The 89,143-nt window shown below is 36.5% G+C and carries 70 protein-coding genes and 4 pseudogenes; 52 read left to right on the forward strand and 22 right to left on the reverse strand.

From position 1 onward, the window contains the following. Positions 1 to 4: 4 nt before the first annotated feature. From NSQ14_RS02275 to NSQ14_RS02305, 7 genes are all read left to right on the forward strand, one after another. Positions 5 to 1,030, forward strand: coding sequence for an AI-2E family transporter (locus NSQ14_RS02275; RefSeq protein ID WP_034767653.1), 1,026 nt, complete (start codon positions 5 to 7; stop codon positions 1,028 to 1,030). Between the two features lie 372 nt (positions 1,031 to 1,402). Then, entirely contained in the window at positions 1,403 to 2,539 is a 1,137-nt protein-coding gene (locus NSQ14_RS02280; protein ID WP_041847491.1) for a GntR family transcriptional regulator, read from the forward strand. 77 nt (positions 2,540 to 2,616) lie between these two features. Next, positions 2,617 to 3,810 carry a sn-glycerol-1-phosphate dehydrogenase gene (locus tag NSQ14_RS02285; RefSeq protein WP_341287081.1) on the forward strand — a complete coding sequence of 398 codons (1,194 nt, stop codon included), beginning with the start codon at positions 2,617 to 2,619 and terminating at the stop codon, positions 3,808 to 3,810. Positions 3,811 to 4,565: 755 nt separating this feature from the next. Continuing rightward, on the forward strand, positions 4,566 to 5,645 hold the full coding sequence (chvE, locus tag NSQ14_RS02290) for a multiple monosaccharide ABC transporter substrate-binding protein (RefSeq protein WP_041902661.1): 1,080 nt from the start codon (positions 4,566 to 4,568) through the stop codon (positions 5,643 to 5,645). Positions 5,646 to 5,718: 73 nt separating this feature from the next. After that, positions 5,719 to 7,263: a multiple monosaccharide ABC transporter ATP-binding protein gene (gene mmsA, locus NSQ14_RS02295; protein ID WP_034767657.1), complete on the forward strand. Its 1,545-nt coding sequence runs from the start codon at positions 5,719 to 5,721 to the stop codon at positions 7,261 to 7,263. Continuing rightward, entirely contained in the window at positions 7,260 to 8,420 is a 1,161-nt protein-coding gene (gene mmsB, locus NSQ14_RS02300) for a multiple monosaccharide ABC transporter permease (protein ID WP_034767661.1), read from the forward strand. Before mmsA ends, mmsB begins: the two co-directional genes overlap by 4 nt. Positions 8,421 to 8,991: 571 nt before the next feature. After that, positions 8,992 to 10,182: an ROK family transcriptional regulator gene (locus NSQ14_RS02305; RefSeq protein ID WP_346206936.1), complete on the forward strand. Its 1,191-nt coding sequence runs from the start codon at positions 8,992 to 8,994 to the stop codon at positions 10,180 to 10,182. 100 nt (positions 10,183 to 10,282) lie between these two features. Here NSQ14_RS02305 and NSQ14_RS02310 read toward each other — a convergent pair whose 3' ends face one another. After that, positions 10,283 to 11,194: an Rpn family recombination-promoting nuclease/putative transposase gene (locus tag NSQ14_RS02310; protein ID WP_346206937.1), complete on the reverse strand. Its 912-nt coding sequence runs from the start codon at positions 11,192 to 11,194 to the stop codon at positions 10,283 to 10,285. Positions 11,195 to 11,801: 607 nt separating this feature from the next. Between NSQ14_RS02310 and xylA the strand changes: the two genes are divergently transcribed. Then, positions 11,802 to 13,118: a xylose isomerase gene (gene xylA / locus NSQ14_RS02315; protein WP_041844719.1), complete on the forward strand. Its 1,317-nt coding sequence runs from the start codon at positions 11,802 to 11,804 to the stop codon at positions 13,116 to 13,118. A gap of 92 nt (positions 13,119 to 13,210) precedes the next feature. Continuing rightward, positions 13,211 to 14,725, forward strand: a complete 1,515-nt coding sequence (gene xylB / locus NSQ14_RS02320; protein WP_346206938.1) for a xylulokinase — start codon at positions 13,211 to 13,213, stop codon at positions 14,723 to 14,725. A gap of 315 nt (positions 14,726 to 15,040) precedes the next feature. On the opposite strand, the pseudogene NSQ14_RS02325 reads toward xylB, so the two are convergent. After that, positions 15,041 to 16,096, reverse strand: a pseudogene (locus tag NSQ14_RS02325) (IS30 family transposase). Between the two features lie 255 nt (positions 16,097 to 16,351). Here NSQ14_RS02325 and NSQ14_RS02330 point away from each other — a divergent pair. The 11 genes and pseudogenes from NSQ14_RS02330 (at position 16,352) to NSQ14_RS02380 (ending at position 26,525) form a co-directional block, all read left to right on the forward strand. Next, positions 16,352 to 17,641 carry an ABC transporter substrate-binding protein gene (locus tag NSQ14_RS02330; protein WP_343190668.1) on the forward strand — a complete coding sequence of 430 codons (1,290 nt, stop codon included), beginning with the start codon at positions 16,352 to 16,354 and terminating at the stop codon, positions 17,639 to 17,641. 99 nt (positions 17,642 to 17,740) lie between these two features. Beyond that, positions 17,741 to 18,604, forward strand: a complete 864-nt coding sequence (locus tag NSQ14_RS02335; protein WP_343190669.1) for a sugar ABC transporter permease — start codon at positions 17,741 to 17,743, stop codon at positions 18,602 to 18,604. After that, a complete protein-coding gene (locus tag NSQ14_RS02340) occupies positions 18,601 to 19,425 on the forward strand; it encodes a carbohydrate ABC transporter permease (protein ID WP_343190670.1) in 825 nt (274 codons plus the stop codon). The genes NSQ14_RS02335 and NSQ14_RS02340 overlap by 4 nt, the downstream gene beginning before the upstream one ends. A 29-nt stretch (positions 19,426 to 19,454) precedes the next feature. After that, positions 19,455 to 21,782 (forward strand): alpha-xylosidase, encoded by a 2,328-nt coding sequence (gene yicI / locus NSQ14_RS02345; protein ID WP_343190671.1) that lies wholly within the window; start codon positions 19,455 to 19,457, stop codon positions 21,780 to 21,782. 214 nt (positions 21,783 to 21,996) lie between these two features. Further along, on the forward strand, positions 21,997 to 23,340 hold the full coding sequence (locus NSQ14_RS02350) for a GH1 family beta-glucosidase (protein WP_343190672.1): 1,344 nt from the start codon (positions 21,997 to 21,999) through the stop codon (positions 23,338 to 23,340). A gap of 427 nt (positions 23,341 to 23,767) precedes the next feature. Next, positions 23,768 to 24,010: a UPF0236 family transposase-like protein gene (locus tag NSQ14_RS02355; RefSeq protein WP_343190673.1), complete on the forward strand. Its 243-nt coding sequence runs from the start codon at positions 23,768 to 23,770 to the stop codon at positions 24,008 to 24,010. Between the two features lie 145 nt (positions 24,011 to 24,155). Continuing rightward, positions 24,156 to 24,371 (forward strand): UPF0236 family transposase-like protein, encoded by a 216-nt coding sequence (locus NSQ14_RS02360; RefSeq protein ID WP_343190674.1) that lies wholly within the window; start codon positions 24,156 to 24,158, stop codon positions 24,369 to 24,371. Between the two features lie 43 nt (positions 24,372 to 24,414). Further along, positions 24,415 to 24,501: pseudogene (locus tag NSQ14_RS02365) on the forward strand (hypothetical protein); the annotation flags it as partial. Beyond that, a pseudogene (locus NSQ14_RS02370) lies at positions 24,498 to 25,004 on the forward strand (UPF0236 family transposase-like protein). The pseudogenes NSQ14_RS02365 and NSQ14_RS02370, both read left to right, overlap by 4 nt. Then, a complete protein-coding gene (locus NSQ14_RS02375; RefSeq protein ID WP_346216821.1) occupies positions 24,979 to 25,113 on the forward strand; it encodes a hypothetical protein in 135 nt (44 codons plus the stop codon). The pseudogene NSQ14_RS02370 and the gene NSQ14_RS02375 overlap by 26 nt, the downstream one beginning before the upstream one ends. A 626-nt stretch (positions 25,114 to 25,739) precedes the next feature. After that, entirely contained in the window at positions 25,740 to 26,525 is a 786-nt protein-coding gene (locus NSQ14_RS02380) for a transposase (protein WP_425516398.1), read from the forward strand. 302 nt (positions 26,526 to 26,827) lie between these two features. Here NSQ14_RS02380 and NSQ14_RS02385 read toward each other — a convergent pair. The 11 genes and pseudogenes from NSQ14_RS02385 to rhaM all read right to left on the reverse strand — a co-directional run. Continuing rightward, positions 26,828 to 27,055: pseudogene (locus tag NSQ14_RS02385) on the reverse strand (5-dehydro-4-deoxy-D-glucuronate isomerase); the annotation flags it as partial. A 17-nt stretch (positions 27,056 to 27,072) separates the two neighbouring features. After that, positions 27,073 to 28,404 (reverse strand): gluconate:H+ symporter, encoded by a 1,332-nt coding sequence (locus NSQ14_RS02390; protein WP_343190675.1) that lies wholly within the window; start codon positions 28,402 to 28,404, stop codon positions 27,073 to 27,075. A gap of 110 nt (positions 28,405 to 28,514) precedes the next feature. Then, positions 28,515 to 29,588: a mannonate dehydratase gene (uxuA, locus tag NSQ14_RS02395; protein ID WP_110134128.1), complete on the reverse strand. Its 1,074-nt coding sequence runs from the start codon at positions 29,586 to 29,588 to the stop codon at positions 28,515 to 28,517. Between the two features lie 16 nt (positions 29,589 to 29,604). Continuing rightward, the gene (locus NSQ14_RS02400; protein WP_343190676.1) at positions 29,605 to 31,212 is read right to left on the reverse strand and encodes a mannitol dehydrogenase family protein; all 1,608 of its coding nucleotides are present in this window, start codon (positions 31,210 to 31,212) and stop codon (positions 29,605 to 29,607) included. 722 nt (positions 31,213 to 31,934) lie between these two features. Further along, positions 31,935 to 33,425, reverse strand: coding sequence for an altronate dehydratase family protein (locus NSQ14_RS02405; RefSeq protein WP_343190677.1), 1,491 nt, complete (start codon positions 33,423 to 33,425; stop codon positions 31,935 to 31,937). Further along, on the reverse strand, positions 33,415 to 34,851 hold the full coding sequence (locus tag NSQ14_RS02410) for a tagaturonate reductase (RefSeq protein WP_343190678.1): 1,437 nt from the start codon (positions 34,849 to 34,851) through the stop codon (positions 33,415 to 33,417). The genes NSQ14_RS02405 and NSQ14_RS02410 overlap by 11 nt, the downstream gene beginning before the upstream one ends. A 120-nt stretch (positions 34,852 to 34,971) precedes the next feature. Continuing rightward, complete coding sequence (locus tag NSQ14_RS02415; protein ID WP_343190679.1) at positions 34,972 to 35,976, reverse strand: sugar kinase; 1,005 nt, start codon at positions 35,974 to 35,976, stop codon at positions 34,972 to 34,974. Then, a complete protein-coding gene (locus tag NSQ14_RS02420) occupies positions 35,969 to 36,646 on the reverse strand; it encodes a bifunctional 2-keto-4-hydroxyglutarate aldolase/2-keto-3-deoxy-6-phosphogluconate aldolase (RefSeq protein ID WP_343190680.1) in 678 nt (225 codons plus the stop codon). The genes NSQ14_RS02415 and NSQ14_RS02420 overlap by 8 nt, the downstream gene beginning before the upstream one ends. Before the next feature lie 150 nt (positions 36,647 to 36,796). Then, positions 36,797 to 37,558, reverse strand: coding sequence for an IclR family transcriptional regulator (locus tag NSQ14_RS02425; RefSeq protein WP_343190681.1), 762 nt, complete (start codon positions 37,556 to 37,558; stop codon positions 36,797 to 36,799). 1,013 nt (positions 37,559 to 38,571) lie between these two features. Further along, positions 38,572 to 39,891, reverse strand: coding sequence for an MFS transporter (locus NSQ14_RS02430; RefSeq protein ID WP_346206939.1), 1,320 nt, complete (start codon positions 39,889 to 39,891; stop codon positions 38,572 to 38,574). Between the two features lie 24 nt (positions 39,892 to 39,915). Then, positions 39,916 to 40,230: an L-rhamnose mutarotase gene (gene rhaM, locus NSQ14_RS02435; protein WP_346206940.1), complete on the reverse strand. Its 315-nt coding sequence runs from the start codon at positions 40,228 to 40,230 to the stop codon at positions 39,916 to 39,918. A gap of 176 nt (positions 40,231 to 40,406) precedes the next feature. Here rhaM and NSQ14_RS02440 point away from each other — a divergent pair, with 176 nt between their 5' ends. The 12 genes from NSQ14_RS02440 to NSQ14_RS02495 all read left to right on the forward strand — a co-directional run bounded on the left by NSQ14_RS02440 (position 40,407) and on the right by NSQ14_RS02495 (position 55,301). Next, entirely contained in the window at positions 40,407 to 41,381 is a 975-nt protein-coding gene (locus NSQ14_RS02440) for an AraC family transcriptional regulator (RefSeq protein ID WP_346206941.1), read from the forward strand. Positions 41,382 to 41,569: 188 nt separating this feature from the next. Next, a complete protein-coding gene (locus tag NSQ14_RS02445; protein ID WP_346217103.1) occupies positions 41,570 to 43,804 on the forward strand; it encodes an alpha-galactosidase in 2,235 nt (744 codons plus the stop codon). A 313-nt stretch (positions 43,805 to 44,117) separates the two neighbouring features. Further along, positions 44,118 to 45,017 carry a transposase gene (locus NSQ14_RS02450; protein ID WP_341287085.1) on the forward strand — a complete coding sequence of 300 codons (900 nt, stop codon included), beginning with the start codon at positions 44,118 to 44,120 and terminating at the stop codon, positions 45,015 to 45,017. A gap of 544 nt (positions 45,018 to 45,561) precedes the next feature. Next, positions 45,562 to 45,816 carry a hypothetical protein gene (locus tag NSQ14_RS02455; protein WP_346206943.1) on the forward strand — a complete coding sequence of 85 codons (255 nt, stop codon included), beginning with the start codon at positions 45,562 to 45,564 and terminating at the stop codon, positions 45,814 to 45,816. Between the two features lie 100 nt (positions 45,817 to 45,916). Next, positions 45,917 to 46,216 carry a calcium-binding protein gene (locus NSQ14_RS02460; protein ID WP_041845439.1) on the forward strand — a complete coding sequence of 100 codons (300 nt, stop codon included), beginning with the start codon at positions 45,917 to 45,919 and terminating at the stop codon, positions 46,214 to 46,216. Positions 46,217 to 46,374: 158 nt separating this feature from the next. Then, positions 46,375 to 46,743: a DUF488 domain-containing protein gene (locus NSQ14_RS02465; RefSeq protein WP_041845438.1), complete on the forward strand. Its 369-nt coding sequence runs from the start codon at positions 46,375 to 46,377 to the stop codon at positions 46,741 to 46,743. A gap of 118 nt (positions 46,744 to 46,861) precedes the next feature. Beyond that, positions 46,862 to 48,604 carry a phospho-sugar mutase gene (locus NSQ14_RS02470; protein ID WP_346216822.1) on the forward strand — a complete coding sequence of 581 codons (1,743 nt, stop codon included), beginning with the start codon at positions 46,862 to 46,864 and terminating at the stop codon, positions 48,602 to 48,604. A 233-nt stretch (positions 48,605 to 48,837) separates the two neighbouring features. Further along, a complete protein-coding gene (locus tag NSQ14_RS02475) occupies positions 48,838 to 50,028 on the forward strand; it encodes a galactokinase (protein WP_346208116.1) in 1,191 nt (396 codons plus the stop codon). A 286-nt stretch (positions 50,029 to 50,314) separates the two neighbouring features. After that, positions 50,315 to 51,304, forward strand: coding sequence for a UDP-glucose 4-epimerase GalE (gene galE / locus NSQ14_RS02480; RefSeq protein WP_041847507.1), 990 nt, complete (start codon positions 50,315 to 50,317; stop codon positions 51,302 to 51,304). Between the two features lie 11 nt (positions 51,305 to 51,315). After that, on the forward strand, positions 51,316 to 52,830 hold the full coding sequence (galT, locus tag NSQ14_RS02485) for a UDP-glucose--hexose-1-phosphate uridylyltransferase (RefSeq protein ID WP_346208117.1): 1,515 nt from the start codon (positions 51,316 to 51,318) through the stop codon (positions 52,828 to 52,830). A 334-nt stretch (positions 52,831 to 53,164) separates the two neighbouring features. Continuing rightward, the gene (locus tag NSQ14_RS02490; protein WP_346208118.1) at positions 53,165 to 54,220 is read left to right on the forward strand and encodes an aldose epimerase family protein; all 1,056 of its coding nucleotides are present in this window, start codon (positions 53,165 to 53,167) and stop codon (positions 54,218 to 54,220) included. A gap of 85 nt (positions 54,221 to 54,305) precedes the next feature. Continuing rightward, the gene (locus tag NSQ14_RS02495; RefSeq protein WP_034767761.1) at positions 54,306 to 55,301 is read left to right on the forward strand and encodes a LacI family DNA-binding transcriptional regulator; all 996 of its coding nucleotides are present in this window, start codon (positions 54,306 to 54,308) and stop codon (positions 55,299 to 55,301) included. Between the two features lie 328 nt (positions 55,302 to 55,629). Here NSQ14_RS02495 and NSQ14_RS02500 read toward each other — a convergent pair whose 3' ends face one another. Continuing rightward, entirely contained in the window at positions 55,630 to 56,730 is a 1,101-nt protein-coding gene (locus tag NSQ14_RS02500; protein ID WP_108897470.1) for an ABC transporter ATP-binding protein, read from the reverse strand. 132 nt (positions 56,731 to 56,862) lie between these two features. Next, on the reverse strand, positions 56,863 to 57,783 hold the full coding sequence (locus NSQ14_RS02505) for a helix-turn-helix domain-containing protein (protein WP_052480353.1): 921 nt from the start codon (positions 57,781 to 57,783) through the stop codon (positions 56,863 to 56,865). 471 nt (positions 57,784 to 58,254) lie between these two features. Between NSQ14_RS02505 and NSQ14_RS02510 the strand changes: the two genes are divergently transcribed. The 6 genes from NSQ14_RS02510 to NSQ14_RS02535 all read left to right on the forward strand — a co-directional run bounded on the left by NSQ14_RS02510 (position 58,255) and on the right by NSQ14_RS02535 (position 65,583). Beyond that, a complete protein-coding gene (locus tag NSQ14_RS02510) occupies positions 58,255 to 59,268 on the forward strand; it encodes a DUF1646 family protein (protein ID WP_034767771.1) in 1,014 nt (337 codons plus the stop codon). A gap of 298 nt (positions 59,269 to 59,566) precedes the next feature. Beyond that, complete coding sequence (locus NSQ14_RS02515; protein WP_227092238.1) at positions 59,567 to 60,184, forward strand: 5-bromo-4-chloroindolyl phosphate hydrolysis family protein; 618 nt, start codon at positions 59,567 to 59,569, stop codon at positions 60,182 to 60,184. Positions 60,185 to 60,318: 134 nt separating this feature from the next. Beyond that, entirely contained in the window at positions 60,319 to 61,410 is a 1,092-nt protein-coding gene (locus tag NSQ14_RS02520; protein WP_412097936.1) for a toxic anion resistance protein, read from the forward strand. 347 nt (positions 61,411 to 61,757) lie between these two features. After that, on the forward strand, positions 61,758 to 62,774 hold the full coding sequence (locus NSQ14_RS02525; protein ID WP_034767779.1) for a TAXI family TRAP transporter solute-binding subunit: 1,017 nt from the start codon (positions 61,758 to 61,760) through the stop codon (positions 62,772 to 62,774). Positions 62,775 to 63,050: 276 nt separating this feature from the next. Next, entirely contained in the window at positions 63,051 to 63,584 is a 534-nt protein-coding gene (locus NSQ14_RS02530; protein ID WP_041845431.1) for a DUF1850 domain-containing protein, read from the forward strand. Positions 63,585 to 63,630: 46 nt separating this feature from the next. Beyond that, positions 63,631 to 65,583: a TRAP transporter permease gene (locus tag NSQ14_RS02535; protein ID WP_346217104.1), complete on the forward strand. Its 1,953-nt coding sequence runs from the start codon at positions 63,631 to 63,633 to the stop codon at positions 65,581 to 65,583. 100 nt (positions 65,584 to 65,683) lie between these two features. Here the strand turns inward: NSQ14_RS02535 and NSQ14_RS02540 are convergent, their stop codons facing one another. The 3 genes from NSQ14_RS02540 to mgtE form a co-directional block, all read right to left on the reverse strand. Continuing rightward, positions 65,684 to 66,862 (reverse strand): FtsW/RodA/SpoVE family cell cycle protein, encoded by a 1,179-nt coding sequence (locus NSQ14_RS02540; RefSeq protein ID WP_095142105.1) that lies wholly within the window; start codon positions 66,860 to 66,862, stop codon positions 65,684 to 65,686. Positions 66,863 to 67,442: 580 nt separating this feature from the next. Next, positions 67,443 to 68,807 (reverse strand): hemolysin family protein, encoded by a 1,365-nt coding sequence (locus NSQ14_RS02545; protein ID WP_346217105.1) that lies wholly within the window; start codon positions 68,805 to 68,807, stop codon positions 67,443 to 67,445. Between the two features lie 606 nt (positions 68,808 to 69,413). Further along, positions 69,414 to 70,775, reverse strand: coding sequence for a magnesium transporter (gene mgtE / locus NSQ14_RS02550; protein WP_251246557.1), 1,362 nt, complete (start codon positions 70,773 to 70,775; stop codon positions 69,414 to 69,416). A 354-nt stretch (positions 70,776 to 71,129) separates the two neighbouring features. Here mgtE and NSQ14_RS02555 point away from each other — a divergent pair, with 354 nt between their 5' ends. The 7 genes from NSQ14_RS02555 (at position 71,130) to NSQ14_RS02585 (ending at position 79,770) form a co-directional block, all read left to right on the forward strand. Next, positions 71,130 to 71,918 (forward strand): hypothetical protein, encoded by a 789-nt coding sequence (locus NSQ14_RS02555; protein ID WP_328186077.1) that lies wholly within the window; start codon positions 71,130 to 71,132, stop codon positions 71,916 to 71,918. A gap of 237 nt (positions 71,919 to 72,155) precedes the next feature. Beyond that, a complete protein-coding gene (locus NSQ14_RS02560) occupies positions 72,156 to 73,232 on the forward strand; it encodes a D-alanine--D-alanine ligase (protein WP_216407905.1) in 1,077 nt (358 codons plus the stop codon). A 262-nt stretch (positions 73,233 to 73,494) separates the two neighbouring features. Then, positions 73,495 to 74,871 (forward strand): UDP-N-acetylmuramoyl-tripeptide--D-alanyl-D-alanine ligase, encoded by a 1,377-nt coding sequence (locus tag NSQ14_RS02565; protein ID WP_346208119.1) that lies wholly within the window; start codon positions 73,495 to 73,497, stop codon positions 74,869 to 74,871. 303 nt (positions 74,872 to 75,174) lie between these two features. Continuing rightward, on the forward strand, positions 75,175 to 75,897 hold the full coding sequence (locus NSQ14_RS02570) for an alpha/beta hydrolase (RefSeq protein ID WP_095142110.1): 723 nt from the start codon (positions 75,175 to 75,177) through the stop codon (positions 75,895 to 75,897). A 105-nt stretch (positions 75,898 to 76,002) separates the two neighbouring features. After that, complete coding sequence (locus NSQ14_RS02575; protein WP_095142114.1) at positions 76,003 to 77,424, forward strand: DEAD/DEAH box helicase; 1,422 nt, start codon at positions 76,003 to 76,005, stop codon at positions 77,422 to 77,424. A 389-nt stretch (positions 77,425 to 77,813) separates the two neighbouring features. Further along, positions 77,814 to 78,293 carry a PH domain-containing protein gene (locus NSQ14_RS02580; protein WP_034767804.1) on the forward strand — a complete coding sequence of 160 codons (480 nt, stop codon included), beginning with the start codon at positions 77,814 to 77,816 and terminating at the stop codon, positions 78,291 to 78,293. Further along, positions 78,286 to 79,770 (forward strand): PH domain-containing protein, encoded by a 1,485-nt coding sequence (locus NSQ14_RS02585; protein WP_235819514.1) that lies wholly within the window; start codon positions 78,286 to 78,288, stop codon positions 79,768 to 79,770. The genes NSQ14_RS02580 and NSQ14_RS02585 overlap by 8 nt, the downstream gene beginning before the upstream one ends. 264 nt (positions 79,771 to 80,034) lie before the next feature. Here the strand turns inward: NSQ14_RS02585 and NSQ14_RS02590 are convergent, their stop codons facing one another. Next, positions 80,035 to 80,616: a rhomboid family intramembrane serine protease gene (locus tag NSQ14_RS02590; RefSeq protein WP_346216823.1), complete on the reverse strand. Its 582-nt coding sequence runs from the start codon at positions 80,614 to 80,616 to the stop codon at positions 80,035 to 80,037. An 86-nt stretch (positions 80,617 to 80,702) separates the two neighbouring features. Between NSQ14_RS02590 and acpS the strand changes: the two genes are divergently transcribed. Continuing rightward, positions 80,703 to 81,059: a holo-ACP synthase gene (acpS, locus tag NSQ14_RS02595; protein WP_041847512.1), complete on the forward strand. Its 357-nt coding sequence runs from the start codon at positions 80,703 to 80,705 to the stop codon at positions 81,057 to 81,059. Positions 81,060 to 81,379: 320 nt separating this feature from the next. Here the strand turns inward: acpS and NSQ14_RS02600 are convergent, their stop codons facing one another. Then, positions 81,380 to 81,697, reverse strand: a complete 318-nt coding sequence (locus tag NSQ14_RS02600; RefSeq protein ID WP_346216824.1) for a hypothetical protein — start codon at positions 81,695 to 81,697, stop codon at positions 81,380 to 81,382. Between the two features lie 45 nt (positions 81,698 to 81,742). Beyond that, entirely contained in the window at positions 81,743 to 82,009 is a 267-nt protein-coding gene (locus NSQ14_RS02605) for a hypothetical protein (RefSeq protein WP_346216825.1), read from the reverse strand. A gap of 227 nt (positions 82,010 to 82,236) precedes the next feature. Here NSQ14_RS02605 and NSQ14_RS02610 point away from each other — a divergent pair, with 227 nt between their 5' ends. From NSQ14_RS02610 to NSQ14_RS02625, 4 genes are all read left to right on the forward strand, one after another. Then, complete coding sequence (locus NSQ14_RS02610; protein WP_095142674.1) at positions 82,237 to 83,262, forward strand: LolA family protein; 1,026 nt, start codon at positions 82,237 to 82,239, stop codon at positions 83,260 to 83,262. 523 nt (positions 83,263 to 83,785) lie between these two features. Next, on the forward strand, positions 83,786 to 84,067 hold the full coding sequence (locus NSQ14_RS02615) for a CopG family ribbon-helix-helix protein (protein ID WP_034767827.1): 282 nt from the start codon (positions 83,786 to 83,788) through the stop codon (positions 84,065 to 84,067). 4 nt (positions 84,068 to 84,071) lie between these two features. Continuing rightward, the gene (locus NSQ14_RS02620) at positions 84,072 to 84,422 is read left to right on the forward strand and encodes a type II toxin-antitoxin system PemK/MazF family toxin (protein WP_034767829.1); all 351 of its coding nucleotides are present in this window, start codon (positions 84,072 to 84,074) and stop codon (positions 84,420 to 84,422) included. A gap of 444 nt (positions 84,423 to 84,866) precedes the next feature. After that, positions 84,867 to 87,044, forward strand: coding sequence for a Tex family protein (locus tag NSQ14_RS02625; protein WP_285847832.1), 2,178 nt, complete (start codon positions 84,867 to 84,869; stop codon positions 87,042 to 87,044). A 236-nt stretch (positions 87,045 to 87,280) separates the two neighbouring features. Here the strand turns inward: NSQ14_RS02625 and cmpA are convergent, their stop codons facing one another. Then, positions 87,281 to 87,394, reverse strand: coding sequence for a cortex morphogenetic protein CmpA (cmpA, locus tag NSQ14_RS02630; protein ID WP_095142672.1), 114 nt, complete (start codon positions 87,392 to 87,394; stop codon positions 87,281 to 87,283). A 259-nt stretch (positions 87,395 to 87,653) separates the two neighbouring features. On the opposite strand from cmpA, the gene NSQ14_RS02635 reads away from it, so the two are divergent. Together NSQ14_RS02635 and NSQ14_RS02640 are read left to right on the forward strand one after the other, a co-directional pair. Further along, complete coding sequence (locus NSQ14_RS02635; protein WP_251246564.1) at positions 87,654 to 88,115, forward strand: SprT family protein; 462 nt, start codon at positions 87,654 to 87,656, stop codon at positions 88,113 to 88,115. A 271-nt stretch (positions 88,116 to 88,386) separates the two neighbouring features. Then, entirely contained in the window at positions 88,387 to 88,695 is a 309-nt protein-coding gene (locus NSQ14_RS02640; RefSeq protein ID WP_346216826.1) for a hypothetical protein, read from the forward strand. Positions 88,696 to 89,143: the final 448 nt, after the last annotated feature.

Raw genomic sequence — 89,143 nt, forward strand, 5'->3', positions numbered from 1 at the left:
ATAAGTGGAAGAGGTATTTCGTTTTTTTCAGAAGACAGGTGTTAGGAGAGTTCTGATTTTTGCCATTCTGATTTTTGTTTTTTATATGCTTCGGAGTATAATCAATATTATTTTATTAACGTTTATTTTTTCCTTCCTAATAAACGGTTTGGAGCGTTTCATCTCCAAGCGAATTCCATTGAATCGAAAAATTACGGTCTTGTTGCTCTATTTGCTTGTGGTTTCAGGTTTGACATATGGAGCGGTAAAATATTTACCAATTTTAGTTAGTGAAATATCACAATTGATCAATCAACTTACGGAATTTTATTCGAAACCAATAGAGACCGATAACCAAGTATTTAACTATGTGATCGCACTCATTCAAAAGTACGAAATCACGGACTATATCGGTGTAGGTGTTTCTTTCTTAGTAAAATCTTTGAATGATATTGGGACAATCGGCCTGCAAGTTCTGTTGGCATTAATTTTGAGCTTATTTTTCCTGTTGGAGAAAGAAAGAATCATTTCTTTTACCATTCGTTTTAAAGAAAGTAAGATCAGCTCTTTTTATAACGAATTGGAATACTTCGGTGTGAGATTTATCGGGACATTTGGAAAAGTAATCGAAGCCCAATTTATGATCGCAACTGTTAACACAGTGATCACCACGTTCTGTCTGTGGCTATTCGATTTCCCACAATTATTTGCGCTCGCCATTATGGTATTTATTCTGGGACTGATTCCGGTAGCCGGTGTCATTATTTCATTAATTCCGCTAGCAATAATTGCCTACAGTATCGGCGGAGTAATGACAGTCATTTATGTGCTCATCATGGTCGCCGTCGTCCATGCCATTGAAGCTTATATTTTAAACCCAAAACTCATGTCATCAAAAACCAATCTACCGGTTTTTTACACTTTTATCATCTTGATTTTTGGGGAGCATTTCTTTGGTGTTTGGGGTCTGATTCTAGGCATACCAATCTTTGTATTTCTATTGGATGTATTGGGCGTTCGGACGGTGGATGTTGAGGAAAAAAGAAAATAAAACGAAAACAACACAGTTGCAAAAATGGTAACTGTGTTTATTTTTGAGAAAACAGGGAAAAGAATAAAATATTGATTGTACGTATAAATTATATTAAAATAAAATTAATGGTTATAAATATCCGTACAATTTTTATTTGTCTAAGATATTTTTTTAATAAATAAAAAGGGACTGTAACATCTTTTTAATACAACTTCGAATATTAAAAACATTATATTTTCAGAAGGGATGCCGATTATAGTTGGATTTAAATATATGGCTCAAGGAAGATCCAAACAGTTAGAAATTTAGCAAGGACTTTTACAACTCAAATCAAAATATGCTATGCTACTACATGTGCATATAAGTTTAGAAAAGGGAGGTGCAATGATAATGAGTGAAACAAAATACAGTATGGTTAAAAATTGGATTAAATCAAGAGTATTAGACGGGACTTTCGAACCGAATCAAAAAATTAGTTCCGAAAGCGAACTAATGAAGCAGTTTAATGTAAGTAGGCACACAGTTCGGCTGGCATTGGGTGATTTAGTAAATGAAGGTTTGTTATATAAAGAGCAAGGATCAGGTACATTTGTCTCTGACCGATTATCAAAGCTTCAACCTATTACCCAATTCAATAAAAAAAACATTGCTATCGTTGTCACGTATATTTCTGACTATATCTTTCCTTCAATTATTCGTGGTGCCGAAAGTATATTAAGTAGAGAAGGCTATCAAGTTAGTTTGTTCAGTACAAATAACGATCATGATAATGAAAAACGTATTTTGGAAACGATTATTGAACAACGGTTTGATGGAGCCATTATCGAGCCGACAAAAAGTGCGATAGCAAACCCCAATATTAACTATTACCTGAATTTAGAGGCCTTAAATATACCATATGTCATGATTAACGCCTATTACGATGAATTGGAGCCGATAAGTGTTACGGTTAATGATGAAAAAGGCGGTTTTTTGCAAACTGAACATTTGATTAAATCCGGGCATAAGAACATATTAGGTTTCTTTAAAACCGATGATATGCAAGGTATGAAAAGAATGAAAGGTTTTATCAAGGCTCATCGTGAGTATAACTTACCGATTAACCCGAAAAATATTATTACGTACACTACTTCAGAAAAAAATACAAAACCTGTTGAACATTTAAATGATATTTTAACAAGTTCATCAGACCGGCCGACCGGGATCATTTGTTATAATGATGAACTTGCAATGAAATTACTAGATGTTATCAGGCAAAATAATTTACAAGTTCCTTACGACATATCGATTGTCGGTTTTGATAACTCCTTTTTGTCAGAAGTATCAGAAGTAAAATTGACATCCATAGAACATCCGAAAACAGACTTAGGTATCATGGCAGCAAAAATGATTTTAAATTTAGTTCAAAATGGAAGAAACCTAAAACAAAAAGATGAAAACTCAGAGTCATATGTATTTGAACCAGAATTGATTGTTAGATATTCTACGAAGAAAATTGTTTCTGATAAGGATGAAAAAATAGTTTAGGTCATTAATTTAATGTAACAGGTAGAACATAGATTATCTGTTACATTTTTATTTTAAGTTGTATAGGAGGTAAAAAGATGGATATTTATACTGACATAAAAAGATTAGCTTCACAATTAAAAATAAGTAATTTTTCCATTCCGGAAATAAGGGTCGAAAAAAATGCAATATTACATATTAGGGAGTTAATAAAAAGAAAACAGTGGAAAAATATTGTAGTCGTTTATGATCAAAATACTTATTTAGCTGCTGGAGAAAAACTAATAAAATTTTTAATGAATGACTTTGAAGAAGTGATTGGAATTAACATTAATGAAAATGAACATGGTCAAGTAATCGCTAATGAAGAAAGTTTAGTCCAAGTCTTTATTAAAACTCCGAATGATGCTGATGTGTTGATAGCGGTCGGATCCGGGACCATTCATGATATTGTCAGATTTGTCGGTCATAAAATGAATATTCCTTTTATTTCGGTGCCAACTGCTGCATCGGTAGACGGATTTACATCAAAAGGTGCCCCGTTAATTTTGCGTGGGGTAAAACAAACCATTCAAACCGCTGCACCGATTGCCGTTTTTGCTGATATAGACGTTATAAAAGCAGCCCCTAGAGAAATGGCAGCAGCCGGATTCGGGGATATTTTAGGTAAATATACTTCTCTATTAGATTGGGAAATTTCTAAGCTAGTTGGCAATGAACCTTTCCATGAAGGGGCGGCATCATTGACACGGAAAGCGCTTGAGACATGTGTGGAATATGTTGAGGAAATAAGCAATGCAGATGAAAAAGGAATCACGATTTTAATGAATGCATTAATAGAATCAGGACTTGTTATGCAAATATTAGATTACTCTCGACCTGCTTCCGGAGCCGAGCATCATCTATCTCATTATTGGGAAATGTATCTGTTAAAAACGAACCAAAAGCAACTGTTACATGGTGCAAAAGTTGGGGTAGCAACAACAATGATTGTAGAATTGTATAAGAAAAATTGGAAAAAACTACTACGCTCAGAAAGAGTTAAAAACACAGTTTATGGAAACGGCATTGAGCAATACGGGGAGTATATTTTTTCAGTTATTGAAAAATTGCCTTCTCCGGACGAATTAAAAAAACTGTTGGAAAAAGTAGGGGGACCAACAACAGTTGAAGAGCTTGGCATTCCACAAGAAATCGTTATTGAAAGTTTAAATGAGGCATACCATTTACGTGACCGTTGTACCGGATTGCTTTTATTAAATCAAATAAAAGAGACGCCAATACGGTTGTAACAGTGTAGGATGCAGGGGGGCGTTTAGGAAAGTTTAAAGGAGCCTATTTTTTGATTAGGCTCCTTTATGCACACCCAAAATAAGTTCATCATTTAATACTATTAAAAATAATAACAGTCCCAAGCTCTGGTCCATAAATGTTGCCCCAATATTTTTTCTAACCTAGGAGCCCCCATCATATATCCTTTACTAAGCAAATAATATGGATTTAAACTGACTGACCATTTCTTTAAAGCGGTCCAAACTCTCACCTCACTACTCGTATGGACAACCAAAGTGAGGTTTAAAGCTAATTTCAACTAGAAAAGTAAGACTAGCCCTTGGGAAGTTAAGGTAAAATATGAAATGAGATATAATTTATTAATAAATAAGCCTAAACTTGTACGGATATATAATTGCTGTTTTAGTAGACAAATATATAATGTAAATGTGGGATCGTCTTGCTTAAATAGCATTTACAACACATATTGTTGTTCTCGTGGAAAGTTTATCAACAAGATTATACGTATATCTATTTTTGCTATTACATAAATTAATTTTAATCTTGTTAAAATCAATTGAATTTTTGATTGACATATCCGAACAAGTAAATTATACTAAATACATAAAGCACAAATGGTATGCGCTTTCATTTTTAGGCTTAAGAATATGACTAATAATCTGTTATTCCATTATAAATAAAAGGGGGTAAAAATAGAGCCTAGTTTTGTAAGCGTGCCCAATATTTTAAAAGAAAGAACATTGGAGGGAATGTAATGAAGAAATTTAGCATTTTCCTAGTTGCTATTCTAATGATTGCCTTAGTCCTTACAGGGTGTGGCGGCAATCAATCAAGTGGTGGTAAGGGTACAAAGACGATAGGGATTGCAATGCCAACCAAGTCCTCCGAAAGATGGGTTAAAGATGGGAAGAACATGGTTAAACAGCTTGAAAAATTAGGATACAAAACCGACTTACAATACGCGGAAGATGTAGTAGAGAATCAAGTTTCACAAATTGAAAACATGATTACAAAAGGTGTGGATGCCTTAGTTATTGCTTCAATCGATGGTGAAGCACTTACAGATGTAGTTGATCAAGCAAAAAAACAAGGAATACCTGTAATCTCATATGATCGTCTTATTATGAATACCGAGAATGTAGATTATTATGTAACGTTTGATAACTTTAAAGTCGGTGTTTTACAAGGTCAATATATTGAAGAAAAACTGGGCTTGAAAGAGGGAAAAGGACCATTTAATATTGAACTTTTTGCAGGTTCACCAGATGATAACAATGCATATTTCTTCTGGGATGGTGCGATGTCTATTTTAAAACCATACATTGATAGTGGCAAACTAGTGGTAAAAAGTGGACAAACAGAATTTAAACAAGGTGCAACATTACGTTGGGATGGAATGAAAGCACAAGAAAGAATGGATAACCTTTTAAGTGCGCATTATTCAAATGATTTGATTGATGTTGTATACTCCCCATTTGATGGGATTAGCCGTGGAGTAATTTCGTCCTTAAAATCAGTAGGTTATGGTTCTGCAGATAAACCGATGCCAATTGTAACCGGTCAAGATGCTGAATTGTCATCAATTAAATCAATTATTGCCGGGGAGCAAACACAAACTGTATTTAAAGATACAAGGAAATTGGCAGAAAGTGCAGTAAAAATTGTTGATGATGTTTTGAATGAGAAAAAACCAGAAGTTAATGATACTAAGACATACGATAACGGAAAGAAAATTGTTCCTTCAGTTCTACTGGAACCTGTATCTATTGATATAGACAACTATAAACAAGAACTTGTTGATACAGGATATTATTCTGAGGATGAATTGAAGTAATAAAGATTGATGGATGATTTCAGTTTAGACTGAAATCATCCACTATTTTGGAGTTAAAGGCAGGTGTATGATAATGAGTAATATTATCTTAGAAATGAAAGGTATAACGAAAACTTTTCCTGGAGTTAGAGCTCTCGACAATGTAAATTTTAAGATAAAAGAAGGCGAAATCCATGCACTTTGTGGTGAAAATGGCGCAGGTAAATCCACATTAATGAAAGTGTTAAGTGGAGTGCACCCTTTTGGAACTTATGAGGGTGATATTATCTATAACGGTAATAACTGTGAATTTAAAAATGTAAATGATAGTGAAAAACGTGGCATAGTTATCGTTCACCAAGAGTTTGCTTTAATACCAGAGCTATCAATAGCTGAAAATATTTTTCTAGGAAATGAGCAAGTAAAACGAGGTTTTATTAATTGGAATGGAACAATTTCAAAATCAAGAGAATTGCTAGAAAAAGTAGGGCTTGATATAGATCCAAATACTTTAATAAAGGATATCGGTGTTGGTCATCAACAACTAGTTGAGATTGCAAAGGCATTTTCTAAGCAGGTTAAGCTATTAATATTGGATGAACCGACTGCGGCATTAAATGAAGATGACAGTGAAAATCTCTTAAAATTATTACTACAATTTAAAAAACAAGGCATTACCACCATTCTTATCTCCCATAAGTTAAATGAAGTATTCCAAGTTTCTGATAGCATTACGGTTTTAAGAGATGGAAAAACGATTCGAACTTATTCAGTAAAAGAAGAAAAAGTAACGGAAAATATGATTATTAAAGATATGGTCGGAAGAGATATAACCAATTTATATCCAGTAAGAAATAAAAGTATAAAAGAAGAAGTCGTATTTGAAATTAGAAATTGGAATGTATTTCATCCCCAAGACACTGAAAGACAAATCTTGCGCAATGTTAATATAAAATTATACCGTGGTGAAATCGTAGGAATTGCAGGTTTAATGGGAGCAGGACGAACCGAACTTGCTATGAGTATTTTCGGTAAAACATATGGTAGAAAAATATCAGGTAAAATATATAAAGATGGTAAAGAAGTAGAGTTTCATACAGTCAAAGATGCAATAAAAAATGGCGTTGCCTATGTATCAGAGGACAGGAAAGAGTATGGACTAATATTAATTGATAATATAAAAAATAATATTTCATTAGCTAACCTCCAAAAAATCTCAAATAATAGTATTCTAAATAAAAATTTGGAATTCACTGAAACGGAGAATATAAAAAATAGATTAAAAATTAAAGCTCCATCGATTTTACAAACCACTGTAAATTTAAGCGGAGGAAATCAACAAAAAGTAGTTTTGGGCAAATGGATTTTTACTGAACCAGATATTTTAATATTAGATGAACCGACAAGAGGAATTGATGTAGGTGCAAAATTTGAAATTTATAAAATTATTAATGAGTTGGCTGAACAAGGTAAAAGTATTATCATCATATCTTCTGAACTACCAGAATTAATTGGTATGTCTGATCGAATCTATACACTGTGTGAAGGTGTCATTACTGGTGAACATAAAAAAGAAGACGTTGACCAAGAAATTTTAATGACATATATGACAAACCGGTCCGGAGGTAGTAAAAAATGAATACTTTAAAAAAGATTATATCTAATAATGTTAGGCAATTTGGTATGGTTATAGCTTTAGTTGTTATTGCAATATTATTCCAATTTTTAACCGGTGGTGTATTATTGACACCGTTAAATATAACCAATATTATCATGCAAAATAGCTATATTATTCTTTTAGCCTTTGGTATGCTAATCGTAATCATCACTGGTGAAATTGACTTATCTGTTGGTTCGGTAGTTGCTTTTGTAGGAGCGATATCAGGTATTTTACTTGTCAACCAAGATTTACCAGTTATTGTCGGGATCTTTTTATCGCTATTAATTGGTGCTGCAATAGGCGCATTTAATGGCTTTTGGGTGGCTTATGTTCGTATACCCGCATTTATTGTAACCTTAGCTTCGATGTTAATTTTTAGAGGTCTGACCCTAGTAGCATTAAATGGACAAACTATTGCCCCTTTTCCCGATAGCTTTAGAAGTTTAAGTACTGCATTTATACCAGATATTTTTAATGGTGGAGACCTTCACATATTAACAATTTTAGTAGGTGCATTACTTACGATTGTTTATATTATCTTTGAATATCGAAATCGACAAAATGATAAAAAGTATAACGTAGATACTTCATCTAATTCACTTTTTATTGCCAAACTTGTTATAGCAGCTGTAATAATTAATACATTTACCTTTGTTTTGGCACAATATGAAGGAATAGCAATCGTATTAGTTTTAATATTCTTTATCTATCTAATTTATGCTTCAATGATGAATAAGACAGTTCTTGGAAGACATATTTATGCAGTTGGTGGTAATGAGAACGCTGCAAGATTGTCAGGTATCAATTCAAATAAAGTAAAATTTTGGGTATTTGTTAATATGGGTGTACTTTCTGCTTTAGCTGGATTAATCTTTGCAGGTCGTTTAAACGCAGCAACTCCGCAAGCAGGTACCGGTTTTGAACTTGATGCAATTGCTGCTGCTGTCATCGGCGGTGCTTCCATGACAGGTGGTGTAGGTACAGTATTCGGTGCTGTAATTGGTGCCCTGGTTATGGGTATACTAAACAATGGTATGTCAATCATGGGGATTGGCATTGACTGGCAACAAGCCATTAAAGGATTAGTTTTACTGGCAGCAGTTACATTTGATATACTATATAAAAAGAAAAAATAATTAGATGATATAATTAAACTACCAAAAATGGAATACATCTATGCATTCCATTTTTGGTAATAAAGTAAACCAACAAATTTAATAGCATTGGATTTCATAGATGATACCCAATATTTAACTTTGAAAAATCCATGCTTTTTTTGGTAGTCGCTCAAAGTATATGAACATCTATTGTTATTTATCGACTCATTAAAGTAAAGGGTCTTTTTTTGTGCTCAAAATATGGAAATTAAAGTTGGAATAGAGGAAAATTCTGCTTACCTGTAATTGTTACAATATTTCTCTAAAATTATTATTTGACATTTTTAATAAAGCAGGATGACTAAACGATCTAGCTTTATATGCAAGAGTTGTCCGGATTACTGAGCTAAAAGGACTTTCCCGGTTTCAACAGTTAATTTACTCCTACCCTAACTGTTCCTTCAAGATTGCCAATTTCTCCCTAAATTTGTTAGTATAATAAACAAACTAATAATATAATTATTTTATAAATAATAGTTTTTACTCTATAATACCATTATTGAAAGCAATAAAAAAAGAGATCACATAACAGACTAATGAGGGATACCATATGAAAACTCTAACGGGAAATCAGCAATTAGTAAAGCAAATTAATAAAACATTAGTACTTGAAACCATTTTACACGAGGCACCAATATCAAGAGCAGATATTTCTCAAAAGGTAGGACTAAACAAAGGAACAGTGTCTTCTCTTGTGAATGAATTGTTAGAAGACCAATTAATTTATGAATCAGGTCCCGGGCAATCAAGCGGAGGAAGAAGACCAGTAATTCTTTTATTTAATGACAAGGCCGGCTTTTCGATTGGTATAGATCTTGGTGTCAATTATATATTGGGCGTTCTTACCGATTTAAGAGGTAATATTATTGTTGAGGTAAATAAAAAACTTACCGTCCGATCTTATGAAGTTGTAATTGAAATATTAAAATCAGTTATATCCGATTTAATTAATGCCGCACCACAAAGCCATTATGGAATTGTTGGAATCGGTATTGGTGTTCCTGGGTTAGTTAATAACGATGGAGAAATTCTTGTTGCACCCAATTTAGGATGGAAAAATATCAATTTGAGGGAGGAAATCGAAAATTGTTTTGACATTCCCGTTTTAATTGAGAATGAAGCAAATGCAGGTGCATACGGAGAAAAACTGTACGGTGCGGGAAAAGAAAGTGATAATATTTTGTATATCAGTGCAGGAATTGGTATTGGTGTTGGAATTATTTTGAATGGAAAGCTTTTTTACGGAATGAATGGTTTTTCCGGTGAAGCGGGGCATATGATTGTACAAGTAAATGGCAAAGATTGCACTTGTGGAAGTAGTGGCTGCTGGGAACTTTATGCCTCCGAAAAAGCGTTATTAGAAGAGGCAAGAAAATTAAAATTAACTGGAATCACTGAGGAAACTTTGTCTATAGAGTTATTACTTGAACTTGCAAATAGTGGGAATGAGGATATAATCAATCTCTTCCATTCAATAGGCATGTATCTGGGAGTCGGAATAAATAATATTATTAATATCTTTAATCCGGAACAAGTCATTATTGGTAATCGACTTGCAATGGCAAAAGACTGGCTTGAAAAATCGATAGAAAAATTTATAAAAAACCATACAATGAAATACCATCAAAAGGATTTGATTATTAGTTTTTCCAAGCATGCATATTATTCAGCAGCAATAGGTGTTTCTGCCCAAATGATTGATCAGTTCCTAAATAACGCTGTTTCGATTCTTGATGCCTAATAATTTTGCTTAGAAAACTTTCTATTTTTTCCACTTTTGTCCTTGTCCTTAATAAAAAATACAAGTATCAACAAATTATCGGAAAAATTAGGGTATATTTTTAATTGTTAATACTTTTGCTGAGGGCTTTAATGTCCTCATGACTTAGACCAGTAACTTTTACTATAAGATTTGGAGAGAGGCCTTCTAAAATCATTTTTTTAGCAATTTCTCGTTTTTCCTCATTTCTTCCAATTTCTTTTCCGATTTCCTTCCCTCTTTCCTCATAAGAAATCGGCAATTCCATGATTTTGCTTGCTAATTCAGGATCTAATTTGTTAACCTCTTGCATGAGAACTTTCTCCTCCTCATCGGTCAATTTTAAATACCTTTCAAAAAAACCATAGATCAACCGTTGACGTGCCGGGTCAAGTTGCATTCGAACCAGCATTCGCAAAAATTCTTTCTTCACTTCAACCCTTTCTGCTTCTGTAAAGCCCATCTTACAGAGTAGTGCTGCTGCAACCGGGTTGTTCGAGTGAATAAAATCACGCCAACGCAATTTTCGCAATGTCAATGTTAAAAATTGAAAGCTTAATACATGGAAGAATGGAAAGCTCATCGTAAATTCATTTTTTTCGTTATAGTTCTTGTCATACGTAAAGACTGCAATGGGTAAAATTGGTTTCCTATACTTATTATAAAGCAAGCTAAAGTAAAGATACATGCGCTCATGAAAATTTGTTTGATAGTAGCTTTGTGGTTCGACATGAATAATGAGTATTGTTTCTTCCCCTTTTAGTTTTGCTTCGATAACAATATCGGCACGCCGACTTTCGCCTCCCAAGAGATCGGTGAATACTTCCTCGGAAAGCGGCCGAATCGCCGAAAAGTCGATATACTTATGCACTTCGGGAAAAAACAACTCGAGAAATTCTGCGAAAAACGTATGAATTAGTTCTTTAAAAAGTTGGTCATGATCTGTATACCTTGACGTACCTGCATCTTCATAAACGTACGTAAGAACAGGCATGTTGTCACTCCTTTTTAAAATATGATTCCATACTTAGGAATGAAAGTGATTTGTGCAATTGAATCAGGATGAATAAGTAAGGGGGGATTATATACAATTTTCGATATCAGGTTAAGAAATCCTGCTATTGTTTGATAGAAAAACGTATAAAAAAGACAAATTTATTAGGGAAATAATTCAACTGTGATATTTATCTATTCATAAATCTCACAGTTGAATAGCTATCTGGTTTGGGCGAACTGTCTTACTTATTTTTACATAATAACTAATGGCATCTAGTATTTTTTATGTAAGTACCCATATTTTAACACATTCCCGAGTAGCATTGTCCCACAATAAATATTTAAGACAGATCTTTGATTCTAGATCAACTTTATACAGTTCTCTGACTTGGCTAAAACATTTTAAAGGCATATGTTTGCGGTCTGGATGGATATTTATAGTCAAAAGAAAGCAACAAACTAAAAGAAAATTTAAGAATCTAAAAGAAAAATAAGTTATCAATAACTTAGTTTATCTAATGGACAAACTAGTTATTACATGCTATAATTTGTTTGTGGTTGTTATGAATATAAATAGATATTTTGAAAAATTAGGAGGAACTACTATGGCATACTTCGAAAACGTTTCCAAAATTCAATATGAGGGACCAACATCTAAAAACGCACTAGCATTTAAATTCTATAATCCGGAAGAAATAATTGGCGACCGTACCATGGAAGAATGGTTACGTTTTGGTGTTGCTTACTGGCATACATTCACATATGACGGAACAGATCCATTTGGTCATGGTAATATGATTCGCCCATGGAATCATCTGAAAGGAATGGAGTTAGCAAAAGCTCGTGTTGAAGCAGCATTTGAATTCTTTGAAAAACTGAATGCGCCGTTCTTCTGTTTCCATGATGTAGATATCGCACCAGAAGGAGAAACGCTTCGGGAAACAAACAAAAACCTTGATGAAATTGTTGATATGATTGAAGATTATATGAAAACGAGCAAAACCAAACTACTTTGGAATACGGCAAATATGTTCACTCATCCGCGTTTTGTTCATGGTGCGGCAACTTCTTGCAACGCAGATGTATTTGCTTTCTCTGCGGCAAAAGTGAAAAAAGGGTTGGAAGTTGCGAAACGCCTAGGTGCAGAAAACTATGTATTTTGGGGCGGGCGTGAAGGATATGAATCACTCCTAAACACAGATATGGGGCTGGAACAAGACAACTTGGCACGCTTCTTCCAAATGGCTGTTGATTATGCAAAAGAAATCGGTTTTTCCGGTCAATTTTTAATTGAACCGAAACCGAAAGAACCGACTAAACATCAATATGATTTTGATGTGGCGACAGGAATTGCTTTCTTGAAAAAATATAACTTAGATCCATATTTCAAATTTAATATTGAAGCAAACCACGCAACATTAGCCGGACATACCTTTGAACATGAATTACGTGTTGCCCGAATCAACGGGATGCTTGGTTCAGTTGACGCAAACCAAGGTGACCCACTACTTGGTTGGGATACGGATGAATTTCCAACAGATCTTAATGCAACTACTCTCGCAATGTATGAAATTATTAAAAATGGCGGATTGGGCAAAGGTGGCTTAAACTTTGATGCAAAAGTCAGAAGAGGCTCCTTTGAACCGGAAGATTTATTCCGTGCCCATATTGCAGGCATGGATAGTTTTGCAGTTGGTCTAAAAGTGGCACATAAATTAATTGAAGATCATGTTCTCGATGATTTCATTGCAAACCGTTACAGAAGTTACAATGAAGGGATTGGCAAAGAAATCATCCAAGGGAAAGCAGATTTCAAAACATTAGAAGAACATGTTCTAGACATGAAAGAATTCAAAAATGAATCCGGCCGTGTTGAAGAATTACGGGCATTGGTTAACCAATATTTGTTAACTGCTTTTTAAATACGAATAACCCCCCTTTAAAAAAAATTAATAGCTGAACTCTCAAACGGGTTCAGCTGTTTTTTCCATTATGTGAAAAAGGAAGATGTGAAATGAAATATGTGATAGGAGTAGACCTGGGGACCAGTTCTGTAAAAGTTTTATTGGTCGATCAAAAGGGTATGGTTGCCGGGGAAGTTTCGAAATCATACCCGTTAATCCAAGAGAAGTCCGGTTACAGTGAGCAAGATCCAAACCAATGGGTGGAAAAAACGACCGAAGCATTGGTCGAACTTGTTGCAAATTTTCACGGCAATCCGTCAGATATAGAAGGAATCAGTTTCTCAGGTCAAATGCATGGACTTGTTATATTAGATGAACAACTGCAATTACTTAGAAATGCGATTCTTTGGAATGATACACGGACAACAGAACAATGTGAACAAATTTATAGTATTATTGGAAAGGAAAAACTTCTTGAAATTACGAAGAATGTTGCGTTGGAAGGCTTTACTTTACCAAAAATTCTTTGGGTAAAACAATATGAGCCAAATATTTTTGGAAAAATTCATGTGTTTATGCTACCAAAAGATTATTTGCGTTTCCGAATGACCGGAAAAATTCATATGGACTACTCGGATGCAGCAGGTACATTGCTTTTGGACATTACCAAAAGAGAATGGAGTGTAGAACTTTGTGATGCATTAGGAATCAACTCATCCATTTGTCCCCCATTAGTCGAATCCAGTGATTTTGTTGGAACCATTACAAAAGACTTTGCCGATAAAACAGGGTTAAGTGCGTCAACAAAAGTATTTGTTGGCGGTGCGGACAATGCATGTGGAGCAATTGGGGCAGGCATTCTCTCATCCAATAAAACGCTGTGTAGTATCGGAACTTCCGGTGTAGTCTTATCTTATGAAGAAACAAAAGATCTTGATTTTAAAGGGAAAGTACATTATTTCAATCACGCAAAAGAAAATGCCTACTATACAATGGGGGTGACCTTAGCTGCAGGATACAGTCTCAGTTGGTTTAAAGAGGTATTTGCAAATAATGAAAACTTCAATGATTTTGTGTCGGAAATTGAAGAAGTCCCGGTTGGTTCGAATGGTTTGTTGTTCACCCCTTACATCGTTGGGGAACGGACACCGCATCCTGATGCCAATATTCGGGGGAGCTTTATCGGAGTCGATTCGAAACATACAAGGGCACATTTTGTAAGGGCTGTCATTGAAGGGATTACCTTTTCCTTAAATGAATCAATCGAAATCTTCCGGGGAGCCGGCAAGAAAATTGACACGATTATTTCAATTGGTGGCGGTGCCAAAAATGAAACTTGGCTGCAAATCCAAGCCGATATATTCGGTGCTAAAATTATGAAATTAGCAAGTGAGCAAGGTCCGGGTATGGGTGCTGCTATGCTTGCTGCATATGGATGCGGTTGGTTTGACAGTTTGGACCAATGTGCAGATAAATTTTTGGATGTCGTCAAAGTGTATGAACCAATTCCTGAAAATGTTAAGCGGTATCGTGAGTTATTTGCCCTTTATAAAGAAGTATATGAAAAAACAGCCTCGATAAGTGAAGATTTAAGGAAATTTAGAACATCGACATTGCTAGATTGATTTCTTTAAAAAGAGAATTTACTGAAAGAAATCATTAGATTTTTGTCCGTAGGTGATAGATTAGTAGTGATAATGAAAATTATAAATATCTCCTTAAATGACAATATTAAATGAAACGCCTTCTGAATAACTTGTTAAACCGTGTTAGATTAAGGGCTCTAAGCTTTGTTTAGTAACTATTAAATGGGCAACTTTACATGAAGGGGCAGGCATGATAGCCTTGTAGGCACAGTCAGCTCACTATTGATTGGCTTCCTGGCTGGGAATCATGCCTGCTGGAGGCTCCATGTCAAGTTGCTAAAGCCTTTATTCAGATTATGAAGAAGCCAAACGGGAAAGCTCTTCCTGGAAACATTCTTCTAGTGTCTTATAGCCTAGGATCCTCCGAGGTAGGCTGTTACATCATTTTTCTGCATAGGTAATGGTCACATCGGATACAGAAGAAATGGCTTTTCCTTTTGGAATAAAACGTCGAATGAGACCGTTCCCGTTATGTCTCTCGTTTGTCCCTCTTTCACTAGAGCAATAGGGATGTGTGAAATAAACGGTTGTCTTCTCATCTTGGACGGATAGACTTAGCTCCGCAAATTCAGAACCATTATCTGAGGAAATGGTTTTAAAAATTTGATGAAATGGAGTGCCATATTTATGGCGCAGTTGTTTGATGATGGTATTGATCGCTTGGCTGTTCTTACCGTCAGCTCTGAATATGAGTTCTTCACGAGTCTTACGTTCTGTAAGCGTAAGGAGAACTTCATCCTTTTTGTCTTTTTTGCCAACGACGGTATCGATTTCCTAGTGTCCAAATTCTTGCCGTTGTTCAACTTCTGCTGGTCATTCTTCAATACTTTGGCTAAGGATACGCTTATTTTTACGTATTCGCTTTGTCTTGGTATTACGTCTCAACTTCATTGGCAAATCGATATTTTTAACAGCAATTAGCCCTTTATCAATATAGTTATAAATCGTTTTTGTACAAACAATATGCTCACCGTAGGTAGTATGAAGTTTGGCGTATCCACAAGCCGCATCAGGAGACCAGTTGTCATCTAAGATTTTCTTTTCAACAAATTGAATGAAATCAATGGCTTAATCTCGTTTTAACTTGGCACCACATGCTTTGCGATTATTCTCGTATCGTATTTGAGCTGTTTCTGGAAAATAGACTTTATAGTAGTTCCTATCTGATTTTATTTATTGAACCGTTCCACGTTTCAACTCACGGGAAACGGTGCTTTTATGGCAACCAATGACATCCGCTATTTCTTGTAAAGATTTACCTTCGTTATGTAGAGCCGCTATTTGGCCACGATCAAAGGCAGTCAGATGTGTAAATGTGCGTTTATTTGTGGTAGACTTAGTTTGAACCATAGATAATCCCTCCATATGATTATGTTTTAAACGGCCACTTAATCATAACACGGATTTATCTATGGTTTTTACTTTTTTACCGTTGCATTTAATTTTACAACTAACCTTATAAATATCTCTAAAAACGTCCAAAAGTATTGATTATTTTATTGAAAAGGTTTACAATGTAATTACACTTACTTTGTTCAACAAACGAAGTAAGTAGTAATTAAATGAATGCATCATCTATATTATTAAAAAGTGGGGGAATCAATTATGAAAAGGAAACTTTTTAGAGTATTTTCTTTATTAATGGTTGTTTTATTATCCTTAGTTGGTTGTTCAGGAAATAACAGTTCAGGTGACAAGAAATCAGGTGGTAATAAAGTAGTACTAGATATTTTTAATATTAAAGTAGAAACGAAGGATCAATTAGAAGATTTAACTAAAAAATATGAGAGTGAAAATCCTGGTGTAAAAATTAATGTAACAACTGTTGGGGGAGGTCAAGATGCTCCTTCTGCATTACAAGCAAAATTTTCCTCAGGCGAAGATCCTGCCATCTTCTTACTTGGTGGATTGTCTGATGCAGAAAAATATAAAGATTATCTTTTAGATGTTTCTAATATGGAATCAGCAAAAACAGCTACAGAAGGAACATTGGAAGGTGCAACTTTAGATGGAGTTCCTTATGGTATTCCAATGAATATTGAAGGATTTGGATGGTTGATTAATAAGGAAATATTCAATAAAGCGGGTATTAACCCAGATGAAATTAAATCTTATCAGGACTTTGAAAATGCCGTAAAAACGATTGACAGCAAAAAGGACGAACTTGGATTGGAAGCGGTCTTTGCCTTCAGTGGAAAAGAAGACTGGGTAGTAAATCAATACTCAAATCAATTCACAGCTCCAGAATTTGATAATAGTTTAACAAAAGCGTATGAATCGAAGACATTGGCCTGGAAATATGGAGATAGAATGAAAGAATATACTGACTTAGTTAATAAATACAATGTACAACCAATTTTATCGTTAGATTACAGTACATCTGTAGAAGATTTATTTATTAATGGAAAAGTTGCAATCATTCATCAAGGTAACTGGATAGTACCAACATTAGACAGTATTGATCCAAGCTTTTCCAAGGAGAAACTTGGAATCTTACCATTCTATGTAAGTAGTGATACAGAAGGAACAATAAGTGCTGGACCATCTTGGTATTGGGGAATAAATAAAAAGAAAGATAAAGAAGTAGTAGATGAATCTAAAAAGTTTATAGATTGGATGTACACTTCAGATGAAGGCAAAAAAGCTATAGTCGAAGACTTTAAATACATCCCGGCACATACAGGATATGATATTGATACGATAAAAGATCCTGTTTCAAAAACCGTTTACCAATTTTTATCTGAGGGGAAAACAACGGGTTGGATTCATAACCAATATCCGAATGGTTGGTTCCAAACAGGCTTGTTCCCTGTATTCCAAAAATATTTGATTGGAGATATCAGTTGGGATGAATTTGAAAAAACAACAAGCCAGAGTTATGAATCTATGCGATAAATATCAACACTAATTATGCTATGAGCAATAGACAGAGGTAGATAGGAAATCTCTATCTATCTCTGTAGTTTTATAGTAACTAGAAAAGGGGGGCTAAGGGTGAAAAATAAAAGTTTTTCATACTGGGCTTTTTTAGCACCATGCCTATTATCAATGTTTTTCGTATTGGTCTTACCATTATTAATTGGAATTTATTATTCCTTTACGAAATATAACGGGTTTACAGTTGAAGGCTTTGTCCGATTTGAAAATTATAAAAACTTAATATCTGACACCCAATTTTTAAATAGTTTATGGTTTACAACAAAGTTTTCAGTCGTTTCAATTATATTAATAAATGTCATTGGTTTGGCATTAGCTTTATTAGTTACACAGAAATTTGGAAAACTAAGTACCGTATTTAGAACAATATTTTTTATGCCTAACTTGATAGGTGGTATTATTCTTGGCTTTATTTGGCAATTTATTTTTCTAAAAGCATTTGAAGGAATAGCAACACTGACTGGATTGGATTTTTTTAGTGGATGGTTATCAACACCTGAAACTGGTTTCTGGGGTTTAGTTATTTTGTTTACTTGGCAAATGAGTGGTTATATAATGGTAATTTATATCTCCTTTTTAAATAACATTCCTGAAGAATTAATGGAGGCTGCATCAATTGATGGTGCAAATTCTTGGCAAAAATTCTGGAAAGTTAAGTTTCCAATGATAGCTCCTGCTTTTACCGTCAGTCTATTTTTAACACTATCAAACGCCTTCAAAATTTATGATCAAAATATGGCATTAACAAATGGTGGCCCTTTTAGTCAAACTGAAATGACTGCAATGAATATTTATAATACAGCCTTTAAAGTGCAAGATATGGGTTATGCTCAAGCAAAGGCAATTATTTTTCTGATAATAATTGCACTGATTTCAATCATCCAATTATATATTACTAGAAGAAGGGAGACCGACCTATGAAAAGAGCTAAAAGAAAAAATATTATTATCTTAGGAATTATTGGTGTACTGATTTCTCTTTTATGGATCTATCCTTTCTATCTAGTTTTTATTAATTCTATCAAAACTAAAGGCGAGATTTTCAGAAATACATTAAATTGGCCTGAAGACTTAACATTAGAGAACTACCCAAAAGCATTTACTGAACTTGATTTTGTTCAAAGTTTTTCTAACTCGGTTTTTATTACGGTAATCAGTATTTTGGTTCTGGTTTTCTGTTCGTCTATGGCTGCCTACGCACTTTCAAGGAATAAAAGTAAGTTAAGTTCTGTTATTTATTTCTCTCTTGCTATTTCTATGTTAATACCATTTCAATCTATTATGATACCACTAATATCTATCTTTGGTAAGGTTGATATGTTAAATCGAACGGGTCTAATAATTATGTACCTTGGTTTAGGTTCTGCTATGGCTATCTTTCTATATTATGGTGCCTTAAGAGGTATTTCTACTTCACTTGATGAAGCAGCGATTATTGATGGGGCTAATAGATTCCAAATTTTTAGATATATTATCTTTCCTATGTTAAAACCTACAACCGTAACAGTTATTGTCCTTAACGCAATATGGTTCTGGAATGACTATTTACTACCTTCTTTAGTAATTAATAAGGAAGGCATGTATACCATACCACTAAAGACATTTTACTTCTTTGGTGAATACTCCAAACAATGGCACTTAGCTTTAGCAGCTTTGATAATTGCTATCATTCCAATTATCATCGTTTATATGTTTTTACAAAAATATATCATTAAAGGAATTTCTGATGGTGCAACAAAATAGTTTTAAATTCACAAGGATGAGGTGATCAAATGAAATTTACAAATGGATTTTGGTTAATACGTGATGGCTTAGAATTAATTTCTGGTGTTCAATTTTTTAAAGCTTATCAAGTTGATAATAAACTAAGAGTATTAGTTGCCCCAAAGGATCTATCGGAACGTGCATCTCAACTTGATACGGCAATATTAACGGTTGAATTTTCAACGCCCATGGAAGATGTGATTTGTGTAAAAATATATCATCATAAAGGACAGAGAAAAAGAGGCCCGGAATTTCAATTAAACGAACAGAAAGTTCCATATTCTATTGAAGAAAATGAAGAGGAGATCATTTTTAGTAGTGGAAAAACGAGTGCAAGGATAAACAAAAAAGGACCATGGGAAGTACAATATTTTTATAATGGAATAAAATTAACCAAGAGTTCTTTTAAATCCATGGCACATATTACTAATACAAAAGATCAAAGTACTTATCTGCGTGAGGAGCTAAGCTTAGGTGTTGGTGAATATATCTATGGACTTGGTGAAAGATTTACACCATTTGTAAAAAACGGACAAACTGTTGATATATGGAATGAAGATGGAGGGACAGCGTCAGAACAAGCCTATAAAAATATTCCTTTTTATGTTTCAAATAAGGGATATGGTGTGTTTGTTAATCATCCGGAGAAAGTTTCCTTCGAGGTCGCTTCAGAAAAAGTATCGAAGGTTCAGTTTAGTGTCAAAGGTGAATCATTAGAATATTTTATATTTGGAAGTGATTCCATAAAAAATACGATTACTAATTATACGACGTTAACAGGTAAACCTACTATTCCACCTGCCTGGTCATTTGGATTATGGTTATCCACATCATTTACAACAAATTATGATGAAGAAACGGTAAATAGTTTTGTAGATGGGATGAAAGAAAGAGACATTCCATTATCAGTCTTCCATTACGATTGTTTTTGGATGGAAGCCTTTCATTGGACCGATTTTGAATGGGATAAAAAAATGTTCCCTGATCCGGAAGGTATGCTGAAAAGATTAAAAGACAAGGGTTTGCGGATTTGTATATGGATTAATCCTTATATTTCCCAAGAATCGAAACTATTCAATGAAGCTGTAGAAAAAGGATATTTAATCAAAAAATTTAACGGAGACATCTGGCAATGGGATAAATGGCAGCCTGGTATGGGGATTGTTGATTTTACTAATCCTGCTGCATGTGAGTGGTATGCAAATCATTTACGCCGGTTAGTTGATATGGGTGTGGATTCTTTTAAAACGGACTTTGGCGAAAGAATCCCAACGGATGTTGTTTATTATGATGGTTCCGATCCTGTTAAAATGCATAATTATTATTCATTCTTATATAACAAACTTGTATTTAATGTGCTTAAGGAAAAACGTGGCGAAAGAGAAGTTACCTTGTTTGCACGCTCAGCGACTACGGGTGGGCAACAATTCCCGGTACATTGGGGTGGTGATTGTGATGCAACCTATGAGTCCATGGCTGAAAGTTTGCGTGGTGGATTATCTTTAGGTCTGGCAGGTTTTGGTTTCTGGAGCCATGATATAGGAGGATTTGAAAGCACTGCATCGACGGATCTTTTTAAACGTTGGCTTGCTTTTGGACTTTTATCAAGTCATAGTCGTTTACATGGAAGTAAGTCATACCGCGTCCCTTGGGCATATGATGAAGAGTCTGTTGAAGTTGCTCGATTCTTCACAAAACTGAAGGCTAAGTTAATGCCTTATATTTTTAACTTGGCAAATGAAGCAGCACAATTTGGTTTGCCAATGACTAGGGCAATGGTCCTTGAATTCCAAGGTGACCCAGCAGTTGAAACGCTTGATCGCCAGTATATGTTCGGTGACTCACTACTAGTTGCACCTGTTTTCAATGAAAAGGGAGACGTTTCCTTTTATTTACCAGAGGGTAGATGGACACATCTTTTATCAAATGAAGAGGTTAACGGTGGGACATGGAGATTGGAGCACCATGATTACTTAAGCTTACCTCTATATGTAAAACCAAATTCAATTATTGCTTTAGGGTCTATTGACTCTCGTGCTGATTATGATTATGCAAGTAATGTTGAACTTCATGTCTTTGCATTAGAAGATGGGAAAACTGCAACTGCAATTGTACGTAATGAAAAATCAGAAATTGACTTAATTGTAAATGTTGCAAGGAGTGGTCAAGAATTAAAAGTCAAGGTTATTCATTCTGTTGTTGGTAAACCATGGAGTTTAATTCTGAGAAATATTTATAATATATCGCTGATTCATAATGGCACTTTTGAACAAACGGATTTGGGGATGAAAGTAGTTCCGGATGAGTATACAGATTATATCACAATTTCACTTTAAAACATTTAATTAAAAAATAAGGACATGTCTATTTAAAAGATGTGTCCTTTCAGATATTAAAGGAGCAAGGAAAAATTGTTCTGAATAATGATCCTATCATCATTATCTAGAAATATAACGGGATACCCAAGTAATTCTATGAATTCATACGAAAATGGTTAGATCTTTGGGATGTAAAATATGTCCAATTATTATACGAGGAGATGAAATTTATATGTCAATTATAAAATTTCCAAAAGATATGAAGTGGGGTACAGCAACGGCTTCTTATCAAATAGAAGGAGCCGCTTTTGAAGATGGAAGAGGGCTTTCTATTTGGGACACATTTTCCCATACACCTGGTAAAGTGAAAAATGGTGACAATGGAGATGTTGCCTGTGACAGTTATCATCGTTATGAGGAAGATATTGAGTTAATAAAAGATTTAGGAATAAATATTTATCGTTTTTCAGTTTCTTGGCCAAGAATTTATCCGAATGGAACAGGAAAAATTAATCAAAAGGGAATTGAATTCTATCATAAGTTTATTGATAAATTATTGGAAAATGGAATTGAACCAATGTGCACTTTGTATCACTGGGATTTGCCACAAGCACTTCAAGATAAAGGGGGATGGGCCAACCGTGAAACAATAGAAGCTTTTGTCAATTATGCCGAAACAATGTTCAAAGAATTTAATGGGAAAATTAAATATTGGATTACATTAAATGAACCATGGTGTGTTTCATTCTTATCAAATTATATAGGTACACATGCTCCTGGTAATCAAGATTTGCAATTAGCAACTGATATCTCCCACCATCTCTTGATTGCACATGGTAAAACTGTTTCTAAATTTCGTGAATTAAATATTGAAGGAGAAATTGGTTATGCACCAAATACAACATGGCTAGAGCCATTCAGTGATAAACAGGAAGATATTGATGCTTGTCATCGAGAAATTGGTCATTATGTAGAGTGGTTTATGGATCCTGTTTTCAAGGGAGAATATCCTCAATTTATGCTTGACTGGTTCCGAAAAAAAGGTGTGAGGCTACATATTCAAGATGGAGATTTAGAATCAATTAATCAACCAATTGACTTTTTAGGAATAAATTACTACACAGGGTATATTGCTCGTTATAAAGAAAACTCAGGTTTATTTGATTTTGAATATATCAAAATGGGTTATGAACGGACAGAAATTGATTGGCCAGTATATCCAGAAGGGTTCTATAAGGTTTTAACTTATATTAACAACCGTTATGGGAATATACCAATCTATATAACTGAAAATGGTGCTTGCTACAACGATGAACCAATCAATGGGAAGATAAAGGATAAGAAGCGTATTAAATATTTAAAACAACATTTAGTTGCTTTAAGTCGTGCAATTGAATCTGGTGTTAATATTAAAGGATATCTTTTATGGTCATTAATGGATAACTTTGAATGGGCAGAAGGATATAGTAAACGATTTGGAATTGTTCACGTTGATTACGACACATTAAAACGAACGAAAAAAGATAGCTTTTATTGGTATAAAAAACTGGTTGGAAATAACTGGTTTGAATTTTAAATCATTTTATTTTGAAAGAAGGGATTAGTAAACTTTGGGTCACATTTACATATCCGATAAATAAATTATTAGTTTCTTAATAAATGATAAATCAAAACTTAGAACCTTAGCGAAGAAATGTAGCCAATGAACTGTTGTGATGTCGTATCGTTAAGGTTTCATGGATTTAAGTCAAGATTTTGGACACCAATAAGTAAAATTTAATTACTATCTCAGGTCATATTTTTCATAACATTATGTATGAGTAAAATTATTGTGGGCAGAAATTTTACCCCCTTCATTTATTGAGCAATTTATCGTTCACTAAATGAAGGGGGAAGCAAGCGATAGCGCGGTAGGAATGTAGGCAAAATTCATGAAAAAAGGGACACTCCTTGGTAGAATGATAGTCGACAAAACAAATCACTACAAAAAAGAGTTATCCCTCATGGAAAAGAATAGCATAAAATACCCGAATTTAAAAGAAATTGAGCAAATGGTTTGGAGGCAATTACAGGAAACATTCCGCATAGTTATGGAAAAAGTTTTAGAAGAGATAGATAATCAAATATCCACCGAAAGAGACAAAAAGCGGTACCGATTAGTAGAAAAACGGAAAATCTTGATGGACAGTCTTTTTGGTGAAATAGAGGTAAATCGGTACAATTATCGAGACCGTGAAAAAGGGTAAATTGTCTACCTTCTTGATAGTTATCTTGAATATGAAGGAGCTGGGGGATTCAGTCCTCTCGTGGAGGAAGCAGCCATAGAATTAGCTGTTCGTGGAACCTCATACGGTCATGCGACTCAATCGTTAGGGACTTCTAGGCTACAAAGTGATTAGTCATGAGACCATCCGTCAACACTTATTACAAACAGCAAGCATCCCTAAAAAGCGAGAACGTGTACTCAATCGTATTTTATTTGCAGAAGTAGTTGGGATCCATATCAAACGCCAAGGCAAGCGAAAAAGGTCTAAGGAAGGGAAAATTGTGGTGATTTATCAGGGATGGGAAGTGAACGAACGGAAAACGAGTATAATTAAAGAATAAACGCCTTTTTGTCCACAAAGGAGGGCAACCGTATTGGGAAGCATTTGAGGATTTTCTCATAGAGAACTTTGAGTATGATCCAACATTTCATAAATTGGTCATCAATGGGGGGATGGAGCTCCATGGATAACAGAATGCCGCAATTATTTTCATAACAGGGCTTTCTTTACAATTGAACGCTTCCATGTAGCTAAGGAAATTTGTAGTATATTTCGTAACCATTCTCGTTACAAAGAAATCCGTAAGGCTTTGGCAACTTCTGATGGAGAAAAACTCTTAACAGAATTAAATAGTGCAGTGGGGACATTATAAGATGAGACGAAGGAAGAAAGCTTAGAGGCTCTTATTGGGCAATTGGAGAAGTCCCCAGAAGCTTTAGGTGACTATCGAAAATGGCTGGAGGAGCATGGGATTGATACAAACGGAATGCGTCCAATGGGAGGTGCAGAAGCCACGATGAGTGTTTTTGCCAAAAGATTAAAAAATGGATGCAGCTGGGGAGATAATGGTGTAAGTGCCATGATGACAGGTTTAGTGGCATATTTGATAAGATGGTTTTTAGACCGTCTTTGGACGAATGGACCGGTGGACAGAGAACAAGGAGGAAATGAAATCATCAAAGTATTATGTTAAAAAGGTGACAAGAACAGTTGAAGAAGTGACAAGAGACAATCTAACGTACTTAAAAGGCAAGTCAAATATACCAATATATCAGGCTTTAAAAGCATTAAGAGACTTTTAAAAAATAGAAAAATTCCACCAAGGAGTTACCATAAATATGTGAATCCGCTTATATTTAATAAGGGATAAAAAATTGCCCATAAATACTTGACTCAGTCCAGACTTTTTGTACCCTTTAATAATCCAGCAATATCCATAGGAAGACCTATTTCTAAATGTATTCGCAGTCTAGCATACATTTAAATGATAGAGCATCTTCCCGTTTTTTTCCACTCATCTGCCCTTCAAGTAAAATTTTACACATACTCAAGTTATCCACAATTCAAAAAACAAAATAAGCAATTTCGGTTCGTTTTGACTTTTAGAGTAGAAAAACAGATGGGAAAATTCTCCAACTGTGGATAAGTCGTTTTTTCATAGAACATCTAGAAATCGATAAATTTACTCCTCAGGGCTGACCCTATCGAGGTAATTGCGATGTTACAAACTCCTTGTAGCTCAAGGACTTATAAAGGGGATTAAAAAAACTTTCCCCCAAAAAAGAGGCAAAAACAAATAGAATTAGCACAAAAAAGAAGGTTGGGGAATATTCACCCCAATAAAACAAAACAGGTGAAGCCGCACCAACAGTAAGTTAAAATAGTTAATAACCAAAAAACAAATTTTAACACTGAGGGGGTCACCTGTATGGCTATTATACCACAAATGAGTCTATTTACGTGGAAAGAAATTGATGAACTTGGAGATTTAGAACGACTTCGGCTCGTGTTCGAGTACATGCCTGATGAAGAGTTAATGAAGAGTCTTGAAAGGGAAAGAGGGAAAGGTCGTAACGACTATCCCGTTCATGCCATGTGGAATTCCGTATTGGCGGGTATCGTGTTTCAACATGAAAGTATTGAGAAGCTACGCCGGGAGCTTTCTCGTAATGGTCAATTACGAGATATGTGTGGTGTTGAAGGACAAGTGCCATCTCCATGGTCCTATACACAATTTCTAAAAAAGTTAATGGATCATATAACGATGATCGATGAGATGTTCCTTACATTAGTGAATCAACTATCTGAATGGTTACCAGACTTTGGCAAACATTTAGCGATGGACAGCAAAGCAATCTCATCGTTTTCTAAACAGAAGAACAAGACTATATCTTGTGTGTGCCCAGAAACAGGAAAGATGCGCGTAATGTGTAACGGTGGTTTTGAAAGGGATCGAAGCACCCTAAAAAAACTTTGCCCTGCAAAGCAAATGGGCATTACTTGTGAGGGTCAAGCGCAATGCCCGATTGTGCAAGGGATACGGATTCCATTGTCTGAAGATCGTCGCATTTTCACGCCGATAGATCGTTCAAGCTATAAGTGGAAAAGGGAATATAATAAGCGGACTGCGGTCGAGCGTGTAAATAGTCGACTGGATGTCTCTTTTGGGTTTGAGCTTCATACCATTCGAGGCATGAATAAGATGAAACTTTGATGCGGGCTATCGCTATGCGTCATGTTAGCCATGGCGGTGGGCCCGATAAAAGAGAACCAGCCCGAGAAGATGCGTAGTTTAGTTAGCGCATAAAAAATTAGAATATCCACATGTGGATAAGTTTCTGACTTAAAAATCATCCACAAAAAGAGTTTTGTGGATAACAGGATTCGTGTGCTTTTTTTTGGTGTTTAAAAAAACCAATTTATGGAATTCAATCATTTATTGGTTAATTTTCAAGATTGGAGAAGAGTCACCTTTTTTGTGAAACAAGATAAAAATTTTAACATCGCAAAAAGCTTCTATCGAGAAAAACTTGACACATACGCCCAGTTAAACGTGTAATTGCTCGTCACTACCCCGCAATGGATCGACCAGCTTGGGGAAATCACCGCCTGTTCTGAAGATAGGATAAGATGCTTGGTTTCATCCGGCGTACCCATAAAATGGAATATCTGTGTAACCAGTTACATATCAAAGTACAAATACGTTTCCATGCGCCGTTCATGCGTATGGATTGGCATGGTGTTCATATTTTATGAGATTGCTAAATTACTATGCTTAATAATAAACAAACTATCAATCCAACAACAGAGTTTACTAATTCTAATAATCCCCATGTTTTAAAAGTGTCTTTCATAGAAATACCTAGTGTTTGTTGGAATAATAGAAATCCTCCATCATACATTAAAGTTATTGTGTTACTTCCACAAGCTATTGCCAGCAACATAAGTACTGGACTAACATTAAAACTGCTTAACATAGGCTGCATTATACCAGCAACAGTAATCGCCGAAACGGCTCCTTGTCCAGTCATAAGTCGGATAACAACAGTGAGTATCCAAGCTAAAATTAGAGGTGATAAACTACTATGCTCCATTACTTTTACTATGTTGTTCCCTACCCCACTATCAATAATGATTTGTTTAAATGCACCTCCGGCGGCAATTACTAAAATGACATTTGCAACTTCTGAAATAGCTTTTGACATATGTGTTTGAATAGTTTGTCCATCCATTCCTCTTTTTATCCCAAAAAAGTACATACCCACTAATAAAGCAATCGTCATACTAACTTCAGCACTACCAAAAAATGAAACTAATTTATATAACATTGAATTTTCATTTGTGAAAAATTTAACAATTGAAGATATTACCATAATAATTGCTGGAATAAGAGGTACCAATAAACTAGTCCCAAATTTAGGCATCTCTTCTTCAGTAAATTTTTTAGGAGCCTTGAGAATATCAGCCAAAGGAAGTTTATCTAAATTCCTTAAAAATTTTGGTAGAATAATTCCTGCACATATAACAGATGGGATGATAACAATTGCTCCAATTATATAAACTTGACCCACATCTACATTAAATGCTGATACAAGTGCCATAGGACCAGGTTGTGGAGGAAAAAGGCTATGCCCCATAGTTGCTCCCGTAACAGTTGGAATAATCAACTTCATATATGGTATTTTAGCTTCTTTTGCAATACTAATAACAAGTGGTGCTGCAATGAGAAATGCTACTTCATAGAACATGGCCATACCAAAAATAATACCAATTAAAACTAAAGCCCATTGCAAATATTTTATCCCAAATTTATCGATTATTGTTGTCGCTATCCTTTGAGAAGCACCTGATTCTGTCATCAATTTTCCAATAACCGCTCCAAGTGCGACAATTAAAGCCAGCGAACCCATTGTGCTCCCGACGCCAGATTCAATTGTCGTTGCAATTTTACCAATATCCATTCTTTCCATTAGTCCTACAAATAATGCAACCAATAGAAGTGCTAAGATATTATGCATCTTATACTTCAAATTAAAAAGCAAAAGTAATAAAATTCCTAAAGCCACCCATAAAAACGAAAAAAACACGTCCATTATTTTTTTCCTCCTTCAATAAAGAACAATTATCTCTACTTGAACCCTTATCTAATCATCTGCTCACAAAACTGATGATTAGATAATTATAATTGAGTATTTTTACTTCATTAAGATACCTGCTTTTCTAACGCTTCCCACAATCCATTTAGATATGCAATCCCTAGTGCTCTATCATATAAGCCATAACCAGGACGGCCAACTTCACCCCAGATCATTCTGCCGTGATCGGGTCTCATATATCCGTCAAAGCCGACATCATGGAATGCTTTCATAATTTCGTACATATCCAAAGATCCTAGTTCAGATAAATGAGCGGATTCGTGGAAATTCACATCACTTGTAAATTTAATATTCCGGCAATGTGCAAAGGCGATTCTGTCTCTTTCCCCAAAATATCTAATCAATTGCGGCACATTATTTTCCGGATTTTCCCCTAATGATCCGGTACATAATGTCAGACAATTGCTTGGGCTGTCTACCATTTCCACGATTCTCTTTAAATCATCAAAGTTTTTTACAATTCTTGGCAATCCAAAGATACCCTTTGGTGGATCATCTGGGTGGATAGCCATTTTAATGTCATATTCTTCACATGTTGGTATAATTGCTTCCAAGAAATATTTCAGATTCGCAGTTAATTTATTTTCGTCTACATCCTTGTATTTTTCGAATAACCTCTTTATTTCCTTTAGCCGTTCCGGTTCCCAGCCTGGCATAACAAAACCATTTGAATTGCTTGTCAAAGACTCTACCATATTGGTTGGGTCGATTTTATCAACAATAGCTTGATCATAGGACAAAACGGTTGATCCATCTTCAAGTTCAAATGCCAAATCTGTTCTGGTCCAATCAAAAATAGGCATAAAATTGTAACAAATTACTTTAATACCATATTTTGATAATTTTTTGATTGTTTGAATATAATTTTCGATGTATTGATCTCTTGATGGCAATCCAATTTTAATATCATCATGGATATTAACGCTTTCAATAACTTCCAAAGTTAAACCCGCTTTTTCCACAACGTCTTTCATATGTTTGATTTTGTCTTCAGGCCATACTTCCCCGACAGGCACATCATACAGCGCACCAACTACCCCCTTTACATTCGGAATCTGCTTGATTTGTTGAAGTGTAATCTTATCATCTTTCTCACCAAACCATCTGAATATCATTTGCATGTCAAATCTACTCCTCTCATGTCAAGTATTTCTTTAATGTTGCTCGGACTGCACCTGTGCCAGCAATTAATTCTCTTACATAGCCCTCAATTTTTTTTCCAAGTCCAACACTGTATAAATTCACACCAAAAATAGATTGGTTTGAAAGCAAAGGTTGTAAATGATCTTTAACCGAATTCGGATCACCTAATTTTAATAAGGAAATATATCCCTGAAGTTCTTCAATCAAAGGATCCGGACTTAATTTCATGGTATTTCCCTCATCGTTCAGTCCCATTAAGTATCTGCACCATCCGGCTATTACCAGTGGAATATAACATAAGTTTTTTGCTTGATCTTTATAAAGTTTTATCGTTTCACCAAATCTAATCGCAAGTTTTTGTGATGTATCGGAAATAATTCTTTGTGGTGTATCTGGAATATTTTTATTTGGAAGCCTCTTTTCCATCACTTCATCAATGAACTTTTTAGGTTCAATAATCACGGGATTGATTACTACTGGCAAACCTTCCTGATACCCAACTTTTTCTATAAGCTTTTTAATTTCCGGATCTTTCATCTCTTCTGCAATCGATGTATATCCTAATAAACAACCATAAATCGCCATTGACGTATGAAGCGGATTCAAGCAAGTACAAACTTTCATTCTTTCAACTTTATCAACTGTTTCTCTATCAGTGAGGTAAACACCAGCTTTTTCAAATGGAGGCCGCCCATTCGGAAAATCATCTTCTATGACCAGGTAATGTGTTTCCTCAGTATTGACAAACGGTGCTGAAACCGATCCTTTTTTAGTTTGAATGATTTCCATTGATTCTAAGCCTAGTTCTTTTAATAAATCTTCAACCACTTGAGATGGGCTTGGTGTAATGCGATCTATCATACTCCATGGATATGATACTTTGTCTCCATTTAATAGATAATTAATAAATCCATCATCAACAAAGCCTTTTTCTTTCCAGTGCTTTGCAATTTCATATATAGAGGATTTCAGCTTATCACCATTATGGGAAAAATTATCGGTACTCAACAAAGCAATCGGAAATGAACCGCATTTATACCTTTCTAATAACATAGATGCTAAGATGGACATTCCATGTTTGACATGTTCTGGCCCATTTTCAATATCTTCCTTCACAATTGGCAAGTAATCACCCGAAGAGCTTTTTAAATTATAACCTTTTTCAGTAATTGTAAAAGATACAATTTGCAAGGAAGGTGACTTAAATATCTCTTTTATTCTGTCAACAGATGCAGAAGATTGATCTGAATAAAAATAGCTTTCCACAACACTCCCAATTACTTCTTTATCTATTGAACCATCAGCTTTTGTTACACACATTAATGTCAAATTATCATGGTCATGATAGATTTTTTCTACCACTTCATCATCAAAAATATTTACCACAATAATTCCGGTATTGGCTAGATCATTTTCAATTAGGTGTTGTTGAATTTTCGCATGGAAACATCTAAAGATATTTCCTCCACCAAAATGAATCCAGGTTGGTGTATTTTTCGTATTCTTTTTTACTTTTTCTAGATCAAATTTTGGCAGCCTAATACCTCGAATTGTAAATTCTTCTTTTTTTTCTTCTATTTCTTTTTGAAGCAGAAAAAGCATTTTTTAAAATTCCCCCATTTTCTTTTTTTAAAGATAAAAAATGTTTATTATTAAGAAAATTAGTTTTCCTACTTACCTATATCTTTAATTTACTTTTTATTTTTTAATAATAAGGTACATAATTTCATTAGAAAAAAATTAATTTCATTTATATTCTTACTTCTGCAACTTTAGAATGTACATAGTTCTGGACAATACTTAGGGCTTGCTTAACAAACAGAAATTACGAATTTGACAATTGGCACTTTTCTAAAATATAAAGTGGAAACACGTAAAAACTTGCACTTGATGACCATAAATATGTACTAAAAACCGAACTACGAATAACCTTTATAGAAGAAATTTCTTACTTTCCTTCTATTTGATAGAAAATTAAATAAAGAACATTATTTCGCCCGTCTTGCAGAAAGGTTCCTTTGATAGAAGGTAGAAGTAAAGTATGCCAAGTTCTTCAAGAAAAAATATAAGGACAAACGGCTTGCTCTGTCAGAATCACCCTTGGAGCTCTTTATATTAAAATAATTCTTGGCTATCTAACAGGGAGCTTTCGAACAGATTAGTACCTTCAGTCTCTTACTAGTTTGCTTGAATCTCAAGAAAAAAATCCATTTGAACATTCTCTGATGAACTTAATAACAAAATGCATTTTTTATAGTCTAATTTGTATTACCAATTTTTTGATACATTTATCCCCTTATTCCTCCTCTTTTTTTATAATTTATTTACTCTGTTACTCCGTTCTTAAATATTGCAATCTCATGCATATGGCGAATCTCACTTTTTGTCTTCTTCCCGCTCGCGACTTCAAGAATAAAAGAAATAAATTGTTCCACTACTTCGTCCATTTCTTCATCCAGCAGCCGCCCCGCATTAAAATCAATCCATTGCTTTTTCTTTTCGTAAAGTTCAGTGTTTGTTGATACTTTAACTGTTGGCACAAATGTTCCAAACGGCGTGCCCCTGCCAGTTGTGAACAGAACCATCTGGCAATCCGCCGCTGCAAGTGCAGTTGAAGAAACAAGATCATTGCCGGGTGCCTGGAGGAGGGATAACCCTTTTTCCCTTAGTTTTTCTCCGTATTCCAGCACATCGACTACTGCGGATGTTCCTGCTTTTTGCGTGCAGCCAAGAGATTTGTCTTCCAAAGTGGTAATTCCCCCTGCCTTATTGCCCGGAGAAGGATTTTCATAGATTGGCTGCCCATAAGAAGCAAAATAATCTTTAAAATGATTAATGAGTGACACAATTTTATTGAATACGATCTCATCTTTTGCACGGGCCATTAACATTTTTTCAGCTCCGAACATTTCCGGAACTTCCGTTAAAACAGTGGTGCCGCCTTGAGAAATGACAAAATCTGAAAATCTCCCAAGCAGCGGATTGCCGGTAATGCCCGAAAACCCGTCTGAGCCGCCGCATTTCAACCCGATTTTCAGTTCCGATAATGGCAGATCGATCCGCTGGTCATCTTTTGCAGCTTTATTCAATTCTTCCAATAGTTGGATGCCTGTTTCCACTTCATCTTCAACATCCTGGCAAATCATAAACTTTACGCGTGTTTCATCAAATTCCCCCATTTGTGCCTTCAATTCTTCCAGCTGGTTATTTTCGCAACCAAGCCCGAAGATAAGCACACCGCCGGCATTCGGATGGGTGGCAGCATCCATTAAAATTTTGCGGGTGTTCTGCAAGTCATCCCCCAGCTGGGAACAGCCGTATGGATGTTTAAACAAAATGATTTCATCAAATGCACCGTTGTCAGGGTGATTCGCCTTAAATTGGTCAACGAGCAGATCACCGATCATATTGATGCATCCGACGGTCGGGATGATGTATAAATCATTGCGTATCCCGGTTTTTCCGTTTTTCCGCAAATATCCTTTAAAAGTACGGCTGTCTTTCGGAAAGATGTGGGGATGAAGTTCCGGCTTGTACTCGTATTCCACTTTTCCGGAAAGATTGGTACTGACGTTATGGGTATGGACCCAGCAGCCTTGTTTGATCTTTTTTGTAGCATGTCCAATGGGTGACCCGTATTTTATAATGTCAATGTTCTCTCCGATATCTTCTAAAGCAATTTTGTGCCCTCTTTTTATTGCTTCGTTTACGGTGATCGTCCTGTCCCCGGATGTTAGGACATCACCCGGCTCTAAATCCTGAAGAGCAACGAGTACATTATCCCGGGGATTCAACTGAATGGTTTTATTTTTCAACCTGTAATGCCTCCTCGTTGGCCTGCTGCACTGCCCTGCGAACGCCCTCTTTTTCTATCAACTGTAAGCCCTTTTCAACCTGGGCGAGCAGACCGTCAATTTTAGTCAAATCCATTCCCCATAAGGCTTCGTTACTTAAAATATGCCAAACATAGCGGTCAGAGTGATATGCCATTGAAAATTCCTTCAAAACATTTGGCAAATCAATCGCTTTAGCAGAGGCATGATCCTGATCTCCGTAAATTTTCAGCAGCCCGGATAATGCTAATGCAATTCTAACCGGGATTTTGTGGAATCTTTTTACATGTTCCTCCAACATGGGTAATAGTCGTGCCTTAAATTTTGAAACGCTGTTTAAAGCAATCGCATCTAGCTGGTGTTCCATATACGGATTTCTGAAACGTTCCTGAATTTCCGCCGCGTAACTTGTCAGCTCTTCTTTTGGCAAATCCAGTGACGGGATAATTTCCGCAAACATTTCGCAGTCAATCAACCGGTAAAAATCGGGATCTTCCATTACCCCGCCGACTGTTTTAATACCGGCAAGCCGCGCCAGGCAGGCCATTGTTGTATGGGGGCCGTTTAGTAAGTACACTTTCCGGTCGCGGTACGGTTTTAAATGATCGGTGACCACGACATTCAGCCCCGCTTTTTTGAGCGGCAGTTCTTCTTCCAGTTCCTTGGGACCTTCAATTACCCAAATGAGAAACGGTTCTGCTTTAGCAATTAACGTATCTTCATAGCCCCATTCTTCCCAAAGTTTTTCTGCGCGGTCTTTCGGATAACCCGGGACAATCCGGTCGACTAGGCTGGAGCAGAAAGTATTTTCTGATTCAAGCCAGCTGCTGAAATCTTTGCCAAGCTTCCACTCATCCGCATAACGGTGTACAATTTCTTTCAGTACCTTGCCATTATTTTCAATGAGCTCGCAAGGAATGATGTAAAACCCCCTTTTTCCGGCCTTATATCTTTCATAGAGCAGTGCCGTCAGTTTCGCTGGGAAACTGACGGGAGGACGGTCGGATAATACGTCTCCATCATGATAGACGATGCCGGCTTCCGTCGTATTGGAAAAAATAAACCGGATGTTGTCATCATGTGCCAGTTGTAAATAAGCACCGTAATTTTCATAAGGATTGATCCCGTTATTTACGGATGAAACAATCTCATGGGATTGGACTTCTTTTCCATTTTGCACTCCTTCCAGCATGACTGTAAATAAATAGTCCTGTCCAGCAAGCTCCCCGACTCTTCCACTAGGCAATGATTGTACAATCGTCACTCCTCCTTGAAAAAGCCCACGTTTGTTCATTTGCTGAATCTGCCAGTCTACAAAAGCCCGAAGAAAATTTCCTTCTCCAAACTGAATGGCTTTTGTTGGGTACCGCTGCAAATCTTTCACGTACGAATTAGATAATTTTTTCAATTCCGCCCCTCCTTTATTTCCTATTTGGAAATTAAGTTTCCTATTTGTTCTTACAATCCTTATTATAATCCGCTTTCAAATTTATTCAATAGTTTTTTTTTGTTTTTTTTGAGAACTTGTTTACCGAATGACTTCCCGTCCGGAAGCGCCTTCCCATGATCGGACTTCATCTGCTGAAAGCGGCAGGGCATCCCCGTTCACGGAATGTTTCAAAACAGATGTGGCAGTCGCAAATTGTACAGTTTCTTCCGGGCCCATTCCGGTTAAGAAGCCGTGGAGCATCCCGGCAGCATAGGCATCCCCGCCACCGATCCGGTCTACGATCTGCTGCATATGGTAACGCCGGGATTGTGCAAAAATGCCGTCAGTCCAGAGCATGCCCTGCAGTTCATGACAGGACGGAGAGATCACATTCCGGTCTGTCGCATAGAGTGCGCGGAGATTTGGGTACTTGCGGCTAATTTCCCGGAAACAGGCTTCCATATTGTCGGGCACAGCCACCGATGCATCGATGCCAAAGAAGTTCCGGGCATCAAGATAGTTGGCGCAGCAGTAAGTTAGCATCGGCAAGATCGGAATAATGGCTGCCCTCGCCTCTTCCATCGTCCACATCGCCGGTCGGTAATTGATGTCAAAGCTGACCGGGATGCCACGGTCAAAAGCAGCTTTAACGAGGATTTGCCCGTAATATTTCCACGATTCGGACACAGCAAAGGTAATGCCGGTAATGTGGAAAAGGGACACATCTGCAAAAAGCCGGTCAAAATCCCACTCACCAATATCCATCTCCGAAAAGCTGGAGTTTTCCCTGTCATAGATCACTTTGGAATTGCGTAATGTACCTCCCTGTTCCAAAAAATAGATGCCAATCCGATTGCCGCCAATCAGAAGATGAGAGGTGTCAATGCTGTTTGCACGGAGGCTTCTTGCCGCCGCCGCTCCCAAAGGAGAATCTGGCACTTTGCTTGCAAACGCAACATCATGGCCAAAACTGGCAAGCGTTGTCGCAACATTGGCCTCCGCCCCGCCGTAATTTACATTTAAAGAATGGCTGCAGGATAAAAGATCCCCCGGAGAGGAGGAAAGGCGCAGCAAAATCTCTCCAAGTGTTAAAATTTCAGACATATTGACCCCTCGATTGCTGATGCACGGCTTCTGTCAACTGCTGATATTTGTCCATAAACGCTCTTGCTGTTTCAGTCACTTTTGCAAAATCATTGGTTTCGGCTGGTTTCAATAAGCTTCCGCCTACGCCAAGGATTTTACATCCTGCTTTTACCCAGTCTTCTATATTATCCAGGCTGATTCCGCCCGATGGCATGATTTCAAGTTGCGGCAACGGGGCCTTTACGTATTTTACAAAAGCCGGGCCGACAATATTGCTTGGGAACAGTTTAATCACTTCTGCACCCGCCTGCATGGCTGCTTTCATTTCATTTACCGTCATACAGCCCGGAATATAAGGAATTTGATATAGATTACAAAAAGCAGCTGTTTCTGGATCAAATGTCGGCGCAACGATGAATCTCGCCCCGGCCATCTGTGCCGTTTGCGCGGTCTGGGCATCCAAAACAGTGCCGGCTCCAACGATGACATCTTCACGGTCCTGATACAGTTCCGTAATTTTTTTTATGGCGATATCTGCATTTGGAACGGTAAAAGTCAATTCGATGCTTTTGATCCCACCAGAAATCAGTGCTTCCGTAATGTGCAAAGCTTTTTCAACGGAGTCTGTACGCAGCACGGCAACAATTCCATTTTTTTCTAATACCTGCAATGCCTGTGTTTTTTTCATGATAGACGCTCCTTTAATATTTCCATATGATAAATCACATTTATATATAATAAATACAATTTCATTTTACAACACTCCCTCTCCTATGTAAACCATTTCATGAAAATAAAATTAAAAACTTGTCCCGTGTCGGGAACAAGTTCTTTATCATTAGCCGTTCAGTTGGTTTTCAATTTTTTGCCGTGCTTCTAAGATACTTGAAATAATTTTTTGCTTCTTTTTTTCTGTTATCCGGAACATTGGGGCACTGACGCTCATTAACCCTTCGATTTTCCCGTTCCGCTTGATGACTACCGCAACGCAATAGATATCTTTTTCATTTTCCTGTTCGTCGATCGCATAACCACGCTGTTTGACTTCCCGGAGATCTTGTATCAGTTCTTCTGGATCAGTTAACGTATGCTCGGTTCTTTTTTCTATTTTTGTCCGCGCAAGGTATTGGCGGATTTCCTCTTCGCTTTGTTCAGCCAGGTATGCTTTCCCCATTGCGGAACAATAAAGCGGTAACGTATGCCCGACTTGCGAGCTTAAAATGATTTGCCCTTTTCCGTTCAACTTTTTCACGTACACCACATGTTCCTGCTCATAGATGCCAAGGTGGACGGTTTCACCAATCGTGTCATTCAGTTCTTCGAGTACAGATTCCGCCACGTTTACAATATTGAAAGATTTGCGGGCGGTTTCCCCGTAACGGATGAGCGCGGTGCCAAGCGTATATTTTTTTGTCTCTTCATCACGTTTTACAAAATCAATCGAACAAAGGGTAATTAAAATTTTTAAGACAGTAGATTTGCTTGTATTTAAAGCCGTGCAAATTTCCTGCAAACTCACCGGTCTCACCCGATATTCCAGATAGTCCAATATGTCTTTCGCACGAATCAGAACCGTGCCGTACGGTTTTTTCGTCTCCATCTTTTCAAACTCCCGTCTTTTTGAAGTATCCAAATAAGAAACTTTGAATACTCTCTTTATAGCATAATTTGAAAAGGATGTAAAACGGTTTGTCATGGCGCCAAGTCTAAGGTTCTTTAGAGACCCCACACCGGGAAACGTCCCGAAGGAAGGCAATTTTGACTTTGTAAGTTGCAATATAGCCATTCTGAAAATCCACATTGAAAGATCTATTATATTTCCATAATTTGTATGATTTTACTAAAAAGGATTCAGATCGCCCCCTAAATAAGTGCATACTTCTGCCATCTTCTCCTTCCACTTACCTATGTATGCTACTCATTTTAAAATGCTTTGCTTTTAGGTAAATTACTAAATATGTTTAACACTATATTTCTTTTCAAATTCTTCATACAACCTTTTGGATGCTAAGTTTATTTGTTTATTCTGGAAATTATCTAATAATTCAATAATTATTTCAGCAAGTAATTATATTTATACAGTCGTTGGTTCTTGTGCTTTAGATTCAATTTGTTTTTTCCTATCCCAGTAAGCAGTCATTACGTTTTTTTCAGTCAAGGGGGAAGTATGACCAAAGTGCAGAAAATGGCTATTGAAAATTCAGTTATTTTAACTAGATGGATATAATTTCTGTCAAGTGAGCGATTAAGTTAAATTAGGGTTTTGGATTTTTATTATCATTTTGTATCAATGAATATTTCAAGTAAAAGTATCTTTATTAAATTAAAGTGAAATAAGAAGATGATCCAAATCAAGGAGAGTAAAAAGGCGGATTAAAATACTTAAAATATCTTCAAATGAGTACCCATTTGATGGGGAATAAACCAAATTTTTCTTTAAGTAAAGAGTTAAGAGTAAATTTTACCCTAATGTAACAAATTATAGAGGGGCACGCCAACTGCTAATTACTGACAGTAATATTTATCTATCGTTTTTAAATATTATTTTATAGTTTCTGTAAAAAAGGCAGAACCTTACAATCATAAGATTCTGCTAAGTGAAATCGCTGCCGTCTATAAGTTAGTGGCGCGTTCTTTCATCGTTTCATCCCCATACCGTTCTAATTCAATTTCTTGTAATGTCTTTCCTTGGGTATTTGGAGCCATGACAATTCCAATGATTGCATGGATGATTAGAAATACGATCATCACGACACCTGCAACAACAAATCCAAGATTATCCATTAAGGTTGGTAAGACAAATGACCAAATGGCAATCCCGGCACGGACAATAAAGTACATAATTCCTTGTGCTGTTGCCCGATAGCGGGTTGGGAATAATTCGGTTGTCCATAATGCATAGAATGCTTGAGCACCGATACCTGCTGCTGAACCCCATAGAAGAACAAATGCGATTAAAGTAGGCCATGTCATCGGGCTTACGGTCAAAATAATCCATGCAACAACACCCATAATGGCACCAATTCCAAAAATTAGTTTCCTACTATATTTATCCGCTAATTTCATAAAGACGAAGTAAGTTGTAATAACTGTAAAAGTCCATAAAACTGATTGTAACCCATTTGCCTGTGCTGTACTTAATCCACCAACATTTTCATAAATGTAGGGCATGAAGTAACCCATTGCACCTGCAGTTAAATTCCAAAATAGATAAATACCAAGTAAAAGGATGAGTGCTTGACGATTGGCTTTAAGCGTAAACAACTCTTTTAAAGCATTTTTTTGAATTAATCCTTTTGTTATTTCCTTTTGTTCTTGCCTCTTTTGCTCTTCCCAAATTTTTGATTCCGGAAGACCTCTTCTTAAATACCAAATAAAGAATGCAATGATTAATAGATGAAGGAAAATTAATCTTGAACCTAACAATCCTAGAGGAGCAGCTAAAGTGGCTAATACGAAAGTGAGTGCCGGACCGATTGACCAAGCAAGCTGAGTAGCCCCAACACGAGATGCCCGTTTTTCTTTCGGTGCTTCTTCAGAGATATACGTCCAAGCTACAGGTACCCCGGCACCTACCGCCATTCCAATAATAATCGTTCCAAATAGCAGCATTGGGAAATTAATCGAAGCCGCTATGAGGGCTGCACCAAACATATAAATAAGTAAATCATAGTTGAATATAATTTTCCTCCCGTATCGGTCAGTTAAATAACCACCAATTAACGCACCGATTGCAGCACCAAAAGCGTTTGCACTTAAGGCACTTAAAAGACCAACCTTTACACTATTAAGACCTAAATATTCCTGCCATAAGGTAAGACTGCTGGCAGCGGCTATAATTGATCCGGCTTCGATGTAGTTCGTCATCGAAACGGCTAGAGTTGCCTTCCAACCAGTTACATTTTTAGCGGCAAACTTTTGGTTTTTCTGCATTTGTATCACGCTCCTCAGTATTGACTAATCCAGATGAAAAACTTCTTTTAAATCCTTTGATACGGGGCTGTTATCTGAATTCGTTTTCATAACCGGCTCCATAAAGGCCCACCATTTTTGATTAATTTTGGTTAAGGCCATTTGCTTCCATTTTTCTTCATCCTCAATTTCGATATAACCAAATAATTGATTTGTCTCTTTATCTAAAAAAATCGAGTAATTATGTGCACCGTGATTCTTTAACTCCTTTACCATTTCCGGCCAAATATCATTGTGGCGTTTTTCATATTCCTCATGTTGATCCGGGTAAACTTCCATGACAAATGCTTTTCGAATCATATTTTTTTCCCCTTTCAGATTTTATTATCCTATTAAAGAAAAATATAGTACCAAAATTAATAACTTATATACATATCTATAAGCGCTTACAAATCTATTTAAATACATTTTTCTCTATGTTACAATAACAAATAAACATATAATTAGTATCATTTTTACAGGTGGGGTGATTTGAAGTGAACAGAAAAGTCATTGAACTACTAAAAGAATATACTCCACAAGAACGTGCTCAACTTATAGAAAAAAAGTTTGTGGATAATATCCCTGATCATGTCAAAGAACAAAATAAGGATACGTTTAAAATCTTAAATACACTTTTTTACAATAATAAAGAAATTTATGTCAGTAAACACAATCGGTTTTCGGATTACCCGCTCCATTCCCATCAATTTTTAGAGATTAATTATGTGTTATCGGGGCAGTGTACACAAATTGTAGAAGGCAGAACAGTAACACTTTCAAAAGGTGATATTATTTTACTTGATATCGGCTGCAGTCATTCGATCAAAGCATTATCTGAGGACGATTTGATGGTCAATATCATATTTGGGGATCGTTCAATTAATATCCAGTGGTTGAACGATTTAAAAGCAAGTAATAATATAATTCATGAGTTTTTATTAAATGTGGTAAGAGGTGTAAATAATACAGAGAAATACATCATTTATCGGAATCATACAGATTCTGATATAACGGTGGTACTGGAAAAAATTATTGAGGAATATTATTTAAATAGACCTTTTTCAAATACGATTATTAGTAATTATCTTACCATCCTTTTCACTGAACTAATGAGGAATTATCATATTAAAGCGAAGGAAAAAATCACTCCACACCAATCACTCATTTTAAATATTTTAAAAGATATAGAGGAGAATTATATAGATATTTCACTTCAGTTAATTGCAGACAAGTATGGGTATAATAAAAACTATTTGGGTAATCTCATAAAGAAACAAACAAATTATACGTTTATTGAATTGGTGACGAGGCAAAAGTTAATTAAAGCGCATACTCTCATCATATCAACGTCAATGCCGATTAATGATATCATTTATACAGTAGGATTTTCCAGTAAAAACTTCTTTTATGACAAATACAAACAATTTTACCATTGCTTACCAAATGAAAGTAGAAAAATGAATCGATAACCAGTCGAATAGAAGCATAGTTTTATAATATCCCTATTTGTTTTTGTTCGGATTTGTATCATTCCATAACAAATTTTAATTCATTTTGGATAGATATGATCATGCTGTTATTATTAATAAACTATCATGACTTTAGCTTAATAGACATTTATTTTGGAGGCGAAGAAATGGACATGAAGTTGGACCAAATTGCCATCTATTACAATGAAGGGACGAAAGAATTTCATATCCAAGGTTTGAATTTTAGCTATATATTCAAGGTTTTAAAAAATAACCAACTAGGTCATATATTTTATGGAAAAAGGATTCACCACCGAGCATCATTTTCCCATATGCTTAAAATCAAACCGAGGGCAAATTCCACTGTACAATTTGAGGATGATCCGGCATTTTCCTTGGAGATGATTAAGCAGGAGTATCCATCCTATGGAACGACGGATTTTCGTGAGCCTGCATTTCAAATTGTTTATGAGAATGGTAGCCGTATTTCGAACTTTGAGTATAAGGAACATAAAATTTATAAGGGGAAACCCAGATTAGATGGGCTACCGGCAACCTATATAGAAAATGAAAATGAAGCTATTACTTTGGAAATCCACTTGTTTGACGAACTAACGGCTACAGAGATCATTTTACTATATACCGTTTTTGCTCAATTTAATGTTCTTACGCGGAGTGCGAAGTTTATTAATAAAGGAAAACAAGCATTGAATTTAACAAGGGTCATGAGTGCAAATATTGATTTCTTTGATGCCGATTTTGAAATGATCCATCTGTCCGGGGCTTGGGCAAGAGAAAGACATGTGAAAAATCGAAAACTGGAAGTAGGCATCCAAAGCATATCAAGTACTAGAGGAAATGCAAGCAGTCCACACCATAACCCGTTCATTGCTTTAAAAAGGCCGGATGCGACTGAACATCAAGGGGAAGTGTACGGGTTCAGTCTCGTTTATAGTGGAAACTTTTTGGCACAAGTTGAAGTTGATAACTTTGAAATTGCCCGTGTATCGTTGGGCATCAATCCATTTGATTTTAACTGGCTATTAGAGAGGGGAGAATCGTTTCAGACACCTGAAGCGGTGATGGTATACTCGGACCAAGGCTTAAATGGAATGAGTCAGACGTACCATGAACTTTATCGAACCAGGCTAGCCAGAGGAAAATGGCGGGACAAAATGAGACCTGTTTTGATTAATAATTGGGAAGCAACATACTTTTCATTTCATGAAGAGAAATTACTGGAGATAGCTAAAGTTGCCAAAGGCCTCGGGGTAGAATTATTTGTATTGGATGATGGATGGTTTGGACAAAGAAATAATAGCAAAACATCTTTAGGGGATTGGTTTGTTAATCACGAAAAAATACCAAGTGGAATTGATGGTCTGTCGCGGAAAATCAATGATCTCGGTTTAGCATTCGGCTTGTGGATTGAACCGGAAATGATTTCAAAGCAAAGTAAGTTATACAGTGAGCATCCTGATTGGTTGATCCAAGTTCCGGGCAGGAGACAATCGCCGGGAAGAAACCAGTTCGTACTGGATTTTTCGAGGAAGGAAGTTGTTGATCATATTTATGAAATGATGGCAAAATTGCTTTCCACTGCATCAATTTCTTATATCAAATGGGATATGAACCGCTATATGACTGAAATAGGATCGGCGACTTTACCGGCTGAACGCCAAAGGGAATTATCTCACCGTTATATTTTAGGTGTTTACCGTTTGTATGAACGATTGACCAGTGAATTCCCCCATGTTTTATTTGAATCGTGTGCCGCTGGTGGAGCACGTTTTGATCCGGGAATGCTTTATTATGCCCCGCAAACATGGACAAGTGATGATACAGATGCCGTTGAACGATTAAAAATCCAATACGGTACATCTTTTGTTTACCCATTAAGTGCGATAGGTGCACATGTTTCTGCCATACCAAATCACCAAGTTAAACGGTTGACCAATCTCCATATGAGGGCTGCTGTTGCCTACTTCGGTGTCTTCGGTTACGAACTTGATGTTACAACAATGTCAGAATACGACAGGGCATGTATGCGTGAACAAATCAATTTTTATAAGAAACATCGTGAACTGATTCAAAAAGGGATCTTTTATCGGTTATTGAGTCCCTTTGTTGGAAGCGGTAATGATACTGCATGGATGGTTGTTTCAAAGGATAAGAAAGAAGCGATCATAGGTTATTTTCAAGTTCTGGCAAAACCAAATTCTAAATACAAAAAACTGCTATTAAAAGGTCTGGATCCGAATACAGAATATGAAATCGAGGGTTCAAGTGTAACACATTATGGAGATGAACTGATGAATTTCGGTCTTGTATTGGAAGAAGGAAATGTTGTCGTTGATCAGAGTGGTTATAAACAATCCGGTGATTTTACGGCGCAACTTTTTGTCATGAAGGCAAAAAGATAGGTTTTGTAATTTTTAATTTCCTAATCTGCGGTCTAGCACCACCAGCTTTATTGGGTGGTGTTTTACTGCCAAATATGGGGAAGCTTGGAGTTTGGAAAATATTAAAGTTATCCATAGTTCTAGGTTATCCACAATACAATAATTCCTATAAAATTTTCCCTGCCTAACACGATTTTTTATAAACCATAGCAGGATTTCTTAACCTGATATCGAAAATTGTATATAATCCCCCCTTACTTATTCATCCTGATTCAATTGCACAAATCACTTTCATTCCTAAGTATGGAATCATATTTTAAAAAGGAGTGACAACATGCCTGTTCTTACCTACGTTTATGAAGATGCAGGTACGTCAAGGTATACAGATCATGACCAACTTTTTAAAGAACTAATTCATACGTTTTTCGCAGAATTTCTCGAGTTGTTTTTTCCCGAAGTGCATAAGTATATCGACTTTTCGGCGATTCGGCCGCTTTCCGAGGAAGTATTCACCGATCTCTTGGGAGGCGAAAGTCGGCGTGCCGATATCGTTATTGAAGCAACATTAAAAGGGGAAGAAACAATACTCATTATTCATGTCGAACCACAAAGCTACTATCAAGCAAATTTCCATGAGCGCATGTATCTTTACTTTAGCTTGCTTTATAATAAATATAGGAAACCAATTTTACCCATAGCAGTCTTTACGTATGATAAAAATTATAACGAGAAAAATGAATTTACGATGAGCTTTCCATTCTTCCATGTATTAAACTTTCAATTTTTAACATTGACATTGCGAAAATTGCGTTGGCGTGATTTTATTCACTCGAACAACCCGGTTGCGGCAGCACTACTCTGTAAAATGGGCTTTACAGAAGCAGAAAGGGTTGAAGTGAAGAAGGAATTTTTGCGAATGCTGGTTCGAATGCAACTTGACCCGGCACGTCAACGGTTGATCTATGGTTTTTTTGAAAGGTATTTAAAATTGACCGATGAGGAGGAGAAAGTTCTCATGCAAGAGGTTAACAAATTAGATCCTGAATTAGCAAGCAAAATTATGGAATTGCCGATTTCTTATGAGGAAAAAGGGAAGGAAATTGGAAGAAATGAAGAAAAAAGAAAAATAGCTCAAAAAATGATAAAGGAAGGCTTTCAATTAAACACCATTGCAAAAATTATTGAATTACCCGTGGAGGAAATCAAACTAATCATGGAAAAAGGCAATGATTAACCATATTTTGAAGACTGTTGTGACAGGATTAACCATCGTGGTTTAATAATTTTGTAAAATTCCGAAATAATTTACAGATTGGGATTTTCCTTATAGTGGTAGGTTTGAAAGTTTATTCGAAACATACTACAAGATTTTCGATAAAGATAGGAAAAATATTTTTTCAATTGTCCTTGTCACACATCCTTCATACAGACAACTTTCTAAATTTCATCATCAGTTTTATGGGACAAGCATTCTATTTCGATTTCAGGTTCACCATTTATTCGACTTCTCGGAAATTCAACTATTAAAGTCGAATAATCCATTTGCTCTTGCGCTATTAGCCGGCCAGTACCAAGCAAAAACAAGAACAAATCCCGAAGAACGGTACACATACAAATTAAAACTCATAGAAATAATAAAGAAAAGATATCCATTTGGCGAATCAGATATCGGGATTAAGTTATTGAAGTTTGTTGACAATATTTTATACTTACCTCATGAATTAAATGAGCAGTATATCCAAGAGGTTTACCAAATTTTTAATAAGGAGGGTATGGACATGGCTCAAGCGGAAAAGACAAAAGAAATTATTACCTTTGGTGAGTTACTTGAGAGATGGAAAAAGGAAGGTAAAGAAGAAGGAAGAAAAGTAGGTAGAAAAGAAGGAATTGAGGAAGGAAAAAGAGAAGGGCAATTCCTCGAGCGGAGAAAGATGGCACAAAAAATGGCGAATGCAGGTTTAGACATAGAAACGATTATTTCATTAACCGGTTTTTCGGAGGATGAGATAAAGCAGATTTTAAAAGAAGGCTAAACCGTGTCGATTCTTAACCTCTTCCAGAATTCAGCTGTACATAAACTGACTTGAAATTCATACGATTCCCTATTTTTCATAAAGAAAGGGCATAAACAAGATGAAAGATTTCCCGGATGAAGAACAAATTTGGATCAAACATATAAACAATGCATTCGATTTCCCTTTTAAGGCAAAAGTCATAGAGTGGCAGGAGCCCGGTACAATCGTTCTGCAGGGAGATGTGTTAAACGTTCACGCCATAAGTGATTTTGATGAAAAATATGGAATTCTTGTAAATACAAGATTTGGTAGGAAAAAGGTAGTTTTCCCACTGCTAGATTTGGAGCCTACGCACATGAACGAAAAGCAAAAACAAATCCTTGAAGACTATGGTGAATGGTTTATAAACAGTCGCTAACATAAATTTAATGATTTATATCATAACCGCCAGCCTTTTTTTTCAGGTTTGGTGGTTACCTCTTTTTTTCAGCAAATTATGTTAAGCTAAGGCACCCCACTTTAAAGGTCCAACTGTCCCAAAATTCGTGGCGAGTAAATGAACGGAAGTGAGTGAAAATGAATCAAATCATCCTACATAGAATATATGATAAATCCATAACCCCGGAAGGAATCCGTATCCTAATCGATCGACTTTGGCCTAGGGGACTCAAGAAGGAAGATGCCAACATTGATTATTGGTTTAAAGAGGTAGCACCGTCTAGTGAGTTGAGAAAGTGGTTTGGCCATAAACCGGAGCGATTCGAGGAATTCCGCTTAAAATATTTCCAAGAGCTCAGGAATGATGAAGAGAAATGTCAAAAAGTCGACGAAATTTGCCAAATGTTGGATGAAAACAATGTCATACTCCTCTACGGTGCAAAAGATACCGAAAAGAATCACGCAGTAGTATTAAAAGAAGAGATATTAAATAGATGTGAGATGTAATCATGCTGGAAAAATCATTAGTCCATTCTTACTAACAGAGCATGTCCATCCTAAACGATATTTGTTATAATGGAAAAAGAGTCTTTCAATAATATTATCGGTTAGTGAGGGATATTTCATGAGTTGGAAAGAAATTGCTGATAAGTGGTTAAACAATGAATCACTGGATGGAGATTTAAAGGAACAACTATATAAGCTGAAAGAAGATGAAAAGTCCTTAGAAGAACTCTTTTACAAAAATCTCGAATTTGGTACAGGTGGAATGCGTGGGGAAATTGGACCGGGTACAAACCGGATGAATATTTATACTATTCGTAAAGCATCGGAGGGTCTTGCACAATATTTATTAAGCCAAGGTGAAGAGAGTGCAAAACGAGGCGTCGTTATTAGCTACGATTCGAGACATATGTCACCTGAATTTGCCTTAGAAGTGGCGAAAACAGTTGGGAAACATGGCATTAAGTCCTATCTATTCTCAGAATTGCGACCAACACCTGAACTATCTTTTGCCGTTCGTCATTTAGGAGCTGCTGCCGGTGTTATGGTCACAGCCAGTCATAACCCACCTGAATACAATGGTTATAAAGTTTATGGGGATGACGGTGGTCAGCTTCCGCCAAAACAGGCAGATGCACTTACCAACTTTGTAAACAGTGTAGAAAATGAACTGTCAATCGAAGTAACTGGAAAAGAAGAATTATTGGCAAATGGCTTACTTCAATACATTGGTGAGGACATTGATCAAATTTATTTGGGAAATGTTGCCAAAATTCAACTAAATAAAGAAATTGTTGAAAAAGTTGGTGAAGAATTAAAAATCGTCTTTACACCATTACATGGAACAGCAAATAAATTAGTTCAAGAGGGGTTAAAACAATTTGGGTTTAAAAACGTGACAGTTGTAAAAGAACAAGAACAACCGGATCCTAATTTCTCAACGGTAAAATCACCAAACCCGGAAGAACATGCTGCTTTTGAACTGGCGATTAAATACGGGAAGGAAATAGATGCTGACATTTTATTAGGTACTGACCCGGATTCGGACCGGCTCGGGGTTGCCGTAAAAAATGCAGAAGGTGAATATCAAGTGTTGACCGGAAACCAAACCGGCGCCATTATGCTCCACTACTTGTTATCACAAAAGGCAGAAAAGGGATTACTTCCTGAAAATGGTATCGTTCTAAAAACGATTGTTACTTCGGAAATCGGTCGTGCAATTGCGGAAAGTTTTGGAATTCCGACATTTGATACATTAACCGGCTTTAAATTCATCGGTGAAAAAATCAAAGAATATGAGAAAACAGGTAAACATACCTTCCTATTTGGCTATGAAGAAAGTTACGGCTATTTAATTGGTGATTTTGTCCGCGATAAGGATGCTGTACAAGCGGCCATTTTTGCGGCAGAAGTGGCAGCTTACTACAAAGCTCAAGGAAAAAGCTTGTATGATGCATTAATGGAGATTTTTGAAAAATACAGCTATTACAAAGAAGCATTATCATCCTTGACATTAAAAGGAAAAGACGGAGCCGAACAAATTGCGAACATTTTAGAAGAATTCCGTTCCAATCCGCCAAAGGAAATAGCCGGTATTCGCGTGACTGCTGTGGAGGATTATAAAGCAAGCATCCGCAAACAATTAAGCAATGGTAAATTAAATCCAATCAGTTTACCAAAATCCAACGTCTTGAAATACTTCCTTGAAGACGGATCCTGGTTCTGTGTCCGCCCATCCGGTACGGAGCCAAAATGTAAATTCTACTTTGCTGTCAAGGGGTCCTCTTTAAATGAAAGTGAACAGCTAGTCAACAATTTACAACAAGCAGTTATGGAGAAGGTCCACCATATTGTTGGAATGTAAATGAAAAAAATTGTAAGGCTGAATTTAACAAGTAAATAATAGGCTGAACTAATTCTTTAATAAGTTAAAATATTGACTGAGTCTGTTTAAAACGCAGACTCTTTTTTACTAAAAATAAGTAAAATTTTGTTGTTAATTTTACTTATATATTTTATAATAAAGATGAAAGTGAAAAGAATAATGTAGGATTCAAACAAGTAAAAAATTGACTTTTTATAAAGTGAGGTTTAGCTATGAAAATTGAACAGCTGGCAAATGAGTTTACAAAAGTATTCGGTGGAAGCGGTTACCGGATGTTTTTCGCCCCGGGAAGAATCAATTTAATCGGTGAACATACCGATTATAACGGGGGGCATGTTTTTCCTTGTGCAATTACATTTGGTACGTATGCATTGGCAAACAAAAGAACTGACCGGAAAATCCGCATGTATTCTGTAAATTTTCCTGAAATTGGGGTAGTCGAGTTTGACCTTGACCATTTAGAATATGACTTGAACCACAATTGGGCAAATTATCCAAAAGGAATGATTAGTTATATTAAAGAAGCTGGATATCAAATTGATTCCGGTCTTGATGTGTTATTTTACGGGAATATTCCAAATGGTGCCGGGCTTTCTTCATCGGCTTCCATTGAATTAGTTACCGGTGTTATGTTGGAAGGACTTTTTAAATTGAAAGTAGACCGTATTGATTTAGTAAAACTCGGACAAAAAGTGGAAAACCAGTTTATCGGTGTTAACAGTGGAATCATGGATCAATTTGCTGTTGGAATGGGTAAAAAAAATCACGGAATTTTACTGGATTGTCATACATTGAAATACGAATATGCTCCAATTGAAATGGAAGACTACCGGATTGTCATTATGAATACGAATAAACGTAGAGAATTGGCTGATTCTAAGTACAATGAGAGAAGAAGTGAATGTGAAAAAGCTCTCAAAGATTTACAAAAACATGTACAGATTAACAGTTTAGGCAGTTTATCACCCGATGAATTTGACCGTTTACAAATGGAAATTAAAGATCCCATTCACAGAAAACGTGCCAAACATGCCGTATATGAAAATGATCGAACAATAAAGGCGCTCGCAGCACTAAAACAAAACGATCTGGAACAGTTTGGCCAATTAATTAATCAATCCCATATTTCCTTGCGAGATGATTATGAGGTAACAGGGAAAGAATTGGATACGATTGTTGAAGCGGCTTGGAACCAAGAAGGTGTTCTCGGTGCGAGGATGACCGGAGCCGGTTTTGGCGGTTGTGCCATTGCGATCGTTGAGAAAGACAAAGTGGATGCATTTATCAAGGAAGTCGGTAAAATTTACGAAGAGAAAATTGGTTATAAGGCTGAATTTTACATCGTTACAGCCGGTGAAGGTGCAAAAGAAATTCACTCGAAAAACATCAGTCTAGGCGCTTGAAAAAACTTTATAAATGAATACGGGTATCCCACTTTTGTGTGTTCAAAAGGAAGTTTTTGGAAAATAAGTATTTCTTAGTACCGGAGCGTATATTTTTCACGCCGGCGAAGAGAAACCTGTTGGATTGGTCGGTATGCAAAACAGTTTAGGCCGGAGCGTATGTTTTTCATACGTAAAAAGAGGTAAGCTTTTTTCCGGACTTTTGAAACATTCTTCTTTTATTTTCTTGGTGCTTGGAGAATCTGATATAGTAAAATAGAAGTAAAATGAAACGAGGGTGATATGAATGAGTATTTTAGTTTTGGGCGGTGCCGGCTACATCGGCTCCCATGCTGTTTATCAATTAATTGACCGTGGCTATGAAGTGGTTGTTGTCGATAATTTACAAACCGGTCACAAAAAGGCGGTACATCCGAAAGCAACATTTTATGAAGGCGATATTCGCAATCGAGACTTTTTGAATAATGTGTTTCATAATGAACAAATCGACGGGGTTATCCATTTCGCCGCTAACTCGCTCGTTGGAGAATCAATGGTTGATCCGTTGAAATATTATGATAACAATGTATATGGAACACAAATTTTACTGGAAGCGATGCGCAATGCAGGGGTACGTCATATCGTCTTCTCATCCACTGCAGCGACCTATGGAGAACCGAAATCTGTACCGATTACAGAAAATATGCCGACTGTTCCGACAAATACGTACGGAGAAACAAAATTGACCATGGAAAAAATGATGGCTTGGTGTGAAAAAGCCTTTGATTTAAAATATGTCGCCTTACGATATTTCAATGTGGCGGGGGCTCGTGGAACAGGAGAAATTGGAGAAGATCATCATCCTGAAACCCACTTAATTCCGGTTGTACTTGAAACAGCATTAGGAAAACGTGAATATATAACCGTCTTTGGTGAAGATTATCCAACAAAAGACGGAACATGTATCCGTGACTATATCCATGTAGAAGATTTAATCGATGCACATATTTTGGCGCTAAACTACTTGCAAAATGGAGGCGAAAGTTCTGTTTTCAATTTAGGCAGCAGTCAAGGCTTTTCCGTAAAAGAAATTATTGACATGGCTCGCAAGGTAACCGGTAAAGAAATTCCGGCAAAAATTGGAGAAAGACGTCTAGGGGATCCAAGTGTCCTTATCGCTTCTTCTGAAAAGGCAAAGAACATATTAGGCTGGAATCCGGCGAAAACAAATATTGAACAGATCATTAAAGACGCATGGAATTGGCACAGCAATCATCCAAATGGATATGAAGACTGAAGGTGTTTTTCATGATTGATCAAACCATTCAACAATTAATAAATGAAGCGATCCATCAGGCTATCATTGACCCGATGGACGAAATTTACGTCCGCAATCAAATTTTATCATTGCTGAATCTGGATGATTTTCAAGTCCAAGATACTTCGAAATTACCAAAAGATGTACCGGTTGACCCGGACCTCATTATTCCGGAATTGTTGGAGAAAATTGTTCAATATGCGGTGAAAAACGGAATCATAGAGGATTATTTAGATGCAAAAGAAATATTTTCTGCAAAAATCATGAATTGTTTTCTTGCAAGTCCTTCCGTGGTTAATCAACGCTTTTATGAAAAATATGAGAACTCACCGGTTGCAGCAACGGATTATTTTTACCAATTAAGTAAAAACAGTAATTATATTCAAATGAACCGAATCAAAAAAAATATTGTATTCAAAGCTCCGACTGAATATGGAAATTTGGATATTACAATCAATTTGTCTAAGCCGGAAAAAGATCCGAAACAAATTGCCAAAGAGCGGTCGGCTCCCCAAAAAGGCGGGTACCCTACATGTCTATTATGTATTGAAAATGAAGGGTATGCAGGGCGAATCGGGCATCCGGCAAGGTCCAATCACCGTATGATCCGGATGAATATTCGCGGAGAGGAATGGTATTTACAATATTCTCCGTATGTATATTACAATGAGCATTGTATTTTGCTGTCGAAAACCCATCGAAACATGTTCATTTCCCGGGAAACTTTTGGAAGATTGCTTGACTTTGTCGAAAGGTTCCCACATTATTTTCTTGGTTCGAATGCGGATTTGCCTATTGTCGGCGGTTCTATTCTTTCCCATGACCATTATCAGGGTGGGCACTATGAATTTCCCATGGCTGTTGCTGAAGAAGAATATGCCTTTTCTGTTCAAGGCTTTTCCAATGTTACTTGCTCGATTCTCAAATGGCCTATGTCGGTTATTCGTTTGAGAAGTAGTAAAAAGGATGATGTTATCGAGTTGTCTGACCGTATTTTGGAGAAGTGGAAAACATATAGTGATCCGGTTGCAGAAATTATTGCTTTTACAGGTAGCACACCACATAACACGATCACGCCGATTGCAAGAATCCGTGACGGTCAATATGAAATGGACCTTGTTTTAAGGAATAATCGGACGAGTGAAGAACATCCACTAGGAATCTTTCATCCACATAAAGAAGTACATCATATTAAGAAAGAGAATATCGGTTTAATTGAAGTGATGGGCCTGGCGGTGTTGCCGGCACGTCTGAAAAATGAATTGGTAGAGGTTGGAAAATTTTTGTGCAATCAACCAAATGAAATTGCTGACTACCATCTACCTTGGGCGGAGCAGCTTAAACAAAAATATGATGGAGAAATTAATGAACAAAATGTGAAAAAAATTGTTAAAGTTGAAGTGGGTAATAAGTTTTTACAAGTTTTAATGGATGCCGGTGTATTTAAAAGAGATACAAAAGGAAAAGCGGCTTTTCAAAGATTTATTGAAACGTTAAATAAGTAGGATGGCGGGCAGCTTCCTTGGAACAAATGAGTTTAATAAAAACCATTTTGACAAAAGCTGAATGGATGCACGAAATGTCGAATGAAGGCCAATCAAATTGAATAATAAAATTTTAAAAAGGGATGAGTAAAGCACGAAATGTTGAGGCAATTAAATTACTTAATATCATTTAACAAAGGATGAACAAAAGCATTAAAGGTCGAATCAAATTGAACAATAACATTTTGGCAAAGGGTGAACGAAAGCAAGAACTATTGACAAGAAAGCCCATTTATTTTATTAAACACATTTTGACAAGGGCTGTCCCAAAAATAAATATAGGTGGTGTGAGATTGTGAATATAACTACAAAAGAGTTTGGAATAGTGGATGAAGAAAAAGTTTATCTTTATACCCTTGAAAATGATCGTGGGATGAAATTATCTTGTACGAATTTCGGATGTGTTGTTACAGAAATTTTGGCTCCTGATCGAAATGGTATATTCGAAAATGTTGTCTTGGGATTCAATAATGTTGACCAATATATTCAACACAAAACCTACTTTGGTGCTGTAGTTGGCAGAGTTGCCGGTCGAATTAAAGATGCTGAATTTGAGCTAGATGGAAAGCAATATATTTTGCCGAAAACAGAAGGAAATAATCATATACACGGCGGGGTAAAAGGTTTGCATGAACGGGTATGGCTGGCAGAACCAATTGAACAAAAAAATGCTGTTGGTATGAAATTTACTTATTTTAGTAAAAATGGAGAAGAAGGCTACCCGGGAAATGTTGAGTTAACGGTTACTTATTTAATGACAAATGATAACCAATGGATATTTACTTGCCATGCAACAACTGACCAAAAGACAATATTAAATGTGACCAATCATTCGTATTTTAATTTAACCGGTCAAGTGAAGGATGATATTTTAAATCATGAACTGACATTGAAATGTGACCGTTTCCTTGAATTGGACAAGGAACTTTTGCCAACGGGTAACATAATAAATGTTGAAAATACAGTATTTGATTTTAGACAGGGCCGGAAGATAATCGATGGTGTCCACTCAAACCATCCGCAAAACATATTAGTTGGGAATGGTTATGATCACCCGTTTATTTTTACAGAAAATCATAACCGGGAGATTTTCTTAAAGGAATCGGTAAGTGGTCGAACCTTGACAGTTGAGACGAATCAACCATGTGTAGTATTGTATTCTAGTAATCAACTTCAAGGAGATTTTACAATACAGGAAGGCGTTCAAGCAAGAAAATATTTAGGCCTTTGTCTGGAAACCCAAGGATTACCTGATGCCATCCACCACCCACATTTTCCTTCAATTGTTTTAGACAAAGGGGAAACTTATGAGTTGAAAACCGTTTATTCATTTGGCGTGGAGCAGGCTTAACATGAAGATTGCTGCAGGATCAGTGAAGAAATCAGGCGGAAAACGATTCAGAAAACTTGAAGGGAAGAAAGGAGGGAAATAGTAGATGGCAACAATTAAGGATATTGCGGAAAAGGCTGGTGTTTCTATTGCAACGGTTTCAAGAGTTCTTAATTATGATCAAACTCTTTCTGTCACAGATGAAACAAGAAAACGGATTTTTGAGATTGCTGAATCACTGTCGTATAAGAAAAAATCAGTAAGAAAGACAAATATTCCAACAAAGATTGCAATCATTAGCTGGTATACAGAAGAGGAAGAGTTAGAAGATCTTTATTATTTGTCAATTAGTATAGGAATTACGGACCGATGTCAACAGCGAAACATTAGTGCTGTAAAATATTTTTATAGTAGCTACGAGGATTTACAGGAATTTGGTGATGTTCGCGGAATTATTGCTGTCGGTAAATTTAGTACGGCTCAGGCGGAGAAATTGATGAATATTACGGATAATATTATTTTTGTCGATTGCAGTCCCGATGATGATCGCTTTGATTCCGTAGTCGTCGATTTTGAACGGGCAACAAAAAGTGTGATTGATTATTTACTTGCGAAAGGTCATAAATCAATCGGATATATCGGTGGCAGAGAAACATATCGTGATCAGTCGGACAATATTCTCGACTTAAGAGAAAAGACATTCCGTCAGTATTTGTCTGATCACGGTCAGTTTAATGAATCCGCTGTGTACATCGGCAATTTTACAGTCAAAGATGGTTATCGCTTAATGAAACAAGCGATACATGACCATGGAAATAATTTACCTACCGCTTTTTTTGCCGGTAATGATCAAATTGCAATTGGCTGTCTTCAGGCTTTAAACGAGGAAAATATCCACGTTCCTGAAGAGGTAAACATAATTGGATTGAATGATATCAGCGTTTCAAAATATGTCTATCCATCCTTGTCAACGGTAAAAGTGCATACGGAATTAATGGGCGAGACTGCAGTAGACTTGTTAGTGGAAAGAATCGAGGGAAGAACTATTCCTAAAAAAGTTTTTATAGCGACTAATTTGATTATTCGAGACAGTAGCTTTTAACTGGACATTTTTAGAAAAGACCTCAGGTAGCCGTAACAAAAATATTAAGTATTGCGGTCGGCAGTAAAACAAAACGTGTCTCGACCACAAAAAGTTTAACATGTGTTTACTCCATATCAAATCGTGTCCTTACTTTATATAGGTTGTAAATAGACTTTATGCATATCTACATGTCAAAAAATAATAAACTCCTTGAAAACCTGGATCTGACACTGTTTTCAAGGAGTTTTTATCATTTGTACTGTCAAAGACGGATAAAAAAACTTGGGGATCCGAGTTTTTTATAAATGTGTTTACAGGGATAACCCCATCATGTACGATGCTTAGATTATTTAATCCGCAATTCAGTTTCTGTATCAAAGAAGTGCGCTTTGTTTAAATCTAGGCCTAATTTTACTTTGTCTCCGGCTTTTATTTGGTTACGTGCATCAATCCGTGCGACGAAATCATGTCCGGCAAGAGAAGAGTACAGCATTAATTCGGCACCGGTTAATTCGGCAACTTCAATGTTAACTTCAATGACATCATCAGGGAATGACTCGATAAATACCGGTTCATCATGAATATCTTCCGGACGAATACCGAAGATTACTTCTTTTCCTACGTAGCCGTTGTCTTTTAATAATTTTAACTTGCCGCCCGGGATTTTCAGACGAACTTTTTCATCAAGTACAACATATTCACCTTCAATTTTTGCTTTAAAGAAGTTCATTGCCGGTGAACCGATGAATCCACCAACGAAAACATTTTCCGGATTGTCATAAACTTCTTTTGGTGAACCGACTTGTTGAATAACCCCATCTTTCATAACAACAATCCGAGTAGCCATGGTCATTGCTTCTGTTTGGTCATGGGTTACGTAAATGGTCGTTGTATTTAAGCGTTGATGAAGTTTGGCAATTTCCGCACGCATTTGTACCCGTAATTTTGCATCCAAGTTTGATAAAGGCTCATCCATTAAGAATACTTTTGCATCCCGAACGATGGCACGTCCTAAAGCAACCCGTTGCCGTTGACCACCGGATAAGGCTTTCGGTTTCCGGTCTAAATATTGTTCAAGTCCTAAAATATTTGCAGCATCTTTTACCCGTTTGTCAATTTCATCTTTTGGCATTTTTCTCAGTTTTAATCCGAATGCCATATTATCATAAACCGTCATATGCGGATATAATGCATAGTTTTGGAAAACCATCGCGATATCCCGATCTTTTGGCGGGACATCATTCACTAATTTATCATCGATGTACAGTTCTCCCTTTGAAATTTCTTCAAGTCCGGCAATCATCCGTAAAGTTGTTGACTTCCCGCAACCGGATGGACCGACGAAAACAATAAATTCCTTATCTTGAATATGAAGATTGAAATCAGATACAGCGGTTACTTTGTTATCATAGATTTTGTAAATGTGATTGAGTTTTAAATCTGCCATTTTTCCATTCCTCCTGTGAAAACGATTTCTCCTATAAGTAAATTTTAGTGAAAATGTTTTCAATTGTGAATGGACAAAGTGCACAAAGAAACCAGGTGATTTTTTGTCACATTGTTCATGAGGAGTACTTACTTATGAAGAAAATTGGCCTCCGTCTATATACAGTGAGGCATCGGCAAATATACTGATAAAATAAACGGAAATGGCTCCTTGAAACTTTTTAATATCAATGCTCGTATGCTCAATGAATTTATCAATTTTGTATTGTAGGCTATTTCGATGCATGTACAATTCTTTTGCTGACAAGCTTGTATTAAAATTATTTTCAAGATATTTTTTAATAATTTTTACCATTTCCTTATCCCCTTGAAAAATATCCTGGTATTCCTGTTCTAAAATCGGGATTAAACGGTGCCATTCAGTTGTCATCATGACAATTGGAAAAGCATGAATAAATGAGAAAATATGTTTTTGCGGATAAACGTTTCTTCCCATTTTAAAATAATATTGTTCACGGAAAAACCGTTCTTTTAACTTTTGAGAAACTTCAAAGAACCTTCCGATATAAAAATCAACCTTAATATAAAAATCTGCTAAAATGGCGTCCTTAAAGGAATCAAAATCTTTTTCCGTTAAAAAATCATTCATTTCCTTTTCAATGATGATACCTGTTTTTTTATCAAACCAAACGAAAGCGACCCGGTCTTGAATAAATGATTCCACAGCATCTACAAAATCGTGATAATCGTTTATTTCTTCCAGATGGAACTGAATGAAGCGGATACGTCCACTATTACCTGGGAGTTTTCCATCATTTAGCAAAAATTGATACCAAGCCTTTTGTTCAACTTGGCTGTTTAAAAATTCAGGTGTTTCTTCAACAAGCGTATATTTCGTTTCAAGCAACAATTTTTCACGCTCAGTAACCGATGATTTTTTTATTGTGAAATATTGCTTGGTCGACTCATCGTAAAAACAAAAGCATTCATCGTCGTAGGAAGGTAGATCCTGAATTACGGCATCCGGATACAGTTTTAAAATATTTTTATGCATCTCTAATCCTCATCCTTTAGTATTAGGTCCTCTTTTAGAAATTTTTTGAAGAAATTTACCCTTTGTTTAGGCAATAGGCAAATCGTCAATAGTTTCAAGTTTGGCAAAAAGCTTTTACCCTCAGTGGGTCCAATTCATTTTAAATAAGTATTTACTCGAACAGACTTGGAATAATCATATAGTTTGGATTTTAAAAACGTCTCCTAGCAAAGTATCTATAGTTAATTTTATCCTGATTTTTCATGGAACATCAAGTTCTATATTTTTAAAGGGCCTGTGTTCAATTAAAGGGGGCCTATCCGTTTCAGCTCCATTTCATCCGGTTTTGTCCCTGTCAATTAGATTTAGAAATTTTAATAGAGACATTTAGGTGAAAAATTAGCATTTTTAGAAAAACAATAGTTACATTCATATGGTATATTATGTTAAAATAGTCTGGTATAAAGGAAGAAAGAAAGAAGGAATAATCATATGTTCGGTTTGTTAATTATTTTAGTACTGGTTCTATTCTTACCTTTTACAGTAAAAGCGATTGAACATAACTTAGAGTACTTTCTGTTTGTTATGGGGATTCTTGCCGCGATAATCGGAGGCGTGTTGGATGTTGAATTATTTATGCACGCTCTGGAAGATCCAATTAAAATCACTTTAGCGGTATTCATAGCGGGTGTGCTCTTTAAATGGTTCCAGACCCAATTGGGTAATGCAATCAATACAATAAGCCATAAAATGCCATTTCCGTTATTTATTGCATTAGTTGTTATTGGTTTGGGACTGCTTTCAAGTATTATTACTGCTATTATTGCCGCTCTTGTATTAGTATTGATTATTAGTAATCTTTCACTACAAAGAAGACATGAAGTACTATTGACGGTTATCTCTTGTTTTTCAATCGGACTCGGAGCCGCTTTGACGCCGATTGGGGAACCGTTATCCACCATTGTTGTAAGTAAGATGAATGAAGACTTCTTTTATTTGATTGATTTGGTCGGGCCATTTATTATTCCTGGAGTAATTCTTTTAGGGATTTTTGCCGCTTTTGCAGTCAAACGTAGAGAAGGGGCTGGCCTTCAATCGACCGGTGAATCGGAATCATATAAAGAAATATTTGTCCGTGCCGTCAAAATTTATTTATTCGTTTTCGGTTTGACCATGTTAGGTGCAGGTTTTGAACCGTTAATTAATGCGTATTTGCTTGATTTAAGTCCGAGAATTCTTTATTGGGTTAATATTATCTCAGCCGTTCTTGACAACGCAACTTTAGCTGCGGCTGAAATTAGTCCGGCTATGAGTCAAAGTACGATTGAAGCTATTTTGATGGGATTACTTATTAGTGGGGGTATGTTAATCCCGGGTAATATTCCTAATATTATCTCGGCCGGTAAACTAAATATAACAAGTAAAGAATGGGCAAGAGTCGGGCTTCCGTTTGGCATGGTCATCATGGTTGTGTATTTTGTTATTTTACTTATAAGCGGATTATAAAAGGAGAAGACTTTTGCGCCTGTCGCTATCGCTTTCGGCGCAGAAATACTTTTGCGCCTGTCGCTATCGCTATCGGCGCAAAATCAGAGGTGTCTCAGTTGGAGACACCTCTGATTTTGTTGCTATTTGTTTCGTTTGTAGATTAAAATAGAAATGAAAGAGTGTCTGTTTTTCTGAAACTAATCGCATGTCTTTTTCGTAATACTAATATCGAATGAAACTTGAATGGTTAATGGAGATAAAAGGATAGTTACCGATTAAAGTAATTATTCAGTTCTCTTTTATGGGAGTGATAATCTTGAAAACATTTTTGTTTTTTATGCTTAGAACATTTACAGCCGGGTTTGCGATGGTCATGATTTGGTTGATCAGTTTTTTTGGATTTGACCAAAGTTTCTTATGGTCATCCGTTTTTGGCTTAATTGGCGGTACTGCGGTATATTACGGGATGAAGGTAGGTACTCAATCGCAATTTTTACGAAGAAACGGTTTAACGAGAAAAGAATATAAACTAGTTGAAGAAAATTTAAAAGAAGCGAAACAGAAAATTCACCGTCTACAAAAGGCATTTATCCAGATTCAAAATTTAACGAATGCAAAACAAAATTTTGAAACATTACGGGTTATTTATAAAATATACAATATCACAAAGAAAGAACCAAGACGATTTTTTCTTGCAGATGAATTTTATTATTCGCACTTGGAATCTATTGTTGAGTTAGCCGAAAAATATACGTTTCTCGCATCGCAGCCGGCAAAAACAGTGGACTTGGCAAAATCTTTGCGAGAAACTAGAGAAACAATGGATGATCTGGTAAAACTAATCGAACAAGATTTACACTCGATGATTGAAGGGGATATAAACAACTTAAATTTTGAAATTGATGTAGCAAAGAAATTTATTGAACGAAAATGAAGGCAGGAGGTAGCTAAATGGTTGAGAAGGAAAAATTAACCGGTGATATAGATGATTTATTGGCCAACCCTTTTGGAGATCTGTCTAAAGAATCGGCCGAGAATAAGCAGGAATTGCAAGAAGCAGGAAAACAAATGGGAATGGATTTGTTTAATAAAGTTGGAGAAACGAAACCGAAAAAAATTATTGAAACATTGCCGGATGAGGATAAACAGCGGGCATACCAATTAGCTAATCAAATTGACCCGAAAAATCAAACATCCATTTCTCTTTACGGAACACAGGCCCAATCCAAATTAATGAATTTCTCTTCCACAATGCTTGACCATGTGAAGAGCGGAAACATCGGTGAGATTGGTGAAATTATAACGGATTTAATGAAAAAATTAGATCAAGTAAATCCTGATGAATTACAAGTGGAGAAACGGAATATTTTTTCAAGGATGTTTGGAAAAATGTCGCGCTCCGTTAATGAAATTTTAGCAAGATACCAAAAAACCGGTGCGCAAATTGACCGAATCACCGTCCGTCTTGAACATTGCAAAAACACATTAATCAAAGACAATACGTTGCTTGACCAGATGTATGAAAAAAATAAAGAGTATTTTCAGGCGTTAAATATTTATATTGCTGCTGGAGAAGTGAAATTAGAGGAACTGCATACGAAACTTATTCCCGAATTGAAACGGAAAGCGGAACAATCAGGGGATCAAATGGCATATCAAGAAGTTAACGATATGATCCAGTTTGCGGACCGTCTGGAAAAGAGGTTACATGACTTAAAATTAAGCAGGCAAATCACGATTCAAAGTGCACCGCAAATCCGGATGATTCAAAATACGAATCAGACGTTGATGGAAAAGATTCAAACATCCATTACAACGGCGATTCCGCTGTGGAAAAATCAGATTGCCATTGCCTTGACATTATTAAGGCAACGAAAAGCGGTAGAGGCTCAAAAACAAGTATCGCAAACAACAAATGACTTACTTCTGAAAAACTCAGAAATGCTCAAAACAAATTCAATTGAAGTTGCCAAAGAAAATGAACGGGGAATTGTTGATATTGAAACATTGAAGAAAACACAGGAAAATCTTGTATCAACACTGGAAGAAACATTAAGAATACAAGCAGAAGGTCGGGCAAAACGCCATCAAGCAGAACAAGAACTCGTTACAATGGAAGAACAATTGAAACAAAAACTATTGCAAATTCGAGAAAATTAATTTTGTGAACCATCAGTTAGAATTCTCAATAAATGAGGATAACTGGTGGTTTTTTTATATACATATGCTAGAAGAAATGATTTTATATGACAATGAAAGGGATAACTAATTAGTCACACTCTAGGTTTTATATATTACTAACATTAATAGTTTGACAATGGTATTAATTCCTAGTTATATTAATATTAATAATAATAATAAAGCGGTATTAAATAATGTGAATTTGGCACAATTAATTATGAATGAGCGTTCATTCTTATTTCGGAAAAATATTGCGCCAAAGTCAGATTATTCTATTCAGGAAACGCTTTGTTATTGTTTATCAAATTTTAAAAGGGGGAAACGGGATGAAAAAGAAGTTTTTTGCATTGCTTTCAGTAGTTTTTGCTCTTTCACTTTTCCTTGTTGCATGTGGTGGTGGAAGTGAATCAAGTGGTGGAAACAGTGGCGGTTCTAATGAAGGGGAGAAATCAAAAACTGAAGAAAAGCCAAAATTCTTAAGCATGTTAACCGGTGGAACAAGTGGTACATATTATCCATTGGGTGGAGAAATTGCAAAAATCATTACAGACAAAACCGGAATTCAAACGGATGCTGTTTCCTCAAATGCATCAGCGGATAACGTAATTGCATTAAGTGAAGGGAATGCAGAAATTGCCTTTGTTCAAACCGATGTGATGGCAGCTGCCGTAGAAGGAATAAATGCTTTTGAAAAAACTGGGAAAGTAACAAATGTGCTTGCACTTGGTTCGTTATATCCGGAAACGATCCAAATTGTAACGCTTGCAAAGTCGAATATTAATTCGGTTGAAGATTTGAAAGGAAAAAAGGTTTCTGTCGGAGCACCGGGTTCAGGAACATACATTAATGCACAACAAATTTTGGAAGTCCATGGCATGACAATGGATGATATTGATGCTCAAAACCTTGATTTTGCCGAGTCTACCGGTGGACTTCAAGACGGTAATATTGATGCAGCATTTATCACTGCAGGCACACCGACCGGAGCCGTTGAAGGGTTATCTGCTACAAATCCGGTGAAAATTGTTCCGATTGCCCAAGATAAAGTAGATGCGCTAGTTAAAAAATATCCTTATTATGCGGAAGACACCATTGCTTCAGGAACATACGGGCTGAAAGAAGATGTAAACACCGTCGCAGTCTTGGCCATGCTTGCGGTTGTTGATAGTGTGCCGGAAGATACGGTATATGAAATTACGAAAGCGATTTATGAAAATACAGGCAGCATTACGCATGCAAAAGGGAAATACATTAAGTTGGAAAATGCATTAAAAGGAATCGGCATTGATTTGCATCCGGGTGCAGAAAAATATTTTAAAGAAGCCGGAGTTTCAACAGAATAGAAGGTTCATAAAGGAATTTGGGACCAATCTTACCGGAAGTGTTGTTTTTCAATAGAATAGAAGTTTTATAAGGAAATTTAGGATCAACACATCATTCCGGCAGTCTTGTTTTTCAATAGAATAGAAGGTTTATAAAGAAATTTGGGTTCAAAACCTCAATTCGGCAGTCTTGTGTCTCAATAGAATAGAAGTTTCATATGGGCTGGCTGTGAAAGCACACTTGCATACGCGGCCGGCCTCTTATTGATTAGCAGTCTATTATTAGGATGAACTTACATGAAACGTAAGAAATATATGAACACCTTAATTATAATTATCGTTTTCCTCGTTATCATGCTAACGGTTTTATTTATTCCATTTCGAAAATCGCTCGTCTTTTATGAACGGAACACCGGTCAAATTGCTGCCTATCTCCCCGTTAAGGAGGGAGATACTTTTCAAATTATTTTTACCCATTCAATTCATTTAACCGATGTCATTGAGAAATATCGGATTTTGCCGGATGATACGATGGAGGAATACGAATTTGTTTTTGAAGAATTTGGTATTGGAATGCCTTCCAATGCGGAAACGGGACAAACTTTCGAATATAAGGATGGGAAATATCATATAAAAGATGTAGGTAATGTCTTTCCGTCGATGATGATCCGAAATGGAAAAACCGTTTCGAAACATCGCCTAGTCTGGGGTGAAAATGAAGAACATATCGTCAAATTTAACGATTATCTGAAACCTGGGGAAATATATAAGGTTCAAGTAGATCATCTATCATTATGGCAATCTGTGAAAGGAGTTGAAATCCGTGACTGAGCATAATGAAAAAGTTCAATTATCCGAAGAAGAGCAAAAGGCATTAATGGAAAAATATGATGTTGAATCACGAACAAGGAAACTGTCCGGAATGATGTCAAAGGTTATTATTGGCTTGTTAGTTGTCTTTTCTTTATTTCAAATTTATACGGGTGCATTCGGGGAATTAACAGCATATATTCAACGAACAGTCCATCTAGGTTTTGCGTTGGTTTTAATCTTTTTATTGTTTCCCGCAAGAAAGACTGCATTACGCCAAAAAATAGCTTGGTACGACTATATTCTTGCAGTTCTGGCCATTATCGTCTGTGGCTATTGGCCTGTTTTTTATGATTCATTGGTGCAAAAAATCGGTAGTATTGATACAGCACAAATGATTATTGGCGGTCTGGCTATTATATTGGTTTTGGAAGCGGCAAGAAGAGTGGTCGGTCTTCCTTTGGTTGTCATTGCAATAGCTTTCCTTCTTTATGCTATATATGGACCAAGTATGCCGGGAATGTTGGCACATAGAGGGTTAAGTCTTGAGCAATTAATAAATTCCATGTTTTATACAACAGAGGGAATCCTTGGTACGCCACTTCAAGTATCATCGACTTTCATTTTCTTATTTATCTTGTTCGGGGCTTTCCTTGGACAGACAGGGGTAGGAAACTATTTCAATGACTTGGCCATTTCAATTGCAGGAAGACGTATTGGTGGTCCTGCAAAAGTGGCGGTTTTTACAAGTGCATTGGAAGGGACGATTTCAGGCAGTTCTGTTGCCAATGTGGTACAATCGGGCTCCTATACCATCCCATTAATGAAACGATTAGGCTATCATCGGAATTTTGCCGGTGCGGTAGAAGCTGCAGCATCAACGGGTGGTCAAATTATGCCGCCGGTTATGGGCGCGGCTGCCTTTTTAATGGTTGAATTTGCCGGTGTACCCTATATTGAAATTGTCAAAGCTGCAGTTATTCCAGCTATCTTATATTTTACCGGAATTTGGATTATGGTTCATTTTGAAGCGAAAAAACAAGGATTACGCGGTTTGCCAAAAGAAGAAATTCCAGCTAAAAAGGAAGTATTTAAGAAAATCTATCTGTTAACGCCAATACTTGCCATTATCATTTTCATGGACATCGGTACGAGTATTTCCCGCGCAGCTCTATTAGGTATTTTGTTTACGATTATTGTCAGCTTGTTTAGAAAAGATACGCGGATTACATTATCGAAATTTTTTGTAGCTCTCCTTGAAGGGGCTCGTTCTGCACTTGGGGTCGCAGCTGCAACCGCCTGTGCCGGGATTATTGTCGGAGTTGTCACAAAAACAGGGCTCGGTTTGAAACTTGGAAACGAAATTGTCGGACTCGCCCAGACAATTACAAATAACCCGAATGCTTTATTATTATTGACTTTATTTTTTACGATGATCACATCCATCATCATCGGCATGGGATCACCGACAACAGCGAATTATATTATTACGTCAACGATCGCTTTACCGGCCATTTTAGCATTAAATAATCAGCTGGAAGTGGCTGTGCCGGTCTTAGCTGCCCATATGTTTGTTTTTTATTTTGGTATTGTTGCCGATATTACACCACCTGTTGCTTTGGCTGCTTTTGCGGCAACAGGAATCTCGGGCGGGGAACCAATCCGAACGGGAATTAATGCTTCGAAGCTTGCTGTCGCCGCTTTTATCATACCGTATATGTTTGTAATGGAACCTGAGTTATTGATGATTAATACGACTTTCTTAGGTGTGCTATGGATTATTTTTACTGCCATTACCGGGATGGTTGGTATCGGTGCCGGGTTAATTGGTTATTGGTATAAAAAACTAAACTGGATTGAAAGAATTGCTTCTGTTGTTATTGGATTGTTATTGATTTATCCTGAAGGCTATTCTGATTTGATTGGCTTAGCCGGCTTTATTGCCATGGTTGTTTATCAATTTGCGTTGAAAAAAGGGACAGAAATAGGGGAGAAAGAGGCGAAAGAAGCGAATTTGTGAGAAATAAATGTACAGTAGAAAAACTCCGGACCTGAATCTTGACGTCCGGAGTTATCTATATTTATTTATCCTATCCTTAACTGCGAGTCAAGACCGCCGTTTATTCATCTGTATCTGCTTCAAACATATAATTTTTATGATAAAACCGGATGCTGAAAACTAACCCCATGGCGAGCATATTGCCCATCAATGAACTTCCCCCGTAACTTAGGAAAGGAAGTGGGATTCCGGTAATTGGCAATACTTGGATAGTCATCCCGATATTTTGAAATACATGGAATGCAGTCATACTAATGATACCTGCACAAATATAAGAATTAAATTGAGAGTTCGTTTCTAATGAAATTTTTATTAAATGATAGATAAGCAGGAAAAATAAACTGATAACGACACTGGCACCGATAAAGCCGTATTCTTCAGCAATTAGACTAAAGATAAAGTCTGTATGGCGCTCCATGACGTATACTTCTTTCCCCATAAAGCCTTTCCCGAAAATCTCACCGGACCCAATTGCTTGCAGGGAACTAATTAAGTGTAAACCATCACCGGATGCATAACTATATGGGTCTAACCAGGCATAAATCCTTCCATACTGATAAGGGTCAATATGATCTTTTAGAAAATCCGGAAAATATATCATAACACCAATAATACCTACCCCAAGAAGAGCAACTAGAGAGAAAGAGGGTAATATTATTTTCCATGAAATTCCAGATACTAAAATCATTCCGGCTGTAATGGCCATGATGACTAATGCAGTTCCTAAGTCCGGCTGTTCCATAATTAACACCAATGGAACCAAAGCAGTGAGGCCAATTTTAACTAACAACCAAAAATCTGATTGTAATGTTTTTACCGGATATTTTTGATTATGATCGGATGTAAGCCGACTAATCGCCAAGATTAAAAATACTTTCATAAATTCGGACGGCTGAATGCTCCCGAATGGAAGGGTGAACCAGCTATGGGCTCCATTTCGTTCCTCTGCAATACCCAAATGGAGTTTGGCTGCAATCCATAATACAATAAGTAAAAATATCCCAAAACCATAAAATATCCATGATAATTTTTTATATTGATCCGGATCAAAAAACAAGGCCCCCCCAATAATGATAGCCCCAACGATGTACCATTTTAATTGATCAAGTACAAAGTTTGTTGAATATTGCCCTGAAGTCTGAGCACTGTATATAGATATTAAACTAACAATAAAAAACAGAAATAATATAAAAGCTAAAGTCCAATCAAAACGATCTGGAACTTTTTTTTCATTTTCCATTATATTCACCTTTTCACTTTTAAAAAATCGAATAAAATAATATTATATCACGTTTAACACCCAAAAAGTCCGTTTTTCGGAATCTTACGGATAAAATTTTCGGATTTTTGTTGTAAAAAAATGGTTCAAGAAAATCGGACAGGGAATTTTTCGTCCAAATGTTGTTTGGATGTTAGTTTATTTTTTACATAACCATATTATAATCGATTTAGTGAAAGTAGCAAAAACAAAAATTTGGCAGAATGTTAATTTTGGGGATGCACATCTATTCAGTTATTTTTTCTTCAAGTTTTATAGATATGAAATAGTGACATACATTCCCCGAAACCTCCTGAATCAATCAGGTGAAAAACTCCAAAATAAAAGGAACTACCATAATAGGTGCAGTTCCATGTAAAATACCAAATATGGATGTTGAACCGGGAGAAAGTGGCCTGAACGGAAAGCATGAAATCACGCATGGCTTTCCTCCCTAGTTCTCTCATAAAGGTACGACTGAAATTTTCCGTTTTACACTTACAATCATGAAATATTTCATGTGAACGGTTTTGATAAAAGTTGTCCTTTTCCATGGACATGATTAAACCACTTCTGTATTCGCAGTCGCCATGTTCGTCGGATGAACTGGATTTTCATAGTTACTCTCTGTGACAACTTTTCTTGCTTCGATATATTTAATATGGTGATCTTCTATCTCAATTACTTTAAATTGGTAATCTTTATAGATGAGGATGTCACCTTGTTTTGCCTCAAAATTTTCCGTTAAAAACCATCCACCAATCGTATCAACATCTTTATCATTAATGTCAAGTGATAATAATGCATTTATTTCACTGACTAATACTTTACCGTCAAAGATATAGTGGTTTTCAGACAATTGTCGAATTAATGGGATTTCATCTAAATCGAACTCATCCCGGATTTCACCTACGATCTCTTCCACAATATCTTCCACCGTGACAAGACCGCTTGTTCCACCATACTCATCAAAAAGAATAGCCATATGAATTTGTTCTTTTTGCATTTTGACAAGAAGATTATGAACAGGGATTGTATCAATCACCCTGATGATAGGTCGAATAAAGGATCTGACGGTATACTTTGAAAGATCTTTGCCGGAAATATAAGTTGTTAGCAGTTCTTTCATATTAATAAATCCGACAATATGATCTTTATCTCCGTCAATCACCGGATAACGGGTAAATTTTTCTACACGAGCAAGGTCTAATAGAGACTCAATGGAATCATTTATGTCAATACTTACAATTTCTGTTCGCGGAACCATGATTTCTTTTGCAATCCGATTATCAAATTCAAATATCTTATTTACATACTTGTATTCTGACAGGTTTATTTCACCGTTTCGATAGCTTTCACTTAAGATGATCCGAAGTTCTTCTTCCGTATGAGCACTACCATTTTCCGCCATAGGTTTTAAACCGAAAGCTTTCGTAATTAAGCGTGCGGAACCGTTCAGTACCCAGATGAGCGGATACATAATTTTGTAAAATAAAATCAGCGGTCTGGAAACCAGTAATGTAATTTCTTCAGCTTTTTGAATAGCAACCGTTTTTGGTGCCAACTCGCCAACAACAACATGTAAGAACGTCATTATTAAAAATGCGATGGTAATTGTCAACAAATGGGAAATCGACTCAGGAATACTGAAGTTCGTAAAAAGTTTGGTAAAAATCGACTCAAAAGTAGATTCTCCTAACCAACCGATTCCAAGTGCGGTAACGGTAATCCCAAGTTGACAGGCAGATAAATATTCATCCAGGTTGGTAATGATTTTTTTTGCAGCAATTGCACTTTTTCTTCCTTTTTCGATATGTTCTTCAATTTTCGACGTTCGCACCTTAACAATGGCAAACTCAGAAACTACGAAAAATGCCGTTAACGCAATTAGAACGGCGATATAAATCAGACCAACTATGTCGTCCAACAAAATCCCCGCCCCTTAAAACAGGGTCGGGAGTTCACCTCCTAAAAGAATTCATAATTTTTCCAACGCAAAGTGCATATGGAAAGCCTCGAAAGTTACATTTCTCGCCGAAAAATGAGTATAATATTTTTCCGGTGAACTACACTTTACGCAACGTCAGGTTCTTACGCCTGAGTTTTCTTAACTATTTTTATTAGACAGGCAGTGTAAGGTCATTCATATTTCTTTACGAAGGTACATTCCTCCTTTAATTAATAGTTTACAACACATTGGGCTTTTTGTTAATGGAGCTTTGGAGACTTCTATAAAAAAATAAGTATGCAATGTTGGCTGAGTTTTCCATTCCCTTAACAGAAAAATGACTTGTATTCACTTAAGCCTTATTTGAAACTTATAAACAGTTAAAAAAGCAAAAAATTTTCTTTATTATATCTATTATAGATATATATATTTCTGGAGTCAATATTTATTGTGAGGTTTTATTTATAAATTTGTAATATTTAGATAACTATTTACATAAAAATTTACTCCCACCTAAAGCTCCAAATCAAAGGGGAAGATAGGTGGGAGATGGGGTGTATTCTTTATCCTTCTAAAAACACATAGTCATATTAATTTGTCTAAAAAAATGGAAGCAATGGAAAAATACGTTGTCAGTGAAAAAATGTCATTTAATGTTGTAATAAGTGGACCGGAAGCAATCGCAGGGTCAATTTTCAGCCGATAGAGAATAAGGGGAATTACTGTTCCGGCCAATGTGCCAATAATCAAGGTTAAAAACAGGGATACACCGACGACAAGCCCAATATAAATGTTTCCTTGCCAAAAATAAGCAATAAAAGAAATAAGAATCCCACAAATGACGCCGATAATGAAGCCAACGATAAATTCCCGTAAAATCAGATGAAAAATCGCCTTTTTATTTAAATCTTGTCCGGCTAAACCACGAACAACGACGGCCAAAGATTGTGTGCCGGTATTCCCGGTCATCCCTGAAATCATCGGCATAAAGAATGCCAATGCAACAACAAGATCCAATGTTTCTTGAAAATAACTGATAATACTACCGGAAAACAATCCGATAATGAGTAATAAAACGAGCCAAGGCAATCTCCGCCAGGCAGCGATGGTTGCTTTTGTATCGAAATCGATGGCTTTCCCTGAAGCGGATAATTTTTCTATATCTTCATTTGCTTCACGGATAATGACGTCTAACATATCATCAAACGTGATGATCCCAAGCAGTACATTATCTTCGTTAACAACGGGAAGAGCGAGAAAGTCATATCTTTCCAAAATTCGGGCTGCTTCTTCCTGGTCGGTATAGTCAGATACCGAAATAACCCGTTCAAACATAATGTTTTCAATTTTATCATTCAAATCGGCAAGAAGGAGATCGCGGTATGAAACTACTCCGACCAGTCTCCGGTTTTCATCGATAACATATAAGTAGTTAATGGTTTCGGCATACTCGGCAAAGTTCTTTAATTTATCAACAGCCTCCCTGACTGTAAAAGTATTACGGATCCAAACAAATCGGTTCGTCATAAGTCGGCCGGCTGTTTCCTCCGGGTATTTCATAATGTTTTGAACGATTGCCGACTCTTCAAGTTTCATTTCTGCCAAGAGCGATTCGCTTTTCTCGATCGGTAAGTCATGAAGCAAAGAGGCAAGGTCATCGTTATCCATTAAGTTTAAAACCTCGCCCTTTTTATCGATTGTTAATTTATTAAGAATTTCCAATTGCAAATCGGAATCTTCCACTTCTTGGATTACGTCTGCCAGTAGATGGTTGTCCAAGTGGAATAAAAACCGAGTTTTCAATTTATGCGGTAACTCTTTATATAAATTTGCAATATCATAAGGTTGCAATTCATCAATGATGAGCATGAGTTCATTCCGTTTGCTTTCTCGCAATAATTTTACAACGGTTACTAATAGTTGCTCATTTGTCATTAAATGGTTCATGAAAGCTCCCCTCCTTTATTTTAGTCAATGGTAAGGCGGAATCATGAGCGTCCATTTTTCCAATATATTTTCTAAAACTATTTTCACATATATATGAAGGCAAAACAAGATATGTGAAATAATCAAAACACCTTATTAGTATATACAAAAATTTTTTCACAGGGGAAAAAGGAAAATGGAAAAAATATGATAAAATTTGTATGTAAGAAACTTATTTATGTAGAAAACGTAAAATTGAAACCAATCTGGATATATAATCGTAATAAATTTGAAAAGCATTATTAATATCATTCATTATATAATGAGTGGAATATCCATTTTATATAATGACCGACTTTTAGGGAGATGAACAAGGTGGCCAGAAATGATGATTTCAAAGATTTAATTTATATATTAGTAAATACACGAGATCATTATGTCATTTCAAACGGGATTACTTTTCCCGGATTTATTCAATCATTGAAAAAGCCATTAGCAAACTTATTGTTGTTAAAACACAAATATGATGACACGGAATTCCATTTAGATACCCAACTGGATTATATATTAAAGGATCAAGTGGAACAACTAATCCGAAAAGGAGTTCATAAATTTGGTGAATTTTGCTGGGTGGATTTTGATGATGTATTTAGCCTAGATACTATTGAAGGGGAAGAATTGGCGGAATTACTATATTTAGGCCATATGAAAAAACACCTGTCACTCCCATTTTTCCAAAAATTAAACAATCGCTTTGCCTATTTGACGGAAGATGATGGCTGGCTAAATAAAACGTATTATCGCTATTGGACCGACTTTTATGATTGCCTCGGCGGGATTCTGGCCAGCAGGTTAAGTGAAGCGAAATATGATAAATCAATCATTGGTTTTCGTAAAAAAAAGGTATATCCACCAATCGAACGAAATGTGTTACACCAACTGAATTCTGTATTGACGGAAGGTCTAGTCTTTTCGTTTCAACATTTTAGCCAAGAACGCGGTCAAATTGAAATCCCGTTTTGGGTTGTCGGTGATTATTATGATATGGATGAAATGATGGAAAAATATCTAGCTGTGTCAACCGCTGTTGCGCCACATGGAAGTATTGTATTTGACCGAAAACAAAAGGAATGGCAAGTAAACTTAAATAAAAATGGAAATTGAAAGGTTCGATAAATGAGCACCCAAAAGGTTTTTTCACATTAGCTTGACACATTATTTTCTAATTTGAGCGTGTGTTTTTTCGAAAAACAGACTTTTTTGGGTGTTATTCATTCTTCTAAATCATATGATACAAAAAGAATGAACTGCTGAAAAAATACCTTTATTGTTCGTTTATTAGTGGTAAAATATATGGGAAATTAGTTACATGTTGTTATTATTTTGTTTGGAGGCATATTCATGAAAAAGAAAATTTTCTTATTGTACGGCGGTAAATCAGCCGAGCACGAAGTATCCATACGGACGGCTTTTGCTGTTACCCAAGCATTAAATTTTGAAAAGTATGAGGTAACCCCGATTTATATAACAGAGGCTGGCCAATGGGTGAAACGTGAAGCTTTAGAAAATCCGGTCAAACAAATTGGCGAATTGAGATTGGATAGACAAAAATCGACAACTACCAGTCCGGCTCTTTTTATAGGAGACTCGATAGAAAAAATGGATGAACCGGGAATTATTTTTCCATTATTACACGGACCTAACGGAGAAGACGGAACAGTTCAAGGCATGCTGGAAGTTTTAAATCTTCCTTATGTTGGGAATGGTGTTTTGGCTTCAGCAGCCGGAATGGATAAAGTCATTATGAAAAACTTGTTTCGTGATGCCGGATTGAATCAAGTTGATTATGTATCCGTTCTTCGTCACGAATGGGAAAATGATGCCGTGGCTTCATATGAAAAGGTTGAAAAAGCTCTTGACTATCCTTGTTTTGTTAAGCCGGCCAATTTAGGATCAAGTGTTGGAATCAGCAAGTGTAAAAACCGGGAAGAATTAGTGAGGGCTTTCCAGGAAGCCTTTCAATTTGATCGGAAAATTATCATTGAGCAAGGTGTGGAAGCCCGCGAGATTGAAATCGGTGTATTAGGAAATGATCAACCGATTTGCTCTGTGGCTGGTGAAATTGTTCCAAAAACTGAATTTTATGATTATCGAGCGAAATATGAAGATGGTGATACGGCTTTGGTTATCCCGGCAGATGTGTCCGAGGAAATCTATGAAACGATAAAAGAAATGGCCATAACAGCTTTCAAAGCATTAGATTGTTCAGGCCTTGTCCGTGCAGACTTTTTTGTCACAAAAGAAGGAAAAGTTTTAATTAATGAAATTAACACGATGCCGGGATTCACTCCGGTCAGCATGTTCCCGTTACTTTGGAAACATTCAGGATTGGACTATCCGGAATTGATTGACCGACTAATCGAACTTGGTTTCGAACGTTATGAAGAGAAACAAAAAATCCGGTACACATTAGACTAAGCAAGTTTTAATGACTTTATTTCAAGGTGTGTTGTTTTCCTTGGAATAAAGTCTTTTAGTGATTTGTCCAAATGTACATTTTTTTCGGGGTAGGCTTACTGAGATACTGTCGTTTATAACAAGGGCAAAATTTAACTATTATTTTATTTTAGGAGCAAAATGGGCAGGAAATCGAGGCAAATTGTCAGCCAAACAATTCTAGAAACAACACATGCAGCCCCAAAATTAATTGCAAACGAAATTCACCATTGGAGGTGCTAGGATGATTGAAAAAACAGTCCAACAGTTAGCAAACATGATTCAAGTCCACAATGATATTTCTTCCTTTCAAGATCAAACAGTACAAGGTGTTTCAATCAACTCAAAATCAATCCAACAAGGAAATTTGTTTATCCCGCTAAAAGGGGAAAAACATGATGGGCATGAATTTGTTGAACAAGCAATGAGGCAAGGCGCCGGTGCATCTTTATGGCAGAAAGACGTCCCGAATCCTCCGACCAATCTCCCTATTCTCATCGTTGACGACACGTTAGAAGCTTTGCAACAACTTGCAAGAGTTTACCGGGATGAATTATCTTTAAAAGTTGTCGCGGTAACCGGGAGTAATGGGAAAACAACTACGAAGGATATTCTTGCGGAGGTATTATCGGTAAAACATAAAGTTCAAAAAACGTCCGGAAACTTTAATAATCATATTGGTCTTCCACTTACCATCCTTGGATTACAAAAAGATACAGAAGTTGCCGTATTAGAGATGGGCATGAGTAATTTTGGTGAAATTGACTTTTTGACCAAAATGGCAAAACCGGATGCTGCCATCATTACAAATATTGGGGATGCTCACTTACAGGAACTGGGCTCACGAGAAGGAATCGCAAAAGCAAAATTAGAAATTGTAAACGGCCTGAAATCTGGCGGTTTATTCGTCTACCCAGGTGATGAACCGCTCATTGTCTCCCAACTCATGCATATGGATAAACCATGGAAAATCCGGACATTCGGCAAATCGGCAAAAAATGATTACTATCCGACTAAAATTGAAATGAGTGCAAGCGGTTCTGTCTTTACAATTAATCAATCTGACATCACGTTTAACCTCCCGATTTTAGGGGAGTATAATGTTTTAAATTCCATGGCAGCAATGATTGTCGCCCGCGAATGGGGAGTACCATTTTCTTCCATCAATGAAGGTTTTTCAAAAATCAAGCTCACCCAGATGAGATTAGAGATGATACCTGGCATAAACGGTTGCCAAATTTTAAATGACGCTTATAACGCCAGTCCGACATCGATGAAAGCCGTTATTGACTTAGTAGCGGACCTCCCGGGGTTTGATAAAAAAATCGTCGTTCTTGGTGATATGTTAGAACTGGGGCCGCGAGAACAAGAATTTCATAAAGAAGTAGGTCGCCATATTCACCCGGAAAAGATCAATTACGTTTACACATATGGGGAATTAGGAAAACATATTGCAGTCGGCGCAAAGGAAAAATTTGACACAAACAGGTGTTTTTCCTTCACCGATAAAACAGCATTAATCGAACATTTAAAACCTAAGTTAGATAATCAAACAATCGTTTTGGTAAAAGCTTCAAGAGGGATGAGACTGGAAGAGGTTGTCGAAGGGATTAAGTTGTAAAGCACAATAGTTGGTCTCGGTTGTAATTGAAATCCCTAATTCTGACAGGATAACTCCGGCCCCAGCTTTTTGGCCATTGTTAATTGAAAAATTCTGTATGAGCTTTTTCCAGATCTCGGCAATAATATTTATTTTTTGGTAATCCCAAAACAGTGGTCAAACCGTTACGAAGGTCGTCCCTTGAAAAATGCATGAAACCCGCACTTTAGGGAAATTTAAAGTACAACCTCCCTCATTCTTTGAACTTGCTTGTAAAAAAATGGCATCTTACTGGGAGGAGTTTTCCTTAAAGGGTGGTGTGCCATGAATGGATTGTTATGTATTCACGGTTTTACCGGTTCACCAAGAGAAATTGAACCACTCGTCTCATTTTTAAATAATCAAACGAATTGGTTGATACGTACCCCGGTTTTACCCGGTCATGGAGATGAACTGAAACTTAAAGGGGTCCGCTATAGTGACTGGATTCGTCATGCTGAAGAAGAACTCGTTAAATTGATGGAACAATGTGATACAATATATATATGTGGTTTCTCCATGGGCGGTCTCATAGGGAGTTGGTTAGCTACTCAATATCCTGTGAAAAAAATGGTTTTATTAAGTGCAGCGGCTTATTATATGAATCCAAGAAATTTTTTATTAGAAATACAAAATATGATTTCAGAGTGCCTGACAAATTCATTCCGTCACAGTACAATTTTTCAAAAATATAAAAGAAAGTTTACTTCCACACCTTTAAAAGCGTATTTGGAATTTCGTAAACTTGTCAACACCATCCGGCCAATTTTTTCAAAAGTAAATGTACCGACATTGATTGTCCAAGGAAAAATGGATCCAATTGTACCTTTGAAAAGTGCATATTTTCTGTATGAGTCAATAAATACACCGGAAAAAAAGCTGCTCTTACTTGAAGAGGCTAATCACCATATTTGCTATTGCCAAGAACAGCAGCGAGTGTTTCAGGAAATTTTCACCTTCTTGAATGAAGAGGAATCTTGTAAAAAAATTGCAATGACAGCTAATTAATGGTAATATAAATGAACCTAAATGGAGAAAATTATAGTGTAAAGTACATTACTCTCAAAAAGGTGTGAGAGTATTTTTTCTGTAAATTAAAGGAGTATGAAAGCATTGGGAAAATTTGAAAATTTAAATTTAAGTTCTACTACATTAAAGTCACTGAAGCGAATTGGTTTTGAGGAAACGACGCCGATTCAGGAACAAACAATTCCGTTAAGCATGCAAGGAAAAGATATCATTGGACAAGCGCAAACAGGTACGGGGAAAACGGCCGCCTTTGGAATCCCTTTGATTGAAAAAATCAATACCAGAAATAAAAATATCCAAAGTTTAGTCATTGCCCCAACCCGAGAATTGGCTATTCAAGTTTCAGAAGAATTGTTTAAACTTGGTTATGAAAAGCATGTCCAAGTATTGTCAGTTTTCGGTGGTCAAGATATTTCAAGACAAATTCGTGCCTTAAAGAAGAAACCGGCTATTATTGTCGGTACACCCGGAAGACTGCTGGATCATATTCACCGGAAAACCATTAAGCTTCAAGATATTCATACGGTTGTCCTCGATGAAGCTGATGAAATGTTGAATATGGGATTTATTGAAGATATTGAGAAAATTTTAGAAAGTGTTCCTGAAGAAAGGCAAACATTATTATTTTCGGCAACTATGCCTGAGCGAATTCGTCAGATTGCTATTAAGTTTATGAAAGATCCGGAAACAGTTCGGATTAAAGCAAAAGAAATGACGGTTCCACAAATTGATCAATTTTTTGTTAAAGTGGAGGAAAAAGACAAATTTGACGCGTTAACTCGGTTGCTTGATTACCAATCACCGGATTTGGCGATCGTTTTTGGCAGGACAAAACGACGTGTCGATGAAGTGTCAGAAGCCCTTTCCATCAGAGGTTATACGGCAGAAGGCATTCATGGCGACTTATCGCAAGCAAAACGTCTTTCCGTTCTTCGTAAATTTAAAGAAGGATCGATTGATGTTTTGGTTGCCACCGATGTTGCTGCACGCGGGTTGGATATTTCAGGTGTTACTCATGTATATAATTTTGATATACCTCAAGATCCAGAAAGCTATGTTCACCGAATCGGACGGACTGGTCGTGCCGGAAAGACTGGGATGGCAATCACTTTTGTAGCACCGCGTGAAATGGGATATTTACGGACAGTGGAAGAAACCACGAAAAGACGGATGAAACGGATGCAGGTCCCGTCCATTGCAGAAGCGATTGAAGGTCAACAACGTTTAACCATTGATAAGATTCATAATACGATCGATGAGAATGACCTTTCCCTTTACCGGAAAGCAGCTGAAGAATTATTGACGCAGCATGACGCACTTACGATTGTATCGGCCGCTCTCAAATTATTAACAAAAGAACCTGCTACAACGCCGGTGAAAATTTCCTATGAAGCTCCGTTACCGGTAAAACGAGACAAAAATAATTTTTCTAAAAAAGTAGGCAGAGGTTCAAGAGAAATGCCGAGAAGACAACGGTCACATAATCGCAGCTATAAAAAAAGCTAGTATCCGGTAATTCCCGAAACCGTGAATATTATATTCTTTAAATAGCGTCAGATACGGCTCTGGACGCTATTTTCATTTTATGATTAGCACACAAAAAGGTTTTTACGAAAAATTTTCTCATTAGGTATTATGTACGATACAAATTGAACTTGGGCGAAATTTTTATAAAATTTTTGCGTGTTAATCATTTAATGGATGAAATGAGAACACTTGTGACTTCTGCCATGAGATGAATCGGCTTCGGAGAGTACGGCAAAAACGTTGCGGATTAACATATGTTCAAGGATTTGTGACTGAATTTTTCAACATATACAATTATAGTAAAATAGTAGTAACTTTTTACCGATATTAACGTATAAAGGTAGGAAAACTTTTAAGGAGGATAAAACATGTTAGGGGAACCGGCAAAACATATTTCTGAACGGGCATTAACTGTTTGGAAAATCCGCGGAATCATTACCTCTGGTTTATCGTTATTAATTTATGTGACTATTAGTGTTGTTATTTTTATTTTCCATTGGCCGAAGTGGATTATTATACCATTAGTTTTATTATGGATTGTTGAAACATATTTCATCATCTTTTTCAATCCAAAACTACGCTGGAAAATCTGGCGTTATGAAGTAAGAGAACAAGAAATTGAAATTCAGCACGGTTTATGGATTGTTACGAAAACATTAGTTCCGATGATTCGTGTTCAACATGTCGATACGACTCAAGGTCCATTATTAAAAAAGTACCATTTAGCTTCCGTCAAAATATCGACCGCAGCAACTGTTCATGAAATTCCTGCCTTAGAAGATGTGGAAGCGGAAGAATTAAGGCATGTCATTTCCAACTTAGCAAGGGTGGCGGATGAAGATGTTTGAGAAGAAACGAATGCACCCGATTTCGGTTATATTATTTATACTCAAAAATATAAAAGATGCAGTTCTCCCCATCATTTTCATGTTTATTTTGGGTGGAAGCGGTGAGGACGCTTCAACACTCGATTTATTATTTCGTTTCGGGATTCCGTCGGTGATCATTTTTTTTACAATCATTAGTGGAATTATTAATTGGTTCCGTTTCACTTACTGGATTGAAGATGAAGAGTTAAGAATAGAACACGGTTTGTTTGTTAGGAAAAAGCGATATATTCCTTTTGAGCGGATTCAAAGTATTTCGGTGACAGAAGGTTTATTGCAGCAGATCTTTGGTTTGGCAAAAATTACGGTTGAAACAGCAGGAGGCGCCCTGGATGAATCGGAAGCCCAATTAATTGCCATCAAAAAAGAGGAAGCGGAAAATATCCAGTCATACATAAAAAAATCAAAGAAAAAACAAAGTATACCAACGGAAGCTTCCGGTGAACAGATGGCGACAATAGCTGTAGATACTTCTATTTCTGATGAGGAACCTGTAGACATTATTTATCAAGCGAGTATGAAAAATATTTTTTTATTGGCAATAACAAGCGGTGGTGCTATTGGTGTAATTACTGCGGTCATTGCATTTTTCTCACAATTTGATGAATTGATACCTTATGAAAAAATTTACACAGAGGCACAACTATTTATTGCAAGCAGTATTTTACTCTTTATTATTCTGTCATTATTCATTATCGTGTTTGCCTATTTGATTGCCATTGTACAAACCATGTTGAAGTATTACGATTACAAGGTAGAAAAAACCGAGAAAAATTTAATCATTTCCCACGGATTGTTGGAAAAGCGAAAAATAATCGTTCCCTTTCACCGGATTCAAGGTATCGAAATTATTGAAAATCCTTTGCGACGTCTTTTTGGATATGTAACTTTCCAAGTAATCAATGAGGGCGGGACGGATATGGAGGAACCGGGGAAAGTGATCATTTGTCCGTTAATAAAAAAACAGGAAATTACTGCCATTGTAAAAAGCTGTTTGCCGGATTATCAAGTAGACGTTGAATTAGGAACCTTACCGGACCGTGCGAAAATTCGATATATGTTGCGACCGGCTTATGTTATTTCTATCCCTGTTATTATCGGAGGATATTTTTTACGTCCGTTTGGATGGTTGTTATTGGTGCTCATTCCGTTATCCATGCTCTTCGGCTATCAAAGTTATCGGGGAGCCGGATGGAATATGAGCGGGCATCAGTTGACACTTCGCAGCAGATGGATTCAAACAAGGACGTTTTATACGTTTAAAAACCGAATCCAATCATTAGAGATTTCCAAAAACTGGTTTCAACGGCGAAAGAGTCTAGGAACCATCTATTCACACGTCATGTCAGGTAGCGGTCGTGTGGCTGATTTAGACGAGTCTGTTGCCAAAGCAATCTATCAATGGTATTCCCGTACAGAAAAATATGAAGTGGAATAAGATAAGTGCAGGGCGACTTGGCAACAAAACTTTTATTTTCTTTTACTTTGAAGAAAAGGGCTCATTAAGTAAATTGAGCCCTTTTTACATATTATAGTGCATAAAAAGTACCCTCGAATATCTACCTCAGCTACCTATACTACTTTCTAACATGAAGATATTCCCCAAACTTGCATGATGAACCACGCTGCAAAGGTAATGGAATCCGCACAGAAGATGTACAATTTTGTTCACGAGCTATTTTCTATACGGATGTTTAAGAAATTAAATCGTTTTTCTTATAATAAGAAAACCACAAAGACATCCCCACAAAAACCCGCCGATATGTGCATATATATTTGTATTTTTTTCCATAAATGTAAATAAGAGTGCCAGAATAATTATCACCAGTAAACTGTTTTTCAATTGATAAGGTAATTTATTCAAATAGATTAACATAGCAAAAACACCTAATAATCCGAAAACTGCCCCGCTTGCCCCGACATGAATAAAAGTAAGGGGTGCGAAAATATATGTAAATACATTGGCAAAAATTCCTGAACTCAAGTACACCAACAGAAAAGTTGATTTTTTTTTCCGTTCTTCAAGAAGCGAACCGATAATAACTAAGGAAATGCAATTTAACAACAAATGGTTAAAGTTACTGTGGATAAAAATCGGTGTAACCAGCCTCCACCATTCACCATTTGCAATTAGGATATTAACACCAATCATTTTCTCTGCTATCCAGCGGTTCGGAAAAATCGGCAAAGTAATGAACAGGAAAAATAAAATATTTATACCAACTAATATAAAGATGACCGGATGTGTTCGAATAAAATTTTTCAATCCCCTACTTTGATACATGTTTGCACCTCACCATACCATTTGCTTTTTTACCCATACTTGTACATTATGTATATGAAAGAATGTGAAAAATAGAAGGTGGTCAAGTGATAAAAGGGATAGGAATTGATATTGTAGAAATTACCCGAATAAAAAAAGTTTATGAACATAATGAGCGAATTAAAGAGCGGGTATTGACAAATAAAGAACTACAAATCTTTGAACGATTATCTCCAAAACGAAAAATCGAATTTTTAGCAGGGCGTTTTGCCGCAAAAGAAGCCTTTTCAAAAGCATACGGTACGGGAATTGGAAGGGATTTATCTTTTCGTGACATTGAGATTGAGACAGATGCCAGGGGCAAACCTTACCTCGTTAATCCGATTGATTTGCGTGTCCATTTGTCAATTAGTCATAGCGACAACTATGCAATAGCTCAAGTGATCATTGAGGAAGAAGATTAAATTTTATTGATTATTCGTTAATAGTTACAAGCTTCCGGCAACAAAGTGAATTCGAGTAGAATTTTCGGAATCAAGTAAAAGCCTATTAAGAGGTCCAAGCTGACACCTGACACAATTCCGGTTGAGTTAGATTTAAAAGTGAAAGTGCCGGGTACACTTTGAGAGGGACAATTCCCGATGAATTATATTCAATATGAAACGTGTCGGGTTCCCTTTGATATCCATTTTAAGGCAAAAAACATCCTTTTTGGCACGGGCCTCAATCTCGTCACCGTTTTTCGGTGGGAAAAGCATGTTTTTGGCGACGAGATCTGTTCTCGTCACCATTTTGAGGCGAGAAAGCTTCTATTTTGGCGATGAGACCCGTTCTCGTCGCCACTTTTGGTTGAGAAAAGCCTCTTTTTGACGACGAGCCCAGTTCTCGTCACCATTTTTCGGTGAGATATGACCATTTTGGCGATGAGATCTGTTTTCGTCACCATTTTTCGGTGAGAAACGCTTGTTTTTGGCGACGAGCCTCGTTTTCGTCGCCACTTTTGGTTGAAGAAAGCTTGTTTTTGACCACGAGACTTGTTTTCGTCACCATTTTTGAGTGAGAAACGCTTGTTTTTGGCGACGAGCCCCATTCTCGTCACCATTTTTGAGTGAGAAACGCTTGTTTTTGGCGACGAGCCTTGTTTTCGTCACCATTTTTGAGTGAGAAACGCTTGTTTTTGGCGACGAGACTTGTTTTCGTCACCATTTTTGAGTGAGAAACGCTTGTTTTTGGCGATGAGCCTCGTTTTCGTCGCCACTTTTAGTTGAGAAACGCTTGTTTTTGGTGACGAGCCTCGTTTTCGTCGCCACTTTTGGTTGAAGAAAGCTTGTTTTTGACCACGAGACTTGTTTTCGTCACCATTTTTGAGTGAGAAACGCTTGTTTTTAACGACGAGTCCCATTCTCGTCACCATTATAAGCTTGAATCTCCTTTTTTGTCGGCGAAAACCCACCCGTCTTTGAAATGTTAAACTCAAGTAATGATCATCACTTCAGTAACTTCAAACAGCCGAATACCTGAATACCCAAAATGGATGTCCATTCTTTAGCATATTTGGAAAGTTTGTCTCATATATTCATATTGCAAGAATTAAGGAGACAAGACTTCTCCTCACATGATTGAAATAAAGGGGTTGGAAATATGAAAAAAGGCTGGATTTATCTATTTGCCGGGCTGGTATTCGTTATGCTTTTGGCGGGTTGCGGTTCGAAAACGAAGGAAGAAGTCATCCAGGAATTGAATAAGAAAACCGAGGAATTAAAAGGATATAAGCTCGATGCCAAGATGACTTTAACAATGGGGAATGAGGCTCAAGAGTATCAAATTGAAGTGTGGCATAACAAACCTGAATTATACCGGGTCCATATGAAAAATGCCGAACGGGACCAAAGTCAAATGATTTTAAGAAATAAAGAAGGTGTATACGTACTAACACCTGCACTGAACAAAAGCTATAAATTTCAGAGCGAATGGCCGAAAAACAGCAGTCAACCATATTTATACGAATCGCTTGTACAAGATTTATTGAAAGATGATAACGCGAAATTGACTGAAACAGATAAGCATTATGTATTTGAAACAAAAACTCGATACCAATATAATAAAATGTTGCCTTTACAAGAAATTACGTTTAACAAAAAAGATTTTACACCGGTTTCTGTGAAAGTCATGGATTCCGATCGGAACGTGAAGCTTGCTGTTGAATTTTCAAAGGCAGAATTCAATGCAAAATTTGATAATGGTTCCTTTGATTTGAACAGAAATATGACCAGTGCCCAAATGGAAGCTCCTGTGAGTACTGTAGAAAAAGATGCAAATTCTGAGCTAACTGTAAAAATTCCAACAGAAGAAATTGCCGGAACTACACTCGTCGATGAACAGGAAGTCACTACATCTAACGGAAAACGTGTAATTTTAACATATGAGGGTGATAAAGCCTTTACCCTAATGCAAGAACATGTCGAAGTTCTTGAAACATCCAGTATGTCACCAACAGTCGTTAAGGGTGACCCAGTTGATTTAGGCTTCACGATAGGTGCATTGACGGACAATTCCCTGACTTGGACGGACGGTAATGTTGAATATATGATAGCTTCCAATAATTTGACAAAAGAAGAAATGGTAATGTTGGCGAAATCTGTTCAAAATGTTTCTGTTGAGAAGTAATTTTATAAAGATGTAAGTTCATTTGATTGTTTTGATAATGAGTTGGTCAAACAGTTTCCAATCATGACAATATAATTTTTTTGTAAAGGGGTCTATCCTGAATTGGGCACCACAAACATCGAGAGTGCGTGTGTGAATTTTTCAGGGTGACCTCTTTATTCTTTACACAACTTCAATCAGTGGGGAAATCGATATCTCCTGCTGATTGCAAAAGGTCTGCGGAGCCCTTCCCAATTTTTCTGTTCTATGATAACCATATACTGAATAATTTCATATTGTGGCTCAAAATTAAACCATATATATTTTTTAACACATTACAGATTATAGAAAGTGACTGGAAAGGTATAAAAGATATTGGGTTTAGAAAAAAATGTCCAAACTGAATGTGCAGCGGTCGAATTTTGCATAAAAACCGACTATTTTGGCTGATAATAGTGAGGAAGTGAAAGAAATGACTTTTCATTATGATAAATAAATGTTACTATGTATAAAGAAGCATAGTGAGTAGTTGGAGGTGTCTTTTGTGTCTGAATCCAGCGCAACACAAGAAATACTAGTGAACTTGCCGCAAAGTCTATTACTGGAGATGGATGGATTTATTAAACAAGAAAATGTGAATCGCGATGAGCTGATTTATCAAGCGACAAAAATGTTTTTACGTGAAAGGAAAAAAAGACACATTCGAGAATCCATGAGACGGGGATATATGGAAATGGCCAAAATTAATTTGACTATTGCATCGGAAAGCTTTCAGGCTGAATATGAGGCAGAACATACAGTTGAGAGACTAGTAAGCGGAGGATAAGCCTTTGATTGTTAAACGAGGCGACGTTTTCTTTGCCGACCTTTCCCCTGTCGTTGGTTCAGAACAAGGAGGCGTCCGTCCTGTTCTCATATTGCAGAATGACATAGGGAATCGGTTCAGTCCAACTGTGATTATCGCAGCGATCACCGCTCAGATTCAAAAGGCAAAATTACCTACACATGTGGAAATCGATGCGAAAAAATACGGCTTTGAACGAGACTCGGTTATACTTCTAGAACAAATTCGGACAATTGATAAACAGCGACTTACCGATAAAATTACCCATCTGGATGAAGAAATGATGGAAAAAGTTGATGAGGCGTTGCAAATCAGTTTAGGATTGATCGAATTTTGAATGAAAACAACAATGACGCTCTTGAATGAAAATCAGAGCGTTTTTTCATACATATGTTTGGAAAAAAGCGGTAAATTCTTTAGGACATCCGAGTGGGAATCCTCCTCTATTCATTAAGGAGATGAAAGCTCGGTCAGATATGATGGGCGAAGGAAAATTCCAAAGAAAGTATCTGAAAGAGTTAAACACTCAATCAGTAGTGGTGTTGGGCACACCTGTGAAGTACCTACAACTTTGTAGGGGTTCCGAAACTCGTTATTTTAATGGCGGGTAGTTCATAGTGGGAAAGGTGTTCATTTCAATGTTTGTTCTGCCAAAAGGTAAGTCATTACGGCTTATCTTTTTTATTTTTCCTAAAGCAATGTGGAAAGCCAAAATTGATTTACTCGTTTTTTTCAATCATAATAAGGTAGTGCTGAAAATGTAATAATGGGAGTGAATACATTGGAGCAAACCATTGATAAACAATCGGAATTAATGAAACAAGTGGCAAAGGAATTAGCCATTAAGCTAACACAAGTAAAAAATGTTATTGATTTAACGAATGAGGGCAATACAATCCCTTTTATAGCAAGATACCGGAAAGAACGGACGGGTGCTTTAGATGAAGTTGTTATCCGTGATATCCTTGATCGTTGGAACTACTTGTTAAATTTAGAAGAACGGAAAGCGGAAGTTATCCGAATTATCGACGAACAAGGAAAATTGACGGAAGATTTGGCGGGAAAAATTGAGAACGCAACAAAACTGCAAGAGGTAGAAGATTTATACCGGCCATATAAACAAAAGCGCAGAACAAAAGCAAGTATCGCCAAAGAACGGGGATTAGAACCGCTAGCAAGTTGGATGATGACCTTCCCGGAAACAGGAGAATTGCGAGAGGAAGCCCGTCGTTATATTAATGAAGAACTTGACGTACATACAGAAGAAGATGCTATTACCGGAGCAAAAGATATTATTGCTGAAATGGTTTCAGATGATGCAGAGGTGCGGAAATGGATCCGTTTTGAAACGATGAAACACGGAATAATTGAATCAGCCGTTAAAGATGGAGAAAAGGACGAAAAACAAGTATTCGAAATGTACTATGAATATGAAGAACCTGTCGGAAAAATTGTTCCACATCGGATCCTTGCCTTGAATCGCGGCGAGAAAGAAGGAATTTTAAAAGTTTCTGTAAAACCTGATATTGAAAAAATCATCACTTACTTAAAGCAATCGTTTATTAAAAATGAGCGTTCACCGGTTGCTTCTGAAGTCATGCTTGCGATTGAGGACGGCTATAAACGGTTGATTCAACCCTCAATTGAACGGGAAGTTCGGAATGAATTAACGGAAAAGGCCGAAGAACAGGCAATCCATATTTTTTCTGAGAACTTGCGGAAATTATTACTGCAGCCCCCATTAAAAGGAAAAATTGTCTTAGGTGTCGACCCGGCGTATCGGACCGGCTGTAAATTAGCCGTTGTCGACGAAACAGGGAAAGTTCTTCATATTGATGTCATCTACCCGCATCCACCGGTGTCAAAAAAAGACGAGGCGGAAAATAAAGTAATGGGGATTATTGAAAAATATAAGGTTGAAATGATTGCGATCGGAAATGGAACAGCTTCACGTGAAACCGAAGAATTCATCGCCGATACTTTAAAAAAATTAGGTGGTAGTGATACCTATTATTTGATCGTTAATGAAGCGGGTGCCAGCGTCTATTCAGCATCAGATCTTGCACGGGAGGAATTTCCTGATCTTCATGTTGAAGAAAGGAGTGCCGTCTCAATTGGCCGGAGATTACAAGATCCTTTGGCTGAATTAGTGAAAATTGATCCGAAATCAGTTGGCGTTGGTCAATATCAACATGATGTTTCCCAAAAAAAATTGCAAGAGTCGCTTACTTTTGTCGTTGAAACGGTCGTTAACCAAGTTGGCGTCAATGTAAATACGGCATCCTCCTCGCTTTTGCAATACGTCTCTGGGCTTTCCAAAACGGTAGCCAACAATATTAAAAAATATCGTGAGGAAAACGGGAAATTTAAAAATCGGGATGAACTGAAAAAAATTCCTCGCCTTGGTGAAAAAACATATGAACAAAGTATCGGGTTTCTCCGGGTTGTTGATGGAGATGAACCATTGGATCGCACAAGTATCCATCCCGAAAATTATCCGGTTGTTAGACGTTTATTGGAGAAATTAGGCTTTTCAACAACAGAAATTGGTTCTGAGAAGCTCATTCAACGTTTAAATGAAGTCAATATTAATGATATGGCTGTTGAACTCGAGGTAGGAGAACTTACTTTAAAAGATATTTTCGATGCATTGAAACGACCGGAACGAGATCCGCGTGACGATTTACCAAAACCATTACTTAGAAAAGATGTATTAAAGATGGAAGATTTAAAACCAGGTATGGAACTTCAAGGAACGGTTCGGAACGTTGTCGATTTTGGTGCATTTGTTGATATCGGTGTTAAGCAAGATGGACTCGTCCACATTTCGAAAATGAGTAACCAATATGTTAAACACCCGCTTGATGTTGTTTCCGTCGGTGACATTGTAACTGTTTGGGTGAACGATGTCGATGTGAATAAAGGCCGGATTTCCTTGTCGATGTTAAAGGAAAGTTAAGAGGAAACGGTTTTTGTTCTTGATAAGGAATCATGCATAATCGAAAAGGAAGTCGTTTATTGTTAAATAAAAAACGTTACAGTCACATCATCATGGTCGTATCGCCAGTCACTGAAAAAGTCATTTATTGTCAACTAGAAAGCCCCTTCCGCAAATGTCATTCGGAAGGGGCTTTCATAATGATCTGCATGCCTACCGCAAATCTAATGGATTGCCCGGAACGATGGAAGAAGAAATTAAGAACAATTTTTTCTCATATAAAAATACCAGCACTGATTTAATAACTTAATTTGGTACCGATTTTTCTCTAAAAAAGCCCTTTGCATTTGTTTTTTGAACCAACTCGGCATTAACCACCCCTCCTTTTGAAAGAGGTAATCCTCACGATAATATTTTTGAAAGGAAATTGTACAAATCCACATAACCGAAAAATGAACGTTTATTCCAATTACCTTTTTTATTATTGCAATTCAGGATAGAATCTGTTTAAGGTCAGCTGATGGTACAGTTTTTTAAATGTGTGTATAATTTAATCTATGTTAAAATAGATTGTCAGTGAACTACTTTTATTAAAACACGAAACTTTATAGGTTATAGGTGAAATCAAAAATGAATGATCAGCAACTACAAAATTTAGTTGAAAAAATATCCCTGGAATATTTTAACAGGCAATTCAAACATAAAGCAGTTTTTAATAAAAGACTGCGGACAACGGGTGGAAGATACATACTACAGACCGGTAATATTGAAATTAATAAAAAATATTATGATGTGTATGGAGAAAAAGAATTAATCGGTATCATTAAACATGAACTTTGTCATTACCACCTTCATCAAAATAAAATGGGTTACCGACATAAAGACCAACATTTTAAACAACTTGCCAGTCAAGTCGGTGCTCCCCGATACTGTACACCATTACCTGAAACATTAGAAAGAAAACGGTCAGTGCAAATATATCAATATCAATGCTCTAATTGCGGCCTTATTTATAAGCGGAGGAGAAGAGTAGATACAAATCGCTTTGTTTGCGGGAAATGCGGCGGCCGGTTAGTCAAGGTAGACGAGTAAACACGAAGAGGATAAAACAATTTTTTGTTGATTCTGCTCTAGCACCCTACTTTCGGCACTTGCCTCAGAAACTTTTGGTTTGATTTTGCTTTGTTTACAATTTTTATTGGCTTACTTATACTGCAAGTTTTAAATCAACCGAAAATATCAATTGAAATAATCGTTATTATTAGTACGGTGATTTTTACAGTCTGGCGAATTTGCTTGTTCCAATTGGAATTGACGTTACTATAGTAAAAATCTTTGTTGCATGTGTCGGGATGGTGGAAAAATGGAAATAAGGTGGGATTTATTATTATTGACATGTCCATTGATACTGACGTGGTATGCTCCAATTCAACAGGGAGAATTGGAACCCTTTTTCGATGAACAAGTTATTGAAGATGTCGATCGTTTGGAAATTGATTGCCGTGATTGCCGAGGGGGGCTTTCTTTTATTTTGTCAACGTGGTATAATATAGATAATGCTTTTTCGAACGAACTTGAAATATCAAAAAGGAATAAATGGTTTGGCGTTCTTGGTGAAATCATTAAGAACTTAATCACACTGGATCGACTAAGGAGTCGTAAGGATGTATGAGAGGTAGGGCATACGTCGTTTAGGTTTTAAATAAAGGAATATTACCGCGGCAATTTATCTTGAGATATATAGTAAAAACAAGTTTGAACATATTCGTAAAGTATTTTAAGGCGCCTGAACGGGTGCTTTTTTAATTTTGCTTTAGAGGGAGAGATGGTGAAATTAATCAGGTAATTATTGGAAACAAATAAGCCTCTTTGGACATGGTGTTTTGCAGGATGGTAGCATAGAACTTGAAACTTCTTATTCATCAAAACAATAAAAAGTAGGGTGCTTTTTTGGTTGGTTTTTAATCTAACTGGGGTGAGGGAGGCTATTTTGAAAAAGGAATGTAAAATGAAGGAAAATGTGTTTTTGGGGAGGTGTATGATAAATATTCGGAAATTACATGAAATTTTTCCGATGGATGTGTTGTTACTAGCGGACCTTCTTACGAACATGTTCAGGA

The organism is Caldifermentibacillus hisashii, assembly GCF_039654145.1.
In the GTDB taxonomy this organism is placed as follows: Bacteria; Bacillota; Bacilli; order Bacillales; family Caldibacillaceae; genus Caldifermentibacillus; species Caldifermentibacillus hisashii.

Coding starts and splice junctions, on each gene's coding strand:
- NSQ14_RS02600 (WP_346216824.1), bottom strand. CDS start 81,697: ATGGTGACGAGAATGGGGCTCGTCGCCAAAAACAAGCGTTTCTCACTC.
- galT (WP_346208117.1), top strand. CDS start 51,316: ATGATTGATCAAACCATTCAACAATTAATAAATGAAGCGATCCATCAG.
- NSQ14_RS02355 (WP_343190673.1), top strand. CDS start 23,768: ATGGAAAAGAATAGCATAAAATACCCGAATTTAAAAGAAATTGAGCAA.
- NSQ14_RS02470 (WP_346216822.1), top strand. CDS start 46,862: ATGAGTTGGAAAGAAATTGCTGATAAGTGGTTAAACAATGAATCACTG.
- NSQ14_RS02565 (WP_346208119.1), top strand. CDS start 73,495: ATGATTGAAAAAACAGTCCAACAGTTAGCAAACATGATTCAAGTCCAC.
- NSQ14_RS02510 (WP_034767771.1), top strand. CDS start 58,255: ATGTTCGGTTTGTTAATTATTTTAGTACTGGTTCTATTCTTACCTTTT.
- mmsB (WP_034767661.1), top strand. CDS start 7,260: ATGAATACTTTAAAAAAGATTATATCTAATAATGTTAGGCAATTTGGT.
- NSQ14_RS02380 (WP_425516398.1), top strand. CDS start 25,740: ATGGCTATTATACCACAAATGAGTCTATTTACGTGGAAAGAAATTGAT.
- NSQ14_RS02500 (WP_108897470.1), bottom strand. CDS start 56,730: ATGGCAGATTTAAAACTCAATCACATTTACAAAATCTATGATAACAAA.
- NSQ14_RS02330 (WP_343190668.1), top strand. CDS start 16,352: ATGAAAAGGAAACTTTTTAGAGTATTTTCTTTATTAATGGTTGTTTTA.
- NSQ14_RS02310 (WP_346206937.1), bottom strand. CDS start 11,194: ATGCCTGTTCTTACGTACGTTTATGAAGATGCAGGTACGTCAAGGTAT.
- xylA (WP_041844719.1), top strand. CDS start 11,802: ATGGCATACTTCGAAAACGTTTCCAAAATTCAATATGAGGGACCAACA.
- NSQ14_RS02465 (WP_041845438.1), top strand. CDS start 46,375: ATGAATCAAATCATCCTACATAGAATATATGATAAATCCATAACCCCG.
- NSQ14_RS02610 (WP_095142674.1), top strand. CDS start 82,237: ATGAAAAAAGGCTGGATTTATCTATTTGCCGGGCTGGTATTCGTTATG.
- uxuA (WP_110134128.1), bottom strand. CDS start 29,588: ATGCAAATGATATTCAGATGGTTTGGTGAGAAAGATGATAAGATTACA.
- cmpA (WP_095142672.1), bottom strand. CDS start 87,394: ATGCCGAGTTGGTTCAAAAAACAAATGCAAAGGGCTTTTTTAGAGAAA.
- NSQ14_RS02475 (WP_346208116.1), top strand. CDS start 48,838: ATGAAAATTGAACAGCTGGCAAATGAGTTTACAAAAGTATTCGGTGGA.
- NSQ14_RS02420 (WP_343190680.1), bottom strand. CDS start 36,646: ATGAAAAAAACACAGGCATTGCAGGTATTAGAAAAAAATGGAATTGTT.
- NSQ14_RS02460 (WP_041845439.1), top strand. CDS start 45,917: ATGAAAGATTTCCCGGATGAAGAACAAATTTGGATCAAACATATAAAC.
- NSQ14_RS02450 (WP_341287085.1), top strand. CDS start 44,118: ATGCCTGTTCTTACCTACGTTTATGAAGATGCAGGTACGTCAAGGTAT.
- NSQ14_RS02415 (WP_343190679.1), bottom strand. CDS start 35,976: ATGTCTGAAATTTTAACACTTGGAGAGATTTTGCTGCGCCTTTCCTCC.
- NSQ14_RS02520 (WP_412097936.1), top strand. CDS start 60,319: ATGGGAATGGATTTGTTTAATAAAGTTGGAGAAACGAAACCGAAAAAA.
- NSQ14_RS02280 (WP_041847491.1), top strand. CDS start 1,403: ATGAGTGAAACAAAATACAGTATGGTTAAAAATTGGATTAAATCAAGA.
- NSQ14_RS02390 (WP_343190675.1), bottom strand. CDS start 28,404: ATGGACGTGTTTTTTTCGTTTTTATGGGTGGCTTTAGGAATTTTATTA.
- NSQ14_RS02590 (WP_346216823.1), bottom strand. CDS start 80,616: ATGTATCAAAGTAGGGGATTGAAAAATTTTATTCGAACACATCCGGTC.
- NSQ14_RS02585 (WP_235819514.1), top strand. CDS start 78,286: ATGTTTGAGAAGAAACGAATGCACCCGATTTCGGTTATATTATTTATA.
- mmsA (WP_034767657.1), top strand. CDS start 5,719: ATGAGTAATATTATCTTAGAAATGAAAGGTATAACGAAAACTTTTCCT.
- NSQ14_RS02340 (WP_343190670.1), top strand. CDS start 18,601: ATGAAAAGAGCTAAAAGAAAAAATATTATTATCTTAGGAATTATTGGT.
- NSQ14_RS02525 (WP_034767779.1), top strand. CDS start 61,758: ATGAAAAAGAAGTTTTTTGCATTGCTTTCAGTAGTTTTTGCTCTTTCA.
- NSQ14_RS02425 (WP_343190681.1), bottom strand. CDS start 37,558: ATGGAGACGAAAAAACCGTACGGCACGGTTCTGATTCGTGCGAAAGAC.
- NSQ14_RS02560 (WP_216407905.1), top strand. CDS start 72,156: ATGAAAAAGAAAATTTTCTTATTGTACGGCGGTAAATCAGCCGAGCAC.
- NSQ14_RS02495 (WP_034767761.1), top strand. CDS start 54,306: ATGGCAACAATTAAGGATATTGCGGAAAAGGCTGGTGTTTCTATTGCA.
- NSQ14_RS02285 (WP_341287081.1), top strand. CDS start 2,617: ATGGATATTTATACTGACATAAAAAGATTAGCTTCACAATTAAAAATA.
- NSQ14_RS02350 (WP_343190672.1), top strand. CDS start 21,997: ATGTCAATTATAAAATTTCCAAAAGATATGAAGTGGGGTACAGCAACG.
- NSQ14_RS02305 (WP_346206936.1), top strand. CDS start 8,992: ATGAAAACTCTAACGGGAAATCAGCAATTAGTAAAGCAAATTAATAAA.
- NSQ14_RS02430 (WP_346206939.1), bottom strand. CDS start 39,891: ATGCAGAAAAACCAAAAGTTTGCCGCTAAAAATGTAACTGGTTGGAAG.
- rhaM (WP_346206940.1), bottom strand. CDS start 40,230: ATGATTCGAAAAGCATTTGTCATGGAAGTTTACCCGGATCAACATGAG.
- chvE (WP_041902661.1), top strand. CDS start 4,566: ATGAAGAAATTTAGCATTTTCCTAGTTGCTATTCTAATGATTGCCTTA.
- galE (WP_041847507.1), top strand. CDS start 50,315: ATGAGTATTTTAGTTTTGGGCGGTGCCGGCTACATCGGCTCCCATGCT.
- NSQ14_RS02570 (WP_095142110.1), top strand. CDS start 75,175: ATGAATGGATTGTTATGTATTCACGGTTTTACCGGTTCACCAAGAGAA.
- NSQ14_RS02455 (WP_346206943.1), top strand. CDS start 45,562: ATGGCTCAAGCGGAAAAGACAAAAGAAATTATTACCTTTGGTGAGTTA.
- NSQ14_RS02640 (WP_346216826.1), top strand. CDS start 88,387: ATGGAAATAAGGTGGGATTTATTATTATTGACATGTCCATTGATACTG.
- yicI (WP_343190671.1), top strand. CDS start 19,455: ATGAAATTTACAAATGGATTTTGGTTAATACGTGATGGCTTAGAATTA.
- NSQ14_RS02540 (WP_095142105.1), bottom strand. CDS start 66,862: ATGGAAAATGAAAAAAAAGTTCCAGATCGTTTTGATTGGACTTTAGCT.
- NSQ14_RS02535 (WP_346217104.1), top strand. CDS start 63,631: ATGGAAAAATATGATGTTGAATCACGAACAAGGAAACTGTCCGGAATG.
- NSQ14_RS02580 (WP_034767804.1), top strand. CDS start 77,814: ATGTTAGGGGAACCGGCAAAACATATTTCTGAACGGGCATTAACTGTT.
- xylB (WP_346206938.1), top strand. CDS start 13,211: ATGAAATATGTGATAGGAGTAGACCTGGGGACCAGTTCTGTAAAAGTT.
- NSQ14_RS02400 (WP_343190676.1), bottom strand. CDS start 31,212: ATGCTTTTTCTGCTTCAAAAAGAAATAGAAGAAAAAAAAGAAGAATTT.
- NSQ14_RS02530 (WP_041845431.1), top strand. CDS start 63,051: ATGAAACGTAAGAAATATATGAACACCTTAATTATAATTATCGTTTTC.
- NSQ14_RS02505 (WP_052480353.1), bottom strand. CDS start 57,783: ATGCATAAAAATATTTTAAAACTGTATCCGGATGCCGTAATTCAGGAT.
- mgtE (WP_251246557.1), bottom strand. CDS start 70,775: ATGAACCATTTAATGACAAATGAGCAACTATTAGTAACCGTTGTAAAA.
- NSQ14_RS02605 (WP_346216825.1), bottom strand. CDS start 82,009: ATGGTGACGAGAATGGGACTCGTCGTTAAAAACAAGCGTTTCTCACTC.
- NSQ14_RS02375 (WP_346216821.1), top strand. CDS start 24,979: ATGAAATCATCAAAGTATTATGTTAAAAAGGTGACAAGAACAGTTGAA.
- NSQ14_RS02635 (WP_251246564.1), top strand. CDS start 87,654: ATGAATGATCAGCAACTACAAAATTTAGTTGAAAAAATATCCCTGGAA.